This window comes from Gemmobacter serpentinus (genome assembly GCF_008973825.1).
In the GTDB taxonomy this organism is placed as follows: Bacteria; Pseudomonadota; Alphaproteobacteria; order Rhodobacterales; family Rhodobacteraceae; genus Gemmobacter; species Gemmobacter serpentinus.
Map to the genome: position 1 here is coordinate 169,206 of NZ_WCHR01000007.1, position 114,186 is coordinate 283,391.

Sequence of the window (114,186 nt, forward strand, 5' to 3'; positions counted from 1 at the left end):
CCACAGCGCAACCACAACCAGCACCAGCGCCAGCACGCCGATGCCCGCCAGCAATGGCAGCGGCAAAAGCGGGTTCAGGATCAGGGTTCCGCTCATTGTCCCAGCCTTTCCAGCAGGGCCGGCACATGGACCTGATCGGATTTGTAATTGCCGGTGAAGACATGCATGATCAGGTTGATGCCAAAGCGATAGGCGATCTCCCGCTGCCGCTCGCCCGCGTCACCACGCCCGACCGGATAGGACGGCATCCCTTGCGCATCCACCGCCCAGGCGGCGGCCCAGTCATTGCCGCCGATCACCACCGGCGTCACCCCGTCATTGAGGGTGCGGAAGGGCATTCCCTCCTCTGCCTCGGCATCGGGGGGCGGGGCCTCGACCCAGATCGGGCCATTCTGGCGGCCCGGAAAATCCTGCAACAGATAGAAAGTTCGGGTCAGCACATGATCCCCCGAGATCTGCTGCAGCGGCGGCACATCCAGCGCCGCCGCGATCAGTTGCAAGCGCCGCGCCTCGGGTGAGGTGCCGCCCGCGATCCCGGCATCGCGGGTGTCGAACAGGATCATGCCGCCGGTGCGCAGGAACTGGTTCAGCTTCTGATAGGCCGCAACCGAAGGCAGCGGCTGATCCGCCGTCACCGGCCAGTAAAGGAAGGGAAAGAAGGCCAGTTCATCACGCTCGATATCCACCGCCATCGGCTCGGCCGGTTCAATCGTGGTGCGGGCATAAAGCTGTTGGCCAAGGCCGCGCAAGCCGTCGCGGGACAGATCATCGGTGCGGCTGTCGCCGGTCACCACATAGGCCAGCCGCAATTCCGTCGTGGCCTCCAGCGCGAAGGCGTCCTGTGCCCCGCCCTGCGATCCGGCCCCTGTCCCGGCCCGCGCCTCATTCGGCGCCATCGTCTGCGCCTGCGCCTGCGGGACAGGCAGCAAAAGCACAAGGCAGATAAGGGCGGCGATCCGGCCCACCAGCCGCCCCGAAAGCCAGAGCGCGGCAAGGATATCGGCAGAGAGCAGCAACAACGCCCCGGCAAGGAAGGCGCCCTTCAAGGGCTGCTCACGCGGGCCCTCGATCCCTTCCACGGGCACAGAGGTCGGCCATACCGCCGCGCGCAACACGGTCTCCGGTCCGATCACGTTCAGCGCCACCCGCCGGTCTTCCCCTGCATAAAGCCCGGGCGGATGCTCCGGCCCCGGCATGGCGCCCGCCAGATCCTCGCCCCGGATGCCGGGCAGACCTTGGGGGGCTTGCAATTGGCCAAAGGCATCAAGCACCTTTTCCGGCGTGAAGACCTGCCCGCGCAGATCGGCGGCATCCGCCAATGCGGGCCGGGTGGAGACGGTCAGCCGTTCCAGCATGTTCACGAACAGACCCGACAGCGGCAGCGATGACCATTCCGCATTGGCGGTGACATGAAACAGCACGACCTGCCCCTGCCCCAGCACCTTGCGGGTGACTAGCGGCGTGCCATCGGCCAGCATGGCAATGCTGCGCTCGGACAAATCCGGATCGGGCTGCGCCAGAACCTGCGCCCGGATCGCGACTTCGGCAGGCACATCCAGCCCGAAGAACGGGCTGTCCTTCGGGAAGGGGGCCAGTGTCTTCGGGTCGCCCCAGCTCATGGCCCCGCCAAGGCTGCGCCCGCCTTCGCGCAATCGCACCGGCAAAAGCGGGTCTTCGTCGCTGCGCGCAACCTCGGAGGCCGCAAGTTTCGGCCCGGCAAAACGCAGCAAAAGCCCGCCCGCCTCGACCCATTTCACAAGGCCATTGCTTTCTTCCTGCGTCAGCCGCGCCACATCGGTCAGCACGATGACATCGGGATTGGCGCGCAGCACGTCGATCAGCGCGCCGTCGATCAGCTCTGCCACGGGGGCCAATGCCTGCCGCAGATAATGCGTGGGCGAGAGCAGGATCAGCCCCTCGCGATCCGCGCCACCGCCAATCAGCGCAACCTTGCGCCGCTTCAGGCTGTCATCGCTGAGCGTGACAGAGCCTGCGGTGCGGCTGCCCGCAATCTCGAACCGCGTCAGGCGGTTGCGCAATTCGGGCGGCAGGTTCAGCGCGGTTTCGCCAGAGGTGGCCCCGGTTGCGAATGTCAGCGTCGCGCGGGTCAGCTCGCGCTCGATCCCGGCAGGGTCAAGGCCGCGGGCAGAGACCTCAATCTCGGTCTGGGTGCCTGCCGGCAGGCGCTGCGCCGCGATCTGCACCGCGCCATCACGAAAGGTCACTGGATTCAACGCCAGAACCGGGCGCGGCGTCTCAAACACCCGCACCGCGCCACGCACCTGCAGGGCGGCCAGCAATGCGGCGCGCCCGTCATGGTCGATCCCGTCGGAAATCCAGTAACTGTCAAAATCTCCCTCTGGCAGCGCCGCCTGCCAATCGGCCAGTGCTTGCGGTGCCCATGGTTGCGGCTGCAACGCGATGAGGCGCGATGTCACCGCCTGTGCGGCCTGAAACACCGGGGCCTGCGGCATATCGGTCAGGCGCAAGAGCGCAAGCGGGCGTCCTGCCCGCTCGGCGGCCTCGGCCACGCGGCTGGCCTGATCGATGCGGCGGGGCCAGTCGCGGGCATCGGCCCAACCTGCATCCATCACGATCAGCAAAGGCGCGTCCGAGGATGCCTCTTGCCGCGCCGGGTTCAACACCGGCCCGGCAAAGGCCAGAATCGCCGCGGCCACCGCCAATGCGCGCAGGATCAGCAGCCAAAGCGGCGTGCGATCCGTCTCGCTATCCGCGTCCTTAAGGCCAAGCAGCAGCGCCACGCCGGGAAAGCGCCGCCGGATCGGCGCGGGCGGCACCGCCCGCAGCAGGATCCACAGGAGCGGCAGACCGATCAGCGCAGTCAGGATCAGCGGCGTGGTAAAGCCAAGGGGACCAAGCATCCACATCAGAGCGCGGCCTCCAGCGCACGATAAAGCCAAAGCAGCGCGGGCTGCGCGGCATCGCCCGTATGATGGCTGGACAGATGCCAGCCCGAGGCACGGGCAAGGTCTGATAGCCGGGCGCGGCGCTCCTCCAGCCGGGCCAGGTAGCGCGCCCGCAGATCGCCCGCGCGCAATGTCTCGAACCGCAGGCTGCCGCCCATCGATTCAAAGATGGTGCGCCCGTCAAAGGGGAAGGTTTCTTCTGCCGGGTCAAGCACTTGCAGGATGACGCCGCGCGCACCACGGTCGCTGGCGGCCCCCATGGCAGCCTCAACCCCGGACAGATCGCCCAGAAAATCCGAGATCAACACCACCCGGCCATGCGGCAGAATGCCGGTCGCATCGGGTTTGCCGAAATCGGCCGTGCCATCCTCGGACAGCGCCAGTGCCAGCCGTTCCGCCTGCGCCCGGCCCGAGCGCGGCGGGGTCAGCCCTCCGGTCAGCCCGACACGCTCGCCTCCGCGCAGCAACAGGACCGACAAGGCGAGTGCCAGCAGCCGCGCCCGATCTGCCTTCGGCGCGCGCATCTTGTCGCCGCTGAACCGCATCGAGGCGCTGGTATCAACCCAAAGCGAGACGCTTTGCGCCGCCTGCCATTCGCGTTCGCGCACATATTGCACATCGCCCCGCGCCGAGCGGCGCCAGTCGATCATCCGCGCAGCATCGCCCGTATGCGCCTGACGGTATTGCCAGAATTCATCGCCCATGCCTGCCCGTCTGCGCCCGTGATCGCCCAGCGTCACGGCAGAGGCCAGATGATCCGCCGCCGCAAGCAAAGGCGGTAGCGCGGCCCCCAAGGTGCCCGCCCGCGCCCGCAGATCGGCGGCCAAATCTGGCGCGTTGCTCACGCCGCAGCCTCAAGCCGCAGGCTGCGCGCAGCCACCCGGTCAATGACCGCAGCCAGGCTTTCGCCCCGGGCCCGCGCGGCAAAGTTCAGCGCCATACGATGGGTCAGGACCGGACGCGCCAGTGCCGCCACATCGGCAACCGAAGGGGCCAGCCGGCCATCCAGCAGCGCCCGCGCGCGGCAAGTCAGCATCAAGGCCTGCGCGGCGCGTGGCCCCGGCCCCCAGGACAGCGTGTCGGCCAGCGCGGCGCCTTCGGCCTCGGCCGGACGACAGGCGCGCACCAGATCAAGGATCGCCTCCACCACCGTTTCGCCAACCGGCATCCGGCGGATCACCTCTTGCGCGTCCAGCAGCTCGGCTGCGGTAAAGACCTGATGCGCCGCAGCCTCTTCGGCACCGGTGGTGGCCAGCAGGATCTCGCGCTCGGCCTTGCGGTCAGGATATTCAACGTCGATCTGCACAAGGAAGCGGTCCAGTTGCGCCTCGGGCAGCGGATAGGTGCCTTCCTGTTCGATCGGGTTCTGCGTCGCCAGGACATGGAAGGGGCGGCCCAGCGGGCGATGCTGGCCCGCGATGGTCACCTCGCGTTCCTGCATGGCCTGCAGCAGCGCCGATTGGGTGCGTGGGCTGGCGCGGTTGATCTCATCCGCCATCAGAAGCTGGCAGAAGATCGGCCCTTCGATGAAGCGGAAGGCGCGGCTGCCATCGGTGGCGGTTTCCAACACCTCGGAACCCAGGATATCGGCGGGCATCAGATCGGGGGTGAACTGGATGCGGCTGCCCTTCAGCCCCATCACGGTCGAAAGCGTATCGACCAGACGCGTCTTGCCAAGCCCGGGCAGGCCGACCAGCAGCGCGTGCCCCCCGCAAAGCATGGAGGCCAGAACCAGCTCCACCACGCGTTCCTGTCCGATGAAGCGGCGGTTGATCGAGGCCTTGGCACCTGACAGCTTTTCGCCCAAAGCCTCAATCCGCTGCACCAGTTCTTCCGCCATGACTTTACCCTTCGAGGCCCTATAATCGCCCATTAGAGCGGATCGTGACGCCGGGCACAAATGACAAAAGCGAAAGGGCCGCAACATGGTTGAAAACACGCCGATGCTGGAAGCCGTGCAGCGCGAAAGCAGGAAGGGGCCGCCGCCCGTCCATCTTTGGAACCCGCCCTATTGCGGCGAGATGGACATGCGGATCGCGCGCGATGGCACCTGGTTCCACGAGGGCACGCCGATCGGGCGCGCGCCACTGGTGCGGCTGTTCGCCTCGATCCTGAAACTGGAAGAGGGGCGGTTCTATCTGGTGACCCCGGTGGAAAAGCTGGGCATCACGGTGGAGGATGCCCCCTTCATCGCGGTGGATTTCACCGCAAGCGGTGAAGGGCCTGCACAGACCATCACCTTCACCACCAATGTCGAGGATCAGGTGGCGCTTGGCCCGGATCATCCGCTGCGAATGCAGGATGGCGCGCCCTATCTCATGGTGCGGCGCGGGCTTGAGGCACGGGTGGATCGCAAGAGCTTTTACCGGCTGATGGAGATCGGGGCGGTTGAGACTGCGAATGGAGAAGAGTGGTTCGGCATCCAGTCGCAGGGCACGTTTTTTCCGGTGATCCGGGCGGCGGAACTGACCTGATCCCGCATCCTGTGCCCAAGCCGGCCTGCAATCGACACGACGCCCCGGGGGAATTTCCCCCCCCTCTCTGCCCGGCCAGATGCTGACGGGGTTTAAGCCCGGTCTTCTCAACGGGATCACCACCTTGCGGATTCCGGGCATCGCACCGCCCTGCTGCCATCCTGATTCCCGTTGACACCCCGATTTGCCCGCGGGGCAACCGTTCGGGCCCTGACCTTCCTGATCATGCCGTCACGCACGCAGCTCACCCGGCACTTCATGGCACGGCTGGCACCCCGACCTATATCCACAAGCTGGCCTTCGGCCTTGCCCAAGCCAGCCTTGCCTCATAAAATACGCGGCAAAGGCGCAACCAAGCCAAAGCCAGATCACGCAAGGAATGCATCCATGTCCATCGAAGCCCCGGAAACCCAGGTCGTCACCTCGTGGAAAGTGGCCTGTGACGGCGGCGAGGGCGCGCTTGGCCATCCGCGCGTCTGGCTGACCATCCCGCATGACACCGGCTTTGTCGAATGCGGCTATTGCGACAAGCGCTATGTGATCGACCGCGATCACGCGCATGACGATCACTGAGACCATCAGACTATGAGGATTACTGGGCGCGGGCTGGCTTTGACGCTGGCCGCGCCCTTTGTCATTGCGCTGCTGTGGTTTCTGGCAGGCTTTGCGGGCGCATTGCTGCCCGGCACAGTGACGCCGCGCCCCGGCCCTGAAGCAGTCGAGATCCGGCTGATCGGCACCGCAATCCATTACGACATCGCCCTGCCCCTGACGCCCGAGACCCGTGCGCGCTTCGGCTTTGCCGCAAGCGATGGGGTCTTGGTGCAGGCGCCGGATGCTGAATGGCTGCTGGTCGGCTGGGGCGCGCGCGGCTTTTACGCGACCGCCGGCAGTTTCGCCGATGTGCCCTGGCCCGAGGTCGCCCGTGCGGTCATCGGCGACAGTTCGGTGATCCGGCTGGAGGCATGGCGTGATTTCCCGCTGGACGCCCTGCCGGATGCGCGGCGGATCCATCTGTCAGAGGCAGGCTTTACCGCCCTGCTGGACCGTATCGGGGACGAACTTGGCCCGCGGCCTGCGCTGGATTCGGCCCGTGACAGCTATGCTTTTTACCGCGCCCGCAGCCGGTTTTCCGCCCTGCACACCTGCAATACTTGGGTGGGCGCGGCGTTGCGCGATGCGGGTGTGCCACTGGGGGCTTGGACGCCGACCACGCAGGCCCTGCGCCTGTCGCTTTGGGCACAGGGCCCGAAAGCGGCGCATTGAAGGCCCGGAAAGGCGCAGACAGGTGGGAACCGTGTCGCGCGCCGGGAAAGGCCTCAGAACGCCTTGAATGTCATCGTGGTCAGGGTGCGCACGATGCCGGGAATGTCAAACAGCCGTTCCGACAGGTAATGGCCGACATCCTGATCTTCAGGGATATAGATCTTGGCGATCAGGTCATATTCCCCGGAGGTGGAGTAAAGCTCGCTCACCACCTCGCGGTCATAGATCGCATCGGCCACCTTGTAGGTCTGGCCGGGGGTGCAGCGGAACTGGACGAAAACGCAGATCGACATGGGATGGCTCCTTTGCGGGCACCATAGCCCGCAGACGGGGCGGCGATCAATCGCCGGTCAGGGTCAGCTGCGGCGTGCCCTGCATCTTCAGATCATCCACCCCAAGCACCTCATGCGGGCGGCCGAGACGGTTGCGGATCACCCAATGCAGCCGCTTTTCGGCGCGGGTGATCGCGACATAGGCCAGGCGCTTCCACAGCGCGATCCCGGCCTCGGATCGGCCGGCGCGGGCAGCCGCGTAAAGATCGGGGGCAAAAAGCTGCACCTCGGGCCATTGCGAGCCCTGCGCCTTGTGGATGGTCACCGCCGCACCATGCAGGAAGGTCGCGCCCATGGTGGCGGCCTGCGGGATGAAGGGTTCTTCCTCATCCGGCTTTTCGATCTTGATGATCGAGGCCGCCGAAAGCTGCGGCTCCTCCGATCCGATGACATGCAGCTTGGCAAAGCCCGGACGGGTGCCCGGGCCAAGATAAATCACCTGCGCGCCCTTGATGAGCCCCCGCGCCTCCAGGTCGATGCGCTTCTTGCGGTGTTTCAGCGGCAGTTCGATCCCGTCGCAAATCAGCGGCTCGCCGGGCAACAGCATGTCGGGCGGGCAATCATGCACGGCGCGGAAGGCGTTGATCAGCCGGATCCGCGTGGCATTGCGCCAGACCAGAACCGGGCTGCGCGCCATCAGCGTGCTGTCGACGCGTTCGGCCATCACCACGCGGTCATCGCGGCGCGCGGCCTCGGCCACCATATTCTCGAACTGGTCAAACCCCAGATCCGGGTCGGCCAGCGCATGGGCCAGATCAAGGATCGGGTTGCCCTCGACCTGCCGGTGGATGCGCGACAGATGCAGTTGCAGCGGCGCGCCCAGTTTTTCGAAAACCATCTGGCCGGACTGGTTCACCGGGGCAAGCTGCGCCGGATCGCCGAAGAGGACCAGCGTCGGAAAGATCTCGCGCAGGTCATCGAACTGCCGATCATCCAGCATGGAGCTTTCATCGATAAAGCCGATATCCAGCGGCTCTTCGCGCCGTTTCCAGCCCTGGATGAAATCAGATCCCCGCAACCCCGCCGCTGCCAGCGCGCCGGGGATCGAGGCGTTCTGGTCGTAAAACGCCTTGGCCCGATCCAGCGCCAGTTCGGTGAGCCCCTCCACCTCGGGGCGCGGGGCATTGCCCGTCAGCCATTCGGCGATCTTCTCATATTGCGGATCATAGACCGGCGTATAGAGAATGCGGTGGATCGTGGTCGCGGGCACGCCGCGCATCCGCAGAACCGAGGCCGCCTTGTTGGTGGGGGCCAGAATGGCCAGCGTGCGCCGCCCGCGGCCCTTCTTGCCCTCGTAATCGCCCGAGACGATCTCGACCCCAGCCGCCTGCAAAGCCTTGTAAAGCGAGGCAAGCAGCATGGTCTTGCCCGATCCCGCCTTGCCCATCACGGCCAGAACGGTGCTTTTGCCCTCGGCCGCGGGCACCAATGTGCCGTCATCGATATCGACACCCATGCCGCGCAGCTGGTCGGCCACGCGATCCCAGGCTTCGGCCTGATCGTCGGAAAAGGTCAGCGCTTGGCTCTGCATCGCGCGCACCATAGGCGAGGGCCGCGGGAATGGCGAGAGGCGGAGCGCCCGCCCCCGACGCGCCGGCTCAGCGCGGACGAAGCCCCTGCCCTGCCCCACCACCGGGACCATCGCGCAGCGCGGCAAGTTCCACCCGCGCGACCTGTTCGGTAACCTCGATCTGCGCAGCCAGTGCGGGCAGGCCATTGGCGCGCGCAAATCGCCGCAGATCGGCCAGAAGATTGAAGATCCAGTCATCCACCATGCAAAGGAAACCTTCCGATATGTCCGGGCCAGACGAAACCCGCCCAGGCCAAACCTATCGGCGGATTGGTCAACACATCGTCACCAGCACCCGGAAATGCAAAACCGCCCGGGCGAACCCGGGCGGTTTTCTGCCACATCACACGGCGATCAGCGGTTCGGGCCGGCCTCCAGCGCGTCTTCAAAGGTGCGCAGCCCCGTGCGCGGAGATTGCACCAGCACCGCCATATTGCCCGGCTTGTGCTGGTTGCGCAGCATCAAGGTATGGGCCTGCGGGATCTGATCCCAGGGGAAGACCTCGGACATGCAGGGGTCAAGGCGACGTTCGCACATCAGCTTGTTGGCGGCAGCCGCCTGTTTCAGATGGGCGAAGTGGCTGCCCTGCAGGCGCTTCTGGTGCATCCACATATAGCGCACGTCAAAGGTGCAGTTGAAGCCGCTGGTGCCCGCGCAGATCACCACCATACCGCCCTTCTTGCAGACAAGGGTCGAGACCGGGAAGGTCGCCTCGCCGGGGTGTTCGAACACCATGTCGACACTGACACCCTTGCCCAGAATATCCCAGATCGCCTTGCCGAACTTGCGGGCCTCTTTCAGCCATTCATTATATTCGGGGCTGTTGACCTTGGGCAGTTGGCCCCAGCATTTGAACTCGTTGCGATTGATGACGCCCTTGGCCCCAAGGCTCAGGACGAAATCGCGCTTGGTCTCATCCGAGATCACACCGATCGCATTGGCCCCGGCCGCCGCCGCAAGCTGGATCGCATAGGAGCCGAGGCCGCCGGACGCGCCCCAGACCAGCACATTCTGACCCGGCTTCAGATCATGCGGCGCATGGCCGAACAGCATCCGATAGGCCGTGGCCAAGGTCAGCGTGTAGCAGGCGCTTTCCTCCCAGGTCAGATGCTTGGGGCGCGGCATCAACTGCTGTGCCTGCACCCGGGTGAACTGGCTGAATGACCCGTCATGGGTTTCATAGCCCCAGATCCGCTGCGTCGGCGAGAACATCGGATCGCCGCCATTGCATTCCTCGTCGTCGCCATCGTCCTGGTTGCAATGCACCACGACCTCATCGCCGACCTTCCAGCGCTTCACCGCCGAGCCCACCGCCCAGACGATGCCCGAGGCATCCGACCCCGCGATGTGATAGGGCTGCTTGTGGCTGTCAAAGGGGCTGATCGGCACGCCAAGGCCCGCCCAGACCCCGTTATAGTTCACCCCGGCCGCCATCACGAGCACCAGCACCTCGTGGCTGTCCAGCTCCCATGTCGGCACGACCTCCATCTGCATGGCCTGTTCAGGCTCACCATGACGCTCGCGCCGGATCGCCCAAGCATACATGTTCTTCGGAACATGGCCGAGCGGCGGCATCTCACCGATCTCGTAAAGGTCCTTGATGGGTGCGTCATACGGCGCAATTGCGGGCTGCTGGTCCAGTGCCATGGATCGCTCCTTTCCGGGAATGCCGCGCCGCAGAATCGGCGCGTTCTCTGGAGGTAGGGATACATCGGCTGCGCAACTTTGCAACTAAATTTGCATTCATGTTGTAATTTTATGTCCGCCGCATTGCAGAATATCCGCAGCTTTCCCACAGAATGCCGCAAGCGCCATGCTGCAAGGCAATATGATGGGCGCAGGGAATGCGAATGCGCGACAGCCGCGCCTGCGGAAATCCCGGCGCGGGAAGCAATGAAGGGCAAGGGCGGAGGCGTGGCCTGCGGGTCAGAACCCGTCGCGACCGTAGCGGATCAGCAGCACCAGAAGGGACAGCCCGAAAATGATCGACCAACGCACGGGGTGCGGTCTCGGCCTGTCCTTGGGAATCTGCAACCATTCATCCATGGGCCATGTTTAGACCATAATTCTGCCACGTTTCTGCTTTTTGGGGCTGCCACACGGCAACAACCCGTTTCCGGCGCGGAAACCGGATGGCGGCTTTGCCGCGTGCCGCCTTCCCCTCGCCCCGCCAATGCGCTAAGGCCCTTTGCAACGAATTCCGCAGAGGCGTGCCATGAAATTCACCCTGTCCTGGCTGAAGGATCATCTGGAAACCCAAGCCACGCTTGACGAGATCCTGACCGCGCTGACCGATCTTGGCCATGAGGTCGAGGAGGTCCAGAACCCCGAAGATCGCCTGGGGGCCTTCCGCATCTGCCGGGTGATCGAGGCGGTTCAGCACCCCAATGCCGACCGTCTGCGCGTCTGCCGTGTCGCCACCTGGCCCAATGGCCCGGAAGGCGCAATGGAAGAGGTGCAGGTGGTCTGCGGCGCGCCCAATGCCCGCACCGGCCTTGTCGGCGTCTTCGCCCCCACCGGCACCCATGTGCCGGGCACCGGGGTGGACCTCAAGCCCGGCAATATCCGTGGCGTCGACAGCAACGGGATGCTGTGCTCCGAGCGCGAGCTGGAACTGTCGGATGACCATAACGGCATCATCGACCTGCCCGAAGATGCGCCGGTCGGCCTGCGCTTCATCGATTACAAGGGTCTGAACGACCCGATGATCTATGTGAAGATTACGCCGAACCGCCCCGACGGGCTGGGCGTACGGGGCCTTGCCCGCGATCTGGCGGCGCGCGGCCTTGGAACATTGAAGGCGCTGGAAATCCCGGCGATCAAGGGCGGCTTTGCCTCACCCATCGGCGTGAAGATCGAGGACGGGCTGAAGGCCAAAGCCTGCCCGCTCTTTGCAGGCCGCACCATTCGCGGCGTGAAGAACGGCCCCTCGCCAGACTGGATGCAGGCCCGGCTGAAGGCGATCGGGCTGCGCCCGATCTCGGCGCTGGTCGATATCACCAATTACTTCACCTTCGGCCTGAACCGCCCGCTGCACGTCTTTGACGCAGCCAAGGTCCAGGGCGATCTGCGCATCCATGCGGCCAAGGGCGGCGAAGAGCTGCTGGCGCTGGATGGCAAGACCTACACCCTGCGCGCAGGGCAGATGCTGATTTCTGACGATGCCCAACCCGAAAGTCTGGCGGGCATCATGGGCGGCGAGCTGTCGGGCTGCACCGAGGAGACCACCGATGTCTTCCTGGAAAGCGCCTATTGGGATCCGATCACCATCGCGACCACCGGCCGCGCGCTGAAGATCAACTCGGACGCCCGCTATCGGTTTGAACGCGGGGTGGACCCGGCCTTCACCGTGCCGGGGCTGGAACTTGCCACGCAGATGATCCTGGATCTGTGCGGCGGTGAGGCCTCGGATGTCGTGATTGATGGCGCAGTGCCCGATACCGCCCGCAGCTACCGTTTTGACCCGGCCCGTGTGGTGCGTCTGGTCGGCATGGAAATTGCCGAGGCCGATCAGCGCGCAACGCTGGCGGCGCTTGGCTTCACCCTGACCGGCGATCAGGCCGCCCCGCCCAGCTGGCGCCCCGATGTGCAGGGCGAGGCCGATCTGGTGGAAGAGGTCGCGCGCGTGGCCTCACTGTCGAAACTGGTAGGCAAGCCGATGGCACGGCGCGAGGCGGGCGTGCCGAAACCCATCCTGACGCCCTTGCAGATCCGCGAAAAGGCCGCCCGTCGCACCATTGCGGCACTGGGTTACAATGAATGCGTCACCTACAGCTTCATCGATCAAAGCGCCGCCGAGGCCTTCGGCGGTGGTGCGGATGCGGTGCGTGTCGACAATCCGATCTCGTCGGAAATGTCGCATCTGCGCCCCGATCTGCTGCCGGGCCTGTTGCGTGCCGCCGCCCGCAATCAGGCGCGCGGCTTCGCGGATCTTGCGCTGTTCGAGGTGGGCCCCGTCTTTGCGGGCGGTGAGCCGGGCGAACAGGTGACGATTGCCACCGGCCTGCTGATCGGTGCATCGGCACCGCGCGACGCCTATGCCTCGCGCCGCCCTGTCGATGTCTTCGACGTGAAGGCCGATGCCGAAGCGGTGCTCGCCGCGATCGGCGCCCCGGCCAAGGTGCAGATCAGCCGCAAGGCCGCTGCCTGGTGGCATCCGGGTCGTTCCGGCGTGATCGGCCTTGGGCCGAACACCCTTGCCACCTTCGGCGAGGTGCATCCGCGCATCCTGCAAGCCTTTGGCGTGAAAGGCCCGGCCGTGGCCTTTACCGTGCAGATCGCCAATGTGCCGCTGCCCAAGGTCAAGACACCGACCAAGCCTGCGCTGGCGATCTCGGACCTGCAAGCGGTCGAGCGCGACTTCGCCTTCGTGGTCGACGCCAGGGTCGAGGCGCTGACGCTGGTCAATGCCGCAGCAGGCTCTGACAAGGCACTGATCGACAGCGTCCGCGTCTTTGACCAGTTCACCGGCGAGAAGGCTGAGGCCCAGATGGGCGCAGGCAAGAAATCCATCGCGATCACCGTGCGCCTGCAACCTCAGGAAACCACGCTGACCGACAAGGATATCGAAGCCGTCTCGGCCAAGATCGTGGAAAAGGTCGGCAAGGCCACCGGCGGCACGCTGCGCAAGTAAGCGCGCCCCGCCACAGAACCTGCCAAAAATCAGAAAGGGGCCGCGAGGCCCCTTTTCTCATGCCGTATCCTATGGCTGCTGCCAGCGGCCACTTACTTGCGATGCACTTGCCGCATGGCGGTGGCCAGATCGCCCTTCAACAGTGCGAAATCGCGATCAATGGTGACGCCCGGGCGGCCGACCAGCACATAATCCCATCCCGGCTCGGCCAGCGCGGGCAACACGGCGCGCACCACCTCGCGCAAGCGGCGCTTGGCCCGGTTGCGCATCACCGCATTGCCGATCTTCTTGGAACAGGTGAAACCCACCCGCACGGCGTCCGACCCGTCATCGCGACGGCGGGCCTGCAACAGAAAGCCCTGTGCGCCCTGCCGGCGGGCCGAAGCCGCGCGGAGGAAATCGGCGCGCTGCGCCAGAATGCGATAGGGCAGGCATGATAAAACCGCCGCGAGGCTTTCGGAAGCCTCCGCGCTGCGGTCTGCTTCCTGTGCCAGCGGCGGTGTCATGTCGCAGCTCCGTTTCTGGTTCTGCTACCTGTCTGGCCCGATGAAGGGCCAGCCAGAAATCAAGCCGACAGCTTGGCCCGGCCGATGCGGCGGCGGGCAGCCAGCACCAGACGGCCGCCTTTGGTGGCCATACGGGCGCGGAAACCATGGCGGCGCTTGCGCACCAGGTTCGACGGTTGGTAAGTGCGTTTCATTGCAGCTCTCCTGAGACGAGCGGTGGATATGCAGCCCGAACCCCGAAAGATTCGAGGGCCGCGGCATCTGAGGCCCGTTCCTTAGAGGTGGGGGGGCACCAAGTCAACGCCAAGCGGCCCCTGATTGCGTCTTTTTCACCCTGCGCGGCGCAGTCGGCGGGCAATATGTGGCCGCACCAACGTATCCCCTGGTCTTTCATGTCCCCACGACCTCTCGTGGACGCGCGTTGCGGCCTGTCATCGACCTGAACTTCCAGCGCCGCGGTCACCCCTCGCGGACGCGCGCGCGTTGCGGCCTGTCTTTCCGCCAAACACTTTGATATTCCTTGACCAGACGCAGGGGCGGTAGCGGCATCATGCCCTGCCGGGGGTCTGCGGGCAAGGAAGGGCGGCGGTGTTTCGGCGATTGGCGGCGCGTATCCTGAACACGCTTTCGGGGCGGTTCCTGCTGCTGACGCTGGCCTTTGTTGTGCTGGCCGAAGTGCTGATCTTCGTGCCCTCCATCGCACGCTACCGGCTGGATTACCTGCAAGCCCGGCTGGAAAAGGCGCAGATCGCCTCGCTGGCGCTGGAGGCGGGCGGCATGGTCAGCACCGACCTCGAGCGCGAGCTCTTGGCCAATGCGGGCGTCTTCAACGTCGTGCTGCGTCGTGACGAGGTGCGCCAGCTTGCGCTGTCCTCTCCGATTCCCGAACCCGTCTCGGCCACCTATGATCTGCGGCTTGGCACATCCTTCGATCTGATCCATGACGCGATGTCTGTGCTGCTTGACCCCAAGGAACAGGTGATCCGCGTCATCGGCCAACCTGTGCAAGAGGCGGGGCTCTTGATCGAGGTCACGCTGCTGCAGGGCCCGATGCGGCAGGCCATGCTGGATTTCGGGCTGCGCATCCTGTTCATCTCGGCGCTGATTTCGGCGGTGACCGCGGCGCTTTTGTTCTTCGCCGTGCGGCGGCTGATGGTGGTGCCGATCCGCCGCGTGGTGCGCCATATGCAGGCCTATACGGCGGCCCCGGAAGATGCGCGTCTTGTCATCACCCCCACCGCCCGCGTGGTGGAGTTGCGCGACGCCGAGGCGGCACTGGCGCAGATGCAGACCGAGCTGATCGCAGCCTTCCGGCAGAAAGAGCGGCTGGCACAGCTGGGTGGGGCAGTCGCCAAGATCGCGCATGATCTGCGCAACATCCTGACCTCGGCCCAGCTTTTTGCGGACCGGATCGAGCAAAGCGCCGATCCCGGCGTGGTGCGCGCAGCGCCCAAGCTGCTGAATTCGATCACCCGCGCCATCAATCTCTGCGAATCGACCCTTGCCTTTGGCAAGGCCGAGGAACACCCCCCACGCCTTGCCCGCTTTCCATTGCGCCCGCTGCTGGAAGAAGTGGTGGAGGGCGAGGGCTTGTCGGCCAGCACCGACCCCGCCTGCCTGATCGATGCGCCGCCCGGGTTAATGATCCGGGGTGATGCCGAACAACTGCACCGCGTGCTGTCCAATCTGGTGCGCAATGCCCGGCAGGCCATCGAGGCCACCGGCAAACCCGGCACGATCGAGCTGTCGGGGGGCGAGGGCGAACAGGATTGGTGGATCCGCGTCGGCGATACCGGCCCCGGCCTGCCCCCCAAGGCGCGCGAATATCTGTTCATGGCCTTTCAGGGATCGGTGCGCAAAGGTGGCTCGGGCCTGGGCCTTGCCATCGCAGCCGAACTGATCCGGGGCCATGGCGGGCGGCTGGATCTTCTGCGCAGCGATGAGGACGGCACCGCGTTCCAGATCCGCCTGCCCCGCGCCGGTGGCCTTGGGCGCGACAGCGACGACACCGCACCCGCGGCGTGATTCCCGATCATCTACGCCGGGGCCACGGATTTTCGTCGAAAATCCGCAGGCAACATCGCGTCCCGCGCGCGCGCCCTTGCGGCAAAGCCTTATTCAAAAGCCCCTGCCAAAGCTCTGTCAGAAAGTTTTGACCTTTCTGCGTTTTGTCCCTTGCATCCCCCCGGTGCCGCAGCTAAACCCCGCCTCAAGACGGACCCGTAGCTCAGCTGGATAGAGCATCAGACTACGAATCTGAGGGTCGGGCGTTCGAATCGCTCCGGGTCCGCCACTTCCCCTCATCACAACAGATACTGCATGGCCTGCGTTTCGGACGCTGCGATCTGGCGCGCGATGATGCCAGAGCAGTTGCCTCGACCTAGGGGTCTTGCAGCTTTGGCAGGTCCAGCACCATTGTCGCCGCCGCGTCGAAGCCGAAGGCGTAGCGCAAGATCCCCAGACGTTCCTGCTTGATCACGCGGAACCCGATCCGCTCATAAAGCGCCCTTGCGCGCGGATTGCTGTCAATGACCTCAAGCCGCAACGCGGCATAACCGCGTGCGCGGGCCTCAGCACAAAGCGCCTCGATCAGCGCCCGCCCGATGCCGCGCCCGCGCGCGCCCTCGGCCACGCAGATGCCATCGATCAGGAACCGTTCATTGTCTACCTCGCGCATCAGCGCCATCAACAGCGCCAGCCGCCAGGCCGCACCAAACCAGCCATAGATCGCCCGCAGATCGGACCAACTGCCATCGGCAAAGGCACCTTGCGGGCTTTTGAACCCGGCAAGCCCCAGCAGTCGCCCACCATGCATGGCCACAATCACATGATCGGGGCGGATGATCCGCTCCAGATAGGCCAGGGCGCGCGCATCCGGCCCCATGACCCGGCCCAGCTTGCCGCCGAAGGCCTGCCAGTAAAGCCGCGCGGCCTCGGATCGCAGCGCCTCGGGCAGCCCCGGCTGCAAGACTGTCATGGCACCTCCCCACTCAGCCAGACCTCAGCCTGCGCCAGATCCTCAGGCGTGTTCAGGTTCATGAAGGGGTCGGGCACCTCCGTGGCAAATTCGGCGACCACAGCCCCGCTGCAAGCCTCCATCAGCCGCGCACCGCCAGATGCCAGATAGGAGCGCAGACCCGCCGCCGCCGAAACCGGCCAAAGCGCGCAAGTCGGATGCAGCCGCCCGCCAGAGGACGCGACCGCAAGCGCGCCATCGCCCGCAAGCCAAAGACGCGGCACCAGATCACAGGGCAGGAAAGGCGTATCTACCGATGCCGTAACCAGTGCCTCCGCCCCGGCGCGCGCCGCCCAATCCAGCCCCGCCAACACGCCCGACAGAGGCCCCTGCCCTTCCTGATCCGGCAGCACCGGCAGGCCAGTAAAGGCCAGCCTTGCGGGATCGCCATTGGCGGATAGCGCCAGATCCTCGACCTGCGGCGCAAGGCGGTCCTGCACATGGCTTGCCAGCGGCAACCCCGCCAGCGACAGCAACGCCTTGTCGGCCCCCATCCGGCGCCCGGCCCCGCCCGCAAGTATCACCCCGAAGATCCGCATGTCCCTGCCCCGGTTGCATCCGCTGCCGCCAAGGCCTAAGCCTTCCATCAACATCCGTAAAGCGGCCAAGGCCATGCATCCCGACACCCCTGCCGACCCCTCCTTCGCCTCCACGGGTGCCATCTTCCGTCGCGGCCTGCTGGCCTCGCTGCCCTTTACCGTGATGATCCTGCCCTTTGGTGCGCTGTTTGGCGTGCTGGCCACCGCGCAGGGCATGTCCGTGGCCGAGGCCATGGCCTTTTCCATCGTCGTCATCGCCGGTGCCTCGCAATTCGCGGCCCTGCAACTGATGCAGGAGGGCGCGCCGATCGCGCTGATCATCCTGACCGCCACGGCGGTCAATCTGCGGATGGCCATGTATTCGGTGGCACTGACGCCGCATCTGGGGCAGGCCAAGCTCTGGCAGCGGGCGCTGATCGCCTATTTCCTGGTCGATCAAAGCTATGTGCTGGGGGCCGCCGAATATGCGCGCCAGCCGCTATGGGGACTGTCGGAAAAGCTCGCCTGGTATTTCGGTGTCATCAGCCCGGTTTGTGGGCTGTGGTATGTGGCCACCTGGGCCGGGGCCACCTTTGGCCGCGCCCTGCCTGCCGGGCTGCCGCTTGATTTCATCGTGCCTGTCAGCTTCCTCGCCATGGTCTCGCCGCTGCTCCGGACATGGGCGCATCGGGCGGCGGCAGCCGTGTCGGTCGGCGGCACCCTGGCGCTGTGGTGGATGCCTTATTCAAGTGGGCTGCTGGTCGCGGCCCTCGCCGCGATGATCGTGGGTGCCCTGGTCGAAATTCACGAGGAGAAGCGCCGTGGTGCCTGAGATCATCGCCAACAAGACCCAGCTCTGGACCGTGATCCTCGGCCTTGGCATCGGCACCTATCTGCTGCGCTTCTCGTTTCTGGGATTGATCGGCAATCGCGCCCTGCCCCCCATGGCACAACGTATGCTGCGCTATACGCCGATGGCAGTGATCCCAGGCTTGGTCGCGCCCGCAATTGCCTGGCCCACGGCCACAGGCGGCGAGGCCGACCCTGCCCGGCTGCTTGCCGCATTGGTGACTGTGGCTGTGGGGATAGGCAGCCGCAACACGCTGGCGGCGATGCTGGCAGGTGTCGTGACACTGGCCGCTGGGCTTTGGCTGCAAGCCTGATCCCGCGCGGATTGCGGGATCATGCCATGCGCCAGATCAGGGCTTGGCCGGATCGGCCTCGGTGGGCCCGGCTTCTGCCGCCTCGGCACCGGGCAGCAGCAGAACCGGGGGCGCGGCCTCCGGCGCGGCTATGGCCGTCTCTGAAGCCGCAATGGGTGCTGCATCCGTTGCGGAAACTTCAGTTGCAGCCGTCTCGGCAGGTTTGGCCTCGGTGGATACAGCCTCGGGTTTGGCCGCATCCGTCTCCGGGGTCTCCGGCTTCAGCGTCTCCGGCTTCAGCGTCTCAACCCCGACGGTCTCGGCCTTGCCGGCCTTGACCGCCTGCTCTTTCTTCACCGCAGCCTCGACGCGCTGCCGCTCTGCGGTTTCGGCAAAGCGCGGGTCATTGCGTTGCAGCAGCAAGACGCCGTGATTGTCATCGGCATCATCGTCGGTGATCCTGCGCTCTTTCACGCCCGGCAACTTGCCAAAGGCCGTCATCAAGGTCTTGGGGAACATGGTCGCAGGGATCGTCTCGAACCCCGGAACCCCCCGCAGGATCGAGGTGATCGAATCGGTGCAATGCGCCTTGGGCACCGCGCCATAGGCCATGGCGCGCTTCATCACCAGTTCCGCCACCTCCGGCGAAACGGTCACGGTCTGCTCGACCACGTCATAGGTCTCGCGGGCGTGGTAATCGACATAGAAGCTGACCATCTTGTCGGTGATGCCGAAATGCACGTCATTACGCTCGGCCAACATCGGCAATGACCAGCTCCCCGCCGGGTCGAACATCACGCGCTGCGAGCCATTGATCATCAGCCCCGAATGCGCACCCGATCCATTTCCGGTGCTGACCACTGTGAACAGCGTGATCGCGGGCGGCCCCTTATGCACATAGCGGGCCTTGGCCACGGCTTCATCCGGGGCCCAACTGGGCTCGGCGGCCCCACAGGCAGCCAGAACCGCACAGGCGACAAGCACAAGAATATTGCGGCGCATCAACGCGCTCCTTCCGGTCTTCGGGCGGGCCGATGTCACCGGGCCGCACACCCGCGCGACCCTGTCATCAAGAGTAAGGCTCAGGCGTTGGCCAGGGCCATGAAGATCAGCACGCCGATGGAGATCGCAGCCCCCCAGGCGCTGAAACGGATGAAGGCCGCAAAGGTCTTCTCCTGCTCGCGGATATCCATGCTGCCATGCTTGTGCTCAGCCATGATCGTCTCCTGTGATGGCGCGTTCTCTGCCTGTTAGCTGATTCATTCTGGCCTGTCACGCCCCCGGCGCACGCACAAAAGTGCCGCCCGGAAAAATGCGCCCCGACCGCCACGGCGGCGCGTCATGAGGCGCAACCCACAAAGTGTTGTCCCCCTGCCCATAGCGGGCAAAGATGAGTATTTGGGCAAGCAGCAAAGCGGGGATCGCAGGCTCATGATCCTGCCCGTCTGCCTTGGGGCGATGCAAAGCACCGCGTTGTAAACTGTGCAGATACGCATTTGTGCCCGCAGGCAGGCCCCGCAACCTTCCGCGGCAGACGCCTCCACCCGCCCGAAGCGCCGCATGGTGCGATCTGTTGCGGCTTTGCTGCTTGCCCAAATACTCATCTTACCCGAGGGGCTGCGCGCCCGCGCAAGGCCCGAGACAAAAGCCGTGCGGGGCCGCAAGGCCCCGCGCCGTTTCACAAGCCCGGCAGGCGGGGATCAATCACTATGGAAGACCTCTTCCATCTCGGCCCACCATTCGCCTTCCTTGCGGGTGTCCAGCGCGCGTTGCAACGGCGTGCAAACCGCCCACCAGCGTTGGGTCTCGGGATCCTCGGCCATGCGTCCCATATCGGCTGCGAAATCGCTACCGTGATATTCGAAGTAGGAGAAGAGCAGATTTTCTGGCTCTTTCAGGAAGATCGTGTAGTTGCGAATGCCACATTCAGCGATCTTCGCCAGCACGCCGGGCCAAACGGCGGCATGAAGGCGCTTGTATTCCGCCTTGCCCTCTTCGCTAAGCCCCAGCACGGATCCGTGTCGCTGCATCTTGCATCTCTTCCGATTTTCAGGACCCGCCCGTCACAGGTCATTTCAGAGGATGACATATTCCGGCGCAATGCCAAGGCGGAGTGGCACCGTCTGCAACCGATGGCGAATGCGGCAGATCACGCAAAGGGCCGCCGCGCCTGATGCGCGACGGCCCCTTCTGCCTGTATGACGGTTTTCTGTGACGGAGGGGTCAGACCCTGCGGGATCAGAAATCCCAGTCTTCATCTTCCGTCGCGACCGCCTTGCCAATGACATAGGACGAGCCCGAGCCCGAGAAGAAGTCGTGGTTCTCGCTGTCGGGCGACAGCGCCGCTAGGATCGCCGGATTGACCTCACAGGCCTGCGGCGGGAACAGCGCCTCATAGCCAAGATTCTGCAGCGCCTTGTTCGCGTTGTAATGCAGGAAGGCCTTCACATCCTCGGTCAGACCGATACCGTCATAGAGCTCGGCGGTGTATTTCTGCTCGATCTCGTAAAGGTCGAACATCAAGGCAAAAGCGAAATCCTTCAGCTCCTGCTGGCGCGCCTCGGGCAGCTTTTCCAGCGCGCGCTGATATTTGTATCCGATGTAATAGCCATGCACCGCCTCGTCGCGGATGATCAGGCGGATCAGGTCGGCGGTATTGGTCAGTTTCGCGCGCGAGGACCAATACATCGGCAGGTAGAAGCCGGAATAGAACAGGAAACTTTCCAGGAAGACGCTGGCGATCTTGCGCTTCAGCGGGTCGGAACCTGCCTTGTATTCCTCAAGGATCAGCCGTGCCTTGGCCTGCAGATGCGGGTTTTCTTCTGACCAGCGGAAGGCCTCGTCGACCTCTTTGGTCAGGCACAGCGTCGAGAAGATCGAGGAATATGAGCGTGCGTGCACCGCCTCCATGAAGGAGATGTTCGACAGCACCGCCTCTTCATGCGGGGTCTGCGCATCAGGCATCATCGCCGGCGCGCCGATGGTGTTCTGCACGGTATCCAGCAGCGTCAGCCCGGTGAAGACCCGGATCGTCAGTTCGCGCTCTTCGGGGCGCAGCGTCGCCCAGCTCGGAACGTCATTGGACAGCGGCACCTTCTCCGGCAGCCAGAAATTCACCGTCAGCCGGTTCCAGACCTCAAGGTCCTTGTCATCCTGAAGCCGGCTCCAGTTGATCGCTTTCAAGGGCGTCCGCAGCACGGTGTCCTTCATGTCCTGTCCTTAAATATCCTCGGGGGGAAGAGGCCGCAGGCCTCAAAGGGGGGCAGACAGCCCCCCGCCCATACCAACCCTTACAACGTGCAGGAAACGCAGCCCTGCACTTCGGTGCCTTCCAGCGCGGTCTGACGCAGGCGGATATAGTAGATCGTCTTGATCCCCTTCTTCCATGCGTAGATCTGCGCCTTGTTGATGTCGCGCGTCGTGGCCTCGGCCGGGAAGAACAGCGTCAGCGACAGGCCTTGATCGACATGCTCGGTCGCGGCCGCATAGGTGTCGATGATCTTCTCGGGGCCGATCTCATAGGCGTCGCGGTAATATTCCAGGTTGTCGTTCGACATGAACGCAGCCGGGTAATAGACGCGGCCGATCTTGCCTTCCTTGCGGATCTCGATCTTCGCCACGATCGGGTGGATCGAGGAGGTCGAGTTGTTGATATAGCTGATCGAGCCAGTCGGCGGCACCGCCTGAAGGTTCCGGTTATAGAGACCATGCGTCATCACATCGGCGCGCAGCACCGCCCAATCCTCACGGGTCGGCAGGGTCACGCCTTCAAAGACGCGCTCCACATCCGGCAGGGTCGGCAGCCAGTCGCGTTCGACATATTTGTCGAAGAACGACCCATCGGCATATTTCGACTTGTCGAAATCGACGAAGGTCTGGCCCTTCTCCTGCGCCAGCAGGCAAGAGGTGCGGATGGCGTGATAGGCGATGGCCGCGAAATAGACCGAGGTGAATTCGACCCCCGCCTCGCTGCCGTAATGGATGCGTTCACGCGCCAGGAACCCGTGCAAGTTCATCTGGCCCAGGCCCACGGCATGGGCCTCGTCATTGCCGCGCCGGATCGAGGGCACGGAGTCGATCGAGGACATTTCCGACACCGCCGTCAGGGCACGCACCGCAGCCTCGACGGTGGCACCGAAGGCCGGGCCATCCATGGTCGCCGCGATGTTGAGCGAGCCGAGGTTGCACGAGATATCCGTGCCCATATGGCTGTAGCCCAGATCCTCATTGTATTCGCTGGCCTCGTTGACCTGCAGGATCTCGGAGCAGAGGTTGGACATGGTGATGCGCCCATGCACCGGATTGGCGCGGTTCACCGTGTCTTCGAACATGATGTAGGGATAGCCGCTTTCGAACTGGATCTCGGCCAGGGTCTGGAAGAATTCGCGGGCGTTGATCTTCTTCTTCTTGATGCGCTTGTCATCAACCATCTCGGCATATTTCTCGGTGACCGAGATTTCCGAGAACGGCACGCCATAGACCTTTTGCACGTCATGCGGCGAGAACAGATACATATCCCGGTTTTCCTTCGCCAGTTCGAAGGTCACATCCGGGATCACCACGCCAAGGCTCAGGGTCTTGATGCGGATCTTCTCATCGGCATTCTCGCGCTTGGTATCCAGGAAGCGCAGGATATCGGGGTGGTGGGCGTTCAGATAGACCGCACCCGCACCCTGCCGCGCCCCAAGCTGGTTCGCGTAGGAGAACGAATCCTCCAGCAGCTTCATCACCGGGATGACGCCCGAAGACTGGTTTTCGATCCCCTTGATGGGCGCGCCCATCTCGCGCAGGTTGGTCAGCATCAGGGCCACGCCGCCGCCCCGCTTGGACAGTTGCAGCGCCGAGTTGATCGACCGGCCGATGCTTTCCATATTGTCTTCGATGCGCAGCAGGAAGCAGGAGATCAGCTCGCCCCGGCTTTGCTTGCCCGCATTCAGGAAGGTCGGTGTCGCAGGCTGGAAGCGGCCCGACAGGATTTCTTCCATGAAGGACATGGCCAATGCCTCGTCGCCGCGTGCCAGCGTCAGCGCGACCATGACGACGCGGTCTTCATAGCGCTCCAGATAGCGCTGACCATCGCGAGTCTTCAGCGTGTAGCTGGTGTAATATTTGAACGCGCCAAGGAAGGTCGGAAAGCGGAACTTGCGCGCATAGGCGGCATCCCAGATCGCGCGCTGGAAGTTCTTGGAATACTGGTCCAGCACTTCGGGCTCATAATAGCCCTCATCGACCAGATAGCGCAGCTTCTCATCCAGATTGTGAAAGAACACCGTGTTCTGGTTCACATGCTGCAGGAAATACTGCTTTGCCGCCATACGATCTGCGTCAAAGCGGATCCGCCCCTCGCCATCGTAAAGGTTCAGCATGGCGTTCAGCGCATGATAGTCCAGCACGGGTTTCACGGCGTCAAGCATAGGGCTCCCCAGAATTTCTCAAGGCCCGCGCGGATACGGGCAAGATCGGTCTCAGTTCCGGCCAGCTCGAAACGATAGAGGACCGGCACATTGCATTTGCTGGCAATGACCTCGCCCGCGCAGGCATAGGTCGCACCGAAGTTGCGGTTGCCGCTGGCAATCACACCCCGGATCAGCGCGCGACGCGCCGGATCGTTCAGGAAGCGGATCACCGGCTTGGCCACAGCGCCCCGCCCTTCGCCATCGGCATAGGTCGGACAGATCAAAACATAAGGACGATCCGGCATTGGCACCGGGTCGTCCATACGGATGGGTATGCGCTGCGCAGGAAGGCCCAACTGGGCCATGAAGCGCGCCGTGTTACCAGAGCCAGAGGAGTAATAGACCAGCCCCGACACGGCGCCCCATCCTCTTAGGCAAGTTGACCGATCATGTCGGGACGAAAACCAGCCCAATGGGCGTCACCGGCAACCACGACAGGTGCCTGACGATAGCCCATGGCCATCACGCGATCCATCGCTTCGGCATCGGCGGTCAGGTCGATGACGCTATAGGCGATTCCCCTTGCATCCAGCGCACGGGTGGTGGCGGTGCATTGCACGCAAGCGGGTTTGGAATAAACGGTGATGGTCATTGCCTGATGTCCCTTTTCGTTTTTTCACTCCGGTGCAGCGCGCCGGTCCGGTCGGGTCTTGCGCCCTTCCCTTTCCAGCCATGCCCGCCCCACCGCGCGGTTCGTTTGTCTTGTCCCGGCAGGTCGGCTGCCTTCGCGGAGGGCGAAGCCTCAAGCTGCCCGGACCCACCCGTTCATGCTTTGCTTCCATCGCTCGCCTGCAGTCGCGCCGGTTGTTCCGGCTTCCCTTAACCCCGAGTCGCCCCGAGTCATCCGGGACCCAAACATTAGCGCCAAAATGCCGACCCTCGTCAATATCTAGTTTATCCCAAGGGGAGACACCACAGCATATTCCCCATATGTATAGATAGGCACGACCTGCCCGAAAGGACAGATGCGCGGCATCTCCTTGGCTTTCTGGTCTGTTTTCAGGCCTTTGCGCGCTGCGCGGCCAGCCGCGCGCGCCACAATGTGAACAGCGCCGCTGCAATCACGAGGGCACCGCCCAGAATGACGTTGGGTCGCAAGGTCTCATGGAATATCCATACACCCAAAGCGGCAATGAAGACCAGTTGCAGAAGTGCGAAAGGCTGAATGTCGCTGGCCTCCGCCACCTCATAGGCGCGGATCATCAGGAAATGCGCAAGCGATCCGGTCAGGCACAAAATGCCCATCCAACCCCAATCGGCCCCCGTCATCGGTTGCCAGAACCAAAGGCCCAAAGGCGTAATCAACAGGGCGGAAACCAGCCCCGCCCAAAGAAAGGACGTAGCGGCCGTATCGGTCTGCGCAACATAGCGGGTCAACAGCCCGTAAAGCGCGAAAAGGAAGGCCGAGGCCAGCGGAATCACCGCCCAGGGGCTGAACACGCCCGAACCGGGATCGAGAATCACGATGACCCCGACAAAGCCCACCCCGATCGCGGCCCAACGGCGCCAGCCGACCTTCTCGCCAAGAATCGGCCCCGAAAGACCGGCCACGATCAGCGGGTAGCAGACGAAGACCGCATGGGTCTCGATCAGGCCCAGTTTCACGAAGGCGAGGATGATCACGCAGACCTCGATGATCAGCGCAGCCCCGCGCAGGAATTGCAGCCCTGGCATATGCGAACGCAGCGCGGTGCCAATGCCGCCCGGCCCGCGTGAAGCAAGGGCAAGGGCAAACAGCGCAAAGGCCCAGAAGCGGATCATGACCACCATCCAGACGTTATATTCCTGCGCCAGATGGCGCGAGATCCCGTCCTGCAGGCTGAACAGCAAGGCCGTCCCCAGCATCAGCAGAATCCCGAGGGTGGTGTTCTGTTTGGCGCGCGCTTGCATGGTGGCTCCTGATCCTGCCCGGTGGGGGCAGTCGCCGTTGCCGCATAGCGCAAGCCCCCGCAGGGTGAAAGGGCGGATGGCAGCCCGGTCGGGGAAAGCCGCGATACCCGGTCCCGCGCGGGGTCAGGCCCCCGCGATCCGCCCCACGCTCATATGCCGCTTGCGGCCATGGCCGGGCAGGCGGTCCACCGCGAAACCGGCGGCAGCCAGCGCCCGGCGCACGCCGCCGGCCGCGGTATAGGTAGCAAAGCTGCCGCCCGACGCGGTATGGGCCGCGACCTGTGCCATCAGGTCATCCGCCCATAGTTCGGGGTTCTTGGCGGGTGAGAACCCGTCCAGGAACCAGGCATCCACGCGCCCCGGCCATACGGGCAGCCGCTCGCGGGCATCACCCAGAATCACCTCTGCCTCGATCCCCGGCAGCGACAGCCGAGTCCGCCCCTCGACCCATTGTGCCAGAAACGGGTCCGCCACCGCCCGCGCCTCAGGAAAATGGTCCAGCGCATGGGCGATATCTTCGGCCCGCATCGGAAAGGCCTCGAAACTGGTGAAGCGCAGCGTGCCGGGCGCGCCCATCTGCGCCCACAGGATCTGCAACGCCAGAAGGTTTAGCCCGGTGCCAAAGCCCAGTTCGGCCACATGAAACCCGTCGCATAGCCGTTCCGCCAGCCGGTTGCCCTCCAGGAACACATGCCGCGTCTCGCTCAGCCCGTCATTCAGGCTGAAATACGGATCGTCAAATCGGGTCGAGACGGGTATCACCCCGTCGCGCCAGTCGAGATCGGCAGGTTCGGTCGCAGCAGGTTTGGTCATCTTGGCCCTTTTTCCGGCGACCCTGCGAAAAGGAGGCGGGAATGGCAAGCGTGGATGTCACGGTGCGCGGCGGCGGGATCTTTGGCCTGTCCTGCGCATGGGCGCTGGCGCAGCGCGGCGCGAAGGTGCGGCTGATCGAGGTGACGCAGATCGGGGCCGGTTCCTCGGGCGGGCTGGTCGGTGCGCTGAGCCCGCATATGCCGGAACAATGGAACGCGAAAAAGCAATTCCAGCTCGACAGCCTGTTGATGGCAGAAGCCTTCTGGGCCGAGGTCGGCGCGGTGTCCGGCCTGCCCACCGGCTATGGTCGCGTCGGGCGCTTGCAGCCCCTGCCGGATGCGGGGGCGGTGGATCGCGCCCGCGCCCGTGCGGCATCGGCGGCGGATCTGTGGCGGGGCCAGGCGGAATGGCGGGTGATCCCGGCCACGGGTGCCGGATGGGAGCCTACCAGCCCCACGGGCCTTCTGATCCATGACACGCTGTCGGCCCGGCTGCATCCGCGTCAGGCCGCAGCGGCCCTGGTCGCCGCCCTGCGCGCGAAAAGCGCGGAGGTGGTGATTGGCGATGCGCCCGACACGGGTCTGGTGTTGCACGCCACCGGGGCGGCGGGTCTGGCAGCCCTGTCTGCCGATCTGGGGTGCCATGTCGGCGGCGGGCTGAAGGGGCAGGCGCTGGCGCTGCGGTTCAGCGCCCCGGATGCGCCTCAACTTTATGTCGATGGCCTGCATATCGTGCCGCATCAGGATGGGACGGTCGCCATCGGCTCGACCTCGGAACGCGATGTGACCGATCTTGCGACCGACCATCAACTGGACGACCTGCACGCCCGCGCTTGCACCGCCCTGCCCTGCCTGAGGGACGCGCCGGTGATCGACCGCTGGGCGGGCCTGCGCCCGCGCGCCCGGTCGCGTGCGCCGATGCTGGGGGCTTGGCCCGGCCGCCCCGGCCAGTTCATCGCCAATGGCGGCTTCAAGATCGGCTTCGGCATGGCCCCCAAAGTGGCGCAATGCATGGCGGATCTGCTGCTGGAGGGGCGTGACACCATCCCCGCAGGGTTCCACGTCGAGGACAGCCTTTGACGAAAGCCCGGCTTTGAAACAAGGCCCGCCTCTCGGCAAGGCACCTTTCCCGGCAAGGCCCTGCTCTACACCCAGACAGGCACCAGAAACGGCGGGCCAGGACAGGCGGCGGGCCTTTCGACCCGCCGCATCTCATCTAGCTTACAGCCCGTAAAGCGCCCCGAATTTGGCATCGAGGTAATCCAGAAGCGGTGCCTCGCTCGGTTCCATCCCGCAGGCCAGCGTGATGACCGCGCGCGGCTCGTGCAGCCCGCCATGGCGCTGCACCTTCTCGCGCAGCCAGCCGGTCGCTGCCGATGTATCGCCGCGCGACAGCTGGTCATCCAGATCGGGCAGATCGGCGCGCAGCGCCTGATGCAGACAGCCCGCATAGACATTGCCCAAAGTATAGGTCGGGAAATAGCCGAACAGCCCGCAGGACCAATGCACATCCTGCAACAGCCCATGCGCGGGCCGGTCCACCGCCACCCCGAAATCGGCCTCGAAGCGGTCATTCCACGCCGCTTCCAGATCGGCTACCGCCAGATCACCCTTGATCAGCGCGCGTTCCAGATCAAAGCGCATCATCACATGCAGGTTGTAATGCACCTCATCGGCCTCGGTGCGGATGAAGCCGGGCTGCACACGGTTCACGATGCGGGCAAACTCTTCGGGGCTGGCCACCCCGAAATCACCGAACCGATCCAGCATCTGGCGGAACATCCAGCCGGTAAAGGCCGGGCTGCGGCCGATCTGGTTCTCATAGATCCGGCTCTGGCTTTCATGCACCCCCATCGAGACCCCGCCACCAAGCGGCGTCAGCAGGTAATCGGGATCGATGCCTTGCTCATAACAGGCGTGTCCCACCTCATGGATGGTCGAATAGAAGCAGTTGAACGGATCGGTCTCCACCACCCGCGTGGTGATCCGCACATCCGTGCCCGCGCCAGAACTGAACGGATGCACCGCCAGATCCAGCCGCCCGCGCAAAAAGTCATAGCCAAAGACCGCCGCCAGATCGCGCGAGAAACGCATCTGCGCCTCTTGCCCGAAATGATGATCCAGCTTCGGCGGTGGTGCCTGTTCCAGCAAGGCCGCGCGCAGCCGCACCAGACGCGGGCGCATCCGGTCGAACATCGCGCCGATGCTGGCTGCCGTCGCACCCGGCTCGTAATCATCCATCAGCGCATCATAAAGATCGCCGCCCTGCGCCAGCGCCGCCGCCTCTTCGCGCTTGAGCTCGATCACCTCGGCCAGTGTCGGCAGGAAATCCGCGACCTTCTCAGACGCGCGCGCCTCGGCCCAGATGCCCTGCGCGGTAGAGGTCACGCGCGCCAGTCGCTGCGCCAATGCTGCCGGGATCCGCGTCGCGCGGGCGTAAGAGCGGCGGATATGGCGCAGTTGCGCGGCGGCCACCGTATCCTCGGCCTCGGCGGTATCCAGCCATTCGGCCAGACGCGGATCGGTGCGGCGCGCATGTAACACGCCTTCAATCGCGGCCATTTCCTCGCCGCGCTGTTCCGCCGCGCCGCGTGGCATCATGGTTTCCTGATCCCAGCCCAAACGGCCGGAAATCTGCGCCAGCGCCTCGGTCTCGCGCTGGAACGCCATCAACTGGTCAAAAGCGCCCATCGTCATTGCGTCCCTTCGCGGATCGACCCGGCCTGCGGGTATTGGCTGAAGAAGCGGGCGCGGATGATCAGCACCCAAAGCAGGATCGCCGCAAGCTGATGGGTGATCGCCACATGCAGATGCGCCGCGGTCAGCGCCGTCATGATGCCAAGCGCCACCTGCACCAGCAACACGCAGAACAGCGCGAGGAAGGCGGTGCGCGTCACGCCATAGGCCGATTTGCGGCTTTTGATCAGCGCGCCGATGCCAAAGAAGAACAGCAGATAGCCCGCCATCCGGTGCATGAATTGCACCAGACCGGGGTTTTCAAAGAAAGCGTGCCAGACCGGCAAGCTGCCGCCCTGCCCATCCGGCACATAGAAGGCATCCGCCGGGAAGAAGCTGCCATTCATCAGCGGCCAGGTCGGGAAGGCGCGGCCCGCATCGATACCCGCGACCAGCGCGCCCAGAAGGATCTGCAAGAAGGCCAGATGCATCAGCCCGGTGCCCATGCCGAACAGCCGGGCCTCGCGCCCGCGCCGCGCCTGCAGAAGCTGCGCCTCGCTGCGTCCCAGCAGAAGCATATACCAGGCGATCAGGCCAAGGATCAGGAAGGCCAGACCCAGATGCAGTGCCAGCCGGTAGGATGCGACCGCGATCATCGATCCGGTCAGGCCCGATGACACCATCCACCAGCCCAGCGCGCCTTGCAGCCCGCCCAGGGCACCAAGGCCCAGCAGCCGCCCGGTCCAGCCATTCGGGATGCGTTTGGTGACAAGGAACCCAATGAAGCCCAGCGCCCAGACAAGACCCACCACCCGGCCCAGCTGGCGATGGCCCCATTCCCACCAGAAAATGCCCTTGAACGCCTCAAGGGTCATGCCCTTGTTCACCAGCTCATATTGCGGGATCTGCTGGTATTTCTGAAACTCCTCGGCCCATTCCGCATCGGACATCGGCGGGATCGCACCATGGATCGGCTTCCATTCGGTGATCGAAAGGCCACTATCGGTCAGCCGGGTCAAGCCACCCACGATAATCATCGCGGCGACCAGCACAAAGATCACGGCCAGCCAGACCCGGATCGCGCCGCGCGCGCCCGTGCCGCGCGCGATCAGCCCGCCCTGCGGGACGGGCGCGCGGGCCTTGTCCCCGACATCCTCGAAAATGCTGCGTTTCTGCGCCATGTCAGGCCCTCCGTTGCCGGGCGGAGACTAGGCTGCGGGCCGATAAGGTTCAAGTCGGCCTGCACTGGGGCGCGCTGTCGCAGCCGCCCCTGCCCCCGGACAGGAAGCCTTCCTATCCGGATTGCCGCACCAGGCATCCTCGGATCCGCAATTCGTGGCCCCGACGCGGATCAGCCCGACCACGGGCAAATGCGCCCCGGCAAGGGCCGCATCAGGGTTGCAACACGCGCGTGACAGCGGTGACCCTGCGGCAGGATCCGGCCCCGCGCCGGGTCTTCATGCGCCGCTTTTATCCTCGGCCTCTTGCTGGCGCAGCTTGAAGGCGATCTGGCGCAACATGCCATGGAAGGTGCGCACCTCGGCGCTGGTCAGCGGCAGGCGCGACCACATATTGCGCAGGCTGACCTTCATCCCCGGGGCCTTGGCCTCGGGGAAGAAGAAGCCCGCGGCCTCCAGCCGTTCTTCGAAATGCCTGGACAGAGCCTCGATCTCGTGCAGTTGGGCATATTCGGTGCGGGCAAAGGTCATGATCTCGGGCGCGACCTCCTGCTTCAGACGTGCCCATTCATACCCCACCAGCAGCACGCATTGCCCAAGGTTCAGCGAGGGAAAATCAGGGTTTACCGGAACGGTGATGATGGCATTGGCATGAACCACATCCTCGTTTTCCAGACCGGCGCGTTCGGGGCCGAACAGGATGCCGACACGCTTGCCCTCGGCGCTCAGCGCCCGCGCGTAATCCATCGCGCGTTCCGGCGTCATCACCGGCTTGGTCAGTTCACGCCCGCGCGCGGTGGTGGCAAAGACATAATCGCAATCGGCAATCGCGGCAGGCAGGTCGGCAAACAGCCCGGCATTGTCCAAGACTCGCCCCGCGCCGCTGGCCATCGCCACCGCCTTGGGGTTGGGCCAACCGTCGCGCGGCCCTACGACACGCATCCGCGTCAGGCCGAAATTCAGCATGGCCCGCGCCGCCGCACCAATATTCTCGCCCATCTGCGGGCGCACGAGGATGATGGCTGGGTCGATCATGGGGCCTCCGGCAAGCACGGGCGCCCGCATACGCCCAAGCGGGCTGCAAAACAAGCGGGCACCGGCCGATGTTGCCCCAATCGGCCAATGTCGGCGGGGGGCAGTCTGCCCCCCACGGCCTTCGGCCGCCCCCCGAGGATATTTGGGAACAGATGATGATGGGGGCAGTCCTTCGCGGCCGAACTGACAAGGGGGGCCGAGGACCGACCCACGCAAGACTGCGGGGGAGATATCACGCGCAAAAGACAGGGGGCCGTGAACGGGTTCCGAACTGGCGACAAAATCTAGGCCAGCCAAGAAAGCGCACGCCAGAGCACGTCTGTGATTTGGGACCGGAGGACAAAGGTTGAAGGCTTGCGCAGCACCGTAAACCGACTGCAGATTTTGGTGCAAATCTGCTGTCCAGGATGCGCAAATCTGCTGTCGCCCTTCACCTGCTGTCCTCTCTGCTCAAATATCCCAGGGGGAGACCCCGGCGGAGCCGGGGGCGAGAGCCCCAGACCCGCCCCAGACAGCATTTCCAAATGCGCGAAAACCGGCTAAAGCCCGTCAATCCATCGCCGCCCCCCAAACAGCCGCCCTATAGCCGAGTGATCCCATGTCCGACGCCGAACGCCCGCAGATCTATCTCATCACCCCGCCCGAGTTCGATCTTGAGCTGTTTCCGTCCCGGCTGGCCGCGGTGCTGGACGGGCATGAGGTGTCCTGCATCCGGCTGGCGCTGGCAGCGCGCGACGAAGACCGCGTGGCCCGCGCCGCAGACGCCCTGCGCGAAGTGGCCCATGCCCGCGACGTGGCGCTGGTTATCGAAAAGCATGTGCTGCTGGTCGAACGTCTGGGGCTGGATGGCGTCCATCTGACCGATGGCGCGCGCAATGTGCGCAAGCTGCGCAAGGATCTGGGCGATGAGGCCATTATCGGCACCTTCTGCGGCACCACCCGGCATGAAGGCATCAGCGCCGCAGAGGCCGGGGCCGATTATGTGGCCTTTGGCCCGGTGGGCGAGACGCCCTTGGGGGATGGCTCTCGCGCCGAGCTGGATCTGTTCCAGTGGTGGTCGGAAATGATCGAGGTGCCTGTCGTCGCCGAAGGCGCCCTGACCGTCGAGCTGATCGAAAAGCTGGGCCCCGTCACCGATTTCTTCGGTCTGGGCGAAGAGATCTGGCAGGCCGAGGATCCGGCCGCCGCATTGAAGGCGCTGCTCGCCCCGCTCGGCTAAGGCGCCCAAAAATCAGGCACGACCCGGACCGCCGCCCAATCGGGTGGCGGTTTTGCGTGACAACGCCCGCAAAGCACGCAGGATGGCAGCAGGCCCCGGCCCATATGGCTAAACAGGGGCGAATGCCAGACGAACAGGGGCCCGCTCATGGCGATCTATGCCAGTATCCATCACCTGACCCATTACACCTATGACCGCCCCGTCACGCTGGGGCCGCAGATCATCCGGCTGCGCCCCGCCCCACAATCGCGTACCAAGGTGATCTCGCACAGCCTGAAGGTCTCGCCCGGCGGGCATTTCGTGAACCACCAGCAAGACCCCTACGGTAACTGGCTGGCGCGGTTCGTCTTCCCGGAGCCGGTGACCGAGTTCAGGATCGAGGTCGATCTGGTGGCCGATATGTCGGTCTACAATCCCTTCGACTTTTTCGTGGAAGACAGCGCCGAACATTGGCCCTTCGACTATCCGCTGGATCTGGCCGCAGATCTGGTGATCTACCGCACGCCCGAACCCGCAGGTCCGATGCTGCAGGCCTTTCTTGCCACCATCCCGCGCGAGACAGCCCGCACCACCGATTTTCTGGTGGCGCTGAATGCGCGTGTCAGTCAGGTGGTGAACTATACGATCCGGATGGAGCCGGGCGTGCAGCGCCCGGAACAGACGCTGGATCTGCGATCGGGATCGTGCCGCGATTCCAGTTGGCTGCTGGTGCAGGCGCTGCGCCATCTGGGCTTTGCCGCGCGCTTTGTGTCGGGCTATCTGATCCAGCTCAGCCCCGATGTGAAATCGCTGGATGGCCCGTCGGGCACCGAGGTGGATTTCACCGATCTGCACGCATGGGTCGAGGTCTATTTGCCCGGTGCAGGCTGGATCGGGATGGATCCGACCTCTGGCCTGCTGACCGGCGAAAGCCATATCCCCTTGGCGGCCACCCCGCATTACCGCAATGCCGCGCCGATCTCGGGCGGATTCTCGTCTGCGGGCACGCCCGAGGTAAAGTTCGATTTCGACATGCAGGTGCGGCGCGTGGCCGAACACCCGCGCATCACCAAACCCTTCAGCGATGAGGCATGGGACAAGCTGAACGCGGTTGGCCAGCAGGTCGACAAGGTGCTGGCGGATGGTGATGTGCGCCTGACCATGGGGGGCGAGCCCACCTTCGTGTCGATCGACGATTTCGAGGCGGCCGAATGGAACACCGATGCGGTGGGCCCGAAGAAGCGCGACCTTGCGGACCAGCTGATCCGCCGGTTGCGCAAGCGTTTTGCCCCCGGCGGTTTCCTGCATTACGGTCAGGGCAAGTGGTATCCGGGCGAAAGCCTGCCGCGCTGGACCTTCTCGCTTTATTGGCGGCGCGACGGGCTGCCGGTCTGGAAGAACCCCGATCTGGTCGCGCGCGAGGCGACGGATTATGCAGTCGGCCCGGCTCAGGCGCATGATTTCATGGCAGGCTTTGCCGAAAGGCTGGGTCTTGCGCCCGAACATGCACAACCGGCCTATGAAGACCCCGCAGAATGGATTCTGAAAGAGGCCAATCTGCCGCCCAATGTGACGCCGGAAAACAGCAAACTGAAAGACCCCGAGGAACGGTCGCGCTTTGCGCGCGTCTTCTCGCGCGGCTTGACCGAGCCTTCGGGCTTCATCCTGCCGATCCAGCGCTGGCAATCGCAGGCGCAGGGGCCGCGCTGGCGCTCGGAGATGTGGAAGCCCCGGCGCGGCCATCTGTTCCTTGTGCCGGGCGACAGTCCGGTGGGCTTCCGCCTGCCCTTGGCGGGCCTGCCATGGATCCCGCCTGCGCAATATCCCTATAGCTATGCCGCCGACACCTCGATCCCGCTGGCACCGCTGCCGGACTACCATGATACACTAGCCAGCCGCCGCGCGGATCTTCAGGCCGAGATCGACCGGATCGCGCAGGAAGAGGCCGCAATCCTGCCCCCGATCACCCCCGGCCATGCCCAACCGGCCGAGCGGCAGGCCGTTGACGCACAGCAGCGGCAGATGCAGGTGCCGCAGGACGGTGTGGACCCAGCGCAGGGCGGTGTGCGCACCGCCATCGCCATCGAGCCGCGTGACGGGCGGCTCTGCCTCTTCATGCCCCCCTGCGAGACGCTGGAGGACTATCTGGAACTGCTCTCCGTCGCCGAAGCCACGGCGGCCGATCTGGAACTGCCCGTGCATATCGAAGGCTATGCGCCGCCACAGGACCCCCGGCTGAACGTGATCCGGGTGGCCCCCGATCCCGGCGTGATCGAGGTGAACATCCACCCCGCCCATAGTTGGGAGGATTGCGTGGCCACCACCGAGGCAATCTATGAAGAGGCGCGCAATTGCCGTCTTGGGGCCGATAAATTCATGATCGACGGCCGCCACACCGGCACTGGCGGCGGTAACCATGTGGTGGTCGGCGGCGAGACGATGAATGACAGCCCCTTCCTGCGCCGCCCCGATCTGCTGAAGTCGCTGATCCTGATCTGGCAGCGGCACCCGTCGCTGTCCTACATGTTCTCGGGGTTGTTCATCGGCCCGACCTCGCAGGCCCCCCGCATCGACGAGGCGCGCCATGACAGCCTTTATGAGCTGGAGATCGCCCTGTCGCAAATCGGCGATCCGGTGCGCGGCGGGCCGCTGCCGCCGCCCTGGCTGGTGGACCGGCTGCTGCGCAACATCTTGATCGATGTCACCGGCAATACCCACCGGGCCGAGATCTGCATCGACAAGCTGTTCTCGCCCGACGGGCCGACGGGGCGGTTGGGTCTGGTGGAGTTTCGCGGCTTTGAGATGCCGCCGCATCCACGCATGAACCTGGCCCAGCAATTGCTGATCCGGGCCATCATCGCACGTTGCTGGAAGGCCCCGGTGCAGGGCAAGCCGGTACGATGGGGCACGGTGCTGCATGACCGCTTCATGCTGCCGCATTTCATCTGGCAGGATTTCCTTGGGCTTCTGGACGATCTGGCGCTGCATGGCTTCAAGCTGGATCCGGTCTGGTATCAGGCACAGGCCGAGTTCCGCTTTCCCTTCTGTGGTCAGATCGAGGTCGAGGGCGTGCATCTGGAACTGCGCCAGGCGCTGGAGCCCTGGCATGTGCTGGGTGAAACCGGCGCCATCGGCGGCACGGTGCGCTATACCGACAGTTCGGTCGAACGGTTGCAGGTCCGCATGACCACACTGAGCCAAGATCGCTACCGGGTGATGTGCAACCAGCGCCCGGTGCCGCTGGCGCGCACCGCGACTTCGGGCGAAAGCGTAGGCGGGGTGCGCTTCAAGGCCTGGCAACCCGCGGCGGCGCTGCATCCGGTGCTGCCGGTCAATGCGCCGCTCACCTTCGACATCTATGATGACTGGACGGGCCGCGCCATTGGCGGCTGTGTCTATCATGTGGCCCATCCCGGCGGGCGCAACTATGACACCTTCCCGGTGAATGGCTATGAGGCCGAAGCCCGGCGTCTGGCCCGGTTCGAGGCGCATGGCCACAGCCCCGGCCCCTATGCCCCAGTGACCGAGATCCCGCATCCCGAATTCCCGATGACCCTCGACCTGCGCCGCGCACCATGGATATAACGGCGGGATGAGCCATCCCGCCGCCAGCCCCGCCCCGCCCGCGATCCTTGCAGGCTATCGTCCGCAACCCGGTGTCGCGGACGAATTGTTCGACAGTGACGGAAGGATGCGCCCGGTCTGGGCCCCCTTCATCACCCAGCTGGCCAGCCTTGCCCCCCATGAAGTGGCGACCCGTTTCGCCCGGGGTGAGCAATATCTGCGCGATGCAGGCGTCTATTTCCGGCTCTATAGCGGTGGCCCCGCACAGGAACGCGAATGGCCGCTGAGCCATGTGCCGGTGATCCTCTCGGATGCGGAATGGCAGGGCATCTGCGCAGGACTGACCCAGCGGGCCGAATTGCTGGAACGGGTGATGGCCGATCTGTATGGCCCCGGGCGGCTGGTATCTGATGGGCATCTGCCCGCCGAACTGGTGGCGCAGAACCCGCAATGGCTGCGCCCGCTGGTCGGCATCACGCCGCGATCGGGCCATTGGCTGCACCATCTGGCCTTCGAGATCGGGCGTTCCCCCGACGGGTCGTTCTTCGTGCTGGGGGATCGTGCACAGGCGCCATCGGGGTCAGGCTTTGCGCTGGAAAACCGCATGGCGACGACGCGGATCTTCTCGGACCCTTTCCCGCGCGCCAATGTGCGCAGGCTGGCCGGGTTCTTCCGCGCCTTCCGCGCCGCGATGGAAGATCAGGCGGGTGCCGGGCGGCGCATGGCGATCCTGACGCCGGGGCCGAACAACGACACCTATTACGAGCATACCTATATCGCCCGCTATCTTGGCATGACGCTGCTGGAGGGCGAGGATCTGATCGTGCAGAACGGTCAGGCCATGGTGCGCACCGTGCGCGGGCTGGAGCCGCTGGGCCTGCTGTGGCGTCGCATCGACAGCGAATTTGCCGATCCGCTGGAACTGAACGAGACCTCGCAGATCGGCACGCCCGGATTGCTGGAGGCGCTGCGGCAGGGCAATCTGAGCCTGATCAACGCGCTTGGATCCGGGGTGATCGAGGCCCGCGCGATGATGGCCTTCCTGCCCCGGATCTGTGAAACATTGATGGGTGCGCCGCTGCAAATGCCCAATATCGCGACATGGTGGTGCGGCCAGCCGCGCGAGCGCGCCTATGTGCAGCAAAACGCCGCCAAGATGATGATCGGCGCGGCGCTGGACGCAGCCTTGCCCTTTGCCATCGGTGCCGATACCGCGCTTGGCGGGCAGTTCCGTGCCGGGTCGTCGCTATCCTTGCCCGATTGGCTCGCCGCCGAGGGTGGCCGTCTGGTGGGGCAAGAGGCGGTGACATTGTCGACCACGCCGGCCTGGACGGGCGAGGCCAATAGCGGTCGCCTTGTGCCGCGCCCGATGACGATCCGGGTCTTTGCCGCCCGCACCGCGCAAGGCTGGACCTTCATGCCCGGCGGCTATGCCCGCATTGGCAAAAGCGATGATGCGACCGCGCTTGCGATGCAAAATGGCGGCTCGGTCGCCGATGTCTGGGTGGTTGCCCCTGAGGCGGTGAAGCCCGACAGTCTGGTGCAGGGCAATATATTCGAGCGCAATCCGCCCGGCATCCTGCCATCGCGCGCGGCAGACAATCTGTATTGGCTGGGCCGCTATATCGAGCGGACCGAGGGCGCGATCCGCCTGCTGCGCGCCTGGCATCTGCGGCTGGCAGAAACCGGCGATCCCGATGAGGCGCGGCTTCAGGAACTTGCGGCCTATATGGAAAGATTGGGCCTGCATCCCGACCGTCCGATCCCCGAGGGGCTGGCGGGCCTTGTCTCTGCCGCGCGCAATGCCGCCGCCAAGGTGCGTGACCGCTTCTCGCCCGATGGTTGGGGGGCGCTGAACGATCTGGCCAAGACCACCGCCAAGCTGACCGCCAAGGTCAGCCATGGCGATGATGCGGCACTGGCCATGTCGATCCTGCTGCGCAAGATTTCCGGCTTTTCGGGGCTGGTGCATGAAAACATGTATCACTTCGCAGGCTGGCGCTTCCTGTCGCTGGGCCGGGCCGAGGAGCGCGCAGGCGCAACCCTGATGCTGCTGGAGACCTTTACCGATCCTGAGGCCGCCCCTGGCGCGCTGGAAATCGCGATCGAGGTTGGCGACAGCGCGATGACGCATCAGCGCCGCTACCGTTTCGGCCCCTCGCGCCAGACGGTGCTGGACCTGCTGATGCTGGATGCGCAGAACCCGCGCTCGGTGCTGTATCAGGTGGCGCAACTGCGCCATCACATCGGCAAGCTGCCGCAGGAAGGTGCCGGGCTTTCGGCGCTGGACCGGATACTTCTGCGCATCGATACCGATCTGCGGGTGGCCGATCCCGCCGGGATCGACGCCGAGATGCTGGCCGATCTGCGTGCGCGCATGTCGGATGTGTTCGAGCTGATCTCGACCAGCTTTCTGAGGTAAGGCGATGCGCTACAAGATCCGCCTGACCATTGATTACCAGTATCAATCCGCATCGGACCATGTGCGCAATGTGCTGCGCCTGCTGCCCTCGGATGCGCCGGGCCAGCATGTCACGGCGCGCAGCCTGACCATCAGCCCACCGCCACAGGAACGCCTCGACCGGCTGGACTTCTTTGGCAATACCACCACGGATGTGGTCTGGCATCAGCCGGTCGAGACCATCACCTTCACGCTGGAGGCCGAGGCCGAGCGGTTCGCCACACCGCCTGTCGATGTCTCGCCGCCGCTGAAGGGCATTGCCGCCGATGTGGCGGGTGCCGGGATCGGGCCACTGTCGCCCCTGCATTTCCTTGGCCCCTCGCCGCGTATCCGGGCCGAGGCCGCGATCACCGCCTTTACCCGCGCGGCCTTGCCCGCCACCGGATCCAGCCTTGCCATGGTCGAGGCGGTGGGGCGGGCGCTGCACAAGGCGATGACCTATGATGCGGATGCGACCGATGTGAACACCTCGCCGCTGGAGGCCTTTGGCAAGCGGCGCGGAGTCTGTCAGGATTTCGCACAGATCATGATCGCGGGCTTGCGCGCCATCGGTCTGCCCGCCGCCTATGTCTCGGGCTTTTTGCGGACCTATCCCCCGCCGGGCCAGCCCCGGCTGGAAGGGGTGGATGCGATGCACGCCTGGGTCGCGGTGTGGTGCGGTCAGGCGCAGGCCTGGGTCGAATATGACCCGACCAATGCGCAATGGGCGGGCGAGGATTACATCACCGTGGCCATCGGGCGCGACTATGCCGATGTCGCCCCGGTGAAGGGCGCGATCCGCACTTCGGGCGGTCAGGACAGCGCGCAGGCGGTGGATGTGATCCCGCTGGATGATCCCGTAACACCGCCTCAAGCCGACATGACCGGGAAAGACCGAACGCCATGACCGCCACGATCCGCATTGCCGCCGCCATCATCCTTGATGATGCGGGCCGCACGCTTCTGGTGCGCAAACAGGGCACGCAGGCCTTCATGCAAGCCGGGGGCAAGATCGAGGGCGGCGAGGCGCCGCTGGATGCCCTGCGCCGCGAATTGCACGAGGAACTGGGCCTGACCCTGCCCGCATCCGGCGTTGACCCCGTGGGGCGGTTCGAGGCACCCGCCGCGAACGAGCCGGGGCATCTGGTGGTGGCCGAGATCTTTCGCCTGCAGCTGGACCAGACGGATCTGCATCCGGCAGCCGAGATTGCCGAGGCGATCTGGATCGACCCCGCTGCGCCGCCCGCGATCACGCTGGCACCACTGACACGCGACCAGATCCTGCCACTGGCAGCAAGGCTGATACAAGCCTGAGGTCCTGGGTTGCGATCCTGGCGGTATCCTCTTGGCATGGGGTCTGGGCTCGGCCATCCCGGTCTGACCATCCCAGCCGGATCATCGCGACCTGAACCTTTTTAGCCGATCCTCTCGCCCCATTGATCCTGACAAGAAAAAGGGGGCCGAGCCGGCCCCCTTTCCTTTCGCGATCTGGCGATCAATGCACCCGCGCCTCGCCGGGCTTGTCGCCGCTGCGGCTTGACGCGATCACCCGGTCACCGAGGATCAGCCCATGCGCCCCGGCGGTTGCCGTGACCTCGCTGCCGTCCAGCACCTCACCCGCCAGGATCATCTCGGCCAGCGGGTCTTGCAGATTGCGCTGGATCACCCGTTTCAGCGGCCGTGCGCCAAAGACCGGATCATAGCCCTCATCGGCCAGCCAGGCCTTCGCACCTTCATCCAGGTTCAGCGTGATCTTGCGATGCGCCAGCCGCTTTTCCAGCCGTTTCAGCTGGATCTCGACGATGCCGCCCATATCCGCCCGGTTCAGCCGGTCGAAGATGATCTGCTCGTCCAGACGGTTGAGGAATTCGGGGCGGAAATGCGCCCGCACCGCTTCCATCACATCGCGCCGTGCCTGCGTGGCATCGGCCCCTTCCGGCAGCTCGCTCAAGGCCCGCGCCCCAAGGTTCGAGGTCAGGATGATCAGCGTCTGCTTGAAGTCCACGGTGCGGCCCTGACCATCGGTCAGGATGCCGTCATCAAGCACCTGCAACAGCACGTTGAACACATCCGGATGCGCCTTTTCCACCTCGTCGAACAGCACGACCTGATAGGGTCTGCGCCGCACGGCCTCGGTCAGCACGCCGCCCTCGTCATAGCCGACATAGCCGGGCGGGGCACCGATCAGACGGCTGACCGAATGCTTCTCCATGAATTCGCTCATGTCGATGCGCACCATCGCGGTCTCGTCGTCGAACAGGTATTCCGCCAGGGCCTTGGTCAGTTCCGTCTTGCCGACGCCGGTGGGGCCAAGGAACAGGAAAGACCCCAGCGGCCGGTTCTCGTCATTCAACCCGGCGCGGGCACGACGCACGGCACGGCTGACCGCCTCAACGGCCGCGCGCTGGCCGATCACCCGGTGACCCAGCTCGTCTTCCATGCGCAAGAGCTTTTCCTTCTCGCCCTCCAGCATCTTGGTGGTGGGGATGCCGGTCCAGCGTTCCACGACCTCGGCAATCTGTTCGGGGCGCACGGCTTCCGCCACCAGCGCCTCACCCTGTTTCGCCTCGGCCTCGGCCAGATCCTTTTCCAGCCCCGGAATGCGGCCATATTGCAGCTCGCCCGCCTTAGCGAAGTCACCCTCGCGCTTGGCTTGCTCCAACTCGGCCCGGGCGCGATCCAGCTGTTCCTTCAGCTCGCGCGCCTGTTCCAGCGTGTCGCGTTCCGCCTGCCATTTGGCCGTCATCGTGGCGGATTGATCCTGAAGATCCCCCAGCTCCTTTTCCAGCTTTTCCAGCCGGTCCCGGCTGGCCGCGTCATCCTCTTTCTTCAGCGCCTCGGCCTCGATCTGCAATTGCAGGATCTGCCGGTCCAGCGCGTCCAGCTCCTCGGGCTTGCTGTCCACTTCCATCCGCAGACGCGAGGCCGCCTCGTCCATCAGGTCGATCGCCTTGTCGGGCAGGAAGCGGTCGGTGATGTAGCGATGCGACAGCGTGGCCGCCGCCACAAGGGCGGAGTCCGAGATCCGCACGCCGTGGTGCAGCTCATACTTTTCCTTGATGCCGCGCAGGATGGAGATCGTGTCCTCGACGGTGGGTTCATTCACCATCACCGGCTGGAAGCGCCGGGCAAGCGCCGGATCCTTCTCCACATATTTGCGGTATTCATCCAGCGTGGTGGCACCGACGCAATGCAGCTCGCCCCGCGCAAGCGCCGGCTTGATGAGGTTCGCCGCATCCATCGCGCCATCGGATTTGCCGGCACCCACCAGCGTGTGCATCTCGTCGATGAACAGGATGATCTCGCCCGCCGCAGATTCGATTTCCTTAAGGATCGCCTTCAGGCGTTCTTCGAATTCGCCGCGATACTTTGCGCCCGCAATCAGCGCGCCCATATCCAGCGCCATCAGCTTCTTGTTGCGCAGGGATTCCGGCACATCGCCATCGACGATGCGCAGGGCAAGACCCTCGGCAATCGCGGTCTTACCCACGCCGGGTTCCCCGATCAGCACCGGGTTGTTCTTGGTGCGGCGCGACAGAACCTGCATGGCGCGGCGAATTTCCTCGTCACGGCCAATGATCGGATCAATCTTGCCCTCAGCCGCCGCTTCGGTCAGGTCGCGGGCATATTTCTTCAAGGCCTCCATCGTGTCTTCCGACGAGGCGCTGTCGGCCGTGCGGCCCTTGCGGATATCGTTGATTGCGGCGTTCAGACCCTGCGCCGTCACGGCACCGGCCACCAGAGCGTCCTTGGCGCGGGTATTCACCAGCGCAAGCGCGGTCAGCAGCCGCTCCACCGGCACGAAGGCATCCCCCGCCTTCTTGGCAACCTGTTCGGCCTCATCCAGCACACGCACCAGGCTCGGGTCGATATAGGCCTGACCGTCACCACCAGAGACCTTGGGCTGTTTGGCAATCGTGGCATTCACCGCCTCGTTCACCCGTTCAGGCGCGCCACCTGCGCGGCGGATCAGGTTCGAGGCAAGGCCCTGCTCGTCATCCATCAGGGCTTTCAGCAGATGCTCGGGCAGCACACGCTGGTGGCTTTCGCGCATGGCGATGGTCTGGGCCGCCTGCAAGAAGCCGCGCGACCGTTCCGTGAATTTCTCCAAATTCATCGGTATCTCCTTTCATAAGCGCCGCGTCTGGAAACCCCCGAAAGGCATCTCCGTTCCGGCCTTGCCTGACAGATGGGCATATCATCCACGGCCTGCAAGAGCATGATCCTGCCACGCCGCAAGAATTTCCCTGCGGCATTCCGCCCATCCCCGCGCGCACCTTGCTGCCATGCCATTTGCCGCCGATGGCAGGACCGGAAATGGCAGTGTTCAGCCAGTAGTCCATTGCCCGCGAAAGCAGCACTTGCCATGCGCGGCACGACACCGCAGGTTGTGCAAAACAGCGAAAAGCCCGAGGTCCGATGCAGCACGCCCTTCACCCGATTCTCGGCAAGGCCCGTATTCACGGGCTGGCCCTCAATGTCGCGACATCGGGGCTTTGCCTGAATGATCCTGCCGAACTGCATATCAGCGAAGACGGCCAATTGCAGGTGCGGGCCCGCATCCGCCGTCGCCTGCTGGGGCTGTTTCCACGCCAGATTCAACGGGTGATCGGCCATCTTGGGCCGCGCACCACAACAATCCTGCTGCCTTATCTGCAGGAGGAAACACCGCTGCGCCTGCGTATCGTCGGGCTGACACCGGAATATATCGCGGCACCTGAGGTGTTCGTGTCGATCTGGGGCAATTTCAGACCGCAGTTTTCGGGTCCGCCGCCGCTGGCGCAGAGCGCATAAAGGCGGGCGCATAGCGCATGAAGGCGAAGGCCTGACCATCGGGTGCCCAGCAGGGCACATTGATGCTGCCCTGCCCACCGAACAGGTCCACCACCCGTCGCCTTGCGCCGGTTGCGCAATCCATCAGGCAAAGTCCCACATCCAGATCACGCGGATGGCCCTCGGTTCCCGGCGGATAGGCCAGATAGAGCACATGCCTGCCATCTGGCGACGGGTGCGGAAACCAGTTCACATTCGGATCGGCAAAGACCTGTTCCGGCCCATCCGCCCCGATGCGCCAGATCTGGGCACGGCCCGAAGCATCGGAGTTGAACCAGATCGTGCCATCGGGCGCAAAATCAGGGCCATCGTGATGGGCGGTGCCCGGGGTCAGCACCTGTTCCACCCCGGTTTGCAGATCCATCACCGCGATGCGCACGATCCGGTCACCGCGCGCGCAGGCATAGGTGATGCGGGTGCCTTGCGCGCCGTGCCACCAGCTTGGCATGGCAGGCACCATCTGGCCTGCCCCCAGAACATGGATCTCAGCGCCCCTACCCCGATGCGCGGAAAACACGATCCGGCCATCGGGCAGAAAGCCGTGATCGTTGTTGCAGGCCAGCCCTTCGGGCGTCTCTATCACCTTCAGCCCCGCAGCGGTGGCGCGCCACAGCCGCCCTTCGCCATTGACCAGAAACCAGCCTTCCGGGTGCCAGTTCGGCGCCTCGATCAGCCTCTCCGTGCGCAGGATAACCCGGCAGGTGCCGGTCGCCAGATCATAAACCTCCAGAGAGGAGCGCCAACTCATTCCCGGGCTTTGGGGGTCAGCAATTTGGAGGGGCGCAGCGCCTCTGCCGCCTTGAACAGACCAAAGGTCTGGTTCACATAGTTCACCACGCCGCCGATCTGATCGAGATATTTCTGCAATTCCGGCGTGCGCTCGGCCTCCACCACCTGCACAGGGCGATCGGGGCCCTCGGCCTCGAATTGCACATAGAACAGCGGCTCGCCGCGCTTCAGGATGATGTCCTTTTCCGGCTCATGCCATTCAAAGGCCCACATCAGCGGTCTTGGCCAGATATTGAGCGGAAAACGTCCGCCAAAGATCGTGCCCGGCAGCGGATCGCGGCGATAATGCATGAAGGCCGAAAGCTGCGTCACATAGACCAACTCATCGGCGATGAACGTATAGGGCAGGCCAAGCTGGATGGTCGGGCGGTCGGGATAGCGCCACTCCGCCTCGCTGACCAGGGTCAGCACCTCGCCCAGCTTGTTGGCGCGGATGGTTGAGGCGGTGCCCGCCCGGTTCACCAGATGCGGGCGCCCCTTGTCATCGCGCCCAAACCCCACATGGATGTCAAAGGGACATTTCACCATGAAATAGCGGCTTTCCAGCTGGATCACGCTGGGGCAGCGGCTGGCCGATTTGGCATGTGTCCGGTTGGTCTGACGCACCGCCACGCGTTCCGGCGGGTCATAAAGCACCGCCCCCTTGTCCGAGGTCAGAAACCATCCCACGGTCACAGGGCCGGATTTCGGCCCCTCGTCAGGACGGTCAAAGGTCATGTTGATCTGCATGTCTGGCCTCACTGATTTGGCGCAAAGCCTGTTTCGCGCGGGCCGGAATGTCAACGTGGCGCATGGGCGCGGCCTAAAGTGCGGCGCGCGCCAATAGCTCCGCCCCGCCATGCGAGGCACCGATCAGCCCCGGTTCCAGCACCGACAGCGCCGGCACCACAACAGGCCCCGGTGCCTGCCACAGCCTGCGCGCAGATACAGCACGATCAAGTGCGGCCACCAATGCGGTGGCCCGCCCCATGCCCCCGCCCACCGGCACCACGGTCGCCCCCACGACATTCAGCACCATGGCAAGCGGGCCTGACATGATCTCAAGCCAGACTTCCACGGTTTCCTGTGCCGCCGCTTCGGCCGCCTGCCAGCCGGTCACAATACTTTCGGCACCAACCATCTGGCCGTGCAGATGCTGATGCAGCCTCTCGATGCCGCGCGCCGATCCGATGGCATCCAGACAGCCAACTTGCCCGCAGCCGCAGGCAAAACGCGGCACGTCGCGCCCAAGCGGCCTTGTCTCCTGCACCGGACCATGGCCCCATTCCCCGGCAAAGCCGCCGGCCCCCGCGACCAGCCGCCCGTCGATCACAAGCCCGCCACCGACGCCCGTGCCAAGGATCACCCCGAAGACCGTGCGATGCCCCCGCCCGGCACCGCTGCCGGCCTCGGCCAGGACAAAGCAATCGGCGTCATTGCCGATCCAAACCGGCAGGCCAAGCGCGGCCCGAAGATCTTCCACGAGGGTGCGCCCATCGAGACAGGGAATATTGGCGATCTTCATCCGCCCCGTCAGCGGATCGATGCAACCCGCGATGGATATGGCGATCCCTGCGGCATCGCCCGCCAGATCGCGCAGGGCCGCCGTGAACGCGTTGAAATCATCGCGCGGGGTCGGGCATTCGCGCACGGCTTGCACCTCGCCCGGTGCGGGGGAATGCCCGCCCCGGATCCGCGTTCCGCCGATATCGAACACCGCAAGCATGTCTCTGCCCCTTCTGCGCCTGAGTTGCGTTCATATCACGGGCCTGCGCGCTTGACAGCGCCCTGTGCGCGCCGCAAACCCCGAACGATTGCCAGCAGGAGTGCGCCATGACCCAAACTCTTCCAGCAGATGACCGCCTGATCGTGGCCCTTGATGTGCCGAATGTGGTGCAGGGTCTGGATCTGGCCGACCGGATCGGCGATGCGGCCAGCTTTTACAAGGTGGGGCTGGGGATGCTGACCGGCGGCGGATTCGCCTTGGCCAATGAACTGAAACACGAACGCGGCAAGCGGGTGTTTCTGGATATGAAGTTGTTCGATATCGGCGCAACGGTCGAGGCTGCGGTGCGTGGCATCGCCCAGCATGGCCTCGATTTCCTGACCGTGCATGGCGATCCGCAGGTCGTGCGCGCCGCCGCCGAAGGCCGCGCGGGGACCGCGACGCAAATTCTGGCTGTGACGGTGCTGACTTCGCTGGACCGTGCCGATCTGGACGCCAACTTGATCCGGGCGGGTGATATCCACGAGATCACGCTGGAACGCGCGGCCCGCGCGCTGGAGGCGGGTGCCGATGGTGTCATCGCCAGCCCGCAAGAGGCCGCGATGATCCGCGCCTTGCCACAGGCCAAGGGCAAGCTGATCGTGACCCCGGGTGTGCGCCCGGCCGGTGCGGCGCTTGGCGATCAGAAGCGGGTCGCGACCCCGGCACAGGCTACACTGGACGGTGCCGACCACATCGTGGTGGGCCGCCCGATCTGGCAACATGCCGATCCCGCCGCTGCAGCCCGGGCCGTGATTGCCGAATTGCCGCCGCGCGGCTGATCCGACCCATTGCCGCAGCGCGGCGGAGGGGGGCGGTTACAGCCCGCCCCGGCTGAGGCCCTGCCGACATCCGGCCGGGCCTTCGCGCCGCGCGCTAAAGGCGGTTTCGCCACAGCTCCGACAGTGATAGCCGCGCAACGCCCCGGAATCCTGTCCGTTCGCCTTCCAGCGGCATGGCAGGCGGGGCGACTTGCCCGCCTGCGTCACGTCTCCGGCAGATCCGCCACGGCGGACCCACCAGACCAAGGCCGCCCCAAGAACCAGAAGACCAATGACCAGCGGCATCGGCTCAGTCGTTGATGTCGCGCGTCCAGCGCTTCACCTCACCGCGTTGCAGCGGGAAGGCCGCGCGCAGCCCGGCCCAGGCGGCAAGCGCCACCACGGCGAAGATCAGAAGCTGCATCGGCAGGCCGATGGCCACGAGCCCCGACCATTCCACCGCCCCCACCGTGACCGCGCCGATGGCAAAGCCGAGAAAAATATGCCCCGGCAGCACCAGTTCCAGCGCGCCGATGATGGCCCCGGCGACCAGCCACCCCCACCAGACCATCATTTGCCCCGGAACATGGTGAAGGCGTTGGAAAACGCCTCCAGCGCGTTTGCGGGCACCAGAATGGTCTGCTTGCCATCGCCCTTGGCAACTTCTTGCAGGGCTTCGACCTGCTTCAAGGCCACCTGATACTGCGCCGCCTCAATGCCGTTCTGCTTGATCGCCTCGGCGATGACGCTGGTCGAATAGGCTTCGGCATCGGCCAGAACCCGGCGCGCCTTGGCAAGCTGTTCAGCGGCATAAAGCTCTGCATCGGCGTTCAGTTCCACCGCACGGCGCTTGCCCTCGGCCTCGGTCACCTGCGCGCGGCGGGCGCGTTCGGCGTTCAGCTGCTGCAACATCGCAGCGCGGGTCGCATCATCCAGGTTGACATCCAGCACCTCGGCCCGGGTCACCTCGATGCCCCAGTCATCGACCATGGCCGCAACCTGTTCGCGCACCTTGGAAATCAGGTCGGCGCGATTCGACTGCACGCTGTCCAGCTCCATCTTGCCGATCTCGCTGCGCACGATGCCAGCGACGGTGGTGGCAATCGCGCCATCGACATCACGGATCCGGTAGACGGTCTTTTCCGGCTCGATCACCCGATAGAAGACCGAGGTTTCAACCTTGACCAGCACGTTGTCGGCGGTGATCGCATCCTGGCTGGCATTGGGCAGCTGGCGTTCCAGCACCGAAACCTTGTGCGCGACGCTATCGAAGAACGGGACAATCACGTTGATGCCCGGCCCCAGCACCTTTTCCAGCTTGCCAAAGCGTTCGATCACATATTTCTGGCTTTGCGGCACGATCTTGACCGCCTTCAGCACGATCAGGATGATCAGCGCGGCCAAGGCCAGCACGACCGCATTCCCACCAATAAACTGTTCGATATCCATTGCGCCTTATACTCCTGCATGAACTGGCGCGATCATGGACTTCTCAAACCGCCCAAGCAATAGGCGGTCGATTCCGCCGACATATCCCAGAATCGCAGGTTATGCTTGCGCCCAGGGAACGATGAGCGATGAAATATTTCGCTATAATGCATCATATCGTAGAAATATTCGATCATGAGCTTTGCGCGAAACAGAGAACGCCAAGAAATCCCACCCCGTTCGCGTATCATTTCTCCACGCAGTCCAGTTGAGCGGAGCAAGCCCATGAAAATCGTCATTCTCGGTGCAGGCGTGATCGGTGTGACCTCCGCCTGGTATCTGAGCCGCCAGGGCCATGAGGTGACGGTGATCGACCGCCAGCAGGCCCCCGCGCTGGAAACCTCTTTCGCCAATGCGGGCGAAGTCAGCCCCGGCTATTCCGCTCCCTGGGCCGCGCCCGGCATCCCGCTCAAGGCCGTGAAGTGGATGTTCCAGAAACATGCGCCGCTGATCATCAACTTCAAGCCCGAACCGGCGAAGCTGCGCTGGATGGCGCAGATGCTGATGAATTGCACGGCGGATGCCTATCATGTGAACAAATCGCGCATGGTGCGGCTGGCCGAATATTCCCGTGATTGTCTGGCCGATCTGCGCGAGGAAACCGGCATCCAGTATGACGCGCGGATGCAGGGCACGCTGCAAGTGTTCCGCAGCCAGAAACAGATCGACAGCGCCGCCAAGGATATCGAGGTGCTGCGCGAGGATGGTGTGCCCTTCGAGGTGCTGGACCGCGCAGGCTGCGTGGCCGCCGAGCCGGGTCTTGCCCCCAATGCCGACAAGATCATGGGCGGGCTGCGCCTGCCGGGCGACGAGACCGGCGATTGCTTCAAATTCACCAACAGCCTGGCCGAGATGGCACAGGCCGCGGGCGTGACCTTCCGCTGGGGGGTGAAGATCCACCGCATCCATGCCGAGATGGGCCGCGTGACCCATGTCGAGACCAGCGAAGGCCGGGTTCAGGCCGATGCCTATGTGCTGGCGATGGGGTCTTATTCGCCGATGCTGGCGAAGTCGCTGGGGATGAAGCTGCCGGTCTACCCGCTCAAGGGCTATTCGATCACCGTGCCGATCAAGGACGCGGCGCTGGCACCGGTGTCGACCGTGATGGACGAGACCTACAAGATCGCAATCACCCGGCTGGGCGACCGCATCCGCGTTGGCGGTCTGGCCGAGATCAACGGCTTTGACCTGTCGCTGAACCCCAAACGGCAGGCCACGCTGACCCATTCGGTCGAGGATCTGTTTGGCGGCGCGGGCGATCAGACCCAGGCGGCGTTCTGGACCGGGCTGCGTCCGATGACGCCCGATGGCACGCCGATCGTGGGCCGTTCGACGCTGTCGAACCTGTTCCTGAACACCGGGCATGGCACGCTGGGCTGGACCATGGCCTGTGGTTCAGGCCGGGTGCTGGCCGATATCGTCTCGGGCCGCGCGCCGGAGATCGAACATGTCGATCTGGGCTACTCCCGCTATCAGGGCAAGCGCGAGACAGCACCAACCCTGCGCCCGATCCCGGCTGAATAAGCGATCCGACCTGAGCCTGAACGATCGGATCGAGGCTGCAGCAAATTTTCGTCGAAAATTTGCGCCGACCTGCACATGCGCCTGCGCCACAAAATTGGCGCAGACAGATTGGCATGATAGGATCGCGTCATGCCCGCCTTTTGCCGCGCCTGTCTGACTGAATTTGCCGCCGGCGCGCGCTGCCCCTCGTGCCGCAGCCCGCGGGTGATGGCGCATGACGAACTGTTCGATCTGTCCATCGCCCATATGGATTGCGACGCCTTCTATGCTTCGGTCGAAAAGCGCGACAATCCCGATCTCGCTGACAAGCCGGTGATCGTGGGCGGCGGCACCCGCGGTGTCGTCTCGACCTGCTGCTATATCGCGCGCATTTCCGGCGTGCGTTCCGCCATGCCGATGTTTCAGGCGCTGAAACTTTGCCCCGAGGCGGTCGTGCTGCCACCGCGTATATCGGCCTATGCAGAGGTCAGCCGGGCGATCCGCGCGATGATGGCAGACCTGACCCCGGCGATTGAGCCGCTGAGTCTGGATGAGGCCTTTCTCGATCTGACCGGCACCGCCCGCCTGCATGGCGCGCCGCCTGCGGTGATGCTGGCACGCCTGATCCGGCGGATGGAGTCCGAGCTGGGCATTTCCGGCTCCATCGGGCTTTCGCATAACAAGTTCCTGGCCAAGATCGCCTCCGACCTCGACAAGCCGCGCGGCTTTTCGGTGATCGGTCGGGCCGAGACTGCAGGATTTCTCGCCATCAGGCCCGTGCGCATCATCTGGGGCGTCGGCACCGCCACCCAGACCGCGCTGGAACGCGCAGGCATCCGCAGCATTGCGGATCTGCTGCGATGGGAACAGCAGGATCTGACCGCCCGTTTCGGCCATATGGGCGCGCGGCTCTGGCATCTGGCGCGCGGGCAGGACAGTCGCCCCGTGGCCGCGGACGAAAAGGTGAAGTCGATCTCCAAGGAGACCACCTTCAACGAGGATACCGGCGACGTCGATCTGCTGGATGGCCATCTGTGGCGGCTGGCGGTCGGGGTGTCGGATCGCGCCAAAGCCAAAGACATGGCGGGGCGCACCGTCACCCTGAAGCTGAAACGCGCCGATTTCACCACGATCACCCGGCGCCATGCCTTGCCGGGGGCCACCCAGATGGCTGATCGCATCTATCGCGAGGCGCGGGCGATGTTCGATCTGGTGCCGGCGGGCGGTGCCTATCGGTTGATTGGATGTGGCATTTCCGATCTCTGCCCCGGCGCACAGGCCGAGACCACCGCCGATCTGCTGGACCCGCAGGCGGGGGCCCGCGCCAAGGCCGAAGCCGCAACCGATGCGATCCGGGCCCGCTTTGGCACGGATGCCATCATCAAGGGCCGCGCCCTGCGCTAGCGGGATACCACGTTTTCCATATGAGGGGCAGCCATTCAGCGCGCCCTGAACCTTGCTCGGGGAAGGGCATGACGGAATGGATGCTTTGCGCCGATCCGTCGCTCTTGCTTTCAAGGCCGCCTGCGCTTTCATCACGGCCTCGCCGATCGACGATCCGCCGCAGGGATCATCCCGCGATGCCTATCCATGCAGGGCCATGCAGATGTCCCGGTAAAGCGTGCGCGGCGTCCTTGAAGACCCCGCGCCGCGATCAGGTCAAAGACCCTAATATCCGTCCCCCGGAAAGCTGTCGGACCGCGCCAAACCCGGCCTCAAGCCGACTTGGCATAGCCGCCATTATAGGCCTCGCTTTTGCGGCGGATCTGCGAATGCTCCACGATCCGTTCGCGCGCGATGCCACGGAAATCCTCGATCGAGGCATAGCCCTTGCGGTCCAGAAAATCGCTCAGGTCGCCGGTCAGTTCCTGGATCAGATTGACGCCGATGCCGCCGCTGCCCTTTTCCTCCATCGCGGCTGTGCAGATCTGCAGGTTTCCGGCGCCATGCACGATGAAATTGAACGCCTCGCGGAAGCCCTTGATGCCGCCGATGCCGGAGATCGATTTATCCGGATAGGCCCGCGACACGTCCGAGACGCGCTGCAACGCCTGATGCAGAATGGCCAGCCCGCCAAGCCCGCCAGAGGTCACCAGCCCATCCACCTCGACCTCGAATTTCAGGGTCTCCGGGTCCATCAGCGGCAGGGACGGGAAGGTGTTGCAGAGCGAGATCGACGCAGCCCCCGCCGCATAGGCCGCACCCGCCGCATTGACGAGGCTGGAGGTCGAGGGCGTCAGCTTGACCCAGATCGGCACGCTGACCGCGCCGGTCACCGCCTTCAGGATCGAGCGGATGATGTCTTCATCATTGGCGATATGCGCGCCCATATCCTTGCGATCCATATGCGGGCAGGACATGTTCAGCTCCAGCGCGTCACAGCCCGCATTCACGCAGGCCTTTGCCAGCTTGCGCCAATGGTCCATCTCTTCCTCATTGCCCGCCCCCGCCATGATCGAGCCAATCAACATGCGGTCCGGGTAGGTGGTCTTGATCTCTTCCAGATCGGGCAGCCATTGCTCCAGCGGTTGATCCGAGATGAGTTCCCAGTTCCACGAGGAATGCGACACCGTGTCGGGGCGCTTGTTGCGCGAGACATAGGGCTTTGCCTCGCTGGCGCGCTGATAGATCGTTTTGGGCCCGGCCACGTTTTCCACCGGATGCATCCCGATGGTCTTGGTCACCACCCCGCCCCAGCCCGCCTCGAAGGCCCGCATGATCTTGGCCTTGCTTTCGGTGGGCGGGGCAGAGGCAAGGACGAAGGGATTGACGAATTCAAGGCCCGTAAAGGTAGTAGCAAGCTTGTTGGTCATGGCGCGCTCCCTGTTTGTTACCAACAGGACCGGCCCTTTTTACCAATTAGTCAATATTTTTTTGAAATGCTGTGGTCCGGGCGTGTGAAACGGCACGGCCGGTGACGGGCGCTGATCGAAAAATGGGCAGAGGTCGGGGGACGTTGCCGCATTGATTGCGCGGCCTGAGCGCGACCATTCGCCCAAGATTTGGCCCCGTCGCGATGACCTGGCGGCGGGTGCTGAAATGCGGCCAGAGACATGACAGAACAGGCCGCCCCCGCCGGACCGCCTTTCGGCGCGCATTGGCTTTGCCCTTTACTTTCCTGCCTCGCTGCCTTCACCTTGCCGAAAATATTTGATGAACAGACACATGCTGCACCGTATTCTTTCAATCCCCGACCGGATGGCAGAACAGGCCATGGCGAGCCCGCTTGATCGACGCGGGTATCTGCGCGCGATCATGATCGCAGGCCTGCTTGCCCTGCTCATGCCAGTCACCCTGGTCATGTGGTTCTGGCTTGTGGAACCGGGCAGCTATATTTCACTGGCCTTGCTCCTCCTTGCTTATGCTCTCGAATTTGCTCTGCTGATCCACGCCTCCTTCAGGCTCAACGCCGCAACCCTCGCCCGTGAAAGAACGGTTATTGGTGCGGAAGCGCAGCAGATCTATGCGCCAAGGGAAGGCCCGATCCTGTGGCGCCGCGCCGTAGGGATCGGGTCGACCAGATCACGCATTGTGACCGGCTTCCCCGCGACGCTCGGCTTCGGGCTGATTATCGCGATCGCATATGCGTTATTGGGATACCTTAGTTTACTCCTTCCGCTTGTGTCGCTGGCCCTCATGCTGACGCACCAGATCGTCACCGCATCAAAACTGTTGCGCTGACCCGAAGCGCACCCCATCCCCCAAACAAAAACCCCCGCACCATCGGCGCGGGGGTCTCTGTCTCTCGAACCTGAAAAGGTCTCAGCCTTTTTTCAGGCAGCGCTTGCCCAGCACTTCGGCGATCTGCACCGCGTTCAGGGCGGCACCCTTGCGCAGGTTGTCGCTGACGCACCAGAAGTTCAGGCCGTTATCGATGGTGGAATCATTGCGGATGCGGCTGACATAGGTCGCGTAATCGCCCACGCATTCCACCGGGGTGATGTAGCCACCGGCCTCGCGCTTGTCGACGACCATAATGCCGGGCGATTCCCGCAGGATGTCCTGCGCTTCTTGCCAGTCCAGCGGCTCTTCGGTCTCGATATTGATCGATTCCGAATGGCCGACAAAGACCGGCACGCGCACGCAGGTCGCGGTCACCTTGATCTTGGGATCAAGGATCTTCTTGGTCTCGGCAACCATCTTCCATTCTTCCTTGGTGGAACCGTCATCCAGGAAGACATCGATATGCGGGATCACGTTGAAGGCGATCTGCTTGGGGTAGACCTTCGGCGCCACTTCCTGACCCGGCACGAACATGCCCTTGGTCTGGTTCCACAGCTCGTCCATCGCCTCTTTGCCGGTGCCCGACACGGATTGATAGGTGGAAACCACGACGCGCTTGATCTTGGCCCGATCATGCAGCGGCTTCAGCGCCACGACCATCTGCGCGGTGGAGCAATTGGGGTTGGCGATGATGTTGCGCTTGGTATAGCCGTCGACCGCCTCGGCATTCACCTCCGGCACGACGAGCGGCACATCGGGGTCGTAGCGGTAGAGCGACGAGTTGTCGATCACCACGCAGCCCTGGCTTGCAGCCTTGGGCGCATAGACCTTGGTCGCATCCGACCCGATGGCGAAGAAAGCGATGTCCCAGCCGGTGAAATCGAAATCGGCCAGGTCCTTGGTCTTGAGAGTCTTGTCCCCAAAGCTGACTTCAGTGCCGAGCGAATTGCGCGACGCAAGCGCCACGATCTCGTCCACCGGAAACTCGCGCTCGGCGAGGATGTTCAGCATTTCTTTGCCCACGTTACCCGTGGCGCCGACGACGGCGACTTTGTAGCCCATCGGGGGGTCCTCCAAGTGTCAAAAGCGACGCTTGCCCGTTAGCGCAAAGGGGGGGCGGGGGAAAGGGATTCTTGAGGGTTTCGCGCGGCTATCGCCTGTGCTGGCGTGCTTGTGCCAGCTTTGCGGCGAATGCGTCACGGTCGCAGTCCGCCGCACCGCCCTCTGACCAGGCAAAGCGTGGGTAATAGACCTGACCCAGCCAGGCGATAAAGGCCGCGCGCAGGCTTTCATCATAGTCCAGCGCGGCAGGCGTTGCGAACAGCGCATCCAGCGCGATCTGGCTGTCTGCGTGATGCACAAGGCCGGGCAGATTGAAGAAGGCCCGCCCCAGCGTGACCACCGGCTTGTCATGAAAGAACGCCTGCAACCCCATGGAGGAATTCAGCGTGACCACGCCACGGCAGGCTGCGATCTGCGCGAAACTGTCTGTCGCATTGTCCAGCACTACCCGGCCTGTGGCGATCAGCGGGGCCAGTGGCTCTGCCAGTGATGTCTTGGCGGAAGGGTGTTCCTTCAGCCGCAGATGCCAGCCTTCGGGCAGGGCCTGCGCCGCCTGACCAATGGCCTTCAGAAACCCGGCCATGCCGCCGCACCAACCCGCGAAAAGCGTGACCTGACTGTCATCGGGCACTTGCAGCGGGCAGAACAGGAAAGGCGTCTGCGGCAGATCGCCGGCCCCCTGCCCCACATCGGCACGGCGCGATGCGCGGGCGGTCAGCCCCGCCCCCACCGCCCGCCAATCGGAGATGTCACGGGTCATCGCCCATTCGCGGAAAAAGTCAGGATCTTGCGGCACCGAGCCTTCGGCATTCACCCCCGCCGGATCCAGCGTGATGCGGCCCGGCAGCGGCGCAAGTTCGGCGTAAAGCGTGGGGGCGCCAGCATCGCGCGCCGCCGCCATAAAGGCCATGCGCGATCCGGTCAGGCCGTTCCATGCCAGGGCCAGATGATCGGGATGGCGGGTGAAATGCGCCCGCGCCCAGTTATATTGCCCCCGGATCAGCTGCCGCTTCAGCCAGCGCGCCAGCGCACCTTTCGGCTGGCGTTTGGCGCGGGCAAGGGCGGCATCGACCCGCAAAGTCGTCTCGGGCCAGTCACGAAAGCTGAGCGGGATGGTTTTCAGGCGCCTCGCTGCCCCTTCGACCTCGGCCAAGGCGGCAAAAACCGCCTCTTTGCGGGCATTGTATTCGGCGGGAAAGACGATCATCGCGCGGGCCTCGTTGCGGGCCTTCAGGTCGGGCCTTGCGCCAGACTGCGCAAGGGGGGCGCAAAGGTCAATCCGTGCGGTCCCGCGATGTGGTATAGATCAGGAGAGCCAGCGCCAGCGTCACGATGAAGAACAGGAAGATCGCGACATAGGGGGCCTCGACCGGCGGCTGCGCTGTGGCCGCCGACAGCCGACCCGTGATGAATTGCGCGATCCCCACCGATCCGATGCCGAATAGGTTCAGCAGCGTCACCCCCCGCCCGGTCAGATGTGCGGGCAGGAAGGCACGGCCATGCGCGATCACCATCGGGAAGGACGCGCCCGCAAAGCCGAACAGCGCCAGCAAAGCCACGGTGGTCCATCCGCCCGCCAGCGGCATCAGCCAGAGCCCGACCAGCGTTGCCAGCGCAATCAGGTTGCCGCCAAGGATCAGGTACTTGCGGGTTTTCAACAACCGCTCCAGCGGGCCATAGGCGAAACTGCCCGCGACCATGGCCAGCCCCATGATCAGCGTGACACGGCCGATATCATCCGGGCTCGCGCCAAACACATCGCTGTAATAGGGCCCGACCCAAAGCCCGCGCAGCGCCGCGACCGGCGCATAGCACAGCGCCATCATGACAAAGATCGGCCAGAGACTGCGCATCGCCAGCAGATCCAGCAGCGATCCCTTGGCCTGCGCCTGGACCTTGGGCGGATCGCGCACCAGCACGGCGATCAATGCCGCAATCAGCGCGGTCACCAGCGCCAGCCCCCAAAGCGCACCACGCCAGCCCACGGCATCGACGGCCAGCGACAAGGGAAGCGAGGCACCGATATTGCCCAGATTGCCGATGCCGACCATGGCCCCCGCCAGCGTGCCGAAAACGGCGGGCGGAAAGCTGCGGGCAAAGATGAAATAGCCCGCCATCAATACGGGAGAGCAGCCCGCGCCGATCAGCACCATGGCAAGTTTGATGCCACCCGGGGCATCGGACATGGCAAAGACCACCGCACCCAAGGCCCCGACCAGCAGCAGGCTTGCCGCGGTCAGCCGCGGCCCCACACGGTCCAGCGCAGCCCCCACCGGAACTTGCATCGCGGCAAAGGTCAGGAACCAAAGGCCCGAGGCGGTTGCCAGATCCTCGGCGGTGGCGCCAAGCTCTGCCTTCAGGACCGGCGTCAGCACCGCAAGGAAGGCGCGATAGAACTGGCTCAGCACATAGGCGGCGAACAGGCAGGCAATCCCGATCTGCATCGGCTCAGGCCGCCTTCGGGGTTCGGGCCACCCAGGGTGCCTCGCGGATCGGCAGATGCACCAGCGCCGAGAAGGCCCCGACCCCCACACCGATCCACCAGACCATCGTATAGCCCCCCGTCATGTCATACATCTTGCCACCCAGCCAGACGCCCAGGAACCCGCCGATCTGGTGGCTGAGGAAGACGAAACCATAAAGCGTGCCCATGTAGCGCAGCCCGAAGATATGCGCGACAAGGCCCGATGTCAGCGGCACCGTGGCCAGCCACAGCGCCCCCATCGAGACCGAGAACAGCAGGACAGAGGTCGGCGTCATCGGCATCATGATGAACAGCGCCGCCACAATGGTGCGGGCGGTATAGATCCCGGCCAGCAGATACTTCTTGGTGTATTTTTTGCCCAAAGCACCCGCCCAGATCGTGCCCACGATATTGGCCAGGCCGATCACCGCGATGGAGATCGCGCCAAGCGCCGAAGTGGTGGTGATGCCAAGCGCCGCCAGCGGGCCATTCGGGTCAATCGGGCCGCACATCTCGGTCACGAAGGCCGGGAAATGCGCGGTGATGAAGGCCAGCTGATAGCCGCAGGAGAAGAAGCCGAGAAAGATCATGATATAGGACGGATCGGTGAAGGCCTTTTTCAGCACGGCCCCAAGACTTTCCTCCAGCTCGGCCCGGGTCGCGACATGATCGGACTTCAGGAAGGGCAGCGCGAACAGGCTGCACATGATGATGCCGCCAAAGATCACGAACACCGTCTGCCACGGATAATGGCTCAGCAGGATCTCGGCCAGCGGTGCCCCCACGACCTGGCCTGCAGAGCCTGCCGCCGTGGCAATCCCAAGCGCGAGCGAGCGGTTTTCGGGCGAGGAGGCGCGCCCCACCACCGCCAGCACCACGCCAAAGCCGGTGCCCGCAATGCCGAAGCCCACGACAATTTCCAGCAATTGCATCTGCGCGGGCGTGGTTGCGATCGAGGTCAGCACGAGGCCAAGCGCATAGAGCACCGCGCCAATGATGATCGCCTTGCGATCCCCGATCTTTTCCGCAATCGCGCCGAACAGCGGCTGCCCGATGCCCCAGGCAAGGTTCTGGATCGCGATGGCCAGAGAAAATTCTGCCCGCGGCCAGCCGAATTCATTGGCAATCGGCAGCTGGAACACGCCGAAACTGGCCCGCAGGGAAAAGTTCAGCAGCAAGATCACACAGCCGGCGATCAGGATCGGCGTGAAAAGCGGGGATCGGGTCATGGCGGGCTCCACGAGGTCTGGCGGATAGGTGCCGCCGCTGCGCGCCAAAGGTCAATTCGTTTCTTGTCACCCACACATTGAATCTTGTGATGCCGAAAACGCCAAAGCGGAATGGATCGCGCTTGCTTTGGCGGCACTTTGTTCCGCCAGCAAAGGTCAGGCCATGCCAGTGGGACAACGCCTTGCAGATCGCGCGAGGCCGGGCGATGGTAGCGCCAACAAGGGTGGAGGCTTGCATGTCGGATTGGTGGCGCGGCGCGGTTGTGTATCAGGTCTATCCCCGGTCGTTTCAGGACAGCGATGGCGATGGGATCGGCGATCTGAAGGGCATCACCGCGCGGCTGGATCATATCGCATCCCTTGGCGTCGATGCGATCTGGTTGTCGCCGGTCTTTACCAGCCCGATGGCCGATATGGGCTATGATGTCAGCGATTATTGCGACATCGACCCGCTGTTCGGCACGCTTGCCGATTTCGACGCGCTGCTGGCGCGGGCGCATGAGCTGGGCCTGAAGGTCATCATTGACCAGGTGCTAAGCCATTCCTCCGACCAGCATCCCGCCTTTGTCGAAAGCCGCAAGGATCGCAGCAATCCCAAGGCCGACTGGTATGTCTGGGCCGATCCGCAACCAAGCGGCGCGCCGCCCTCCAACTGGCTGTCGGTCTTTGGTGGCTCCGCCTGGGAATGGGACCCGCGCCGGCGGCAATATTACCTGCACAATTTCCTCGCCTCGCAGCCCGACCTGAACTTCCACAACCCCGAGGTGCAGGACTTCCTGCTGTCCACCATGCGCTTCTGGCTGGAGCGCGGGGTGGACGGGTTCCGGCTGGATACGGTGAATTACTATTTCCACGACGCGAAACTGCGCGACAACGGACCGGAACCGCGTGCCGAGAACCTGCCGCCCGCCAACCCCTATGACATGCAGGATCACGAATATTCCAAGCTGCGCCCCGAGAACCTGCCATTTCTGGAACGGATGCGCAGCCTGCTGGATGGGTTCGACGACCGTGCCATGGTCGGTGAAATCGGTGAGGGCCCGCGCCGCGCCTTGAGGGCCATGGAGGAATATACCGCGCCGGGCCGCCTTCATATGGCCTATAGTTTCGACATGCTGGGGCCGACCTTCACGCCCGATCATTTCCGCTCGCGGATCGAGGGGTTCTTCCGCGCCGCCCCCGATGGCTGGCCGATGTGGGCGTTTTCCAACCATGACGTGATCCGCCATGCCACCCGTTGGGCAGGTTTCGGCCCGCAAGACGCGGTGGCCGGGCTGGCAGCCGCGATGCTTTTGTCCTTTGAAGGCTCGATCTGTCTCTATCAGGGCGAGGAGCTGGGCCAGACCGAAACGGATATCGAATATCACGAGCTGACCGACCCGCCGGGCTTCAAGTTCTGGCCCGATTACAAGGGCCGCGATGGCTGCCGGACGCCGATGGTCTGGGATGGCTCCGATCAGGCGGGCTTTACCACGGGCACGCCCTGGTTGCCGGTGAAGCCGCCGCAGCGGGCGCGCAATGTGGCCGCGCAGGAAAGTGGGGGGTCGGTGCTGAACCTTTACCGCGACCTTCTGGCATGGCGGCAGGGCAGCAGCGCCTTGCGCGACGGGCGCAGCCAGTTCTTCGATGTGGCCCCGCCCGCTCTGGCCTTCCGCCGTGACGGCGCTGCGGGGTCGGTGCTCTGTATCTTCAACCTCTCGGACGCAGCGATCAGCTTGCCCGTAGCCGGGCTCGACCGGATCGACGGCCCGGCTTCCGGGGCCTGCTTGGCTGATGGCCAGTTGCAGCTGCAAGCAACGGGTTGGGTCTGGGCTCAGTGCGGCAAAGACACATTCGTCGGTTAAGGGGCTCCGGTTAGGCCTCTGTCACCCCTCTGGCAGATCGATGCGCAGAACCTCCAGCTCCCGATCGCCGGTGGGTCTGCGCCAGATCACCAGATCGCCGATCCGCGCGCCAAGCAGCGCGCGGGCCAGCGGCGATTGCGGCGCGATGCGGCCAAGGGCGGCATCGGCCTCATCCTCGCCGGTGATCTCGTAACGGCGCTCTGTGTCCTCCGCATCGGCAACCGTCACACGGTGGCCAAACGCCACCTCATGCCCCGGATGGCTGGCCGGGTCGATCAGGATCGCGCTGCGCAGCCGCGCCTCCAGATAGCGGATGTCGCGCTCTGCCGCAGCTTCGGGCAATTTGTCGAGGCGGTCAGTGCGCGCCCGCAGGCTGGCAAGCTGGGCCTGCGCCCCGGCCAGCCGGGCGTGAAGTGTCGCCAATCCACGCGGCGTCACCAGATTGGGATGGGGCGAGACCGGCAGATCGGGCAGCGGTGCCAGATCCTCGGTATCCTCCTTGATGAAAGCGCGGCTCATCGGATGATCGGTTCCAGCGGGTCATAGAGCATCGTGCCGCCCCATGCGGCCTCTGGCAGACAGTCGGGCTTGAAGCGGATCCCGGCAAGGTCCGCGCGCGCAAAGAAACGACGTTCGGTCACGACGCCCTCCGGGTCGCGCCATGTCGGGGACAGGCTTCCTGCCACGATCTGGCAGCGGAAATAGAGATCAACCTGATGGAAGCTGCCATTCGGGTCATGAAATTCGTTGACCAGAACCGGCGCGCCGACCGTGACCGTCAGCCCGGTTTCCTCATGCACCTCGCGGATCAGGTTATCGGGCAGCGATGCGCCACGTTCCACCCCGCCACCCGGTGCGCACCACAGATCCGACACGCCCCCGCCCCAGGCATTGACCAGCAGCAGACGGTTTTCGTGCAGGATCAGCGCACGGACGGCAAGACGGGGACACAGCGTTTTCATGTGGTCGAGACTTGCCGAGGCGTCGCGAATTGTCCATCTCTTCCGTTCAGGTTGGGTTTTCTGGTCAGGAGGCGGATATGTTGCGCAAGGCCCTTGCCGCCCTCGCCATGTTGCTAGCGGCCGCCCTGCCAGCCCAGGCACAGGATGGCGCGCCGGACAGTCCGCTTCCGGGCAATCAGGTCCCGGATAACGGCGAATGCGTCGTGCTGCTGCACGGCCTTGCGCGCAGCGAAGCCTCGCTGATGGCGATGGAGGCCGCCTTGATCGCCCAAGGCTATCAGGTGGTGAATGAAGGTTACCCCTCCACCTCTCTGGCAATCCAGGATCTGGCCCCCCGCGTGGGCGAGGCCGCCGCGCGCTGCGCCACGGGCCGCAAGGTGCATTTCGTCACCCATTCCATGGGTGGCATCCTGTTGCGGGTCTGGCTGCGCGATCACAGCCTGCCCAATATGGGCCGGGCGGTGATGCTGGCCCCGCCCAATCACGGGTCGGAGATTGTCGATGCCTTCGGGCAGATCGGTGCCTTTGAATGGATCAACGGCCCGGCCGGGGCCGAGCTTGGCACAGACGGGCAGGCGCTTCCCTCAGCCCTGCCGCTGCCGGATTTCGATCTGGGGGTGATTGCGGGCAACCGTTCCCTGAACCCGATTTATTCATCCATCATCGAAGGGCCCGATGACGGCAAGGTTTCCGTAATGTCCACCCGGTTAGCGGGCATGACGGACCACCTGACCCTGCCTGTCACCCATACTTTCATGATGCTGAACCCCGAAGTGATCGCCCAGACCATCCTGTTCCTGCGCAACGGTCACTTCGACCGCAACCTGGGCTATGCCAGTGCGGTGGAGATCAGCCTGGGCCGGGTGCGGCCATGATGCCTTCGCCCAATGCCGTCGGCTGAAGCCTTTGCCTGAGACCTTCTGAACGACAGAAAAGAGTAGTGATGACCGATCCCGTCAAACCGCCACCGCCGCGCAAGGGGCTGCTGCATTTCGTCGATGCCACAGGATATTCGATGCAAGGGATGCGCCGCCTGCTGCGCGAGGCTGCGGCGAAGCAGGAATGTCTGGCGGGGGGCTTGGGCATCGGACTTTTGGTGCTGCGCGGGGCATCAATCTGGCAGATCGCGGTCTTTGCCATGCTGATCCTTGCCCTGCTTGCGGTCGAGGCGCTGAACACCGCGCTGGAGGTTGTCGTGGATCACCTATCCCCCGGCTGGTCGGAAATGGCGCGCGACGCCAAGGATCTCGGATCGCTGGCGGTGGGGCTGACCGTGATCGTCACCGGACTTTTCCTGCTGATGGCGCTGATCTGGCCTGCAGCCTAAGGCTGTCTCGCGGCCCCTGCCCCGCGGGTGATGATTCTTGCCGATAAATCCTGTGGCGTGTCGCTCTCGGGCGAATATTCCCGGCTGTGGCGCGCATTGTCATGCAGTCCCATCGACGCTACCAACAACCCCGATGGCCTACAGGGAACGCAAGATGACCACTTTCTCGAACTATGTCCTTACCGTCACCTGCCCGACGACGCGCGGCATCGTCGCCGCGATCTCGGGCTATCTGGCAGGCAAGGGGTGCAATATCACCGACAGCGCCCAGTTCGATGACCGGGAAACGGGTCGCTTCTTCATGCGTGTGACCTTCACCAGCGAGGATGGCGTGGGTGCGGAAGCCCTGCGCGCCGATTTCTCCGATGTCGCCAAACCCTTCGATATGGATTGGACGCTGGGGGCTGCGGGCGACAAGACCAAGGTGATCATCATGGTCTCGCGCTTTGGCCATTGCCTGAACGACCTGCTCTATCGCTCGCGCATCGGGGCGCTGCCGATCGAGATTGTCGCGGTGATCTCCAACCATATGGATTACCAGAAGGTCGTGGTGAACCAGGACATTCCCTATTACTGCATCAAGGTCACCAAAGAGAACAAGGCGCAGGCCGAGGCCGAGCAGATGCGCATCGTGCGCGAGACCGGGGCCGAACTGATCGTGCTGGCACGTTACATGCAGGTCCTGTCGAACGAGATGTGCCAGGCGATGTCGGGGCGGATCATCAACATCCACCATTCCTTCCTGCCCAGCTTCAAGGGGGCCAATCCCTACAAGCAGGCATATGAGCGCGGCGTGAAGCTGATCGGGGCCACCTCGCATTACGTCACCGCCGATCTGGATGAAGGCCCGATCATCGAACAGGACATCATCCGCGTGACCCATGCGCAAAGCGCCGATGACTATGTCAGCCTTGGCCGCGATGTGGAGGCGCAGGTGCTGGCCCGCGCGATCCATGCCCATATCCATCGCCGCGTCTTCCTGAATGGCAACAAGACCGTGGTCTTCCCGCCCTCGCCGGGATCCTACGCCTCGGAACGTATGGGCTGAATGTTCAGACCGGCGTGCATGGGCCGATTCGGCCCGCGCGCGCCTTTTCCTGAGTGTGTTATCCTGACGCGAGCATGGGCTGATCCGGTCTCGGCGCACGCCGACACACGCATCCTTCAGCCGGGCGGCAGGCGGTGGCCATTTTCGGCCATCCAGCCTGCCGCGCCGCCAGTCACCGCCGCGAAGACCGCCTGTCCCACCGCCTCGCCAATGGCGGTGTGTTTGCCGGCATAGGCCCCCGACCCTGCATCCGCCGCAAGCGCGATGCAATCGGTGCCAGTGCCGGTGGCAAGCCCCTTGGGCGTGGCAAGCCCCACCGACAGCACGGCGGCCGTGCGCGCCTCGGCGGCCAGACTGAATGCCTCCAGCATCGCGGCATCCGTCAATGGAGCATCCACCAGCACCGCGATGTTGATGGTGCCCCAATCGACCAGCACCCGCCCCAATCGCGCGCCAATGCGCTCGGCATTGCCAAGGCCCACCGTCGCAAGGCAGGTGGCACGGATGCCCTCCACCTCGGTCAGATGCAGTTCGTATTTGGTGATGTTGCGCGAGGTCAGCATCCCCACCGCATCCAGATGCCCGGCCCGGGCCAGTTCGTCCGCATACCAGCTTTCAGCATCGAACCCCGGCGTCAGATCGGCATTGCGCACCTCGCGCCAAATGATCCGCGAGGCCGCCTGGAAGCCGGGCCGCCATGGCGCAAAGCTGAGAACCCGTCGGGGCTGGCCCAGATCGGCGATCAGCCAGGGGCGATCCTCGGTAACCGCAATCACGGCGCCGCATCCGGCAGGCTGCGCAGAGGCTGGAACAGCGGGCCATCGGGCGTGTCGAGATAGGCCCCTTCAACACCGAACACCTCTGCCATGATGCCGGGCCGCAGCACTTCGGCAGGCGGGCCATCGGCCACCACACGCCCGCCAGCCAGCGCCACCAGCCGCGTGCAATGCCGCGCGGCAAGGCCAAGATCGTGCAGCGATGCGACCACGCTGCGCCCCTCGGCCGCCAGCGCGCGGAAGGTCTGCATCGTGTTGATCTGCTGCGCCGGATCAAGCCCGGCCACCGGCTCATCCGCCAACAGCAGGGGGGTGTCCTGCGCCAAGGCCCGGGCGATCAGCACCCGCGCCTGTTCACCGCCCGACAATGCGGTGGCCGTGCGGTCCCGCAGGGCTTGCAGGCCCATCCGGGTCAGAGCGGCCTCCACCGCCACCGGATCGCGGTCGCGATGCGCCAGTCGCCCCAAAGCCACCACATCTGCCACCGGCAAGGCCCAGGCAATCTCGCGCGCCTGAGGCAGCCAGGCCACCTGACGGGCGCGGGCATCCGATGACAGTGCGGCGAGGCTGCTATGCCCCCTGAACGGGATCAGGCCAAGGGCTGCGCGCAGCAGCGTGGTCTTGCCCGCGCCATTGCGGCCCAGAAGGCCGACAAACTCGCCGGGCGCGACCGCAAGGCTGATGCCATCCAGCACCAGCCGCGCGCCGCGCGGGACGGTCAGATCGGTCAGGCGCAGCCCGTTCATTCCGTCCTCCGCAGACGCCAGATCAGATGCAGGAAGACCGGCGCGCCAACCATGGCCATCAGCACACCCAGCTTCAGATCACGATCCGGCAGCACCAGCCGCACCGACAGATCGGCCGCCAGCACCAGCGCCGCCCCCCCCAGTGCCGCCGCAGGCAGCAGCCGCGAGGGCCGCGCGCCGACAAGCGGGCGCAGCACATGCGGCACGACCAGCCCGACAAAGCCCACAGCCCCCGCGACCGCCGTTGCAGCCCCCACGACGCAAGCGACACCGATGACCAGCCGCAACCGCAGCACCCGCAGATTGATCCCCATGCTGGCCGCAGCATCTTCGCCCAGGCTCAACCCATCCAGACCCCGACCCAGCGAAGCCAGCAGAACCCAGCCCAAGGCCATCACCGGCAGCGCGGTCAACACATGCGCGAAACTGCGATCGGCAAGCGAGCCCATCATCCAGAACACGATCTCATTGGCGGCAAAGGGATTGGGCGACAGGTTCAGCACCAGCGAGGTCAGCGCCCCCGCCAGGGCCGAAATGGCAACCCCGGCCAGGATCAGCGCCAGCGCCGATCCACCCGGCCCGGCCAGCATCAGGATCAGAAGAACCGCAAGTCCCGCGGCCGCCAAAGCCGATAGGGGCAGCGCCAGCGCGAATGTTGCGGCAAAGCCGGTTTGCAGCGCGATCACCGCACCCAGGGCAGCAGAGGCCGACACGCCGATCAGGCCCGGTTCGGCCAGCGGGTTGCGCAGATAGCCCTGCATCGCGGCCCCCGACAGACCAAGGCTTGCCCCCACCATCACCGCCAGAATGGCGCGCGGCAGCCGGATCTCGCGCATGACCATGGTCAGCGCGCCCTCATCGCGCAGCAGCGCGGTCAATGCCTGCCCCGGCGCGATGCCCGCAGGTCCCACCAGCAGCGACAGCACAAACAGCGCGGCACAAAGCAGGGCCAAAAGCGTGACCAGCGCGGGAAATCTCATTCCAGATCCTGTCTTTCGGCGGCCAGACGCGCCACCACATCCAGAACATGCGGCAATCCGCAAAGCCAGTCCCGATCCGCGATCTGCACCCGCTGCGCCCTCAGCGCCGACAGGGCGGGATGATGCAGGATCTCTTCGGCGCGCGAGGCACCGGGATAGGTGTCGCCGCCGATCAGCAGATCGGGGTCCGACAACAACAGCAGTTCCAGCGGCAGCACGCCACCGCCTTGCATCCCGCGCTCCTGCGCCAGATTGCGCAGACCGGCGGCCAGGATCACCTCGCCCGACAGGCTGCCCGCGCCGGTCGTATAGCCATTGGCGGAATAGCTCGCGGCGAGCGGCCCGCCCGCCCTGGTCACGAACGCCTTGCGGCGCGCGGCGAAATCATCAGCCATCGCATCGGCCCGCGACCCCTGCCCCAACAGCGCACCCATATGACGGATGCCCGCCTCCACCGCATCCAGCCCATAGGCCGGCTCAAACCGTTCCACCCTTATGCCGAGCCGTTCCAGCATCGAAAGCGTCGCCGGGTCGGAATAGCTGCCCGCCAGAACCAGATCGGGCTGCAACAGGTAGATCTCCTCTGCCCCGGCGTGATTGGCGGGATAGCGCCCGGCCTCTGCCACCATGGCAGAGGCACGCGGATCGCGCGCGAGGTCCGACACCGAGACCAGCTGCCCCGGTGCCGCCAGCAACATTGCCAGTTGATCGGTGCAGAGGTTGATCGACACCACCCGTTCAGGCGCAGACTGCGCTCCCGCGACATTCGCGGCCACCGACATCAGGCACAGCCCGGCCAGCAGCCCCACCATCAGGGGGCGCAGCCCTGTTACCACTTGGCTTCCAGCCCCAGCCAGGCCGTGCGCCCCTCGGTCGCATAGCCCCAGACCTCACGATAGTCCTTGTCGAACAGGTTGTTCACCCGCCCGGTCAAACGCAGCGTGTCGGTCACGTCATAAGAAGCGGAAACATTGGCCAGCCAGTAATCCGGCAGTTTCGCCGTGGCATAGGCCCCATAATACTGGGTGTCCCAGTTGCCCGCGACATAGCGCAGATCAAGGCCAAGATTGCCGCGCCCACCAAAGGTCTGCAGCCCGGCGGTCAGGCCCAGCTCATGCCGCGGGCGGCGCAATTCGCGGCTGGCATCGGGGTTGCGCGCATCCAGATAGGTATAGCTGAGGCCAAGGGCCAGTGTCTCGGTCGCCTCAAAGCGCCCCGACAGTTCCACCCCTTCGCGGGTCGAGCGCCCGGTCTGGTTGAAGTAATTGCTGCCATCCGGCCCCGGCACGCCGGTCCAGGTGATTTCGTCCTGCAGGCGCTCATTGAAATAGGTCAGGTCCGCCACGGCCCGCCCGTCCAGAAAGCTGGCCTCGATGCCCAGATCATAGCCCCGGTTCACTTCCGGGTTCAGGCCAAGATTGCCCACCTGCCCGAAGCCGCCGTAAAGCTCTGCATAAGCCGGGTTGACCACACCCTTGCCGGCCGAGACATGCAGGCGCAGGCTCTCGTTCAGGTCATAGCTCAGGGCCGCCGTCCAGGTATTGGCCGAAGGGAAGACCGAATTGTCATCATGGCGCAGCCCGCCCTGCACGCTCAGCGCATCAAAGCGGCCGCGATATTCCGCCGCGTAAGAGGTGCTTTCGCGGTCCAGACCGGGTTGCAACGTGTTGGTGTCGCGCTGGCGGTCGATCATCAGGCTGATGACGTGATCCGCCCCGTCCACCGCCCCGTCCAGGCCAAAGCTCGCACGGTATTTGAGCGCCTCGGAATGACCGATGGAATTGCTGTTCATCGGGTTGTTGAAACGCTGATCCAGCTTGCTTTGCTGCCAGGACAGGCGATGGGTCAAACGGCCTTCCAGCATGGCATATTCGGCAAAGACCAGACCGGAGGTTTCCTTGCGGTCGCTGGTATCGTTGGAATCCACCAGATAACCTGCCTCATCGGCCGGATCGATCCACATGTTCAGGACCGGATCCCAATAGCCCCCCGTGGCGTCAAAGCCGTAGGTCTCATCCGAGCGGCGGACCGCAAAGCCCACGGTCAGATCCTCGCTCAGCGCATAATCGCCCGAGAAGGTCAGGGTGCGACGGTCGATCCCGTCCTTGTCGCCGCCCGCATCATCCGACACATCAAAGCCGCGATCATCGCGTGCCGCCAGCCCGAGAAACAGCCCGCCCTGCGCGCCGCGCTGCGACACGAAGGCCGAGGCCCCCCAGCCATTGCCCGCCTCAACCGCGCCACCGTAATGCAGCCCCTCTTCGCCCTTGCGGGTGATGATATTGACCACCCCCGCAGAGGCATTGGAGCCGAAATACACCGATTGCGGCCCGCGCAGCACCTCGATGCGCTCGATATTGGCGGTCTCCAGACCCGACAGCGTATATTCGTCACCGCCTGCCGCCAGCTTCACGCCATCGACCAGCACCAGAACATGGCTGGTCTCGCTGCCGCGCATCCGCAGCGCGGTCAGGCTTTTGCCGCTGCTCGATAGCGACAGGCCCGGCACCGCGCGCAAGGCGTCCTGCACGGTGGCAAAGCCGCGCGCCGCGATCTCGGCGGCATCGATCACCGTATGGGCGCGTCCATAGCCCGCCTCGGCGACCGGGGTCAGACCGCCGGACAGGATCACTTCCTGCAAGGTGGTCACGTCATCTTGCGCAAATGCCGCGCCGGGCAGGACGAGCGCGGCGGACAGCAAAAGCGAAATTCTGGTTTGGGACGGCATAGGGTTCCCTCCTCGGGGCATGGCCTGAATGCAATGTCCGGGAGTTGCCTCCGCAGACTGTGACGCGTGATCACCGCTGCGGTTTTGCCGCTTCCATGGCGCGCCCCGCGCCCGGGAAAGGGTGCTATCCAGGCAGGTCTCCTGGCTCGCGGATCATCGTTCGGCCAACCTTCCCGGGCCTCGCGGCCCAGTGGCATCCTGGCGTCACTCACCGCTCACAGTTGCGGGGGCAGCTGCGGATCAGGCCAAGGCCCTGCCGCATTCCCTATTCACCGGCTTTTGGCCGGAACCTGAACAGGGGCTTGATCCCGCCGGATCACGCGAATGTCAAGAATTCTTCGCAGTTGCAGCATATGCGCCAAAGCGACTGTGCCAACTGGGTTGCAGATCGCCCGGCAAGGGTTTGGCAGAAAAAATCGCACGCGCGATGGCCCGCGCCAAGACCTGCGCCGCAACATGGCCGATCTGAAACAGATCGCGCAGAGGATCCTGCATGGCCTGCCGGCCGGTTGCAGCAGCAAAGACCAGATCCCCATCAAGCAGGGTATGCGACGGCAGGATCGCGCGCGCCATGCCATCCTGCGCGGCCACCGCCATCCGCCGCGCCTCGGCCTGGGTCAGCCGCGCATCGGTCGCGACAATGGCGATCGTCGTGGCCTCGCCCTGCCGTTTCATCGGCAAGGGTTCAGTCAGAGGATCATGGTGACCGGCGAAGCCCAGCCCGCCAAATTCTGCCCCGATTTCGAAAGGAGCCGCCCAGAAATGCGGCCCATCGCCGATGGTGACAGAGCCCAGCGCATTCACCGCAACCAACGCACCCACGGTGATCCCGCTGTCCAGCACCGCCGATGCCGAACCCAGCCCGCCTTTCAACGTGGCAGTCGCCGCGCCATAGCCCGCCCCGGCCGTGCCGATATCGAAATCCAGGCAGGCTGCATCCAGTGCCGCGCGGCCCAGATCGGCATAGGGGTTGCGCGTCCAATCCTTGTCGCCGCCATTGAGCAGATCAAACAGGATCGCCCCCGGCACGATCGGCACCCGTTGCGCGCCCACAGCAAAGCCGCGTCCCTGCCCGCGCAGACCATCCGCCACGCACGAGGCCGCATCCAGCCCGAAGGCAGACCCACCCGACAGCGTCAGCGCATCGACCTGCTGCACCAGCCGTTCCGGTGCCAGAAGATCGGTCTCGCGCGTGCCGGGTGCCCCGCCCATCACATGCACCGCCGCAACGAAGGGTGCGTCCCCCAGGAGAACCGTGCAGCCCGACCGCAGCCGCGCATCATGGGCATTGCCAACCCGCAGCCCCGCCACATCGGTGATCAGATTGCGTGGCCCGACCTGCATTTGCGCCTCCATCCGCCCCTCACCATGCAGAATGACCCGGATCGGGATCGGCCCGCAAGCGCCTCAGGTCAGGTAGCCACGCACCAGCGCCGCTGACAGAATGCCCCAGCCATCCGCCACAACAAAGAAAGCCAGCTTGAACGGCAAGGAGACCACCGCGGGTGGAACCATCATCATGCCCATCGACATCAGCACCGCTGCCACCACCAGATCGATGATGAGGAAGGGCAGGAAGATCATGAACCCGATTTCAAAGGCGCGCTGGATCTCTGACAGCAGAAACGAGGGCATCAAGAGCGAGAGCGCGGCCTCCGTCGGCAGGGTGGGCTCCTGCGGACGCAGCGCCTGCAATTCGGCAAAGGTTTCAGGATCGACCCGCGCCGCCATGAAGACCCGGAACGGCTCCAAGGTGACGGGAACTGCCTCGACAAGCGTTATCTCGCCTCGGCTGAACGGGCCCGCGCCCGCATTCCAGGCCTCTGTCACGACCGGGTCCATCACGAACCAGCTGAGAAACATGGCCAGGCTCACGATCACCATATTGGGCGGAGCCGTTTGCAGGCCCAATGCCTGGCGCAAAATCGACAACACGGTCACGATGAAGGGAAAGCAGGTCACCATGATCGCGATTCCGGGCACGATGCTGATAATGGTGATCAGCGCGATCAGCTGCACAGAGCGCGTCGAGAGATCGGGCACGGACGCAGTCAGCATCCCGTCCAACGCATCCTGCGCAAGACCAGGTCCCGGCAGCAGCAAGAGCACGATCAGGACAAGGCCCCGGTTCAAAGCGCCCCCCGTGTCGGCGCAACTTCGATCAGCCGCACCGCCAGTTGCCCGGCCTGTTCGCCCTCCATCTCCTGCAACTCGCCCCGTGCGATCAACCTGTCCCCGACATAAAGTTCCACCGGGTCATCGACACGCCGATCCAACGGCAGCACCGCATCCTTTTGCAGCCGCAAGAGATCGCGCACCTGCGGTCGCGCCTTGCCGACCGAAATGACAATCTCGATCGGCACATGGCCGAAAGGGTTGTTGTCCATCGCCTCGTCCATGTTTCACTCCTGCTCTGAAAGACCAAAAAAGCCGCGTGTGGCCTGCGCGATCGCGCGCACCGCCTGTTGCAGATCAACTTCCACCTCTTGCGGGCCACGCCCAAGGCATACCTGCCCCTGTGCCAGCGACGGCTCTTCGCGCAGCGCCACCGGCAGGTTGCCGATACGGTCCAGCTGGGCCTGGATCCCCTCGCGATCCTGCGGATGCACCATCAGGATCAGTGGCGCATCCGCCAGGCCTTCGGCCAAGGGGCGCAGCTGATCGACCACCATCGGCACCAGCGCCTGCCGTGCCAGATCCGGCAAGATCCGCGCCACCATTTCCTCCATGAGCGGGGCCAGCGCCTGCAAGACATGCGCCCGCGCCTCGTGGAAGGTGAAGCTCAGCGTCTGGAGGCTATGCGCCAGGTCCACCCGGATCTTGCGTTGATCCGCACTCTGCGCCGTCGTCGCATCATCCCATCCGGCCCGATATCCCTGCTCATAGATCGCCAGATGTGCCTCTTGCACCGCCGGATCGACGGTGGCCGCGCTTTCAGGGGCCTCCTTCCCCTGCGAGAAGATCTCAAGTTTGAGCCCCGACATCACCCCCGCTCCTCGCCGGTCTCCAACCAGCCGCGCAAGATCTCCACGGATTCGGCCTGCCGCTGATCAATCAGACGCCGCAGGCGCTCCACCGGGTCGGCAGGCACTTCCTCCGCCTCGCCCGACAGGGCGGGAAAGGGGCCATCGTCGATTTCGCCATGGATCACCCGCATTCCATCACCGCTGTCCTCGGGGTGCTGACCGGGCAGGGCGAGAGGTTGGCCCCCGTCACGCAAACCAACCTGCGCGCGCGCGGTCAGCACCGGGCGCAGCACGAATAGGCCAAGCAGCAGCGTGACCAATGCCAGCAGACCCATCCGGATCAGCGCCATCCCGTCAAAGGGGCCCAATCCGCTGAGCGCCCCCGCCTCGGCCAGACTGCCCTGTTCCGGCACCGGTTCGAATGGCAGCGATTTCAGCGTCAAGACGTCGCCGCGCGTCTCATCGAGGCCAACGGCCGAGGCGACCAGTTCCCGCAGGGTGGCAAGTTCGGCCTCGGGACGCGGCTGCCAGGTGATCGTGCCATCCGGCGCAGGCGCGCCGATATCATTGACAAGAACCGCAATCGTCAGCCGCCGCACCCCGCCAGGATTGCGCAACAGCTCCCGCCGGGTCTCAGACACTTCGAAATTGGTGCGCTCCCGCGTTTCAGAGGTCTGGCTCTGGCTGTTGCCGCCCGCAGTTGCATCGCCTTCCGGCAGGTTGGAGGCCACCGTCACATCCTGGGCGCTTTCGCTGTTGGTGCCGCTTTTCTCCTGCGTTTCCGACGAGATTGCGACCCGACCCTCCGGATCAAAGCGCCGCTCGGTCACCTGCTCGCGATCCGTCACCAGATCAAGGCTCACCTCTACCACCGCATTGCCGGGGCCGACCCGCGCCACCAGCAACCGTTCAACATTGCGGCGCAACAGACTGACGCGGTCGGGATCGGTGCCGCTGGCATCCGGGCCACTTTCATTGGCTTGCACGAGACCCGACACACTGTCGATCACGGCGACATCTTCGACCAGCAAGCCCGGCACCGCTGCTGCCACAAGATGCCGAAAGGCGCGTGCCTGCGCAGCCGAGAGACTGCCCTGCGCGGTGGTCACCGTCACCGAGGCCGAGGGCCGCGCCTCGCGCCGAAACGGCTGCCCCAAGGCCTGTGCGATATGGACCCGCGCCGCACGAATACCCGGCGTGGCTAGAATTGTGCGGGCCAATTCGCCCTCGCGCGCGCACCAATAGGCGGCATCGAACATCTGCGATGTCGTGCCAAAGCCGGAGAGTCCATCCAGAATCTCATAGCCACCTGCGGCAACCGAAGGCAGCCCCTCACCCGCAAGCTGCATTCGCAAGGCGTCACGGCGCGCGGCCTCGACATGGATCGAATTGCCCCGCACCTCGAAGTTTACACCCTGCTGCTCAAGCGCGGCGATCACCTGCCCTGCAGCCGCAGGCTCAAGCCCGGCGTAAAGCAGCGCGTAATCGGTGCGCCCCGCCATGCGCGACAGGCCGAGAATCGCCCCGAACATCAGCAGCGTCGCCATGACGACCACGGCCTTTTTCTGAAAATTCCATTGGGACCAAAGCGATATCAGGTTTTGCAAGGCGCAGCTCCGCTCTCGGGGCTTCTGCCCCCGCTGATGAAGTCTTGTCTGGTGCGCCTTAAGAAACGGTTAGTGAGATCGGGGTTATAGCTGGGGTCAGATAGACAGCCGGAGCCCGCGATGCCCGAACCCGATGCCGCCCCGCCGCCGCCGAAGCGCAAATCGCGCCTGCCGATGATGCTTGGCCTCGCTCTGGGTCTTCTTCTTGGTGCCGGCGGCTTCTATGCCAGCTATGCGCGGCTGATTCTTCCGGGCGGGTCCCTGCCATGGGCGCACACAGCCGTGCCTTCAGGCGCAGGGCCGCCTGTCGCCTTCGTTGCGGTGGACCCGGTGATGATCTCGCTTGGCGCAGCCGGGCTGAACCAACATCTGCGCATGTCCGCGCAGCTCGAGGTGCCGCCGGCCTATGTTGCAGAGGTTACTCATCTCATTCCGCGCGTTCTGGATGTGACGAACACCTATCTGCGCGCGGTGGAGGTCACGCGGTTGCAGGATCCGGCGGCGCTGATCCGCATCCGGGGCCACCTGTTGCGACGTATCCAGCTGGTCACCGGTGAGGGCCGGGTGAACGACCTGCTCATCACCGAGTTCATCTTAAACTGAGAGGCCAGAATGGACCTGATCGCTGATATGCTGATGATCGCCGGTGCGCTTGGCTTGGCGCTATATTGCGCCGTCCTGTCCAGACGCCTGCGCAAGCTTTCAAGCCTCGAATCGGGAATGGGCGCGGCAGTTGCCGTGCTTTCGGCGCAGGTTGATGACCTGACCCGCACCCTGGAACGGGCGCGCGCCGCCTCCACCGCCTCTGCCTCGACATTGCAAGGGCTGACCGATAGGGCGGAGACGGTCGCCGCACGACTGGAGGTCATGCTGGCGTCGATGCAGGATATCCCACCGCTGGAGCCGCCGTCGCCGCCCGTCACCGAGCCACAGGACCTTCGCAAACCCCGCTTTTTGCGCCGTCGCAGCAACCGCACAGGTCAGGAGGTGATGCAATGATCTGTAGGCTCGGTGGTGGCATCCTAGTCAGCCTGCTTCTGCTTTTGCTTTCCAGCGCGGCGTTGCGCGTCGGAATTGGTGTCGGTCAGGCGATTGCTGCCGGGGCAGAGCCCGATATGCCATCGGACGATCGCTCGATGCCACTGTCCTGCCCTCCTCCGCCGGTCGCTCTTGCTGAGGCCCTGAGGGAACGTGAGAAGCGGGTCGAGATCCGCGAGGTCGCGCTGGCGGAACGCATCTCGGCCCTGGATCTGTCAGAGGCGGTGATCCAGCAACGCCTCGACGAATTGAACATGGCAGAGACACGATTGCGCGCAACACTTTCGCTCGCCGATGAGGCAGCAGAGAAGGATCTTGCGCAATTGACCGAAGTTTATCAGGCCATGAAGCCAAAAGAGGCCGCACGCCTTTTCGACGGGATGGACCCGCAATTTGCCGCCGGATTTCTGGGCCGGATGCGGCCGAAAGAGGCCGCGGCAATCCTCGCCGGAATGTCTGAGCCCAATGCCTATGCCGCAACTGCGCTGCTGGCCGGGCGCAATGCCAATGTTCCGCGCGAATAGAATGCCGGGTGGCAAGCCTTTCTTAAATTTCAGGCGCGAAGATCAGGCAAGCAAGCGAGCGAGCAGGAGGGGGCGATGATCGGAATAGTCGGGATCGTATTGATCTTCGTGATGGTGTTTGGTGGCTATGTGCTTGCCGGGGGCAAGATGGGGATCATCCTCAAATCCCTGCCCTTCGAAATGATCATGATCGGTGGTGCGGCGCTCGGTGCCTTTTTGGTCGCCAATGATGGCCATGCGGTGAAAAAGGCGCTGCGCGATATCGCCAAGGTTTTCAGGGGCGCGCACTGGAAACCGGCAGATTATCGCGACCTGCTTTGCCTGCTGTTTGAACTGATCCGTCTGGCGCGCGGAAATCCCGTCGCCCTGGAAGAACATATCGAAAAGCCGAAGGACTCTCCCATCTTCAGCAGATATCCCCGGATCCTGCACGATCATGAAGCCGTCGATTTGATTTGCGACACCATGCGCGCCGCCTCGATGAACTATGACGACCCACATCAGGTTGAAGAAGTGCTGGATAAAAGGATGGAGACATCCAAACATCACGCCCTGCATTCCAGTCATGCGCTGCAATCCATGGCCGATGCCCTGCCGGCCCTTGGGATCGTCGCCGCCGTGCTCGGAGTCATCAAGACCATGGGCTCCATCGATCAGCCGCCTGAGGTTCTTGGCAAGATGATCGGCGGGGCCCTCGTCGGGACATTTCTGGGCGTGTTTCTCTCCTACGGGATTGTCGGCCCCTTTGCGACGCGGCTGCGCACGGTGACCGAGGAGGATGATCATTTCTATCAGCTCATCCGCGAGGTGCTTGTGGCCAATCTCTACAGCCACCCGGCAAATATCTGCATAGAGGTCGGACGCCAAAACACGCCACATGCGCTGCGACCAAGTTTTTCGGATCTTGAACAGGCCTTGCGCGGATTGAAGGCAGATGCAGCATGATCCGTTGGCTGTTCTGCGCCCTGCTCCTTCTCATCCCACTCACGCTGCGGGCGGGCCCAATGCTTGTGACCTCCGGCGAACATGACGGCTTCACTCGATTGGTGATCACCTTGCCACATGCCCAAGACTGGCAGCTTGGCCGGATGCAGGATGGCTATCGCCTCAGCCTCCCGGATGCGACGGAGGATTATGATCTTTCAAAGGTTGGCGACCGCATCGGTCGCACGCGCCTCGCCGAAGTGCGGCAATTGCCAGATAGTTCCGACCTGCGCATCGTTGCCGCCTGTGCGTGCCACGCGACCGCCTTTGCATTCCAGCCCGACATCATCGTGGTTGACGTAAAGTCGGGGCCACCACCCGCCGGCTCCCCATTTGAACACGCGCTTGAACAGCCCCTGCCCCGCCCAGTACCGTTACCTCAGACGCCCGCTCTCGCCTTGGGGTGGAATATGCGTCAGACCGGAGGAATCCGGCCGATGGTGACTCCCGACAGGGCTCCACGCGAACTGGGTCGTGACCTGGCGCGCCAGATCGGCACAGCCGCATCTTCGGGTCTTATCGAGCTTGCCGTGCCGGAGGCAGATGGCGCCGGAGACCCGTCCCTTCCGCAGATTGAGTTGCGGGCGGAGCCCAATCTGGAAATGCATATCGGCGAACGCGACACTACCGCCATCTTGCAACCAGACTGCCCCGCACCTGAGGAATATATTGCTGAAAACTGGATCCCTGCCGGCACGACCGCCGCGGGCTTCTTGCAAAAGGTCGCGCAGGTGCTGGCATCAGATATCGACGACCCACCCCCGTCGGATTTGATGTTGGCTGCAAAACTCTATCTGCATTTTGGTTTCGGAACAGAGGCACGGCAGCTCTTGCAGCAACTTCCTGCATCCGAGGAATACCGTGCTGGCTATATCGCGATCTCACAGGTCATGGACGGCGATCCTGCGGATCCAGACCCCTTTGCGGATCTTGCGCATTGCCGCTCGGCCGTGGCGCTTTGGGCCATCCTGGCACGCCCGCACCTGCGTCCGGCTGAACCGATTGCGTCAAATGATATTTATCAAGCCTTCGCCAATCTGCCCCGACATTTGCGACACCATTTGGTCGGTCCGTTGATCGACCGACTCCGCGAACAGGGCGACTTAAAAGCCGCAGACCGGATCCGAGCCGCGATCGAACGCGAGACCAGGCTGACGGAACCTGGCTTTGATCTTGCGCTCGGCCGTCTTCAGATTGCTGAGCAGGAGGAGAACGCCGCGCGCGCGACACTGGAAAAGGCCGCCGCAACCCCCGGCATCGCAGAAGCAGAAGCACTCATCGCGCTGGTCAAATTGGCCTTTGACAACCGGACGCCGATCCAACCTGCGCGCCTGCAGAACATTGCGGCCTTGGAGGCACAGTTCGCCGCGGCACCCTTGGGCCTGGACCTGCGTCATGCATTGGTGATCGCCTATGCCCTGTCGGGCGAGTTTCAATCCGCCGCGCAGATACTTCGTAGCGCACCTTCAGCAAAAGATCGGTTCTGGACACTTCTGGCGGAGCGCGGCACCGCTGCCGACCTGCTGGATCTTGCCTTCACGCCGCCAGGCGATGCCGCCCATTTGATCCGGCCCGAAGGCCGGCTCCGGATTGCCAAACAACTCGCAACGCTCGGCTTCCACGCCGAAGCCGCACAATGGCTTTTGATTGAGGGCGCGGCCGCGCCTCCGGTTGAGGATGCGCGACAATTGGCACTTGCCGAAGCCTATCTCGCGCTGCATCGCCCCAAAGATGCGCTGGCTTCGCTCGCGGGCAGCAGCCCTCAGGCGGATGACCTGCGCGCCCGGGCCTTGGTTGCCCTTGATCGCAAAGGTGAGGCCGCCTTGCTGTTGCCGCATCAACCTCCCTCAGAGACGATGCGCCATCTCTTTCGTCGCGAGGGCGACTGGTCACGGGTTGCGGCCACCGATTCTGCCCTATGGGCCGACGCGGCAAAGGCCTATTTGACAGCGAGGCAGCTGCCTGTCGACGACATGACGCTTGCCGTTGCAAATGAAGCTCTGGACGTTTCGGTGCAAAACCGGGCAATCGTGGCGAAACTTCTTGCGGGCTCGGCCGTTTCGGCACCATCAGCGGAGACGTCCTCTGCCACGACAATGGCAGTGCCATGACTCAGGCAAGATTGCCGGGATTAAGGCCCGCTTCCGATCATCGTCGATGTCTCGGGCGCAAGTTCCTCAAAATCAAAATTGTCCAGACGGCGCGCGCGTTTGCCCGCTTTCTCGGCACTAATTCGGATATCTTCAAGGTCCTTCGCGGCCTGGCCAAAATGGCGATCCAGATTGCCAACGCGATCCCCAAGCCGCGAGACATCCTGATAGAGCATGGCCAATTCCTTGCGGATCGCGCCAGCTTGTTCGCGCATCCGGGCGTCCTTCAACACAGCGCGCATGGTGTTCAGCGTGGCCATGCAGGTGGTGGGCGACACGATCCAGACCCGGGCGGCGAAACCGTCACGAATCAACTCCGGAAAATTGGCATGAAGCTCGGCGTAAACCGCCTCAGAGGGCAGGAACATCAGCGCACCATCCGCCGTCTCGCCTTCAAGGATATATTTCTCGGCAATGGCCTTGATATGCGCCCGCACAGAACTGCGCAAAAGGCGCGCCGCCATATCAAGATCGGCCTGATTCTGGGCGCGCCGCAGCGCCTCATAGGCCTCAAGCGGAAATTTGCTGTCGATGACGATCGGGCCAGGCGGATTGGGCAGATGGATCAGGCAATCCGCCCGCCGCCCGTTGGAAAGCGTCGCTTGCATCGTATAGGCATCCGACGGCAGCGCCTTCAGCACAATATCATGCAGCTGGATCTCGCCAAAAGCACCCCGGGTCTGCTTGTTCGAAAGAATATCCTGCAAAGACAGAACGTTACCAGAGAGTTTCTCGATATTGGCTTGCGCCTTGTCGATCGTTTCCAGCCGTTGATGCAGATCACCCAGGCTGCGGGCCGTCCGGGTGGCGCTGCCCTGCAGGCTTTCGCCCATCTGCCGCTGCACTTCGGCCAGACGCTGCTCCATCACCTGCAGCATCGCGCTCTGGCTCATCGCCTGGGCCTCGGAAACGTGATGCAGCCCTCCCGCGAGACGCTCCTGCCCTTCCGCCAGGGACTGGACGCGCTGCCCCAACCATCCGATCTGCTGCGCAAGCGGCTCCGCCACCCGCCCAGAGGCGCGCAAGATCAGGAGCAGCATGACGAACAGCAGCAGCAGAACTGCCGCCACGGCCAGCACGACCGGATCATTCCAAGCCAGCTCGATTGTGCCGATACGAAGCATCTAGCGGCGTCCAAACAGGCGTTCGATATCGGCCAGCTTCAGCTCGACATAGGTCGGGCGGCCATGATTGCACTGCCCCGACATCGGCGTATCCTCCATCTCGCGCAGCAGCGCGTTCATCTCTTCGGCGCGCATCTGGCGACCAGAACGCACAGAGCCATGGCAGGCCATACGGCTGAGCACAGCGTCGATCCGCCCGCGCAAACGATCGGAACTGCCCAGATCCGCCAGATCATCAAGGATATCGCGGATCAGCGCCGCGGCATCGATCCGCCCCAGCAGCGCAGGCGTTTCACGCACCGCAATCGCCCCGCCGCCAAAGGCCTCGATGACCAGACCAAGCGCCGCCAGATCTTCGGCGACCTCAAGAAGACGCGCAGCATCGGGTTCGGAGAGGTCAACGATTTCGGGGATCAACAGCGCCTGGGCGGTGATCCCATGCGCCGCGGCCTGGGCTTTCAGTCGCTCATAGACCAGCCGCTCATGCGCGGCGTGCTGGTCCACGATGACCATGCCCCGCGCGGTCTGCGCGATGATGTAGTTTTCATGCACCTGCGCACGTGCCGCACCCAGGGGGCGTTCGGTCAGGTCGGGCAGGGGCGCGGCAACGGCCTCGATTCGCGCCGAAGGCGCCTCGGCAAAGCCGAAATCCGGCAGCGGTGCCGGAGCCTGCGCGGTATAGGCGCGGGCGAAACTTGCCTGCGTGGGGCGATCCATCTGATAGACGCGCGGGCCGCCAGGCATCGATGCCGCAGGCGCGGGCTCGGCGCGGAACGCCTCCAGCGTCTCATCCGCGACGGTGGAGGACGCACGATGCCCCGCGCCCGTCAAGGCCAGCCGCAGACCCGACACGATCAGCCCGCGCACCAGCGCCGGTTCGCGGAACCGAACCTCGGCCTTGGCGGGATGCACATTCACGTCCACCCGCGCGGGGTCGCATTGAATATTGAGCACAGCCGCCGGGTGCCGGTCGCGCGACAGCACATCCATATAGGCAGCGCGCAGGGCACCAAACAGCTGCTTGTCCAGCACCGGACGGCCATTGACGAACAGGAATTGCGCAGCCGAAGACCCGCGCGAATAGGTCGGCAAGGCGGCATAGCCAGTCAGCCGCAAGCCGTCGCGCTCCAGATCGATGCGCAGAGCGTTTTCGGTGAAATCCGCCCCGATCACCCGCGCCAGCCGGCCCTGCAAGGCATCGAAGAAATCACCATTTTCCGGCTCGGCCCGGAACACCACCCGGCCTTCGCCCCCGCCCGTCACATCCCGCAGGGTGAAGCCGACATGCGGTTCCGACAGGGCCAGACGCTTCACCACATCGGCAATCGCGCCCATCTCGGCGCGGTCGCTGCGCATGAACTTCAGCCGCGCGGGCGTCGCAAAGAACAGATCGCGCAGTTCAACCACCGTGCCACGCGTCAGGGCAGCCGGGCGCACCGGCCCCATCCGGCCGCCCTCGACCGTGATACATGCCGCCTCGTGCCCTTCCGCGCGCGAGGTGATGTTCAACCGCCCCACCGCGCCAAGGCTGGGCAAGGCCTCGCCGCGAAAGCCGAAGCTGCGGATATCGAGCAGATCGGAGCCGTCGATCTTGGAGGTCGCGTGCCGCGACAAGGCCAGTGGCAGGTCTTCTGCCGTCATGCCACAGCCATCATCGGTGATGCGGATCAGCGTCTTGCCGCCATCGGCATACTCCACCGTGATGCGGCGCGCGCCCGCATCCAGCGCGTTCTCGACCAGTTCCTTCACCGCCGAGGCCGGGCGTTCCACCACCTCACCCGCGGCGATGCGGTTGATCGCCGCCTCATCCAGCTGGCGGATCACGGGACGCGTTATCTTGGGGGTATCGAGTTTCATGTCACCAGACCTAGCATGGGCGCGCAGATTCGGCCATGGGGCCAAATGCAAAAGGCGCGGGACCCGCCCGCGCCTTTCCATGCAAACTCACACCGAAATCAGGCCTCGGGGATCAGGATCTCGCGCTTGCCGACATGGTTTGCGGCGGTGACCACACCCTGTTCCTCCATCTGCTCCACAAGGCGGGCGGCCTTGTTGTAGCCGATGCCCAACTTGCGCTGGATATAAGAGGTGGAACATTTCCGATCCTTGGCGACAATTGCCACCGCCTGATCGTAAAGCGCATCCTCGCCTTCGGTATTGCCGCCGGTATTGAGACCGAGCACCGCGTCGATATCCCCCGCGACATCATCCTCCGGTCCCTCGACCACGCCCGACATATATTGCGGCGGGCCGAAGGATTTCAGGTGGTTCACGATTTCCTCGACCTCTTCATCGCTGACGAAGGGGCCGTGGATCCGGGTGATGCGCGCACCATTGCCCATATACAGCATGTCGCCCTGACCCAGCAATTGTTCGGCACCCTGTTCCCCCAGAATGGTGCGGCTGTCGATTTTCGACGTCACCTGGAAGGAAATCCGGGTGGGGAAGTTCGCCTTGATGGTGCCGGTGATGACATCGACCGACGGCCGCTGCGTCGCCATGATCAGGTGGATACCCGAGGCGCGCGCCATCTGCGCCAGACGCTGGATGCAGGCCTCGATCTCCTTGCCTGCGACCATCATCAGGTCGGCCATCTCGTCGACGATGACGACGATATAGGGCAGCGCCACGGGCGCGAATTCCTCGGTCTCGAAAACCGGCTCGCCGGTATCCTCGTCAAAGCCGGTCTGGATCGTGCGCTTGAACATCTCGCCCGCGGCCTGCGCCTCGCGGACGCGGCCATTATAGCCGTCGATATTGCGCACGCCCATCTTGGACATCTTGCGATACCGCTCTTCCATCTCGCCCACGACCCATTTCAGCGCGACAACCGCCTTTTTCGGGTCGGTCACCACGGGCGAAAGAAGATGCGGGATGCCATCATAAACCGACAGTTCGAGCATCTTGGGGTCGATCATGATCAACCGGCATTCCTCTGGTGTCAGCTTGTAAAGCAGGCTGAGGATCATCGTGTTGATCGCGACCGATTTGCCCGAGCCAGTGGTCCCTGCGATCAGCAGGTGGGGCATTTTCGACAGGTTTGCCACCACCGGATCGCCGCCGATATCCTTGCCAAGCGCCAGCGGCAGCCGCATGTTGCTGTCGCCGAAATCGCGGGCGGCCAGGATCTCGCGCAGCACCACCTTTTCGCGGGTGGCATTGGGCAATTCAATGCCGATCACCGACCGTCCCGGCACGGTGGAGACGCGGGCAGACAGCGCCGACATCGAACGCGCAATATCGTCAGCCAGACCGATCACCCGGCTGGCCTTCAGGCCCGGCGCGGGTTCCAGCTCATACATGGTGACGACGGGGCCGGGACGGACCGAGACGATCTCGCCCTTCACACCATAATCATCCAGCACGGATTCCAGCATCCGGGCATTTTCCTCCAGCGCCTCATCCGACAGCGTATGGCGCTGCACGGTGGCGGCCGAGGCCAGAAGCGACAGCGGCGGCAGTTCATAGGCCTGCGCCATCTGCTCCTCGAACCGCAGGCGGGGTTGGGCCTCTGCCACCGCGCGGGTGGAGGGCTGAACCTGCTTTTTCAACGGATGCTGCACCACGCCGCGCTTCACCTCTGGTGCGACCAGCGGTGCCGACATGCGCGGGGCCATGCCAGTATCGCGGCTGGGGCTGACACGCAGCGGCATCGGATTGGCGGGTGCGTGGGTCGGTGCCATCATGGCATCCTGCACCTCAAAGCCATCTTCTGCGCCGCCGTCGAAGGCATCATCAAAGGCCGCATCAAACGCCGCATCGGCATCGTAATCGCCATATCCCTCGGGCTGCCAATCGGCGGCCTCGACCGGCATCGGCTCCTCGGCACCACGGCGCAGGAAGGCCGGGGCCGGTGATGCCGGGCGATAGGCGCGCAGATCCGCAACCGGCGCAGGGCTGCTTGCGTGCTCTTGCGGCCAATCGGCTTCCACCTGCCAATCGGCATCGTCCTGCCAATCGGATTCCGCAGGGCGCTGCGGAGCCCCAACCTGCGGTGCAACCGGGGTCTGAACTTGCGGGGCCACCGGCATCTGAACCTGCGGTGCGGCCATCTCCAGCGGCCGGTTCAGCGGGGCGGGGCGCGCAGCTTGCGGGGCCTGGGGCACGGGCGCGATGCCTTGCGCACGGGCAGCCCCGGCACGGATCGCCGCCGCCACAGCCGAGGCCGCCGCCGCCGCAGAAACCACGCGGGCAGGCTGCGCTGTCACAGATTGCGCGTTCACCGGCGCCGCAGGTTTGGGGGGGGCCATTTTCGGGGCGAGGCGATGGATCTGGGGTTCCAGCCGGAGGGCTGCACCAGCGGACTGCGCCGAAATCGCGTCCTGCAACATCAGGGGCGCGGGCCGCGCGCCAGTGCCATCCGGGCCTTGCACCCGCTCCAGTGCCTGTCTGCGCGCCTCTGCCGCAGCCGCCACCGCGGCATTGGCCGCAGCCGCGCGGGCGGCCGCCTGCGCTTCGGCCTGCTGTATCGCCTGTTGCTCTGCCAGCTGAGCCTGTGCAGCGGCGGCACGCGACGCGGCCGAGGCGACCGCAGCCGATACAGCGGTCAGCGGCCCGGTGGCCAGGGCCGGGTCCATATCCGGCAGGGGGCCTGCCACAACCGGCGGCTCTGTCCGGGTCACCGGCGGATTGCGGCGCATCAATGCCGGTTCGCGCCGCGCGATCGCGGCTTGCAGCGGTGTCATATGCGGTTGCGGCGCAGCCGCCCCCTTGCCCAGCCGCACGCGGTTGCGGATAACATCAGAGATGCGGGCCTTGATGCGATCTTCGGAAGGCAAGTCGTCCTGGGACATGGCATATTCTTCGACAGGCAATTCGGCAGGGGGCAGATCGGCATCGTTGGACCCAAAGAACAGACGGCCCAGCAACCCCTCTTTCTTGCGGGGGGCGGAAATTTGCGGCGCGGCCATCGTGGGTTCCGGCGCATAATGTGTGGCGGCCATCTGGGTCGGTTCCGCCATGAAGGCGCGTGACGCGGGCAGGACCGGCGCGCCCCGAGGGGTCTGGGCCCCCATGGGGGCTGCCAGACCGAAATCCGGGGCGGGGCCGCAATCCTCGTCATAGACCAGATCATCATCGGCCAGATGATGGTCATAGCCCGATTGCATCGGCGCGGCCTCGGCGCGGATCACCCGGCTGCGCGGCATGGCGGCCCCCATCGGCGGCGGGGCCGAAAGATTGACCGGGTTCAGCAGATGGCTTTCAGCCTCGGCGCTGCGCTGAGCCTGCGCATTGGCGCGACGCTGACACTGACGTTCCTGCAGCGATTGCGCGGCCTGCAGGGCCCCTGCCCCGCCGCGCCCGGCCAATTGCATGATCTGGGAATAGGTCATCACCGATCCGACCATCAGGAAATGCCGGATCGCCGCCAGTTCATCACGATCAAAGCCGGTGACGAACAACAGCATCCCCAACATGCCAAGGCCCATCAGCAGCGACATCACCTTGAGACCAAAGGTGGCCTTCACCGGGGCGACCCCCAGCAATGCCCCCACCACCGCATCGCCAAAGCGTCCGCCAAGGCCAAATGTATGCGCGGCCTCCCAAGCTGTGCCCGGCACATGGGTCGCGGCAAAGGCCGCAGCCATCGCCACCGCGATCAAGGCAAACACCATGCGCGAGATCGCGCGATCCGCCCCGCGATGCAGCACGAAGCGCATCCCCCAGGCAAACAGGATCAGCGGGATCGCCCATGCGCCACGCCCGATGATGATCATCAGCGTCGAGGCGATGGCCGCCCCAAGCCCGCCCAGCCAATTGCTGATCGGTTGATCCGAGGCCACAAGCCAACCCGGATCCTCGGGCGAATAGCTCAGCAGCATGGCGACAAAGATGGTCGCAAGCGCCATCAGGCCGATGCCGATCAGTTCACGCGCGCGGCGTTCCAGGGCGGCCTGTGTGTTGGGATCCACCAGCGGGTCGCGTTGACGCATATGATACAGTGCCATCCTGACCTCACCCGTAGAGACAATCGCGCAGCTTCAAGAGGCTGCGTTCGGTTTCATCGCGCGGCGCCACCAGCGCCACCCGCACATAAGGATCGCCGGGATTGTGGCCATCCACATCCCGCGAGAAATAACCGCCCGGAATGACGCGCAGCCCGGTCTCGGTCCAGAGTTTTACCGCCGCTGCCGCCCCGTCACCGATGCTGTCAGGCACCGGCAGCCACAGGAAGAACCCGCCCTCCGGCGTGCGATAGCCCTGCATTCCGGCAAAGATCCGTTCGGCATCGTCGAACTTCTGCTGATAGAGCAGGCGCGAGGCGTCGACATGCGCCTCGTCGCGCCATGCCGCCTCGGCCACATGTTGCAGCGGCAGGGGCAGCGGTGCCCCGGCAAAGGCACGCAACTGGCGCAACCGCTCCATGCTGCGCGGCCCGGCAGCGACAAAACCCGATCGCAGCCCCGGCAGGTTCGACCGTTTCGACAGCGACTGAAAGGTCACCACACGTTCGGGATCGGCACCGATCTCGGCGGCCACTTCCAGAATGCCGACAGGCGGCGCGCTGCGCCAGATCTCCGAATAGCATTCATCGGCAAAGATCTGGAAATCGTGCTTTTCCGCCAAAGCCAACAGGGTCTTCCAATATTCGCGGCTGGCCACCGCGCCCTGCGGATTGGCAGGCGAACAGATATAGGCCACACCCACGCGATCCAGCAGATCGGCGGGCAGGCTGGCATAATCGGGCAGGAAATCGGTGGCGGCCCCTGCGGGCACATAGACCGGCTCTGCCCCAACTGTCAGCGCAGCCACGGCATAGACCTGATAGAACGGGTTCGGCAACAGAACGGCGGGCTGCTTGCCGTTCTTGGTTTCCGGGCACAGCGCGATACAGGCATTATAGAGCCCTTCCCGCGTGCCGTTCAGCACCATCAGGCGATCCGTGCCCAACGTCACGCCGTAGCGCCGCTTGACCCAGTCAGAAATCGCGGACAGCAGGCCGGGCGTCCCGTCATTGGGCGGATAAACCGCGAAGCCACCCAGATTGGCCGCAAGGATCTGTCCCACAAAATCGGGCATGGCATGGCGCGGTTCGCCAATGGTCATGGCAATGGGCTCGCCCCCGGGGGGGAGATGATCGATCAGCTTCCGCAGACGCGGAAACGCATAATCCGGCAGGCTCGAGAACCGCTCAGGAAACGCCATTATACTGCCTCATATCGGGGTCGTATCGCCCCGTTTGACCTGACGATAACGGGCAACCGCTTCCCGGTCCAGCAAAACGACACACCAAAGGTGGTAGGCTCACACAGGTTGTGGCGTTTTTGCCCCGGCACCATCCGCAGCAGCCAGGTCGCATCAGATCGAAGGCCGCGCCCTCAGCGCAGCGCCTGTTCTACCGCAGCGCCCAGCCGCAACAGCCGTTCTTCCTGCATCGCGGGCCCCATCAGCGAAATGCCGCAAGAAGGCTGCACGGTTGGCAGCGTCAGCACGCAAAGCCCCATCATATTGCCGATGCGGGTATTGCGCAGCGCCAGCAGATTTTCGGCGCTGAAATAGGCCGGATCATCGATCAGGCGCTGTGCATCGGGCGGCAGGATCGGCGCGGTCGGGATCAGCACCGCGTCAAAGCCGCCCGTCCGCCGCTCCCAGGCCTTGCGCAGATCCTGCAACCGGCGCCAGGCCTTCACATATTCGGTCGCCTTCACGCTGCCGCCCGCGCGGAAGCGTTCCAGGATGGGGGGAAACATCTTTTGCGGCGCGGCCTCGATCGTATCACCCCAGATCGCATAAGCCTCTGGTGCAAAAAGATAACCGGCAAGCTGCATCGCCTCCTCGACCTCGGGGGCGGTGAAATGTTCAATGGTCGCCCCGGCATTGGCCATGCGGCGGGTCGCGTCCTCGAACCCTTTGGCGGGTGCCTCGCGGATCGCATCAAAGGCGATGGTATCCAGCACACCGAAACGCGCATTGGTCAGGGTCGCCCCCTTCAGATCGGCCGCGCGCCGCGCGGTCAGCACCGACAGGATCAGCGCGCAATCCTCAACGGTGGAGGCCAGCGGCCCGACGGTATCGAACTGCTCGCAGAGCGGCACCACCCCCTTCAGCGACAACCGTCCATGGGTGGTTTTCAGCCCGACCAGATCATTCCAGGCCGCGGGCACCCGCACCGATCCGCCGGTATCCGACCCGATCGCCGCAGGTGCCAGCCCGAAGGCGACCGAGGCCGCAGCCCCGGAAGACGAGCCCCCCGGCACCGCCCCGGGAAAGTTGATGCAGGGCGGCGTGGCCGTCACCGGGTTCAGACCAAGCCCGGAAAAGGCCAGTTCCGTCATATGGGTCTTGCCAAGGCAGACCAGGCCCTGGGTCGTCGCAGTATGCAACACCTCGGCATCCTGCGCGGGCACCCGTCCTTTCAGCAGCGCCGATCCTGCCTCGCAGGCCACGCCTGCGACATCGAAATTGTCCTTCCAGCTTAGCGGCACACCATCAAGCGGACCAAAGCGCGTGCCCGCGCGCTGCCGCCCCGCGGCCGCAACGGCGGTTGACCTCGCATGATCGGCGGTGGTGCGGGCATAGATCTGCTTGGCCTCGGGGTGTTTGGCGATCGCCTCCAGATAGGCCTCGGTCAGATCGACCGGGTTGATCTTGCCCGCCTCGATGGCGCGCCCCAGATCGGCGGCGCTGCGGCCCAGCCATTTGTCCATCATCGCGCGACCCTCCTGATTTGCAGCCACGCTAGCGGCGAGACAGCGCATGGACAATCCCGAAGCATCGCCCATATTGGCGGCATGAGCGAAGATTGCGATATTCTGATTGCGGGTGGCGGGCTGAATGGCCCCGCCTTGGCGCTGGCGCTGGCCCAAGGCGGCCTGCGCGTCACCGTGGTGGACAGCCGCCCCGCACCTGCGCGGGCTGAGGCGGGCTTTGACGGGCGCGCCTATGCGCTGGCCTTGGCCTCCAAACGCCTGCTGGCGGTGACCGGGGTCTGGCCAAGGGTCGACAGTTTCCAGCCGATCCTGAAGATCACCGCAAGCGATGGTGTGGCGGGACAAGGTGCCTCACCATTCTGGCTGGGTTTTGACTCGGCAGAGCTTGAGGAAGGCCCGATGGGCTTCATGGTGGAGGATCGCCATCTTTATGCGGCCTTCTTGTCGGCCCTACGCGAGACCACGGGCGTCACGCTGCTGTCCGGCGACAGCGTTGTGGCGCAAGAGGTTGGCGCGCAGGGCGTGACGGTCACGCTGGCATCTGGTCGCCGGATCGCCGCGCGGCTGCTGGTTGGCTGCGACGGGCGGCAATCGGGGGTGGCGGCGCGGGCGGGCATCCGCCGCACCGGCTGGGGCTATGGGCAAACCGCGCTGGTCACCGCGATCCGGCACGAGAAAAACCACGAAGGCACCGCGCATCAGTTCTTCATGCCCGCAGGGCCATTGGCCATTCTGCCACTGGCGGGCGGCCATCATTCCAGCATTGTCTGGAGCGAATCTGAGGCCGCAGCCCAGGCCATTCAGGCATTGGGTGACCGCGACTATCTGGCGGCGCTTCGCCCGCGCTTTGGTGATTTTCTGGGTGAGATCGCGCTTGCGGGCGCGCGTTTCACCTATCCGCTGAACCTGACGCTTGCCACCAGCTTTGTCGGGCCCCGCGTGGCGCTGGTGGGTGATGCCGCCCATGGCGTGCACCCCATCGCCGGGCAAGGGTTGAACCTTGGCCTGCGCGATGTCGGTGCCTTGGCGCAGGTGGTGATCGAGGCTGCGCGGCGCGGCGAGGATTTCGGCAGCCTGACCACGCTGGAGCAATATCAACGCTGGCGGCGGTTTGACAGCACCACGCTGGCGCTTGGCATGGATACGGTGAACCGGGTGTTTTCCAACGGCAATCCGATCCTGCGCGCGGGCCGTGACCTTGGCCTCGGGCTGGTCAATGCCCTGCCCGGCCTGCGGCGCGGCTTCATGCGGCAAGCGGCGGGGCTGACCGGCGAATTGCCGAAACTGCTGGCCGGGCAGCGGATCTGACGCTGGCCATCAGGCCAGAACCAGCGTGATTTCAGGGTGACCTGTGAAGATCTGCAAGACGATCTCGAAATAGGTCGGGCCTTCGCCACGCTCGAGCGCCGCCAGATCCTGCGCGATGCGGGAGACATCAAACCGGCCCGGTTGATCCAGTTTCGCCCGATAATAGGCGCGGGTCGCGTCACGCCCAAGGCCCGTGCGGCTGATCGCGCTATCCTGCCAGATCACCGTCACCGGCCCCGCATTCCGCAAGACGCCATAGCCACCATATAACAGGTCATCCAGCGCATCGAGACTGGCACCAAGCTGCCAGTCCTCATCCGCCATGAAGACCCGGTTCAGCTCGGCGTAAAATCCGGCAATATCTGGGATCTTGCGGCCCTCAAGCGTCAGCGTCACGGCCATCCGCGCCTCACGCGACCAGCGGCAAGCGGATGCCCGCACGCAGCCCACGCCCGCCTGCGCCTGCATCCAGAACCAGCCCGCCCCCGAACAGCGCCGCGATCTCCTCGACCACCGGCAGACCCAGCCCCATGCCGGGCGTGCTGTCATTGCCGCGTGCAAAGCGCGTGACCACATTTGCCCGGGCCGGGGCAGGCAGACCGGGGCCGTTATCCTCGACCTCCAGCAGCGCCTGGGCACCCGTGGCCCGCACCCGCACCGTGACCTCGGTGCCGCGCCCGGCATAAAGGAGCGCGTTGGAGATCAGATTGTGCAGCGCTTCCCCCAGAAGCAGCGGTTCCACCCGCACCAAGAGCAGCCCGGTGCCCTCAAAGCCCAGATCGATCCCGGCCTCGGCGGCGGCGGGGATGTGGTCGGCGGTCAGATCGCGGGCCAGCGCCACCAGATCCAGCGGATCGAAGGCAGGCCCTTCGCCGCCCGCCGCATCCACCCGGGCCAGCAGCAAAAGCTGCGCCAGAATGCGCTCGGCATGAGCCACCGCCGCATCGCCCTTGGCGGCAGCGGATTGCGCCTCGGCCAAGGTCGCAGCGCGGGCGGCCAGCGCCAGTTGTGTGCGCACCACGGTCAGCGGTGTGCGCAACTGGTGCCCGGCATTGCCGGTGAAGTTGCGCATCCCGTCCAGCGCCGTCTTCAGCCGGCGCATGAAGGAATTGACGGTATCCACCAAACCGCGCACCTCGGACGGCACACGGGTTTCAATCGGGCTCAGGTCATCGGGGCTGCGCGCCGCGATCTCGTCTCCCAGGCGATAAAGCGGGCGCAGCGACAGCGTCACCGCAATCCAGACGATCAGTGCCGCCCCGGCGATCATCCCGGCCAGACGCAGGGCAGAACGCAGCAGGATTGTCCGGGTCAGCACCTCACGCGCATGGGTGGTTTCGGCCACCGTCACCACGAACGGCACCTCATCAATCCCGGTAGAGGCCGCACGGGCAAGACTGGCAACCCGCACCGGCACACCATTGAACATGCCATCGGCAAAGGCCGGATCACCACCGGGCTGGGCCCGCGCCACCGGCAATTCGGCATAGCCCGTCACCATATGGCCCGGCGGGCCGTCGACGCGGTAAAATACCCGGTCCTGCGCAGCGGAGCTGAGCATTTCAAGCGCGCCATAGGGGATCTCGATGGCCAATTGCCCATCACCGGCCAGGGATGCGCGTTCGGCGATCACCAGAGCCGATCCGGCCAGAACCCGGTCGGCCAACGCCGTTGCGGTGCGCATCGCCTCAAACCATGTGTCGATCAGGGCCGCGACACCAATGACGGCGGTCGCGATCAGCAACCATGCCAGCAGCCTGCGGCGCAGCGAATGGGTGGCCTGCAGCCCCGCCTCTGCCAGGTCGGTCCCCGCCAGGCCATTCTCGGCCAACCCCGCCTTCAACCGATCGCCCGCCGCCAGATTCGTCACGATGCGGCCCGGTCGAGGAAATAGCCGATGCCGCGCGCGGTCTTCACTGTCAGGCCCGCAGGGGCCAGCCGTTTGCGCAAGCGGCTGACATATTGCTCGATCGCATTGGCGGACAGGTCATCCTCCAGCGAGGTCAGCGACTGCACGATGGCCTCGCGCGCGACCACCTTGCCTGCCCGCAGGATCAACAGTTCCAGCAAGCCGCGTTCGCGCGCGGGCAGGTCCAGCGGCAGGCCCTGCGCCGAAAAGCTGCGCGCGGTCAGATCGAACACCAGATCACCGAAACTGATTGTGGAGGTCTTCAACCCGGCCTGCCGCCGCAAAAGCGACCGCACCCGCGCCTCGAACTCACCAATATCAAAGGGTTTGATCAGGTAATCATCGGCACCAAGGTCAAGGCCGCGCACCCGTTCATCCGGGGCACCGCGCGCGGTCAGGATCATCACCGCCGCTGCATTGCGCCGCCCGCGCATCGCGCGCAGCACATCCAGCCCGTCCATCTGTGGCAGGTTCAGGTCAAGGATCACCAGATCGAAACTTTCGGCCATGGCCAAAGCCTCGGCCGAGGCACCGTCATGCACCACATCCACCGCATAGCCGGTCTGGCGCAATAGCGCCGACAGGCCCTCGGCCAGTGATTCATTATCCTCGACCAGCAAGATGCGCACGCAGCTTCCCCCTTGAGATGCAGCCTAACGGGCCAATGTCCGCTTGTGAACATGGCAGTCGTCGGGCAACATTGCGTCTCATGCGGCTGCGCTTCCCCCCTTTGTGCCCTGCCTTGCCCGCCGCCTTTGCGCTGCTGGCCAGTCTCGCGCTGCCTGCGCGCGCGGCTGAGGTGACCGAGTTTCCCGCCCTGTCGGGCCACGCGCTGCGCCATCTGGTGATCTATTCCTCGCTGGATACCGATCTGGCCGCGCCGTTGATTGCCGCCTATCAGGCGCAGGCCCCCGATGTGGCTGTGCGCTATGAGGATTTGCTGACCGGCGAATTGCACGACCGGATCGTGGCAGAAACCAAGGCAGGCAAGGGCACCGCGGATTTCGCGTTCTCGTCTGCAATGGATCTGCAGGTCAAACTTGCCAATGACGGCTATGCCCGCGCGGTCATCACCGCCGACACGCCGGATTGGCCGGATTGGGCGAACTGGCGCGATACGGCCTATGCGCTGACCTTTGAACCGGCGGTCTTCGCCTATCACAAACCGAGCTTCACCGACCATCCGCCCCCGGCGACTCGCGCCGATCTGATGCGCTGGATGTCTGAACATCCCGAACAGGCCGAGGGACGGATCGGCACCTATGACATATCGCGGTCTGGCGTGGGCTATCTGTTTCTGGCCCGCGATCAGGATCTCTATCCGCAGATCTGGTCGGTGGTGGCCGCGATGGGGCGGTCGCATGTGCAGCAATACCCGACCAGTGGCGAGCTGTTGCAGCGCATCTCCGACGGGCGGTTGGCGGTGGGATACAACCTGTTGGGCTCCTATGTCGCGGAATGGGCGCGACAACACCCCGATGTCGGGCTGATCCTGCCGCGGGATTTCACCGTGGTGGTGTCGCGGGTGGCACTGGTGCCAGAGGCCGCGCGTGACCGTGACCTGGGCACCGATTTTCTGGCCTTCCTGATGTCCCCCCCGGGCCAGAAACTGCTGTCAGAGGAATTGCGCCTGCCCGCCGTCAGCCTTGAGGTCGCCGGGCGCACCAGCCCGGCCGGCGGGATGCAGGATCTGAGCGGGCTGCGCCTGAAACCCGTGCCGGTCAGCCCCGGCCTGCTGGCCTATCTGGACCAGGCCACGCGCCAGCGCCTGATCGCACGCTGGAACACGGCGCTGTCAGGCCGCTAGTTTTTACAAACCGCCTGCAAATTTTGCAGTTTCTGTCCCCCATGTCAGCTTCGTGACAGCTTTCTGTGCTGGAACTGCGCCATGGCCCGCATCCAGTGCGGGTCGGGGGAGCTGGCCGCGCTTTGGGAGAAGTGGCGGCGCGCATCACAAAAATTGAAACACGGATGCCGGATCGCATAGCGATGCCGGTGCAAGCGGAGGAACGCCATGAAGCAATTCGTTCTCGCAAGCCTGTTCGCCGGGGCCATCGCCCTTCCGGCAGCGGCGGATTACACCATCATCGCCCCGGCCAATCCGGGCGGTGGCTGGGACCAGACCGCGCGCACCATGCAAAGCGTGCTGCAAGAAGAAGGCATCTCGCCTTCCGTTCAGGTCCAGAACGTTCCCGGCGCGGGCGGCACCATCGGCCTTGCGCAATTTGCCAGCCAGAACAAGGGCAATGCCGATGCGCTGATCGTCGGCGGCTATGTGATGGTCGGCGCGATCCTGACCAACAATTCGCCCGTCAGCCTTGCCGATGTGACCCCGATCGCCCGTCTGACCGGCGAATATGAGGCCATCGTGGTGCCTGCCGCCTCGCCAATTCAGGATATCAACGGGCTGATCGAGGCGCTGAAGGCCGATCCGGGTGCCGTCAGCTGGGCCGGTGGCTCCGCCGGTGGCACCGACCATATCGCGGTCGGCCTGATCGCCAAGGCGGCGGGCGTCGACCCGACCAAGATCAACTACATCGCCTATTCCGGTGGTGGCGAGGCCCTGGCCGCAATTCTCGGCAATCAGGTGACCGCTGGCGTGTCGTCGCTGGGCGAGTTCCAGGAACAGGTGAAAGCAGGCACCCTGCGCCTTCTGGCCACCACCGCGCCGGAGCGGATCGAGGGCATCGACGCCCCGACCCTGAAGGAATCGGGTCTGGACGTTGAACTGCAAAACTGGCGCATGGTTGCGGCGGCCCCGGGCCTGAGCGACGAGCAGCGCGCCAAGGTCACCGCCGATATCGAGACGATGGTGAAATCGGCCAACTGGCAAAAGCAACTGGCCGACAAGGGCTGGTCCGATACCTACCTGTCGGGTGACGCGTTCACCGAGCAACTCCAGAAGGACGTGACCTCGACCGAGGCCATCCTCAAGGATATCGGTCTGGTGAAATGACCGGAAAGTTCTTTGAACCTCAGCGCCGCCTTGACCGGGCGGCGCTGGTCATCGCCTTCGGGCTGGCCGTCGTGGCAGGCGTGATGCTGTGGGACAGCGCACGCCTTGCCGATCTGGGCGGCTATTCCGGGGTGGGTCCGGCGAGTGTGCCCCGCGTTGTCGCGGCGGTGCTCCTCCTCCTCGCCGTCTGGACCGGGATCGCTGCATTTCGCGGCGATTTCCCGGCCCGGCCCCGCCAGGATCCCGGTCCGGTGCTCTGGATTGTCGCGGGCCTGGCCCTGCAACTTTTGCTGCTGCATGTCGCGGGCTTTTCCATCGCGACCGGCATTCTGTTCGCCCTGACCGCCCGCGCCTTCGGCAAGCGCAACCTCGCCCTGACCCTCCCCGTCGGCATCGCATTGTCGTTTGTCGTCTGGGTCGTGTTCTCTCAGCTGCTGATGCTGCATCTGCCCGCCGGGCCGCTGGAGCTTCTGTTCTTCCAGAAGGGATAAGCCATGGGGGCCTTTGATTTTCTGATGCAGGGTCTGGTGACCGCCGCCGACCCGATGATGTTGTTTTACGCGCTGATCGGCGTGACGCTGGGCACGGCTGTGGGCGTTCTGCCCGGCATCGGCCCGGCGCTGACGGTCGCGCTGCTGTTGCCCGTGACCTACCGCCTGGACCCCGCCGGATCGCTCATCATGTTTGCAGGGATCTATTATGGCGGCATGTATGGCGGATCGACCACCTCGATCCTGTTGAACACACCCGGCGAAAGCGCCTCGATCATCACCGCATTGGAGGGCAACAAGATGGCCCGACGCGGGCGGGGGGGGCCAGCTTTGGCCACTGCCGCCATCGGATCCTTTATCGCGGGCCTGATCGCCACGCTGCTTCTGGCCTTCCTTGCACCCTCCATCGTGAAAGTGGCGCTGGTCTTTGGCCCGCGCGAATATTTCGCCCTGATGGTTCTGGCCTTCGTGACCGTCTCCGCAGCTTTCGGTGATTCCGCGCTGCGCGGGTTGACCTCGCTGTTCCTCGGCCTGGCTTTGGCCTGTATCGGCATTGACCAGCTTTCCGGTCAGGCGCGGCTTGCCTTCGGCGTGCCGGAGCTGCTGGACGGAGTCGAGGTGACCACGCTGGCCGTGGCAATGTTCGCCATTGGCGAGGCATTGGCGATTGCTGGCCAAGGCAAGGTCGGGCGCGAAGAGGTGCTGGCGGTCAAGGGCTCGGTCTGGATGACCAAGACCGACTGGAAACGCTCGTGGAAGCCCTGGCTGCGCGGCACCGCCATCGGCTTCCCGATCGGGGCCATGCCTGCGGGCGGCGCCGAGATCGGCACCTTCCTGAGCTACGCGACCGAGAAGAAACTGACCAAGCACCCCGAGGAGTTTGGCCAAGGCGCCATTGAGGGCGTTGCGGGACCCGAGGCTGCCAACAACGCCTCGGCAGCGGGCACCCTGGTGCCGCTGTTGACACTGGGCCTTCCGACCTCGGCCACAGCCGCGATCATGCTCGCGGGCTTCCAGCAGTTCGGTCTGCAACCGGGGCCGCTGCTGTTTGCGACGAACCCGACGCTGGTCTGGGGCCTGATCGCCTCGCTGCTGATCGCCAATGCCATGCTGCTGGTGCTGAACCTGCCGCTGATCGGGCTCTGGGTGAAGCTGCTGACCATCCCCCGGCCTTGGCTTTATGCGGGTATCCTGCTCTTCGCGACGCTTGGCACCATCGGCGCCAACCCGTCGACCTTTGAGCTGGGGATGCTGTTGGGCTTCGGCGTGCTGGGCTATGTGATGCGACTGTTCGGCTATCCGATCGCGCCCATCGTGGTCGGCCTGATCCTTGGCCCCATGGCAGAACAGCAATTGCGCCGGGCGCTGGCGATCAGCCAGGGCGACTGGACGGTGCTGGTGCAATCGCCCATCGCGGCGGTGCTGCTTGGCATCGCGGCGCTGGCGCTGATCGTGCCGTTGATTCTGCGCCTGCGCGGCAAGGGTGCGGTTCTGTCGCAGCTTGCCGGCGACGAGGATTGAGCCGGGGCACGACACCGATTTGAGCAACCTGACGGGGCCTTGCGCAAATGCGCGAGGCCCCATTGCCATCCGCCCCCTGCCCCGCGCCTTCCGCTGTTGGATTCACCGGGCCAGAATAGACAAAAGGCCCGCAACCTGTTGGGGTTGCGGGCCTTTTGTAAATTGGTGCCCAGAAGAGGACTCGAACCTCCACGTCTTGCAACACTGGTACCTGAAACCAGCGCGTCTACCAATTCCGCCATCTGGGCGATGTCGTAGGGCGGTATCTACGGGTTGTCGCAGGGGGTGTCAACAGCGGTTCGTGAAAAAAGTTGCGGCCATTTGCGCCTTGTCTGAAAATCCCCTTAAAGCTATGGAGACAAGGAATTTTGCACCATTACCTGACGGGAAGGTCTCGCAGATGAGCAAGCTTGTCACGATCTATGGCGGTTCGGGTTTCGTCGGCCGTTACATCGCCCGCCGCATGGCACAAGCGGGCTGGCGCGTGCGCGTTGCGACGCGCCGCCCCAACGAGGCGCTGTTCGTGCGCCCCTATGGTGTTGTGGGTCAGGTCGAGCCGGTTCTGTGCAATATCCGCGATGAGGCCAGCGTGCGCGCCGCCCTTCAGGGTGCCGATGCGGTGGTGAATTGCGTGGGCCTGCTGAATGCCGTGGGCAAGAACACCTTCGACGCCCTGCAGTCCGAGGGTGCCGCGCGCGTGGCCCGCCTGGCCGCCGCAGAAGGCGTGCAGCATCTGGTGCATATCTCGGCCATCGGCGCGGATGCGGGCAGCGACAGCGACTATTCCCGCACCAAGGGCGAGGGCGAGGCGGCTGTTCTGGCAAACTTCCCCTCTGCCGTGATCCTGCGGCCTTCGGTCCTGTTCGGCAATGAGGACAAGTTCTTCAACCGTCTGGGCCTGATCGCCCGCATGAGCCCGGTCATGCCGGTCTTCGGGGCGGAATCGAAATTCCAGCCGGCCTATGTCGAGGACGTCGCGGCCGCCGCCGTGATGGGCGCAACCGGCGAGGCTGCGCCCGGCATCTATGAACTGGGCGGGCCGGATGTCGAAACGCTTGCCGATCTGACCCGCGCAACGGCCACCATCGTCAACCGCCGTCGTCTGGCGCTGCCGCTGCCGCGTTTTGTCGGTCGTCTGATTGCTTTCGGCTTTGGCACCTTGCAGACACTGTCCGGCGGCCTGATCGAGAACAAGATCCTGACCGCAGACCAGTTGAAGAACCTCTACCGCGACAATGTTGTGGCACCGGGTGCCAAGGGCTTTGCCGATCTGGGTATCACGCCCACGGCCTATGCTGCCGTGCTGCCGGATTACATGTGGCCCTATCGCCCCTCTGGTCAGTTCGACGCGATCAAGGCCTCGGCGAAGAACGTGCGCAAAGCCTGATCCATGGCCGACCAATCGCTGCTGAGTGCTGCCTTTCTGGGACTTCTGGAAGGGCTGACCGAGTTCATTCCGGTATCATCCACCGGACATATCCTGCTGGCCGGGCATTTCCTTGGCTTTGAAAGCGCAGGCAAAAGTTTCGAGGTGGTGATCCAGCTTGGTGCCGTGCTGGCAGTGCTGTCGGTCTATGCAACGCGGCTTTGGGCGGTGTTTTCCAACGCGCATCGTGACCCCAAGGCGATGCGCTTCATCATTGCGGTGCTGCTGGCCTTCTTCCCTGCGGTGGTGATCGGCGTTCTGGCGCATGACTTCATCAAGACAGTGCTGTTTGAATCGCCGATGCTGATCGCGATCAACCTGATCCTTGGTGGCATCGTGCTGCTGGTGGTGGACCGGATGACGCTGGCACCGCGCTATGATGACGCGATGGATGTTCCGCTGGGCACCGCGCTGAAGATCGGCTTCATCCAATGCCTTGCGATGATCCCGGGGGTCAGCCGCTCGGGATCGACCATCGTGGGTGCGTTGCTGCTGGGCGTGTCGAAACGCGGCGCGGCCGAATTTTCCTTCTTTCTCTCGATGCCGACCATGGCGGGCGCCTTCGCCTATGACCTGTGGAAGAACCGCGATGTGCTGGACGCCAATGCCCTGACCGAGATCGGTATCGGCTTTGCCATGGCGCTGATTTCGGCGGTATTCGTGGTGAAGGGTTTGCTCAACTACGTCTCACGCCACGGCTATGCCCTGTTTGGCTGGTGGAGAATCGTTGTCGGCCTCGTGGCCGCAGGCGCACTTTTGCTGGGTTTTTAGGCAGAACGGGAACTCTTGCTGACCTATTCTCAGGGGAATTTTAGTGATTACTTCGCCACCAAGGCAGAAATCATCAAAATAAGTCAATATTGCTGACTTTTATTCAGATTCCGACTGGCGTATCCAGATCTCACCCACCGAATGACTTAGGGAGGCGAGACTATGGCCAAGGAACGGATGCTTCAGTTTGTCACCGTTGATCGGGAAATGCCCGAGAAGCGTCCCGCCAATCTGCGCTCCCAGGACTTCCACGAGATTTACCGGGAATTTGCGGCACAGAAGGCTGCCGAACAGGCCAGCCGCTGCAGCCAATGCGGCGTGCCCTATTGCCAGTCGCACTGTCCGCTGCACAACAACATCCCGGACTGGCTGCGCATGACCGCCGAGGGGCGTCTGGAAGAGGCCTATCAGATCAGCCAATCGACCAATACCTTCCCCGAGATCTGCGGCCGCATCTGCCCGCAAGACCGCCTCTGCGAAGGGAATTGCGTGATCGAACAGTCTGGCCACGGCACCGTGACCATTGGCTCGGTCGAGAAATATGTGACCGATACGGCCTGGGAAAACGGTTGGGTCCAGCCGATCCGTCCGGTGATGGAACGCACGGAAAGCATCGGGATTATCGGTGCGGGCCCGGGCGGCCTTGCTGCCGCCGACATGCTGCGCCGCAAGGGGTTTCAGGTCACCGTCTATGACCGCTACGACCGCGCGGGCGGCTTGCTGACATATGGCATTCCGGGCTTCAAACTGGAAAAGCCGGTGGTGATGCAGCGCATCGAACAACTGGAGGCCTCGGGCGTGCAATTCGTGATGAATTGCAAGGTCGGCGAGGATCTCAGCTTTGACGCGATCCGCGGCCAGCATGACGCGGTGCTGATCGCAACGGGCGTTTACAAGATGCGCGATGTCGGCGGGCCGGGCGTGGGCCAGAAGGGTATCGTGCAGGCGCTGGATTACCTGACCGCCTCCAATCGCAAGAGTTTTGGCGATGAGGTCGAGGCCTTCGACAATGGCGATCTGAATGCCAGCGGCAAGCGGGTGGTGGTGATCGGCGGCGGCGATACCGCAATGGATTGCCTGCGCACCGCGATCCGTCAGGGTGCCACCTCGGTGAAATGCCTCTATCGTCGCGACCGCGCCAATATGCCGGGCAGCCAGCGTGAAACCCAGAATGCCGAGGAAGAAGGCGTTGATTTCGCATGGTTGACCGCGCCCAAGGCTTTTACCGGCAATGGCTCGGTCGAAGGCGTGCTGGTGCAGAAGATGCGTCTTGGTGCCCCTGATGCCTCCGGTCGTCAGATGCCCGAGGTGATCGAGGGCGCGGATTACGTCGAACCCGCCGATCTCGTGGTGACAGCCCTCGGTTTTGAGCCCGAGGCCCTGCCCGCGCTGTGGAATGTGCCCGAACTGACGGTGACCCGCTGGGGCACCATCAAGGCCGATTTCCGCACCCATCAGACCGCCCTGCCCGGCGTGTTTGCCGTGGGCGATATCGTGCGTGGCGCAAGCCTTGTAGTCTGGGCGATCCGCGACGGGCGCGAAGCCGCCGATGCGATTGCCGACTATCTGGCCCAACCCGCGAGCGTTGCGGCAGAATAAGCCAAGGCAGGCCGGGCAAGGGGCCACCCCCCCCGGACCTGTCCAAACAGACTGCACGCGCCGCTCAAGGCGCGCGCGCCTATGACCCGACAATCCAACCCGACAGAGGAAAGACCGGCACGATGACCCAGGCGGCGCGACATCAGGCAAGCAAGGCGGCGGCAACGCCCGGCCCTGCCGTGCCCGAAGCGGCACCGCCTGCGCGCCGCCCCGATGTGCTGATCGAGCCTCTGCGCGATGACGCGCGGCTGCGGGTCTGGCGTCATCGCGGCACAAGCCAGCGTTTGGTTGTGTGCTTTTCCGGGGTCGGACGTCTGGCCACGCAACCGCCCCGGCTGGAATTTGCCAAGACTGCCAGCGGATCGGGGCGCGATCATGTGCTGTTCATCGCCGACCCGGCGCGCAGCTGGCTGAATGCCCCCGGCCTGATCGAAGAGATCGCGGGGCTGGTGGAGACCGAGGCCGCCCGGATCGGTGCGGCGCAGGTCGTGGCGATGGGGCATTCGCTGGGCGGGTTTTCGGCGCTGGTGCTGGGGGGCTTCACCAAGGTGGATGTGGCCTTGGCCATGTCACCGCAATATTCGGTCGCGCCCGATCTGGTGCCGGATGAACCCCGCTGGATGGGATTTCGCAACAAGATCACGGAGTGGCGCATCCGCCAGGCGGGCGATCACATGAATGCCGCCACCGATCATGTGGTGATCTTTGGCCGCGCGGGGCGCGAGGCCCCGCAGCGCCGCCTGATGCGGCCCGCAGCCAATGTCGCCTGCTATCTTCTGCCGCGCGTGCGCCATGACAGCGTGGTGCGGCTGCATGAGGCGGGCGTGCTGGACGAGGTGGTGCAACTGGCCTTTGACGGCCGCAAACGGCGGCTGCGGCAGTTGCTGGCGGAGCGGATGAAGGCCAGTCAGGTTTCGGTGGATGCGGCGCAAGCCGGGGAGGATGCAGCGTGAAACGGTTTCTGATCCTGACGGGCTTTGCCCTTTTCGGCATCACCCTTACCAGCGCATCACCGCTGCAGGCAGCCGGTTTCAAGGCCCCCGAGGGCTGTGAAGCCTTCATGACGGTGCAGTCGCGCGGCTGCCGGGTATCGAACCATTACCGCTGCACCGCCGATCAGGCGGGCGATCAATGGCGCGCGGATTTCGATCAGGAGGGGATCTTTTTCCTCAGCCGGATCAACCGCGAGACCGAATGGGTCGAAAGCTACAACTTCAACCCGACGGTGCGGCAATCTCTGGCCGCCAACCCGGCAGACCCCGCCCGGTTTTCCGAACTGGTGGCAAGCGGGCACGACGATTTCGACTTTTGGCTGGAACGCGATGATGGCACCCGCAGCCATGTCACCGGCTTTGACAAACTGACCGGCAAGACCATCACCATTGACGGTGTGGCCCTGCCGCAGACCGAATACGCCTATGAAGAGGTCGACCCGGAGGGCAATGTTCTGGGCAAGGCGCGCGGACGCGAATATATCCATCCTGAATGGCGGATGTTCTTTTCCGGCCCGTCTGAGCATTGGGACGGGCAGGATTGGGTGCCGATGGATGGCAGCCCGGTGCAGTTCATCCAGCCGGGCGAGCCCGGTTTTGGCGCGACGCAACCGATCTTTGAATGCGGGGCGCTGATGTCCGAAGCCCCGCTGGACCGTCTGTTGCAGCAGGTGCGCCATGAACGCTGAGATGATCACCGGCCGCTCCGGCCAATGTCTGTGCGGCGGGGTGCGCATTCATGCGGCAAGCCTGCCTGCGCATATGCATGCCTGCCATTGCAGCATGTGCCGCCGCAACTCTGGCTCGGCGGGCATGACGGTGGTCGTGGCCCATGCCGATCTGCGCATCGAGGGCGCGGAACATATCACCACCTACCCATCCTCGGATTGGGCCGCGCGGTCATTCTGCGCGCGGTGCGGGGCGGGTCTCTGGTATCGCCTGACCGTGCCCGATGCCGAGACCGCCGATTACTTTCTGTCCGTCGGAATTCTGGATGATCTCACCGGGCTGAGCCTGAACCAGGAGATCTATATTGACCAGAAACCCGCCGGATACGCCTTTGCAGGCGATCACGACAGACTGACCGGGGACGAGTTCGAGGCCCTGTTGCAAGCCAGCCCAGAAGGAGTGAGCCATGACGATCTATGATGATGCCTGGGTGAAGGCCGAAGAAGCCAAGCGCGCCTATGTCGATGCGCATGGGCTTTACAAGACCGAAGACGAGCATTCGTCCTGCGGCGTGGGTCTGGTGGCCTCGATCAGCGGCAAACCCTCGCGCAAGGTGGTGGAGGCGGGGCTGGATGCACTGCGCGCCATCTGGCACCGTGGCGCGGTCGATGCCGATGGCAAGACCGGCGACGGCGCGGGCATCCATGTGCAGATCCCGGTCAAGTTCTTCTATGACGTGGTGCGCCGCACCGGCCATGAACCCGATCAGGGCAAGCTGATCGCCGTCGGGCAGGTCTTCCTGCCGCGCACCGACTTTGCCGCGCAAGAACGCTGCCGCACGATCGTGGAAACCGAAGTGCTGCGCATGGGCCATTACATCTATGGCTGGCGCCATGTGCCGGTGGACACTTCGGTGCTGGGCGAAAAGGCCAATGCGACCCGGCCCGAGATCGAACAGATCTTGATCCGCTGCGAAAAGGACGTCGATCAGGAACAGTTCGAGCGCGAGCTGTATATCATCCGCCGCCGCATCGAAAAGGCGGTGACCGCCGCAGGCATCGCCGGGTGTTACCTCTGCAGCCTGTCCTGCCGGTCGATCATCTACAAGGGCATGATGCTGGCCGAACAGGTGTCGGTCTTCTATCCCGATCTGCAGGATGAGCGGTTCGAAAGCAGCTTTGCGATCTATCACCAGCGCTATTCGACCAACACCTTCCCGCAATGGTGGCTGGCACAGCCTTTCCGCATGTTGGCCCATAACGGTGAGATCAACACGCTGAAGGGCAACGTCAACTGGATGAAGAGCCATGAAATCCGCATGGCCTCCAGCGCCTTTGGCGAGATGGCCGAGGATATCAAGCCGATCATCCCTGGCGGCACCTCGGACAGCGGTGCGCTGGATGCGGTGTTCGAAGTTCTGGTGCGCTCGGGGCGCTCTGCCCCCATGGCGAAAACCATGTTGGTGCCGGAAGCCTGGTCAAAGACCACGACCGACATGCCGAAGGCCTGGGCCGATATGTATGCCTATTGCAATTCGGTCATGGAGCCCTGGGATGGCCCTGCGGCCCTTGCGATGACCGATGGCCGCTGGGTCTGCGGCGGTCTGGACCGCAACGGGTTGCGCCCGATGCGCTATGTGGTCACGGGCGACGGCCTGCTGATTGCAGGGTCGGAAGCAGGCATGGTGCCGGTGGATGAGACCACGATCCGCGAAAAAGGCGCGCTCGGGCCGGGGCAGATGATTGCCGTCGATACCAAAGAGGGCAAACTTTACCACGATGCGGAGTTGAAGGACCGGCTTGCCGGATCGCAGCCCTATGGCGACTGGATCGAAAAGATCGTCGATCTGAACTCGCTGCTTAAGGACGTGCCGGAAAACGCCACCTATCAAGGTGCCGATCTGCGCAAGCGCCAGATCGCGGCGGGCTATTCGGTCGAGGATCTGGAACAGGTTCTGGCACCGATGGCCGAAGACGGCAAGGAAATGGTTGCCTCCATGGGGGATGACACGCCGCCTGCGGTTCTGTCCAAGGTCTATCGCCCGCTCTCGCACTACTTCCGCCAGAACTTCAGCCAGGTCACCAACCCGCCCATCGACAGCCTGCGCGAAACCCGCGTCATGTCGTTGAAGACGCGGTTCGGCAACCTGAAGAACGTGCTGGATGAAAGCTCTGCCCAGACCGAGATCCTGGTTCTGGAAAGCCCCTTCATCGCCAATGCCGAATATTACACCATGCTCGATCAGTTCGGCGCAGGTGTGGTGGTGATCGATTGCACCTTCCCCGCTGGTTCCGACCAGGAGGCGATGCGCCTTGGGCTGGAGCGCATCCGCGCCGAGGCCGAGGATGCCGTGCGCTCGGGCGCAAGCCATCTGGTGCTGACCGACGAGAACCAGTCGGATGCGCGTATCGCCATGCCGATGATCCTTGCCACTTCGGCGGTGCATTCCAGCCTGACCCGCAAGGGGTTGCGCACCTTCACCTCGTTGAATGTGCGGTCCGCCGAATGCATTGATCCGCATTACTTTGCGGTGCTGATCGGCTGCGGCGCGACCACGGTGAACCCTTATCTGGCGCAAGACAGCATTGCCGATCGCATCGCACGCGGGTTGCTGGAAGGCAGCCTGACCGATGCGATGCGTCGCTATCGCGATGCCATCGATGCGGGCCTTTTGAAGATCATGGCCAAGATGGGCATCTCGGTCATCTCCTCCTATCGCGGGGGGCTGAACTTCGAAGCGGTGGGGCTGTCGCGCGCCATGGTTGCCGAATACTTCCCCGGGATGCAAAGCCGCATCTCCGGTATCGGCCTGCATGGCATCCAACACAAGGTGCAGGAGATCCACGCCAAGGGCTGGCAGGGTGGCAGCGACGTGCTGCCGATCGGTGGCTTCTACAAGGCGCGCCGCTCGGGCGAGAAACACGCCTGGGAAGCCCAGACCATGCATATGCTGCAAGCGGCCTGTGACCGCGCCAGCTATGACATCTGGAAGCAGTATTCGGCCGCGATGCGGGCGAACCCGCCGATCCATATCCGCGACCTGCTGGATATCAAGCCGGTGGGCAAGGCGATCCCGATTGAAGAGGTGGAATCGATCACCTCGATCCGCAAGCGCTTCATCACGCCGGGCATGTCGCTGGGGGCGCTTGGCCCGGAAGCGCATATGACACTGAACATCGCGATGAACCGCATCGGTGCCAAATCCGACAGCGGCGAGGGCGGCGAGGATCCAGCGCACCAGCATCCCTTCCCCAATGGCGACAACCCTTGCGCCAAGGTGAAGCAGGTGGCCTCGGGCCGGTTCGGCGTGACGGCGGAATATCTGAACGCCTGCGAAGAGCTGGAGATCAAGGTGGCCCAGGGTGCCAAGCCCGGCGAGGGTGGCCAGCTTCCCGGCATGAAGGTCACCGACCTGATTGCACGGCTGCGCCATTCCACCAAGGGCGTGACGCTGATCAGCCCGCCGCCGCATCACGATATCTACAGTATCGAGGATCTGGCGCAGCTGATCTACGACCTGAAGCAGATCAACCCGCGCTGCAAGGTGACGGTGAAGCTGGTTTCCGCCAGCGGCGTCGGCACGATTGCGGCGGGCGTGGCCAAGGCCAAGGCCGATATCATCCTGATTTCCGGCCATAATGGCGGCACCGGCGCATCGCCCGGCACCTCGATCAAATATGCGGGCCTGCCCTGGGAGATGGGTCTGACCGAGGCCAACCAGGTTCTGACCATGAACAACCTGCGCGAGCGGGTGACGCTGCGCACCGATGGTGGCCTGCGCACCGGGCGTGACGTGGTGATTGCCGCGATGCTCGGTGCCGAGGAATACGGCATCGGCACGGCGGCCCTGATCGCCATGGGCTGTATCATGGTGCGTCAGTGCCAGTCGAACACCTGTCCGGTGGGCGTCTGCACCCAGAACCCCGATCTGCGCGCCAAGTTCACCGGCACGGCGGACAAGGTGGTGAACCTGATCACCTTCTATGCCCAGGAAGTGCGCGAGATCCTCGCCTCCATCGGCGCACGCTCGATGGACGAGATCATCGGCCGCCCCGATCTGCTGATGCAGGTCAGCCGTGGCTCGGCGCATCTGGATGACCTTGACCTGAACCCGCTGCTCATCACGGTGGATGGGGCGAACCGCGTCACCTATGATCGCTCCAAGCCGCGCAATGCGGTGCCGGACACGCTGGATGCGGAAATCGTCAAGGATGGCGCGCGCTTCTTCGAGGATGGCGAGAAGATGCAGCTGAGCTATGCGGTGCGCAACACGCTGCGCACCATCGGCACGCGGTCGTCCAGCCATATTGTCCGCAAGTTCGGGATGCGCAACAACCTGCAACACGACCATCTGACGGTGAAGCTGACCGGCAATGCCGGGCAGAGCCTTGGTGCCTTCGCGGTGAACGGGTTGAAGATCGAGGTGCAGGGCGACGCCAATGATTATGTCGGCAAGGGCCTGTCGGGCGGCACCATCGTGGTGCGTCCGCAGATGTCCTCGCCGCTGGTTGCGGCCGAAAACACGATCATCGGCAATACCGTGCTCTATGGCGCGACCTATGGCTATCTGTTCGCGGCAGGCAAGGCGGGCGAGCGGTTTGCCGTGCGCAACTCCGGCGCGACGGTGGTGATCGAGGGTTGCGGCACCAATGGCTGCGAATACATGACCGGCGGTGTCGCGGTGATCCTTGGCCGGATCGGTGCCAACTTTGGCGCGGGCATGACCGGCGGTATGGCCTATCTCTATGACCCGAGCGGGATTGCCGAGGATTTCATGAACCTTGAAAGCCTTGTCACCTGCGCGGTCAGCCATCCGCATTGGGAATCGCAGCTGAAAGGCCTGATCGAGCGTCACCTGCGCGAGACCGGCAGCCAGAAAGCGCAGGCGATCCTGTCGAATTGGGAGGCGGAGCGTGCCAATTTCCTTCAGGTTTGCCCGAAAGAGATGCTGGTGCACCTGCCCCACCCGCTGAGCGATGAGCGAGCAGCGGTGCCGGCGGAGTAAGCGGCGGCCTGCGCCAAGCCTGTGAAAAGAAACGGAAACGGGCGAGGGAACCTCGCCCGTTTTGCCATTTTCGGCAGCATTCCGACTGATTTACTCAAAGCGCATTGTCTGACAAATAAAGTCAACTATTTGATTTTCAAAGAAAAATTTGACATCTGCGTTTCCATGTCCTAGACAGAGCTCATCGGCAGGAAGCGCAGCCAGCCAGATCGCAAGCGCGCTCCCACCTCAAAGCATTCTCTCCGGTCGCAAGGGCAGGCAGCCAGCACGACGCCAGCACCCCACCCAGCCACCCGAATGATACAAGGGCTGACCTTCGGGTCGGCCCTTTGTTCATTTCCGGGGTGTTCACTCTCAAACCGCCATGTCGGAATGATCGTTCCGGGCTGTTCGGTCTGAAAGAACCGAGTTGGCGCGTTTGTTCCGGCGCGTTCGGTTCTGAGCCGGTGTCAGGCGCGCTGCAACCTTGACCCGGGATCGGGCTTCATGGTTTCTGGGCCCCATGGCAAAATCCACCCGCAAGAAACCAGACCCCGCGCCGGAGCCCGAAATCATCGAGGCCCCTGCCCTGCGGTGGCGCGCCCGCATCTGGTTCTGGGCCAAGCGCGGCCTGCTGGGGCTTGCGGCCTTTTATGCGGCGCTGATCCTGATTTTCGCAGTGGTGCCGGTGCCGATCAATGTCTATCAGGCGCAAGAGGCGATCCGCCTGGGCGGCATCGAAAAGGATTGGGTCGGCTGGGACGACATCGCCCCGGTGATGGCCCGCGCCGTGGTCGCGGCCGAAGACGCCAATTTCTGCGAACACTGGGGCTTTGACATGAAGGCCATTCGCGCCGCGCTGGATGAAGGGCGCGGGCGCGGGGCCTCCACCCTGACGCAGCAGGTGGTGAAGAACGTCTTTCTCTGGCATGGCCGCAACTGGGCCCGCAAGGCCGCCGAAGCAGTGCTGACCCCGCCGGTCGAAATGGTCTGGAGCAAGCGGCGCATCCTGCATGTCTATCTGAATGTCGCCGAATTCGGCGAAGGCATCTTCGGGGTCGAGGCTGCGGCGCAGCATTGGTTCGGGGTCAGCGCCAGGGATCTGACCCCCACGCAGGCTGCGCGTCTGGCCGCCGTCCTGCCCGATCCGAAGGGGCGCAATCCTGCCAAGCCCGGCCCGCTGGTGCGCCGCCGCACCGGCCAGATCCTGTCGGGTGCCGAGACAATCAAGGCCGATGGCCGAGCCGCCTGTTTCGAGTATTAAGGGCCGAAATCTCGCCGAAACCGGCGAGATACAGCGCCTTTGCCCCGCCTCAAGGCCCATTTGGCGGGAACGGGATTGCACTTGCGCCCTCTTCGCGGCAATGAAGGCAGAGCCGATCCTGCCCCTTCAGCGGAAAGCCCTTTGACGATGAACCGACTGTATCACGCGCCCCTTTCGCCCTTCTGCCGCAAGGTGCGGTTGACGCTGGCCGAAAAGCGGATCGAGGTGGAACTGGTCGAGGAGCGTTACTGGGAACAGCAGGCCGAGTTCCTGCGCCGCAACCCGGCGGGAAAAGTGCCGGTGCTGCGCGTCGAGGGACGCTTGATGAGCGAAAGCCAGGCGATCTGCGAATGGCTGGAAGAGGCCTATCCCTCGCCTGCGCTGATGCCGCGCGATGTTGATGCGCGCTATGAGGTGCGCAGGCTGTGCAACTGGTTCGATGACAAGTTCCATGGCGAGGTGACGTCGAAGCTGCTCTATGAACGGGTGAACCGAAAGGTGCAGGGCACCGGCTATCCCGACAGCAAGGCGGTAAAATTCGGCGCAACCCGCATCAAATATCATCTGGATTACATGGCCTGGCTGCTGGATCAGCGCCGCTGGCTGGCGGGCGACAGCATGACGCTGGCGGATTTCACCGCTGCCGCGCATCTGTCCTGCCTGGACTATATCAGCGATGTCGACTGGAACCGTCATGCGGTGGTGAAGGACTGGTATGTGAAGCTGAAATCGCGTCCCTGTTTCCGCACCCTGCTGGCCGATCAGGTGCCGGGCTTCCTGCCGCCCGCGCATTATGCGGATCTCGATTTCTAAGCTGAGACGTTCCGGGGCTCTGCCCCGGGCCCCGGGATATTTGTGAACAGATGAATGAGGGGCTGAAAGACCGGCTTGTTGCGCGCGCCATGGAGGAAGGTTTCTCCAAGGTCGGGATCTGTGCGCCCGATGCGGTGCCAAAAGCCGCGGCGCGGCTGCGGGCGTTTCTGGAGGCCGAGCGTCACGGCCAGATGGGCTGGATGGCAGAGCGCGAAAGCTGGCGCGGCAATCCGGCAGCCCTTTGGCCAGAGGCCATGACTGTCATCATGCTGGCAGAGGTTTATACCCCAGACTATGACCCGATGGCGGTGACCCGCCAGCCCGACCGGGCCGCAATCAGCGCCTATGCGCAGGGCAAGGATTATCATGATCTGGTGAAGCGGCGGCTGAAGCGGCTGGGGCGCTGGTTGCTGGATCAGGTGCCGGAAGGTGCCGGGATCAAGGTCTTTGTCGACACCGCCCCGGTGATGGAGAAACCGCTGGCGGAGGCGGCAGGCCTGGGCTGGCAGGGCAAACATACCAATCTGCTGGCACGCGATCTGGGCAGCTGGTTCTTTCTGGGTTCGATCTTCACCACGATCGATCTGCCAAAGGACAAGTCCGATCACAGCCATTGCGGATCCTGTCGCGCCTGCCTGGATGCCTGTCCGACCGGCGCTTTTCCTGCGCCCTATCAATTGGATGCCCGGCGTTGCATTTCCTACCTGACGATCGAGCATAAGGGCCCGGTGGAGCCGGAGTTGCGCGCGCTGATGGGCAATCGCGTCTATGGCTGCGATGATTGCCTTGCGGCCTGCCCCTGGAACAAATTTGCCCAAAGTGCCAGGGAGATCGGCTATCAGCCCCGCGTCGGCGCGCCGGAACTGGCCGAACTTGCCATGCTGGATGATGCCGGTTTTCGTGCGCGCTTTGCCGGCAGCCCGATCAAGCGGATCGGACGGGATCGCTTCATCCGCAACGTGCTTTATGCCATCGGCAATTCCGCTCTGCCGGCGTTGCGCCCGGTGGCCGAGGCGCTGCGCCAAGACGCCGACCCGACCGTGGCCGAGGCGGCGGCATGGGCCATCTCTCGCCTGTCCTGACGGGTTTCGCTTGGGAAAGGACCGATTCGAGCCTATCCTGTGCGACAGCATCAAAAAGGAGGCAGCCATGGGCAAGCATCTGGCCGACAAGCGCAAACCCAGCACCGGCGCGCGGGTCAAACAATTCATGCGCCTGGCCCGCGAAAGCGGTCGGATCTGGCAAGGGCTCTGGCGTCAACCTGCCGCCGTCCCGGTTGACGATCAACGCCGGACGCAGGAATTTTTGCGTATCGCGCGCGGCCACCGTTACTGAGCCTTTCTGGACTTGCCGTGCCGCTTGCGTTAGGCAGACGGCAAGATGGCTGAGCAAAACACTCAACTGCGCGCGCGGCGCTGGCCGCAACCAGATGGCTGGACCATCGGGGCTGGTGTGATCGCGCTGATCGTGCTGGCACCCATTGTCTCGGTGGTCTGGATCGCCTTTCATCCAACGGAGAACATCTGGCCGCATCTGCTCGCGACCGTGATGCCGCGTTACATGATGGCGACACTGACCCTGATGGCGGGCGTTGGCGTCCTGACGGCCCTGGTCGGCACGGGTGCCGCGTGGCTGGTCACGATCTATCGCTTTCCGGGATCGGGCTGGCTCAGCTATGCGCTGCTGTTTCCGCTGGCGGTGCCAGCCTATGTCGGTGCCTATGCGCTGGTGGATTTCTTCGACTATTCCGGCGCGCTACAGGTAAATCTGCGCAGTCTGATGGGCTGGGCGTCGTCGCAAGATTACTGGTTTCCCAAGGTGCGCACCCCTGAAGCCGCGATCCTTGTGCTATCGGCGGCGCTTTACCCTTACGTCTATCTGCTGGCGCGTCAGGCCTTTCGCGAACAATCGGGTGGATCCTATGAGGTCGCGCGTGCCCTTGGCAGCGGTGCCTGGGGCGTGTTCCTGCGCGTGGGCTTGCCGCTGGCGCGTCCATCGGTCGCCGCCGGTGTCGCGCTGGCATTGATGGAGACAGTCGCGGATTATGGCACCGTGGCCCATTTCGGGGTGCAGACGCTGACCACCGGCATCTTCACCACATGGCTGACCGCTGGCAATGCGGGTGGCGCGGCGCAGATCGCGGGCGTCTCATTGTCCTTGATCGTGCTTTTGCTGACGGTGGAGCGGCTCGGGCGGCGGCGGGCACGCTTCCATGCCTCCGCCCGTCAGATGCGGCCCGTGGTGGCGCAAACGCTGTCCGGTTGGCGTGGCTGGCTGGCTTTCACGCTCTGCTTCCTGCCCTTCGCCATGGGCTTTCTGCTGCCCGTTGCCGTCATGGCCAGTCACGCGCTGAAAAAGCCCGAGGCCTGGATCGAACCCGGGCTTGGCAAGGCGCTGATGAACACATTGACCGTAGGGGGCTGTGCTGCGGTGCTGACGGTCGCCGCCGCAATCTTCTTCGTCTACGGCCTGCGCATGGCCGGGCGCGGGTTGCCGCGCTGGATCCTGCCGGTGACGGCGCTTGGCTATGCCGCCCCCGGCGCGGTGCTGGCGCTTGGCCTGCTGGTGCCGCTGGCCGCCCTTGATCACCGCGTGGCGGATGGCATCCTGGCGCTGACCGGCCACGATCCGGGCCTGATGCTGACCGGCACCTCGACCGCGATCGTTCTGGCCTTCATCGTGCGGTTTTTCGGCATTGCGCAGGGCGCCGTCGATGCAGCTTTCGGGCGCATTTCCCCCAACCTGCCGCTGGCTGCCCGCGCGCTTGGCCGCCCCGCAGGCGGTGTGTTGCGCGAGGTTTATCTGCCCTTGATGCGCGGCTCTGTCGGTATGGCTCTGCTGATCGTCTTTGTCGATTGCGTGAAGGAACTGCCCGCAACCCTTCTGCTGCGCCCCTTCAATTTCAACACGCTGGCCACCCGCACACAGGAACTGGCCAGCCTTGAGAAACTGGGCGAGGCCGCCCCCGCCGCCCTCTTGGTTATGGCCGTGGGCCTTGTCGCCGTCGCCCTGATGGCCCGGATGGAGGCCCGGCGCTGACCTTGCGCGCTGCACCCTTGCGCGGCACGTCCCGCTTCGCTATGTGAAGGGCGTGCCTCTATAGCTCAGCTGGTAGAGCACCTGATTTGTAATCAGGGGGTCGGGGGTTCGAGCCCCTCTGGGGGCACCATAAAATCAAAGCGTTACGGCTATGAGAGCAAAATCCCAGTGGTGTCATCGCCAGCCGGGTAACGTTTAGGGTAACATTTCCTGTCATCCATGCAGTGTAGGAACCACGAATAGGCGTGCTTGTTCGGGGTTCGGCTTGGCATGTCCATGGTGAACACCCCTGCCCGCTTGGACCCACATGGCCCGCGCACCGCGATCTTGCAGAATCAACCAGCGGCCGCTTAGCTGAGTTGAATATGTGCTAGAAATTGTGAGGTATTTTATGGCTCGGACGATTAATGGAACCAACGGCACAGATCGCCTGAAAATTAAAGGCTCTGGCATATGGGATGCTTCCGAAGATGTCGTGACGATCCGCGCCAAGGGCGGTGCCGATCTCATCGAAGTTACATGGATGGGCATATTCCACGTCTACGGAGACGAAGGAAACGATACACTCAACGGCTTCAATATGGCAGAGCGATATCTGTATGGCGGCGGAGGCGATGATGTCTTGAATACCTTCGCCCCTTACAGCGGAGAGCTGCATGGTGGATCCGGCCGTGACCACCTCACCAGTACAGGCGACGCAACTACAGAAGTCCTTCTTGATGGCGGCACGGGCGCCGACACGATGAACGGCGGCAATGGCCGGGATATTTTCATCGTCGACAATCTCAGGGACGTCGTCAACGAGACCTATGTTCCCGACTTCGATAATGAGCCCAATCCCCGCGATGAGGTCAGGGCGTCGGTCACCTGGGCCCTCGGCACCTCTGTTGAAGATCTCACATTGACCGGAAAGGCCAAGATCAATGGCACCGGCAACGCGCTCGCAAACACGATCGCCGGAAATAGCGCCGCCAACACGATCGATGGCAAAGGCGGCAATGATCAGATCACCGGCGGCGGCGGCAAGGATGTGCTGTTCGGTCGCGGCGGGAATGACAAGCTGATGGGAGGCACCGGCAATGACCGGCTGAGCGGCGGCGATGGAAGGGACACCCTCATGGGTGGCGCGGGTGCCGATACGCTCGCGGGTGACAAGGGCAACGACAGCCTCACCGGCGGCGCTGGTCGCGATGTATTTGTCTTCGGCCGCTCCGATGGCAGGGACATGGTCACCGACTTCACTATTGGGGAAGACAGGCTCAGCTTCACCGGCGCGTCCAACATGAAGGCGCTGAAGCTGCTCGCGATTGGCAGTGATGTTCAGGTGAGCTTCGGCACAACGGTTGTAGTCGTTGAAGATGTGAGCCTTCAGGCGCTCAAGGCTGCGGGGAATTTCGTTTTCGCGTGAGGCAAAGCGTCGGCTTGCGGACGAATATGATGCGGCGCAGGAAAGGGGAGAGGCGGCGACAAAGGCTGACCAGAACCTTCTTCCAGAACAGCAGAAGGTTACGGCAGCCGAGCTCGGCCTGTCCCACAAGCAGGTGCATGAGGCTCGCCAGATCCGCGACGCTGAGGCCGTGCGGAGAGGAGCGCTCACTGTGAAGCGCACATCCCTTCGCTAGCGTGCCGGATCGGTGCCTATCAACCCGACGCGGTGGTGTCGTTCATGGTCGGGATCAGACGGCATATCGATGCGGCGATTGCTGCTTCGGGCATCACCACTCTCCATCACGCGGTGAACTTTCCGGGCAACGGTCAGCAGCTCAAGTTTCGCGCTGACATGGCGAAGATCCTGCCTGGCATCCTTTGACGGACGAGATTGCAGGGCACTTGGCGTGAAGCGATGGTTTGAGCCCATTGCGGACATTCATCTGATCTGCGCCTGATTTGACACGACTACGCGGATTGGATTTTCTGGCTCCACACGGGGGTTGGATATTCGAGCAGGATGCCGGGCATTGGAGCGTAATTCAGAGAGGACCCGGCTCTGCTCCCTGCCCTGGGAGAGCTTTGTTCTGCGCAATCAGGGTGCGCCGATGATCGCCCCTTGCAACCACTTTGAACCAACCTGGCCGGCAGACGATCTGGCACAATGTGATGCTGGGCTGCGCAGCTTGCGTCAGAGCCTTCTGTCCGGTGTCCCGCCCGAGCCCTGCCGGACCTGCCCCACAAAGCCGGATTGCGCGCCACCGGCCCTTAGCGACAGGATCGCGGACCTCGAGCTGGCGGATGAAAACCGCGAAATCGAGGCGGTTTTTGCTGCACTGCGCGCAGGCGACGCCCTGCCGTTACCCGAACTGATGTATCGGGTCGCTCATACCCGCTCAGACTATCAGTTCACAGGCAGCGGCGTGGTAAATCTGTTCGAGATCCTTCCAATATTGCTCCCGCATCTGGCCGGGCCGGATCAGCACCTTCTGGACTGGGGCTGCGGCTGCGGGCGACTTGCACGCCACCTCATTCATGATCCGCGCTTTGCCAGCTATACGGGCTGCGATATCGATGCCGAGGCTGTTGAATGGTGCCGTCTTCATCTCAGGGGTGGAGAATTTCTGTGCATACCCGCCGATCCGCCTGTCGCCTTGCCCGATCGCGCGTTTACCGCAGTCATTGGCTATTCCGTCATGACGCATCTGGAGCGTGAGCTCCAGCTTCGTTGGCTTGCGGAGTTGTATCGCCTGACCGCGCCCGGTGCAGTCATGGCGCTGACGGTTCACGGCGATGCTGCGGCAGAGCGGCACGGGCTGGCCGGACGGCTGT

102 protein-coding genes, 3 tRNA genes and 1 riboswitch (2 of these 106 running past the window's edge) are annotated in these 114,186 nt (G+C 64.2%); of the genes, 49 read left to right on the forward strand and 56 right to left on the reverse strand.

From position 1 onward, the window contains the following. The 4 genes in view from GBJ34_RS05470 to GBJ34_RS05485 are tightly spaced (each overlapping or abutting the next) and all read right to left on the reverse strand, a layout consistent with a single transcriptional unit that may run on beyond the window. Positions 1-96: the 5' end (the start) of a glutamine amidotransferase gene (locus GBJ34_RS05470; protein WP_151718259.1), read on the reverse strand. The gene continues 1,980 nt to the left of window position 1, outside the view; only the first 96 of its 2,076 coding nucleotides appear in the window; its start codon is at positions 94-96; its stop codon lies off the left edge, out of view. After that, positions 93-2,888, reverse strand: coding sequence for a DUF4159 domain-containing protein (locus GBJ34_RS05475; RefSeq protein ID WP_151718260.1), 2,796 nt, complete (start codon positions 2,886-2,888; stop codon positions 93-95). The genes GBJ34_RS05470 and GBJ34_RS05475 overlap by 4 nt, the downstream gene beginning before the upstream one ends. Beyond that, positions 2,888-3,772 carry a DUF58 domain-containing protein gene (locus GBJ34_RS05480; protein ID WP_151718261.1) on the reverse strand — a complete coding sequence of 295 codons (885 nt, stop codon included), beginning with the start codon at positions 3,770-3,772 and terminating at the stop codon, positions 2,888-2,890. Before GBJ34_RS05480 ends, GBJ34_RS05475 begins: the two co-directional genes overlap by 1 nt. Beyond that, positions 3,769-4,767 (reverse strand): AAA family ATPase, encoded by a 999-nt coding sequence (locus GBJ34_RS05485; RefSeq protein ID WP_151718262.1) that lies wholly within the window; start codon positions 4,765-4,767, stop codon positions 3,769-3,771. The genes GBJ34_RS05480 and GBJ34_RS05485 overlap by 4 nt, the downstream gene beginning before the upstream one ends. Positions 4,768-4,852: 85 nt before the next feature. Between GBJ34_RS05485 and GBJ34_RS05490 the strand changes: the two genes are divergently transcribed. From GBJ34_RS05490 to GBJ34_RS05500, 3 genes are all read left to right on the forward strand, one after another. Further along, entirely contained in the window at positions 4,853-5,401 is a 549-nt protein-coding gene (locus GBJ34_RS05490; protein WP_151718263.1) for a DUF1285 domain-containing protein, read from the forward strand. A gap of 387 nt (positions 5,402-5,788) precedes the next feature. Further along, the gene (locus GBJ34_RS05495; protein ID WP_151718264.1) at positions 5,789-5,974 is read left to right on the forward strand and encodes a zinc-finger domain-containing protein; all 186 of its coding nucleotides are present in this window, start codon (positions 5,789-5,791) and stop codon (positions 5,972-5,974) included. 12 nt (positions 5,975-5,986) lie between these two features. Beyond that, entirely contained in the window at positions 5,987-6,667 is a 681-nt protein-coding gene (locus GBJ34_RS05500) for a DUF2459 domain-containing protein (RefSeq protein WP_151718265.1), read from the forward strand. A gap of 53 nt (positions 6,668-6,720) precedes the next feature. Here GBJ34_RS05500 and GBJ34_RS05505 read toward each other — a convergent pair whose 3' ends face one another. The 4 genes from GBJ34_RS05505 to ccrA form a co-directional block, all read right to left on the reverse strand. Continuing rightward, on the reverse strand, positions 6,721-6,960 hold the full coding sequence (locus GBJ34_RS05505) for an Lrp/AsnC family transcriptional regulator (protein WP_151718266.1): 240 nt from the start codon (positions 6,958-6,960) through the stop codon (positions 6,721-6,723). Between the two features lie 46 nt (positions 6,961-7,006). Beyond that, positions 7,007-8,530, reverse strand: a complete 1,524-nt coding sequence (locus GBJ34_RS05510) for an ATP-dependent DNA helicase (protein WP_151718267.1) — start codon at positions 8,528-8,530, stop codon at positions 7,007-7,009. A gap of 67 nt (positions 8,531-8,597) precedes the next feature. After that, positions 8,598-8,774 (reverse strand): hypothetical protein, encoded by a 177-nt coding sequence (locus GBJ34_RS20475; RefSeq protein ID WP_192931117.1) that lies wholly within the window; start codon positions 8,772-8,774, stop codon positions 8,598-8,600. Between the two features lie 149 nt (positions 8,775-8,923). Then, positions 8,924-10,216 carry a crotonyl-CoA carboxylase/reductase gene (gene ccrA / locus GBJ34_RS05515; RefSeq protein ID WP_151718268.1) on the reverse strand — a complete coding sequence of 431 codons (1,293 nt, stop codon included), beginning with the start codon at positions 10,214-10,216 and terminating at the stop codon, positions 8,924-8,926. A 568-nt stretch (positions 10,217-10,784) separates the two neighbouring features. Here ccrA and pheT point away from each other — a divergent pair. Beyond that, complete coding sequence (gene pheT, locus GBJ34_RS05520) at positions 10,785-13,202, forward strand: phenylalanine--tRNA ligase subunit beta (protein WP_151718269.1); 2,418 nt, start codon at positions 10,785-10,787, stop codon at positions 13,200-13,202. Positions 13,203-13,294: 92 nt separating this feature from the next. Here pheT and rnpA read toward each other — a convergent pair whose 3' ends face one another. Together rnpA and rpmH are read right to left on the reverse strand one after the other, a co-directional pair. Continuing rightward, positions 13,295-13,708, reverse strand: a complete 414-nt coding sequence (gene rnpA, locus GBJ34_RS05525; protein ID WP_151718270.1) for a ribonuclease P protein component — start codon at positions 13,706-13,708, stop codon at positions 13,295-13,297. Between the two features lie 59 nt (positions 13,709-13,767). Continuing rightward, positions 13,768-13,902: a 50S ribosomal protein L34 gene (rpmH, locus tag GBJ34_RS05530; RefSeq protein ID WP_151718271.1), complete on the reverse strand. Its 135-nt coding sequence runs from the start codon at positions 13,900-13,902 to the stop codon at positions 13,768-13,770. Between the two features lie 394 nt (positions 13,903-14,296). Between rpmH and GBJ34_RS05535 the strand changes: the two genes are divergently transcribed. Together GBJ34_RS05535 and GBJ34_RS05540 are read left to right on the forward strand one after the other, a co-directional pair. Then, entirely contained in the window at positions 14,297-15,733 is a 1,437-nt protein-coding gene (locus GBJ34_RS05535) for a sensor histidine kinase (RefSeq protein ID WP_226341052.1), read from the forward strand. Between the two features lie 191 nt (positions 15,734-15,924). Then, a tRNA-Arg gene (locus GBJ34_RS05540) sits at positions 15,925-16,001 on the forward strand. Positions 16,002-16,088: 87 nt separating this feature from the next. Here GBJ34_RS05540 and GBJ34_RS05545 read toward each other — a convergent pair. Both GBJ34_RS05545 and mobA read right to left on the reverse strand, forming a co-directional pair. Further along, positions 16,089-16,685, reverse strand: coding sequence for a GNAT family N-acetyltransferase (locus tag GBJ34_RS05545; RefSeq protein ID WP_151718272.1), 597 nt, complete (start codon positions 16,683-16,685; stop codon positions 16,089-16,091). Further along, the gene (gene mobA, locus GBJ34_RS05550; protein ID WP_151718273.1) at positions 16,682-17,263 is read right to left on the reverse strand and encodes a molybdenum cofactor guanylyltransferase MobA; all 582 of its coding nucleotides are present in this window, start codon (positions 17,261-17,263) and stop codon (positions 16,682-16,684) included. Before mobA ends, GBJ34_RS05545 begins: the two co-directional genes overlap by 4 nt. Here mobA and GBJ34_RS05555 point away from each other — a divergent pair. Together GBJ34_RS05555 and GBJ34_RS05560 are read left to right on the forward strand one after the other, a co-directional pair. Beyond that, the gene (locus GBJ34_RS05555) at positions 17,262-18,074 is read left to right on the forward strand and encodes an AzlC family ABC transporter permease (protein ID WP_318843220.1); all 813 of its coding nucleotides are present in this window, start codon (positions 17,262-17,264) and stop codon (positions 18,072-18,074) included. The genes mobA and GBJ34_RS05555 overlap by 2 nt on opposite strands. 1 nt (position 18,075) lies before the next feature. After that, entirely contained in the window at positions 18,076-18,405 is a 330-nt protein-coding gene (locus GBJ34_RS05560) for an AzlD domain-containing protein (protein ID WP_151718368.1), read from the forward strand. 36 nt (positions 18,406-18,441) lie between these two features. Here GBJ34_RS05560 and GBJ34_RS21185 read toward each other — a convergent pair whose 3' ends face one another. The 9 genes from GBJ34_RS21185 to mnmD all read right to left on the reverse strand — a co-directional run bounded on the left by GBJ34_RS21185 (position 18,442) and on the right by mnmD (position 26,543). Continuing rightward, positions 18,442-19,386: a hypothetical protein gene (locus GBJ34_RS21185; RefSeq protein WP_404811403.1), complete on the reverse strand. Its 945-nt coding sequence runs from the start codon at positions 19,384-19,386 to the stop codon at positions 18,442-18,444. Between the two features lie 80 nt (positions 19,387-19,466). After that, positions 19,467-19,601 carry an aa3-type cytochrome c oxidase subunit IV gene (locus tag GBJ34_RS05570; protein WP_151718274.1) on the reverse strand — a complete coding sequence of 45 codons (135 nt, stop codon included), beginning with the start codon at positions 19,599-19,601 and terminating at the stop codon, positions 19,467-19,469. 483 nt (positions 19,602-20,084) lie between these two features. Beyond that, positions 20,085-20,414, reverse strand: coding sequence for an L-rhamnose mutarotase (locus GBJ34_RS05575; RefSeq protein ID WP_151718275.1), 330 nt, complete (start codon positions 20,412-20,414; stop codon positions 20,085-20,087). A 208-nt stretch (positions 20,415-20,622) separates the two neighbouring features. Continuing rightward, positions 20,623-21,594 carry a class 1b ribonucleoside-diphosphate reductase subunit beta gene (gene nrdF / locus GBJ34_RS05580; RefSeq protein ID WP_151718276.1) on the reverse strand — a complete coding sequence of 324 codons (972 nt, stop codon included), beginning with the start codon at positions 21,592-21,594 and terminating at the stop codon, positions 20,623-20,625. Positions 21,595-21,674: 80 nt separating this feature from the next. Then, positions 21,675-23,798 carry a class 1b ribonucleoside-diphosphate reductase subunit alpha gene (nrdE, locus tag GBJ34_RS05585; RefSeq protein WP_151718277.1) on the reverse strand — a complete coding sequence of 708 codons (2,124 nt, stop codon included), beginning with the start codon at positions 23,796-23,798 and terminating at the stop codon, positions 21,675-21,677. Then, positions 23,783-24,196 (reverse strand): class Ib ribonucleoside-diphosphate reductase assembly flavoprotein NrdI, encoded by a 414-nt coding sequence (gene nrdI, locus GBJ34_RS05590; RefSeq protein WP_151718278.1) that lies wholly within the window; start codon positions 24,194-24,196, stop codon positions 23,783-23,785. Before nrdI ends, nrdE begins: the two co-directional genes overlap by 16 nt. A gap of 14 nt (positions 24,197-24,210) precedes the next feature. Then, complete coding sequence (gene nrdH / locus GBJ34_RS05595) at positions 24,211-24,432, reverse strand: glutaredoxin-like protein NrdH (RefSeq protein WP_151718279.1); 222 nt, start codon at positions 24,430-24,432, stop codon at positions 24,211-24,213. Positions 24,433-24,839: 407 nt separating this feature from the next. Next, positions 24,840-25,730 carry a DMT family transporter gene (locus GBJ34_RS05600; protein WP_151718280.1) on the reverse strand — a complete coding sequence of 297 codons (891 nt, stop codon included), beginning with the start codon at positions 25,728-25,730 and terminating at the stop codon, positions 24,840-24,842. A gap of 123 nt (positions 25,731-25,853) precedes the next feature. Beyond that, a complete protein-coding gene (mnmD, locus tag GBJ34_RS05605; protein WP_151718281.1) occupies positions 25,854-26,543 on the reverse strand; it encodes a tRNA (5-methylaminomethyl-2-thiouridine)(34)-methyltransferase MnmD in 690 nt (229 codons plus the stop codon). A 41-nt stretch (positions 26,544-26,584) separates the two neighbouring features. Here mnmD and GBJ34_RS05610 point away from each other — a divergent pair, with 41 nt between their 5' ends. Further along, entirely contained in the window at positions 26,585-27,622 is a 1,038-nt protein-coding gene (locus GBJ34_RS05610) for an NAD(P)/FAD-dependent oxidoreductase (RefSeq protein ID WP_151718282.1), read from the forward strand. Positions 27,623-27,763: 141 nt separating this feature from the next. On the opposite strand, the gene GBJ34_RS05615 is transcribed toward GBJ34_RS05610, so the two are convergent. From GBJ34_RS05615 to GBJ34_RS05625, 3 genes are all read right to left on the reverse strand, one after another. Continuing rightward, positions 27,764-29,233, reverse strand: a complete 1,470-nt coding sequence (locus GBJ34_RS05615) for a carboxypeptidase M32 (protein ID WP_151718369.1) — start codon at positions 29,231-29,233, stop codon at positions 27,764-27,766. Between the two features lie 2 nt (positions 29,234-29,235). Next, positions 29,236-30,399, reverse strand: coding sequence for a heme A synthase (ctaA, locus tag GBJ34_RS05620; RefSeq protein WP_151718283.1), 1,164 nt, complete (start codon positions 30,397-30,399; stop codon positions 29,236-29,238). 276 nt (positions 30,400-30,675) lie between these two features. Beyond that, positions 30,676-31,431: an RNA methyltransferase gene (locus tag GBJ34_RS05625; protein WP_151718284.1), complete on the reverse strand. Its 756-nt coding sequence runs from the start codon at positions 31,429-31,431 to the stop codon at positions 30,676-30,678. A 598-nt stretch (positions 31,432-32,029) separates the two neighbouring features. Between GBJ34_RS05625 and GBJ34_RS05630 the strand changes: the two genes are divergently transcribed. The 5 genes from GBJ34_RS05630 (at position 32,030) to GBJ34_RS05650 (ending at position 39,947) form a co-directional block, all read left to right on the forward strand. Next, positions 32,030-32,650, forward strand: coding sequence for a thiamine phosphate synthase (locus GBJ34_RS05630; protein WP_151718285.1), 621 nt, complete (start codon positions 32,030-32,032; stop codon positions 32,648-32,650). A gap of 147 nt (positions 32,651-32,797) precedes the next feature. After that, entirely contained in the window at positions 32,798-36,214 is a 3,417-nt protein-coding gene (locus GBJ34_RS05635) for a transglutaminase family protein (protein WP_151718286.1), read from the forward strand. Between the two features lie 7 nt (positions 36,215-36,221). Continuing rightward, positions 36,222-38,615 carry a circularly permuted type 2 ATP-grasp protein gene (locus GBJ34_RS05640; protein ID WP_151718287.1) on the forward strand — a complete coding sequence of 798 codons (2,394 nt, stop codon included), beginning with the start codon at positions 36,222-36,224 and terminating at the stop codon, positions 38,613-38,615. Positions 38,616-38,619: 4 nt separating this feature from the next. Further along, the gene (locus tag GBJ34_RS05645) at positions 38,620-39,540 is read left to right on the forward strand and encodes a transglutaminase family protein (RefSeq protein WP_151718288.1); all 921 of its coding nucleotides are present in this window, start codon (positions 38,620-38,622) and stop codon (positions 39,538-39,540) included. Beyond that, entirely contained in the window at positions 39,537-39,947 is a 411-nt protein-coding gene (locus GBJ34_RS05650; RefSeq protein ID WP_151718289.1) for an NUDIX hydrolase, read from the forward strand. The genes GBJ34_RS05645 and GBJ34_RS05650 overlap by 4 nt, the downstream gene beginning before the upstream one ends. A 181-nt stretch (positions 39,948-40,128) precedes the next feature. Here GBJ34_RS05650 and clpB read toward each other — a convergent pair whose 3' ends face one another. Then, entirely contained in the window at positions 40,129-42,750 is a 2,622-nt protein-coding gene (clpB, locus tag GBJ34_RS05655; RefSeq protein WP_151718290.1) for an ATP-dependent chaperone ClpB, read from the reverse strand. A 302-nt stretch (positions 42,751-43,052) separates the two neighbouring features. Here clpB and GBJ34_RS05660 point away from each other — a divergent pair, with 302 nt between their 5' ends. Beyond that, positions 43,053-43,427, forward strand: a complete 375-nt coding sequence (locus GBJ34_RS05660) for a hypothetical protein (protein ID WP_151718291.1) — start codon at positions 43,053-43,055, stop codon at positions 43,425-43,427. On the opposite strand, the gene GBJ34_RS05665 is transcribed toward GBJ34_RS05660, so the two are convergent. From GBJ34_RS05665 to GBJ34_RS05675, 3 genes are all read right to left on the reverse strand, one after another. After that, a complete protein-coding gene (locus GBJ34_RS05665) occupies positions 43,381-44,214 on the reverse strand; it encodes a TolB family protein (protein WP_151718292.1) in 834 nt (277 codons plus the stop codon). The genes GBJ34_RS05660 and GBJ34_RS05665 overlap by 47 nt on opposite strands. After that, complete coding sequence (locus tag GBJ34_RS05670; RefSeq protein ID WP_151718293.1) at positions 44,211-44,984, reverse strand: hypothetical protein; 774 nt, start codon at positions 44,982-44,984, stop codon at positions 44,211-44,213. Before GBJ34_RS05670 ends, GBJ34_RS05665 begins: the two co-directional genes overlap by 4 nt. A gap of 73 nt (positions 44,985-45,057) precedes the next feature. Beyond that, complete coding sequence (locus GBJ34_RS05675; RefSeq protein WP_151718294.1) at positions 45,058-45,960, reverse strand: ROK family protein; 903 nt, start codon at positions 45,958-45,960, stop codon at positions 45,058-45,060. 107 nt (positions 45,961-46,067) lie between these two features. Between GBJ34_RS05675 and pyrF the strand changes: the two genes are divergently transcribed. Continuing rightward, complete coding sequence (gene pyrF, locus GBJ34_RS05680) at positions 46,068-46,781, forward strand: orotidine-5'-phosphate decarboxylase (protein WP_151718295.1); 714 nt, start codon at positions 46,068-46,070, stop codon at positions 46,779-46,781. 289 nt (positions 46,782-47,070) lie between these two features. Here the strand turns inward: pyrF and GBJ34_RS05685 are convergent, their stop codons facing one another. Next, positions 47,071-47,331 (reverse strand): NfeD family protein, encoded by a 261-nt coding sequence (locus GBJ34_RS05685; RefSeq protein WP_226341053.1) that lies wholly within the window; start codon positions 47,329-47,331, stop codon positions 47,071-47,073. Next, positions 47,331-48,209, reverse strand: coding sequence for an SPFH domain-containing protein (locus GBJ34_RS05690; protein WP_151718297.1), 879 nt, complete (start codon positions 48,207-48,209; stop codon positions 47,331-47,333). Before GBJ34_RS05690 ends, GBJ34_RS05685 begins: the two co-directional genes overlap by 1 nt. A gap of 264 nt (positions 48,210-48,473) precedes the next feature. Here GBJ34_RS05690 and GBJ34_RS05695 point away from each other — a divergent pair, with 264 nt between their 5' ends. Both GBJ34_RS05695 and GBJ34_RS05700 read left to right on the forward strand, forming a co-directional pair. After that, positions 48,474-49,772: a D-amino acid dehydrogenase gene (locus tag GBJ34_RS05695; protein ID WP_151718298.1), complete on the forward strand. Its 1,299-nt coding sequence runs from the start codon at positions 48,474-48,476 to the stop codon at positions 49,770-49,772. Between the two features lie 129 nt (positions 49,773-49,901). Further along, the gene (locus GBJ34_RS05700; RefSeq protein ID WP_151718299.1) at positions 49,902-51,155 is read left to right on the forward strand and encodes a DNA polymerase IV; all 1,254 of its coding nucleotides are present in this window, start codon (positions 49,902-49,904) and stop codon (positions 51,153-51,155) included. 311 nt (positions 51,156-51,466) lie between these two features. Here the strand turns inward: GBJ34_RS05700 and GBJ34_RS05705 are convergent, their stop codons facing one another. Next, positions 51,467-52,564: a tRNA-dihydrouridine synthase gene (locus GBJ34_RS05705; RefSeq protein WP_151718300.1), complete on the reverse strand. Its 1,098-nt coding sequence runs from the start codon at positions 52,562-52,564 to the stop codon at positions 51,467-51,469. Between the two features lie 352 nt (positions 52,565-52,916). Here GBJ34_RS05705 and GBJ34_RS05710 point away from each other — a divergent pair, with 352 nt between their 5' ends. Continuing rightward, a complete protein-coding gene (locus tag GBJ34_RS05710; RefSeq protein WP_151718301.1) occupies positions 52,917-53,432 on the forward strand; it encodes a hypothetical protein in 516 nt (171 codons plus the stop codon). A gap of 81 nt (positions 53,433-53,513) precedes the next feature. Here the strand turns inward: GBJ34_RS05710 and GBJ34_RS05715 are convergent, their stop codons facing one another. The 4 genes from GBJ34_RS05715 to GBJ34_RS05730 form a co-directional block, all read right to left on the reverse strand. Further along, complete coding sequence (locus tag GBJ34_RS05715; RefSeq protein ID WP_151718302.1) at positions 53,514-54,536, reverse strand: aspartate-semialdehyde dehydrogenase; 1,023 nt, start codon at positions 54,534-54,536, stop codon at positions 53,514-53,516. A gap of 88 nt (positions 54,537-54,624) precedes the next feature. Then, positions 54,625-55,743 (reverse strand): capsular polysaccharide export protein, LipB/KpsS family, encoded by a 1,119-nt coding sequence (locus GBJ34_RS05720; RefSeq protein WP_151718303.1) that lies wholly within the window; start codon positions 55,741-55,743, stop codon positions 54,625-54,627. A gap of 67 nt (positions 55,744-55,810) precedes the next feature. Next, on the reverse strand, positions 55,811-56,980 hold the full coding sequence (locus tag GBJ34_RS05725) for an MFS transporter (protein ID WP_151718304.1): 1,170 nt from the start codon (positions 56,978-56,980) through the stop codon (positions 55,811-55,813). 4 nt (positions 56,981-56,984) lie between these two features. After that, the gene (locus GBJ34_RS05730) at positions 56,985-58,229 is read right to left on the reverse strand and encodes an MFS transporter (protein ID WP_151718305.1); all 1,245 of its coding nucleotides are present in this window, start codon (positions 58,227-58,229) and stop codon (positions 56,985-56,987) included. A 236-nt stretch (positions 58,230-58,465) separates the two neighbouring features. Here GBJ34_RS05730 and GBJ34_RS05735 point away from each other — a divergent pair, with 236 nt between their 5' ends. After that, positions 58,466-60,073 (forward strand): alpha-glucosidase, encoded by a 1,608-nt coding sequence (locus GBJ34_RS05735; RefSeq protein ID WP_151718306.1) that lies wholly within the window; start codon positions 58,466-58,468, stop codon positions 60,071-60,073. Positions 60,074-60,094: 21 nt separating this feature from the next. Here the strand turns inward: GBJ34_RS05735 and GBJ34_RS05740 are convergent, their stop codons facing one another. Then, entirely contained in the window at positions 60,095-60,592 is a 498-nt protein-coding gene (locus GBJ34_RS05740) for a GreA/GreB family elongation factor (protein WP_151718307.1), read from the reverse strand. Further along, on the reverse strand, positions 60,589-61,035 hold the full coding sequence (locus tag GBJ34_RS05745) for an NUDIX domain-containing protein (RefSeq protein WP_151718308.1): 447 nt from the start codon (positions 61,033-61,035) through the stop codon (positions 60,589-60,591). Before GBJ34_RS05745 ends, GBJ34_RS05740 begins: the two co-directional genes overlap by 4 nt. Positions 61,036-61,112: 77 nt before the next feature. Here GBJ34_RS05745 and GBJ34_RS05750 point away from each other — a divergent pair, with 77 nt between their 5' ends. The 3 genes from GBJ34_RS05750 to purU all read left to right on the forward strand — a co-directional run bounded on the left by GBJ34_RS05750 (position 61,113) and on the right by purU (position 63,410). Next, entirely contained in the window at positions 61,113-61,910 is a 798-nt protein-coding gene (locus GBJ34_RS05750) for a lipase family protein (RefSeq protein WP_151718309.1), read from the forward strand. 68 nt (positions 61,911-61,978) lie between these two features. Beyond that, positions 61,979-62,362 carry a diacylglycerol kinase gene (locus GBJ34_RS05755; protein ID WP_151718310.1) on the forward strand — a complete coding sequence of 128 codons (384 nt, stop codon included), beginning with the start codon at positions 61,979-61,981 and terminating at the stop codon, positions 62,360-62,362. 154 nt (positions 62,363-62,516) lie between these two features. Continuing rightward, positions 62,517-63,410 carry a formyltetrahydrofolate deformylase gene (purU, locus tag GBJ34_RS05760; RefSeq protein ID WP_151718311.1) on the forward strand — a complete coding sequence of 298 codons (894 nt, stop codon included), beginning with the start codon at positions 62,517-62,519 and terminating at the stop codon, positions 63,408-63,410. 116 nt (positions 63,411-63,526) lie between these two features. On the opposite strand, the gene GBJ34_RS05765 is transcribed toward purU, so the two are convergent. The 10 genes from GBJ34_RS05765 to fliF all read right to left on the reverse strand — a co-directional run bounded on the left by GBJ34_RS05765 (position 63,527) and on the right by fliF (position 73,213). Beyond that, a complete protein-coding gene (locus tag GBJ34_RS05765) occupies positions 63,527-64,186 on the reverse strand; it encodes an adenosylcobinamide amidohydrolase (protein ID WP_151718312.1) in 660 nt (219 codons plus the stop codon). Further along, a complete protein-coding gene (locus GBJ34_RS05770; RefSeq protein WP_151718313.1) occupies positions 64,183-64,932 on the reverse strand; it encodes an ABC transporter ATP-binding protein in 750 nt (249 codons plus the stop codon). The genes GBJ34_RS05765 and GBJ34_RS05770 overlap by 4 nt, the downstream gene beginning before the upstream one ends. Continuing rightward, positions 64,929-65,912, reverse strand: coding sequence for a FecCD family ABC transporter permease (locus GBJ34_RS05775; RefSeq protein ID WP_151718314.1), 984 nt, complete (start codon positions 65,910-65,912; stop codon positions 64,929-64,931). The genes GBJ34_RS05770 and GBJ34_RS05775 overlap by 4 nt, the downstream gene beginning before the upstream one ends. Next, positions 65,909-66,724, reverse strand: a complete 816-nt coding sequence (locus tag GBJ34_RS05780) for an ABC transporter substrate-binding protein (RefSeq protein ID WP_151718315.1) — start codon at positions 66,722-66,724, stop codon at positions 65,909-65,911. Before GBJ34_RS05780 ends, GBJ34_RS05775 begins: the two co-directional genes overlap by 4 nt. Positions 66,725-66,741: 17 nt before the next feature. After that, entirely contained in the window at positions 66,742-68,640 is a 1,899-nt protein-coding gene (locus GBJ34_RS05785) for a TonB-dependent receptor plug domain-containing protein (protein WP_151718316.1), read from the reverse strand. A gap of 114 nt (positions 68,641-68,754) precedes the next feature. Continuing rightward, a riboswitch (cobalamin riboswitch) is annotated at positions 68,755-68,949 on the reverse strand. 18 nt (positions 68,950-68,967) lie between these two features. Beyond that, positions 68,968-69,984 (reverse strand): P1 family peptidase, encoded by a 1,017-nt coding sequence (locus GBJ34_RS05790; protein ID WP_151718370.1) that lies wholly within the window; start codon positions 69,982-69,984, stop codon positions 68,968-68,970. A 63-nt stretch (positions 69,985-70,047) separates the two neighbouring features. Further along, entirely contained in the window at positions 70,048-70,773 is a 726-nt protein-coding gene (gene fliP, locus GBJ34_RS05795) for a flagellar type III secretion system pore protein FliP (protein WP_226341054.1), read from the reverse strand. Beyond that, positions 70,770-71,039, reverse strand: a complete 270-nt coding sequence (locus GBJ34_RS05800) for a FliM/FliN family flagellar motor switch protein (RefSeq protein ID WP_151718317.1) — start codon at positions 71,037-71,039, stop codon at positions 70,770-70,772. The genes fliP and GBJ34_RS05800 overlap by 4 nt, the downstream gene beginning before the upstream one ends. Positions 71,040-71,042: 3 nt before the next feature. Beyond that, on the reverse strand, positions 71,043-71,624 hold the full coding sequence (locus GBJ34_RS05805; RefSeq protein WP_151718318.1) for a FliH/SctL family protein: 582 nt from the start codon (positions 71,622-71,624) through the stop codon (positions 71,043-71,045). Continuing rightward, positions 71,624-73,213: a flagellar basal-body MS-ring/collar protein FliF gene (gene fliF / locus GBJ34_RS05810; protein ID WP_151718319.1), complete on the reverse strand. Its 1,590-nt coding sequence runs from the start codon at positions 73,211-73,213 to the stop codon at positions 71,624-71,626. Before fliF ends, GBJ34_RS05805 begins: the two co-directional genes overlap by 1 nt. A 120-nt stretch (positions 73,214-73,333) precedes the next feature. Between fliF and GBJ34_RS05815 the strand changes: the two genes are divergently transcribed. The 5 genes from GBJ34_RS05815 to GBJ34_RS05835 all read left to right on the forward strand — a co-directional run bounded on the left by GBJ34_RS05815 (position 73,334) and on the right by GBJ34_RS05835 (position 77,870). After that, positions 73,334-73,816, forward strand: coding sequence for a flagellar basal body-associated FliL family protein (locus GBJ34_RS05815; protein ID WP_151718320.1), 483 nt, complete (start codon positions 73,334-73,336; stop codon positions 73,814-73,816). Positions 73,817-73,825: 9 nt separating this feature from the next. Beyond that, complete coding sequence (locus tag GBJ34_RS05820) at positions 73,826-74,212, forward strand: hypothetical protein (RefSeq protein ID WP_151718321.1); 387 nt, start codon at positions 73,826-73,828, stop codon at positions 74,210-74,212. Further along, positions 74,209-74,775: a MotE family protein gene (locus tag GBJ34_RS05825; RefSeq protein WP_151718322.1), complete on the forward strand. Its 567-nt coding sequence runs from the start codon at positions 74,209-74,211 to the stop codon at positions 74,773-74,775. The genes GBJ34_RS05820 and GBJ34_RS05825 overlap by 4 nt, the downstream gene beginning before the upstream one ends. A gap of 75 nt (positions 74,776-74,850) precedes the next feature. Then, positions 74,851-75,720 (forward strand): flagellar motor stator protein MotA, encoded by an 870-nt coding sequence (gene motA, locus GBJ34_RS05830; RefSeq protein ID WP_151718323.1) that lies wholly within the window; start codon positions 74,851-74,853, stop codon positions 75,718-75,720. Further along, positions 75,717-77,870 carry a hypothetical protein gene (locus tag GBJ34_RS05835; RefSeq protein WP_151718324.1) on the forward strand — a complete coding sequence of 718 codons (2,154 nt, stop codon included), beginning with the start codon at positions 75,717-75,719 and terminating at the stop codon, positions 77,868-77,870. The genes motA and GBJ34_RS05835 overlap by 4 nt, the downstream gene beginning before the upstream one ends. Before the next feature lie 20 nt (positions 77,871-77,890). Here GBJ34_RS05835 and GBJ34_RS05840 read toward each other — a convergent pair whose 3' ends face one another. From GBJ34_RS05840 to GBJ34_RS05865, 5 genes are all read right to left on the reverse strand, one after another. Next, positions 77,891-79,033, reverse strand: coding sequence for a DNA recombination protein RmuC (locus tag GBJ34_RS05840; protein WP_151718325.1), 1,143 nt, complete (start codon positions 79,031-79,033; stop codon positions 77,891-77,893). After that, positions 79,034-80,890 carry a DNA mismatch repair endonuclease MutL gene (gene mutL, locus GBJ34_RS05845; RefSeq protein ID WP_151718326.1) on the reverse strand — a complete coding sequence of 619 codons (1,857 nt, stop codon included), beginning with the start codon at positions 80,888-80,890 and terminating at the stop codon, positions 79,034-79,036. Positions 80,891-80,988: 98 nt separating this feature from the next. Beyond that, positions 80,989-84,981, reverse strand: coding sequence for a DNA translocase FtsK (locus GBJ34_RS20720; protein WP_404811405.1), 3,993 nt, complete (start codon positions 84,979-84,981; stop codon positions 80,989-80,991). Between the two features lie 7 nt (positions 84,982-84,988). Continuing rightward, entirely contained in the window at positions 84,989-86,179 is a 1,191-nt protein-coding gene (locus tag GBJ34_RS05860) for an aminotransferase class I/II-fold pyridoxal phosphate-dependent enzyme (protein WP_151718327.1), read from the reverse strand. Positions 86,180-86,352: 173 nt separating this feature from the next. Beyond that, on the reverse strand, positions 86,353-87,681 hold the full coding sequence (locus GBJ34_RS05865; RefSeq protein ID WP_151718372.1) for an amidase: 1,329 nt from the start codon (positions 87,679-87,681) through the stop codon (positions 86,353-86,355). Positions 87,682-87,765: 84 nt separating this feature from the next. Between GBJ34_RS05865 and GBJ34_RS05870 the strand changes: the two genes are divergently transcribed. Continuing rightward, on the forward strand, positions 87,766-88,992 hold the full coding sequence (locus tag GBJ34_RS05870; RefSeq protein ID WP_151718328.1) for an FAD-dependent monooxygenase: 1,227 nt from the start codon (positions 87,766-87,768) through the stop codon (positions 88,990-88,992). 9 nt (positions 88,993-89,001) lie between these two features. Here the strand turns inward: GBJ34_RS05870 and GBJ34_RS05875 are convergent, their stop codons facing one another. Genes GBJ34_RS05875 through GBJ34_RS05885 form a run of 3 tightly spaced genes read right to left on the reverse strand, consistent with a single transcriptional unit; the run spans position 89,002 to position 91,530 of the window. Further along, a complete protein-coding gene (locus tag GBJ34_RS05875) occupies positions 89,002-89,394 on the reverse strand; it encodes a barstar family protein (RefSeq protein WP_151718329.1) in 393 nt (130 codons plus the stop codon). A gap of 7 nt (positions 89,395-89,401) precedes the next feature. Continuing rightward, positions 89,402-90,862, reverse strand: coding sequence for a sensor histidine kinase (locus GBJ34_RS05880; protein ID WP_226341055.1), 1,461 nt, complete (start codon positions 90,860-90,862; stop codon positions 89,402-89,404). Next, positions 90,859-91,530 carry a response regulator gene (locus GBJ34_RS05885; RefSeq protein ID WP_151718330.1) on the reverse strand — a complete coding sequence of 224 codons (672 nt, stop codon included), beginning with the start codon at positions 91,528-91,530 and terminating at the stop codon, positions 90,859-90,861. Before GBJ34_RS05885 ends, GBJ34_RS05880 begins: the two co-directional genes overlap by 4 nt. Positions 91,531-91,643: 113 nt before the next feature. Here GBJ34_RS05885 and GBJ34_RS05890 point away from each other — a divergent pair, with 113 nt between their 5' ends. The 4 genes from GBJ34_RS05890 to GBJ34_RS05905 all read left to right on the forward strand — a co-directional run bounded on the left by GBJ34_RS05890 (position 91,644) and on the right by GBJ34_RS05905 (position 95,869). Further along, a complete protein-coding gene (locus GBJ34_RS05890) occupies positions 91,644-92,708 on the forward strand; it encodes an ABC transporter substrate-binding protein (protein ID WP_226341056.1) in 1,065 nt (354 codons plus the stop codon). Positions 92,709-92,915: 207 nt separating this feature from the next. Further along, entirely contained in the window at positions 92,916-93,857 is a 942-nt protein-coding gene (locus GBJ34_RS05895; RefSeq protein WP_151718332.1) for a tripartite tricarboxylate transporter substrate binding protein, read from the forward strand. Next, positions 93,854-94,348 (forward strand): tripartite tricarboxylate transporter TctB family protein, encoded by a 495-nt coding sequence (locus tag GBJ34_RS05900; RefSeq protein WP_151718333.1) that lies wholly within the window; start codon positions 93,854-93,856, stop codon positions 94,346-94,348. The genes GBJ34_RS05895 and GBJ34_RS05900 overlap by 4 nt, the downstream gene beginning before the upstream one ends. A gap of 3 nt (positions 94,349-94,351) precedes the next feature. Continuing rightward, positions 94,352-95,869: a tripartite tricarboxylate transporter permease gene (locus tag GBJ34_RS05905; protein ID WP_151718334.1), complete on the forward strand. Its 1,518-nt coding sequence runs from the start codon at positions 94,352-94,354 to the stop codon at positions 95,867-95,869. Between the two features lie 163 nt (positions 95,870-96,032). Here GBJ34_RS05905 and GBJ34_RS05910 read toward each other — a convergent pair. After that, positions 96,033-96,117 (reverse strand) — tRNA-Leu (locus GBJ34_RS05910). 152 nt (positions 96,118-96,269) lie between these two features. Between GBJ34_RS05910 and GBJ34_RS05915 the strand changes: the two genes are divergently transcribed. The 16 genes from GBJ34_RS05915 to GBJ34_RS05985 all read left to right on the forward strand — a co-directional run. Next, positions 96,270-97,256 (forward strand): complex I NDUFA9 subunit family protein, encoded by a 987-nt coding sequence (locus GBJ34_RS05915; RefSeq protein ID WP_151718335.1) that lies wholly within the window; start codon positions 96,270-96,272, stop codon positions 97,254-97,256. A 3-nt stretch (positions 97,257-97,259) separates the two neighbouring features. After that, entirely contained in the window at positions 97,260-98,066 is an 807-nt protein-coding gene (locus GBJ34_RS05920; protein ID WP_151718336.1) for an undecaprenyl-diphosphate phosphatase, read from the forward strand. Between the two features lie 162 nt (positions 98,067-98,228). Continuing rightward, positions 98,229-99,665, forward strand: a complete 1,437-nt coding sequence (locus GBJ34_RS05925) for an NAD(P)-dependent oxidoreductase (protein WP_151718337.1) — start codon at positions 98,229-98,231, stop codon at positions 99,663-99,665. 122 nt (positions 99,666-99,787) lie between these two features. Continuing rightward, complete coding sequence (locus GBJ34_RS05930; RefSeq protein WP_151718338.1) at positions 99,788-100,618, forward strand: hypothetical protein; 831 nt, start codon at positions 99,788-99,790, stop codon at positions 100,616-100,618. Further along, complete coding sequence (locus tag GBJ34_RS05935; protein WP_226341057.1) at positions 100,615-101,346, forward strand: hypothetical protein; 732 nt, start codon at positions 100,615-100,617, stop codon at positions 101,344-101,346. Before GBJ34_RS05930 ends, GBJ34_RS05935 begins: the two co-directional genes overlap by 4 nt. Continuing rightward, entirely contained in the window at positions 101,336-101,806 is a 471-nt protein-coding gene (locus tag GBJ34_RS05940; RefSeq protein ID WP_226341058.1) for a GFA family protein, read from the forward strand. The genes GBJ34_RS05935 and GBJ34_RS05940 overlap by 11 nt, the downstream gene beginning before the upstream one ends. Further along, positions 101,793-106,331 carry a glutamate synthase large subunit gene (gltB, locus tag GBJ34_RS05945; protein WP_151718339.1) on the forward strand — a complete coding sequence of 1,513 codons (4,539 nt, stop codon included), beginning with the start codon at positions 101,793-101,795 and terminating at the stop codon, positions 106,329-106,331. Before GBJ34_RS05940 ends, gltB begins: the two co-directional genes overlap by 14 nt. A 502-nt stretch (positions 106,332-106,833) precedes the next feature. Beyond that, positions 106,834-107,574: a monofunctional biosynthetic peptidoglycan transglycosylase gene (gene mtgA, locus GBJ34_RS05950; protein ID WP_151718340.1), complete on the forward strand. Its 741-nt coding sequence runs from the start codon at positions 106,834-106,836 to the stop codon at positions 107,572-107,574. A 147-nt stretch (positions 107,575-107,721) separates the two neighbouring features. After that, positions 107,722-108,387 (forward strand): FtsZ-binding protein FzlA, encoded by a 666-nt coding sequence (gene fzlA, locus GBJ34_RS05955; RefSeq protein WP_151718376.1) that lies wholly within the window; start codon positions 107,722-107,724, stop codon positions 108,385-108,387. 50 nt (positions 108,388-108,437) lie between these two features. Further along, positions 108,438-109,469 (forward strand): tRNA epoxyqueuosine(34) reductase QueG, encoded by a 1,032-nt coding sequence (gene queG, locus GBJ34_RS05960; RefSeq protein ID WP_151718341.1) that lies wholly within the window; start codon positions 108,438-108,440, stop codon positions 109,467-109,469. A 67-nt stretch (positions 109,470-109,536) separates the two neighbouring features. Beyond that, positions 109,537-109,722, forward strand: coding sequence for a hypothetical protein (locus tag GBJ34_RS05965; protein ID WP_151718342.1), 186 nt, complete (start codon positions 109,537-109,539; stop codon positions 109,720-109,722). Between the two features lie 45 nt (positions 109,723-109,767). Continuing rightward, positions 109,768-111,426, forward strand: a complete 1,659-nt coding sequence (locus tag GBJ34_RS05970) for an ABC transporter permease (RefSeq protein ID WP_151718343.1) — start codon at positions 109,768-109,770, stop codon at positions 111,424-111,426. 54 nt (positions 111,427-111,480) lie between these two features. Further along, a tRNA-Thr gene (locus tag GBJ34_RS05975) sits at positions 111,481-111,556 on the forward strand. Positions 111,557-111,817: 261 nt separating this feature from the next. After that, positions 111,818-112,834 (forward strand): calcium-binding protein, encoded by a 1,017-nt coding sequence (locus tag GBJ34_RS05980; protein WP_151718344.1) that lies wholly within the window; start codon positions 111,818-111,820, stop codon positions 112,832-112,834. 258 nt (positions 112,835-113,092) lie between these two features. Next, on the forward strand, positions 113,093-113,236 hold the full coding sequence (locus GBJ34_RS20480) for a hypothetical protein (protein ID WP_192931118.1): 144 nt from the start codon (positions 113,093-113,095) through the stop codon (positions 113,234-113,236). A gap of 121 nt (positions 113,237-113,357) precedes the next feature. Further along, on the forward strand, positions 113,358-114,186 hold the 5' portion of the coding sequence (locus GBJ34_RS05985; RefSeq protein ID WP_151718345.1) for a class I SAM-dependent methyltransferase. The gene runs 191 nt beyond the window's last position; only the first 829 of its 1,020 coding nucleotides appear in the window; its start codon is at positions 113,358-113,360; the stop codon falls past the right edge of the window.

Bases quoted from the DNA above. Each gene is read 5' to 3' on its own strand.
- GBJ34_RS05755 (WP_151718310.1), top strand. From the start codon at position 61,979: ATGACCGATCCCGTCAAACCGCCACCGCCGCGCAAGGGGCTGCTGCAT.
- GBJ34_RS05790 (WP_151718370.1), bottom strand. From the start codon at position 69,984: ATGCAGGTCGGGCCACGCAATCTGATCACCGATGTGGCGGGGCTGCGG.
- gltB (WP_151718339.1), top strand. From the start codon at position 101,793: ATGACGATCTATGATGATGCCTGGGTGAAGGCCGAAGAAGCCAAGCGC.
- GBJ34_RS05625 (WP_151718284.1), bottom strand. From the start codon at position 31,431: ATGATCGACCCAGCCATCATCCTCGTGCGCCCGCAGATGGGCGAGAAT.
- mutL (WP_151718326.1), bottom strand. From the start codon at position 80,890: ATGAAACTCGATACCCCCAAGATAACGCGTCCCGTGATCCGCCAGCTG.
- GBJ34_RS05640 (WP_151718287.1), top strand. From the start codon at position 36,222: ATGAGCCATCCCGCCGCCAGCCCCGCCCCGCCCGCGATCCTTGCAGGC.
- rnpA (WP_151718270.1), bottom strand. From the start codon at position 13,708: ATGACACCGCCGCTGGCACAGGAAGCAGACCGCAGCGCGGAGGCTTCC.
- GBJ34_RS05710 (WP_151718301.1), top strand. From the start codon at position 52,917: ATGCTGCACCGTATTCTTTCAATCCCCGACCGGATGGCAGAACAGGCC.
- GBJ34_RS05930 (WP_151718338.1), top strand. From the start codon at position 99,788: ATGACCCAGGCGGCGCGACATCAGGCAAGCAAGGCGGCGGCAACGCCC.
- GBJ34_RS05510 (WP_151718267.1), bottom strand. From the start codon at position 8,530: ATGCAGAGCCAAGCGCTGACCTTTTCCGACGATCAGGCCGAAGCCTGG.
- GBJ34_RS21185 (WP_404811403.1), bottom strand. From the start codon at position 19,386: ATGCGCCGCAATATTCTTGTGCTTGTCGCCTGTGCGGTTCTGGCTGCC.
- queG (WP_151718341.1), top strand. From the start codon at position 108,438: ATGAATGAGGGGCTGAAAGACCGGCTTGTTGCGCGCGCCATGGAGGAA.
- nrdE (WP_151718277.1), bottom strand. From the start codon at position 23,798: ATGCTTGACGCCGTGAAACCCGTGCTGGACTATCATGCGCTGAACGCC.
- GBJ34_RS05780 (WP_151718315.1), bottom strand. From the start codon at position 66,724: ATGGTGGGGCTGCTGGCCGGGCTGTGCCTGATGTCGGTGGCCGCGAAT.
- GBJ34_RS05745 (WP_151718308.1), bottom strand. From the start codon at position 61,035: ATGAAAACGCTGTGTCCCCGTCTTGCCGTCCGTGCGCTGATCCTGCAC.
- GBJ34_RS05630 (WP_151718285.1), top strand. From the start codon at position 32,030: ATGTCCGACGCCGAACGCCCGCAGATCTATCTCATCACCCCGCCCGAG.
- GBJ34_RS05575 (WP_151718275.1), bottom strand. From the start codon at position 20,414: ATGCAGCGACACGGATCCGTGCTGGGGCTTAGCGAAGAGGGCAAGGCG.
- GBJ34_RS05715 (WP_151718302.1), bottom strand. From the start codon at position 54,536: ATGGGCTACAAAGTCGCCGTCGTCGGCGCCACGGGTAACGTGGGCAAA.
- GBJ34_RS05860 (WP_151718327.1), bottom strand. From the start codon at position 86,179: ATGGCGTTTCCTGAGCGGTTCTCGAGCCTGCCGGATTATGCGTTTCCG.
- motA (WP_151718323.1), top strand. From the start codon at position 74,851: ATGATCGGAATAGTCGGGATCGTATTGATCTTCGTGATGGTGTTTGGT.
- GBJ34_RS05650 (WP_151718289.1), top strand. From the start codon at position 39,537: ATGACCGCCACGATCCGCATTGCCGCCGCCATCATCCTTGATGATGCG.
- GBJ34_RS05635 (WP_151718286.1), top strand. From the start codon at position 32,798: ATGGCGATCTATGCCAGTATCCATCACCTGACCCATTACACCTATGAC.
- GBJ34_RS05980 (WP_151718344.1), top strand. From the start codon at position 111,818: ATGGCTCGGACGATTAATGGAACCAACGGCACAGATCGCCTGAAAATT.
- GBJ34_RS05505 (WP_151718266.1), bottom strand. From the start codon at position 6,960: ATGTCGATCTGCGTTTTCGTCCAGTTCCGCTGCACCCCCGGCCAGACC.
- GBJ34_RS05485 (WP_151718262.1), bottom strand. From the start codon at position 4,767: ATGGCGGAAGAACTGGTGCAGCGGATTGAGGCTTTGGGCGAAAAGCTG.
- GBJ34_RS20480 (WP_192931118.1), top strand. From the start codon at position 113,093: ATGGTCGGGATCAGACGGCATATCGATGCGGCGATTGCTGCTTCGGGC.
- GBJ34_RS05815 (WP_151718320.1), top strand. From the start codon at position 73,334: ATGCCCGAACCCGATGCCGCCCCGCCGCCGCCGAAGCGCAAATCGCGC.
- GBJ34_RS20720 (WP_404811405.1), bottom strand. From the start codon at position 84,981: ATGGCACTGTATCATATGCGTCAACGCGACCCGCTGGTGGATCCCAAC.
- GBJ34_RS05965 (WP_151718342.1), top strand. From the start codon at position 109,537: ATGGGCAAGCATCTGGCCGACAAGCGCAAACCCAGCACCGGCGCGCGG.
- ccrA (WP_151718268.1), bottom strand. From the start codon at position 10,216: ATGGCACTGGACCAGCAGCCCGCAATTGCGCCGTATGACGCACCCATC.
- GBJ34_RS20475 (WP_192931117.1), bottom strand. From the start codon at position 8,774: ATGGTGGATGACTGGATCTTCAATCTTCTGGCCGATCTGCGGCGATTT.
- GBJ34_RS05820 (WP_151718321.1), top strand. From the start codon at position 73,826: ATGGACCTGATCGCTGATATGCTGATGATCGCCGGTGCGCTTGGCTTG.
- GBJ34_RS05545 (WP_151718272.1), bottom strand. From the start codon at position 16,685: ATGACAGTCTTGCAGCCGGGGCTGCCCGAGGCGCTGCGATCCGAGGCC.
- GBJ34_RS05805 (WP_151718318.1), bottom strand. From the start codon at position 71,624: ATGTCGGGGCTCAAACTTGAGATCTTCTCGCAGGGGAAGGAGGCCCCT.
- ctaA (WP_151718283.1), bottom strand. From the start codon at position 30,399: ATGGCGCAGAAACGCAGCATTTTCGAGGATGTCGGGGACAAGGCCCGC.
- mtgA (WP_151718340.1), top strand. From the start codon at position 106,834: ATGGCAAAATCCACCCGCAAGAAACCAGACCCCGCGCCGGAGCCCGAA.
- GBJ34_RS05690 (WP_151718297.1), bottom strand. From the start codon at position 48,209: ATGGATATCGAACAGTTTATTGGTGGGAATGCGGTCGTGCTGGCCTTG.
- GBJ34_RS05825 (WP_151718322.1), top strand. From the start codon at position 74,209: ATGATCTGTAGGCTCGGTGGTGGCATCCTAGTCAGCCTGCTTCTGCTT.
- GBJ34_RS05725 (WP_151718304.1), bottom strand. From the start codon at position 56,980: ATGCAGATCGGGATTGCCTGCCTGTTCGCCGCCTATGTGCTGAGCCAG.
- GBJ34_RS05770 (WP_151718313.1), bottom strand. From the start codon at position 64,932: ATGAACGGGCTGCGCCTGACCGATCTGACCGTCCCGCGCGGCGCGCGG.
- GBJ34_RS05670 (WP_151718293.1), bottom strand. From the start codon at position 44,984: ATGCAGATCAACATGACCTTTGACCGTCCTGACGAGGGGCCGAAATCC.
- GBJ34_RS05785 (WP_151718316.1), bottom strand. From the start codon at position 68,640: ATGCCGTCCCAAACCAGAATTTCGCTTTTGCTGTCCGCCGCGCTCGTC.
- GBJ34_RS05555 (WP_318843220.1), top strand. From the start codon at position 17,262: ATGTCCCTGCCCCGGTTGCATCCGCTGCCGCCAAGGCCTAAGCCTTCC.
- GBJ34_RS05660 (WP_151718291.1), top strand. From the start codon at position 43,053: ATGCAGCACGCCCTTCACCCGATTCTCGGCAAGGCCCGTATTCACGGG.
- GBJ34_RS05940 (WP_226341058.1), top strand. From the start codon at position 101,336: ATGAACGCTGAGATGATCACCGGCCGCTCCGGCCAATGTCTGTGCGGC.
- pyrF (WP_151718295.1), top strand. From the start codon at position 46,068: ATGACCCAAACTCTTCCAGCAGATGACCGCCTGATCGTGGCCCTTGAT.
- GBJ34_RS05740 (WP_151718307.1), bottom strand. From the start codon at position 60,592: ATGAGCCGCGCTTTCATCAAGGAGGATACCGAGGATCTGGCACCGCTG.
- GBJ34_RS05700 (WP_151718299.1), top strand. From the start codon at position 49,902: ATGCCCGCCTTTTGCCGCGCCTGTCTGACTGAATTTGCCGCCGGCGCG.
- mobA (WP_151718273.1), bottom strand. From the start codon at position 17,263: ATGCGGATCTTCGGGGTGATACTTGCGGGCGGGGCCGGGCGCCGGATG.
- GBJ34_RS05645 (WP_151718288.1), top strand. From the start codon at position 38,620: ATGCGCTACAAGATCCGCCTGACCATTGATTACCAGTATCAATCCGCA.
- fzlA (WP_151718376.1), top strand. From the start codon at position 107,722: ATGAACCGACTGTATCACGCGCCCCTTTCGCCCTTCTGCCGCAAGGTG.
- GBJ34_RS05875 (WP_151718329.1), bottom strand. From the start codon at position 89,394: ATGGCCGTGACGCTGACGCTTGAGGGCCGCAAGATCCCAGATATTGCC.
- nrdH (WP_151718279.1), bottom strand. From the start codon at position 24,432: ATGACCATCACCGTTTATTCCAAACCCGCTTGCGTGCAATGCACCGCC.
- GBJ34_RS05920 (WP_151718336.1), top strand. From the start codon at position 97,260: ATGGCCGACCAATCGCTGCTGAGTGCTGCCTTTCTGGGACTTCTGGAA.
- GBJ34_RS05970 (WP_151718343.1), top strand. From the start codon at position 109,768: ATGGCTGAGCAAAACACTCAACTGCGCGCGCGGCGCTGGCCGCAACCA.
- GBJ34_RS05750 (WP_151718309.1), top strand. From the start codon at position 61,113: ATGTTGCGCAAGGCCCTTGCCGCCCTCGCCATGTTGCTAGCGGCCGCC.
- nrdF (WP_151718276.1), bottom strand. From the start codon at position 21,594: ATGAAGGACACCGTGCTGCGGACGCCCTTGAAAGCGATCAACTGGAGC.
- GBJ34_RS05675 (WP_151718294.1), bottom strand. From the start codon at position 45,960: ATGCTTGCGGTGTTCGATATCGGCGGAACGCGGATCCGGGGCGGGCAT.
- GBJ34_RS05865 (WP_151718372.1), bottom strand. From the start codon at position 87,681: ATGGACAAATGGCTGGGCCGCAGCGCCGCCGATCTGGGGCGCGCCATC.
- GBJ34_RS05775 (WP_151718314.1), bottom strand. From the start codon at position 65,912: ATGAGATTTCCCGCGCTGGTCACGCTTTTGGCCCTGCTTTGTGCCGCG.
- GBJ34_RS05720 (WP_151718303.1), bottom strand. From the start codon at position 55,743: ATGATCGTCTTTCCCGCCGAATACAATGCCCGCAAAGAGGCGGTTTTT.
- GBJ34_RS05495 (WP_151718264.1), top strand. From the start codon at position 5,789: ATGTCCATCGAAGCCCCGGAAACCCAGGTCGTCACCTCGTGGAAAGTG.
- GBJ34_RS05735 (WP_151718306.1), top strand. From the start codon at position 58,466: ATGTCGGATTGGTGGCGCGGCGCGGTTGTGTATCAGGTCTATCCCCGG.
- GBJ34_RS05915 (WP_151718335.1), top strand. From the start codon at position 96,270: ATGAGCAAGCTTGTCACGATCTATGGCGGTTCGGGTTTCGTCGGCCGT.
- GBJ34_RS05610 (WP_151718282.1), top strand. From the start codon at position 26,585: ATGGCAAGCGTGGATGTCACGGTGCGCGGCGGCGGGATCTTTGGCCTG.
- rpmH (WP_151718271.1), bottom strand. From the start codon at position 13,902: ATGAAACGCACTTACCAACCGTCGAACCTGGTGCGCAAGCGCCGCCAT.
- GBJ34_RS05870 (WP_151718328.1), top strand. From the start codon at position 87,766: ATGAGCGAAGATTGCGATATTCTGATTGCGGGTGGCGGGCTGAATGGC.
- GBJ34_RS05800 (WP_151718317.1), bottom strand. From the start codon at position 71,039: ATGGACGAGGCGATGGACAACAACCCTTTCGGCCATGTGCCGATCGAG.
- GBJ34_RS05705 (WP_151718300.1), bottom strand. From the start codon at position 52,564: ATGACCAACAAGCTTGCTACTACCTTTACGGGCCTTGAATTCGTCAAT.
- GBJ34_RS05840 (WP_151718325.1), bottom strand. From the start codon at position 79,033: ATGCTTCGTATCGGCACAATCGAGCTGGCTTGGAATGATCCGGTCGTG.
- pheT (WP_151718269.1), top strand. From the start codon at position 10,785: ATGAAATTCACCCTGTCCTGGCTGAAGGATCATCTGGAAACCCAAGCC.
- GBJ34_RS05835 (WP_151718324.1), top strand. From the start codon at position 75,717: ATGATCCGTTGGCTGTTCTGCGCCCTGCTCCTTCTCATCCCACTCACG.
- GBJ34_RS05500 (WP_151718265.1), top strand. From the start codon at position 5,987: ATGAGGATTACTGGGCGCGGGCTGGCTTTGACGCTGGCCGCGCCCTTT.
- GBJ34_RS05615 (WP_151718369.1), bottom strand. From the start codon at position 29,233: ATGGGCGCTTTTGACCAGTTGATGGCGTTCCAGCGCGAGACCGAGGCG.
- GBJ34_RS05695 (WP_151718298.1), top strand. From the start codon at position 48,474: ATGAAAATCGTCATTCTCGGTGCAGGCGTGATCGGTGTGACCTCCGCC.
- purU (WP_151718311.1), top strand. From the start codon at position 62,517: ATGACCACTTTCTCGAACTATGTCCTTACCGTCACCTGCCCGACGACG.
- GBJ34_RS05730 (WP_151718305.1), bottom strand. From the start codon at position 58,229: ATGACCCGATCCCCGCTTTTCACGCCGATCCTGATCGCCGGCTGTGTG.
- GBJ34_RS05685 (WP_226341053.1), bottom strand. From the start codon at position 47,331: ATGGTCTGGTGGGGGTGGCTGGTCGCCGGGGCCATCATCGGCGCGCTG.
- clpB (WP_151718290.1), bottom strand. From the start codon at position 42,750: ATGAATTTGGAGAAATTCACGGAACGGTCGCGCGGCTTCTTGCAGGCG.
- GBJ34_RS05665 (WP_151718292.1), bottom strand. From the start codon at position 44,214: ATGAGTTGGCGCTCCTCTCTGGAGGTTTATGATCTGGCGACCGGCACC.
- GBJ34_RS05490 (WP_151718263.1), top strand. From the start codon at position 4,853: ATGGTTGAAAACACGCCGATGCTGGAAGCCGTGCAGCGCGAAAGCAGG.
- GBJ34_RS05475 (WP_151718260.1), bottom strand. From the start codon at position 2,888: ATGTGGATGCTTGGTCCCCTTGGCTTTACCACGCCGCTGATCCTGACT.
- GBJ34_RS05905 (WP_151718334.1), top strand. From the start codon at position 94,352: ATGGGGGCCTTTGATTTTCTGATGCAGGGTCTGGTGACCGCCGCCGAC.
- GBJ34_RS05900 (WP_151718333.1), top strand. From the start codon at position 93,854: ATGACCGGAAAGTTCTTTGAACCTCAGCGCCGCCTTGACCGGGCGGCG.
- GBJ34_RS05570 (WP_151718274.1), bottom strand. From the start codon at position 19,601: ATGGCTGAGCACAAGCATGGCAGCATGGATATCCGCGAGCAGGAGAAG.
- mnmD (WP_151718281.1), bottom strand. From the start codon at position 26,543: ATGACCAAACCTGCTGCGACCGAACCTGCCGATCTCGACTGGCGCGAC.
- GBJ34_RS05895 (WP_151718332.1), top strand. From the start codon at position 92,916: ATGAAGCAATTCGTTCTCGCAAGCCTGTTCGCCGGGGCCATCGCCCTT.
- GBJ34_RS05925 (WP_151718337.1), top strand. From the start codon at position 98,229: ATGGCCAAGGAACGGATGCTTCAGTTTGTCACCGTTGATCGGGAAATG.
- GBJ34_RS05600 (WP_151718280.1), bottom strand. From the start codon at position 25,730: ATGCAAGCGCGCGCCAAACAGAACACCACCCTCGGGATTCTGCTGATG.